Here is a 112221-nt window from a genome sequence, read left to right on the forward strand (position 1 = left end):
AAGCTAACCAGTACTAATTGCCCGTAAGGCTTGATCCTATAACCAGTGTGTCTTGCCTGGTATAGCGGTTCGCCGCCTTGTGCCACGCTGCTGCAAGCACAACCCAATCTTTACTACACCCCTATTCGCCGCGCTGAGTCCTGCTCAGCCCGGCAACCCCTCATGCCTGGTGACCATAGCGAGTCGGAACCACCCCTTCCCATCCCGAACAGGACCGTGAAACGACTTTGCGCCGATGATAGTGCGGACTACCCGTGTGAAAGTAGGTCATCGCCAGGCTCTTATACCCAGAACCCCCAGCCCTCAAAAGCTGGGGGTTTTGCTTTGTGGCGATAGATTCGGCATCCGCTCCTTAGGCCCGATTCACAGCAATGTGAATGGGGGCGGAGGCAACCGGGCCTGACTGCCCAAAGAGCCAATGCATTGCACAATGTCTAAAGGCATGTTGCGGCACCCTTAGGCAAACCGTATGATCCGCGGTGCCATGTCATCCAATATCGACCTCGCCGAATTCGAGGAAACGCCCTGGTTTCTCTATTTGCTCGAATGCGAGGGCAACTCGATCTATACCGGAATCACTACAGACGTTAAGCGTCGATATGCGCAGCACGTCGCCGGCACCGGCGCGAAATACACGCGATCCCGCAAGCCAGTGAGGCTTCTCGGCTGGATGCAATTCCCCACTAAATCTGAAGCACTGCGGGCCGAACTGGCGACAAAACGCCTATCTGCCTCGGAAAAACGCGCCTTCTGCGCGCAACTCCAATCCAATCGAGCATAAAAAACGCCGGCATAAGCCGGCGTTTCTTCTTTAACCGCGCCGGCCGCAGCCAGCGCCAATCCCATAAGGCTTAAACCACCGTCAGCGTGACATCGATGTTGCCGCGCGTGGCGTTGGAATATGGGCAAACCTGGTGTGCCGCTTCGACTAGCTTCTCGGCAGCGTCCTTCTCCATGCCCGGCAGCGAAATCTTCAGGTCTACCTGAATACCGAAACCCTGCGGAATCTGGCCAATACCCACGGCGCCTTCGATCTTGGCGTCAGGCGATACATTGATCTTCTGCTGGCCTGCTACAAAGCGAATAGCGCCAAGGAAACACGCCGAATAACCGGCGGCGAACAATTGCTCGGGATTCAGGCCAGCGCCATTGCCACCCATTTCCTTGGGCACGGCCAGCTTGGCATCCAATTGGCCATCCGACGTCACCGCGCGGCCATCACGGCCACCGGTTGCGGATGCATGGGCGGTATAGAGAACTTTTTCCAGTTTCATTTGAACGCTCCTAGGTTTGCCCAATGGGCAGGCTAATCAAAGTTGCCGGCGATCGGCAGTCAATCATCGGACCGCGCGCTTTCTAGCGTGGACCGCAACGCATGCAGGCGCGCCGTCAGAAACTGGATCTCTTCGATCGAGCACTGCGTCGCACACAACATCTTTTCCGGGATACCGGTGGCGGAAGCCCGCAGGCTTCGACCAGCATCCGTCAGGCTGACCAGGACACGGCGTTCGTCTTCCGTATCGCGCAACCGATCTACCAGTCCAGCCGCCTCGAGCCGCTTGAGTAGCGGTGTCAGGGTTCCGGAATCCAGCGACAACCGCGCACCAAGCTCAGAAACCGTCAGCGACTCGGTTTCCCATAAGACCAACATCACCAGATACTGGGGATAAGTGAGTCCGAGCTCACCCAGAATCGGTTTGTAGATCTTGGTCATCGCCAGGGAGGTCGAATACAGCGCAAAGCAGAGCTGTCGATCCAGCTGGAGCCAGTCTTCCGTTTGGGAGGGAATCGTTGCCTGAGTCATGTATATATCTTATACACAATTAAATTGTGTGCAACTTAAATTTTCAATCGACCCTATAGAGAATAGGGGCAGGTCGAGTCCGATCAAAGGTTGACTTTGCCGGACGCGTCCGCGGGGCACTTTAAGTCTGGTTTAAGGATGGCCGCTTAGGATGCTTCCATCGCGCCGAGGAACCCGCCGGCGCCAGGACCATCATGAAAAGGAAAGCACCATGATCCGCCACGCTCTCGCCCGCTCCGCCGTTGGTGTCGCTGCGCTCGCTGCCCTTGCCGGCGGCTATGCATATCTGCAGAAGGATGCGATTACACCGGGATATGCGGCACCCACGCCGACGACCGCGTCGGCATCGCCAGTCGCTGTGGCCATGCCGACCGACTTTTCGGGCATTGTGGATCAGTACGGGCCTGCGGTCGTGAACATCAGCGTGACCGCTCGCGCCCAACGTACGTCCGCACAAGCCCCGCAGGGCATGGACCCCGATGATCCGCTGTTCCAGTTCTTCAAACGATTCGGCCCGCAGTTCCAGGGGCCGCAGAACGGGCAATCCCAGACGGTACGGGGCCTGGGCTCCGGGTTCATCGTGAGTTCAGATGGCCTGATCCTGACCAACGCCCACGTTGTCGATAACGCGACCGAAGTCACGGTCAAGCTCACTGATCGCCGCGAATTCAAGGCCAAGGTGCTGGGCGCGGACCCGCAGACCGATATCGCCGTGATCCGCATCGATGCGAAGAACCTGCCGACCGTGCGTCTGGGCGATCCGTCCAGGATTCGCGTCGGCGAACCGGTACTGGCGATCGGCTCGCCGTATGGTTTTGAGAACACCGTCACGGCGGGCATTGTCAGCGCCAAGTCGCGTTCGCTGCCGGACGATACCTACGTGCCGTTTATCCAGACCGACGTGGCCGTGAATCCGGGCAACTCGGGAGGCCCGCTGTTCAACCAGCGTGGCGAGGTGATCGGCATCAACTCGCAGATCTACAGTCAGACCGGCGGCTACCAGGGCTTGTCGTTTGCGATTCCGATCAACGTGGCGACCAAGGTTCAGGAACAACTGGTGGCACACGGCAAGGTGACGCGCGGACGCCTCGGCATTGCCGTGCAGGAAGTCAATCAGGCGCTGGCCCAATCGTTCAATCTGCCCAAGCCGACCGGCGCGTTGGTCAACTCGGTGGAGCCGGACAGTCCCGCTGCCAAGGCCGGGCTCAAGCCAGGCGACGTGATCGTGCAGCTGGGCGACGACGTGATCGATCATTCCGGCGATCTGCCCGAGCACGTGGCCGACATCCAGCCGGGCACCCAGACCCAGCTCAAAGTTATCCGCAAGGGCGAACCGATGACGCTGACCGTGAAGGTGGGTACTGCCAAGGAGGACGCCGTCGCGCAGAAGGCCAGCGGGCGCGAGGCCGGCGGCCGACTGGGGCTCGCGGTGCGCCCGCTGACGCCAGCCGAGAAGCGCGATAGCGGCATCGATGGCGGGCTGGTCGTCGAGGACGTGGCCGGTCCTGCCGCGCGCGTCGGCATCCAGCCGGGCGACGTCATCCTTTCCCTCAACGGCACGCCGATCAGTTCCGCCGATCAATTGCGCGCGCTGGTGTCGAAGTCGGGCAAGCAGGTTGCACTGCTGGTTCAGCGCGACGACGCGCGGATTTTCATTCCGCTGGACCTCGGTTAACGCTTTGCGAGAAGTGGTTTACGGTCCCCGAAACAGGTATACGGGCCGTATACGGTAAACCGGTATACGGCCCGCAAACCCTTGCCAGAGGCGGAATTCAAGGCGATAAATCACCCCAAGAACGCGTTTGAACGGGTATGATCTCGACTGCGATGCATGAAGCGTGTGGTGGCCACGGTCACCATTTCTGGTTCTTGCTGAATCGACAGAAGAAGGAAGTCTATGCAGTTGGATTTCACCCGCGCCCCCATTACGCAGGGTACCGACCGTGCGCGGCGACTGACGCCAGCCACGACCAAGCCGACGACACCGCGTCGTCGCAAGAAAGCCGAAGCGCCCCACTGGGAGCGCGGCTATCGTTCCCACTTTTATCGCAATGAACGCGGCGACAAGCTGGGTGAAGTTCATTTGTCCGATCGTGGCGAGCTCCCCGTGGTCTACCGCTGGGCGGCCGGCAACTACTCCGGCGCCGAGGGCTCGCTGGCCCATGCGCGTGCTCGCGTGGAAGAAACGATCGGCTTTGGCATGCGCCAGCTGTCCCTGTTCTGAGCGGCCAGGCCCGATAACGCGCCCTGACTCCGCACTGCCGCGATGGCGATCCGCCGTCATGGCCCACCTGTCGCCTGCCTGTTGACTGCATCCTTCGGCCGCACACATCGGCCGGGCACATCGACCGCAGCACCTCGCCAATCGTCCTCCCGCATCGCCGCGCCAGGCTAATCCAGCCGACGCTGCACCAGCATGCACGCCGCCGCCGCCAAGGCGAGCACGGCAATCAATCGATACAGATCCTCACAGGCAATCAGGCGAGCCTGTTGATCGACCATGGCTGCAAGTTGCGCCAGCGCGCCTGCGTGAGCTTGTCCCGCATCGAATCCGCGCGCGATCAGTGCGGCCTGCGCGGTCTGCATCCACTGCGCCGCTTCGGCCGGCCGCTGCCCGATCGCGTGAACCAGGCTCGTATGCACGGAAAACTGACGGTTTTGCAGCAAGACAGCACCAACTGCCGACGCGAACGAGCTGGCGATTTGCCGGATCAGGTTCTTGCTGCGGTAGCCATGCGAAAAGTCGTCGCCCGCCAATGACCGGAATGTGAGCCCGGCAATCGGGATGATGACCATCACGCCGAACAAGCCCTTTCCAACGAGTCCGACCACGAGCGCGGCCGGCCCCACGTCCGGCGGCATGACCGAGAAATACGACATCGCCGCGGCCATCAACAGCAGGCCGGTCACCATCACGGGCTTCTTGTGAGTCAGCCGCCGGGCAACGCGCAGATACACAAAAATGCCGGCCAGGCTGATGCCCGCAGCAAACGTATTCAGCCAGCCCGTTGTCGCCAGCGGAAACTTCAGCGCCTGTTCTGCATAGATCGGGAAGACATAGCCGCTCAGGTTGCTGATCATGTAGTAGACGAAGTACATCGCCAGCCCCGTCAGGTAGACCGGTTGACGCAGGGCGTGCAGCTGCAGCACCGGCGCGGCGTGGTGCCATTGGTGCCAGAGAAATGCCCCGAGCAACGCCAATGCAACCGTGGCGATGACTGCCACGCGAGCGGGATGCGAGAAAATGTCGAAGCGCGCCTCGGTTAGCGACGCCTGCAGCGCGACGATGGCGACACCGAACAACAGCAGCGGGCCGAGCGCGGGGCCTTCCATATCGTCACGCGACTCCGCATCGGGCAGCAGCAGCCAGGCGCCAAGCGTGGCGATCGCGGCGAACGGCATGACGCCATAGAAGACGTCCTGCCAGACGCCATTCTCGACCAGCTCGGCGGCAAAGGCGGGCGCCAGCGCCGATGCGGCGAAGATCCCGAGCATGAAGATACGCGTGGCGCGCGGGCGATCCGCCTGCCCGAACATCAGGTTGACCAGAATCCGGCAGCTCGTGAACAGTGCGCCGCCGCCCACACCCTGGACGAAGCGTGCGCCCACCATTTGTGGCAGCCCGGTGCTGGTTGCGGCGGCGAGCGTGCCGGCCATGAACAGCAGCAGGGATCCCGTGAGGTAGTAGCGATACCCGAATCGCCGGGCCAGCCATTGTTGCTTGAGGATCATCAGCATGCTGCCCACTGCATAGGCGGCCTGCACAAGCGCAAAGCTGCGTGGATCGGCGTTGATGCCGCCCACGATATGGCTGGATGCGAACACGAACATGATGTTCTCGAGGAACTCCACGCCTGTGGCCAGCGCCAGCAACATCATGAGCAGCGTCTGCCGCTGCTGGTGGCTCAGCAAACGCAGCCAGCGCATGCCGGCATGCAGGCGATGCCAGCGTCCTGCCGGTCGTGCCTGGGCGGTCACGGCTGCGTCGCCTCCAGCGCCTCCAGTGCCACCAGATTCTGGTGCAACTGATTGAGATGATGGGTGATGGCGGCAAGGCCGTCCGCGCCGATCGGCGCCCAGGCCTGACCGTACGCGGCGTGAACGGCCGGCGCCGTACGCTCCAGCAACGCGTGGCCAGCCGGGGTGAGGCTCAGTTCCAGACTGCGGCGGTCTTGGGTGGATGTCTTGCGAAGCACGAGGTCGCGCGCCTCCAGTCCGTCGATCAGCCGCGTCATCTGCGTGCGGGTCGCGTCGATGGTCATGCCGAGTTCGGACGGAATGGTCGGCTGGCCGGCATCGGCGGCCAGCATGCTGATAACGAGGTACTGGCTGAGGTCGAGTTCGTGCGGGGCAAGCGTCTGCTCAATGTGATTGCGCAAGAGGCGCGCAGACCGGAGCAGTAGCCGGGAGGCCAGGATCAGGTCGCGCGGGGCTTCCGGATGCTGGGCGCAGAAGCGGTCGATACGTTGCTCGAAGGACATGATGGCGTTCCGGAAGCGCCGTGTGGATTGCTCTCCACACGGGCTGTTTTGATTTCAGTCGATATAGTTACGAACGTAACTATATGCGCGAGCGTCGAGCCTTGCAACCGGGTGTTCGACGCCAACGGGGTTCAAAATCACCGGACGTCGGGGTCCCAGCGCCGGACGCGTCACGACATCCTGATCCGCCTATCGTTGGCGGATTGCCCGGCTCACCTCATTCAGCGCCTTGCGCAGGCCTGTCAGCCCCGGCTCGGGGCGATCTTGCTCCGGCGCACCATAGCGCATCGCCACGTAGCCATCCGTAAAGGCCAGCACCGACTTGGCCGCCTTCGGTATCGCCTTGCCGACGCGGGCAGCGAAGTCATGCGGCCCCTCGGCGGCGCCGCGCTCGCAGCCTTGACGTGCCAGCAGCACGCAAAATCGCTCGTACAGCGCCTGTAAAGGGTCCACCCGGCGGCGGCGTAGCCACAGGGGGACCAGCGCAAGCAGACTCAGTGTCGCCAGCCCGCCGACCAGCAGCGTGGGCAACTGGTCGGCCATGCCGAAGCGTTGCAGCAGGCGCGATTGCTGGGTGCGGTCGTACTGCAGCACCCAACGCTGCCAGTTGTACATCAGCCCATCCACGCCCCAGCGCAGGTCGCGCAGCCATTCCGGGCCACGCAAGGCACGGAGTTCCGCGGCCTCGTCGCCGGCCAGCGCTGCATCCAGACCTTCCTCCACACGGCTGGGCGCCACTGCGCTGGTCGGGTCGACGCGGACCCAGCCACGGGCCTCGAGCCAGACTTCGGCCCAGGCGTGTGCATCGGATTGTCGGATGATGTAGTGCCGGCCCATCGGGTTGTACTCGCCGCCCTGGTAGCCGGCAACCACCCGGGCGGGCACGCCTGCCGCGCGCATCAGGAAGACGAAGCTGCTGGCGTAGTGCTCGCAGAAACCGCGCCTGGTGTCGAACAGGAAACTATCTACCTGTTGCTGGCCCAGGGATGGCGGTGACAACGTGTACGCAAACGGCGCGCTGGCGAACAGCCGAAGCGCAGCCTGCACGCGCTGCCACGGGTCGGCGTACTGCGTCATCCACTGCGCGGCGAGCGCGCGACTGCGCGGATTGCCCTCGGGCAAGGTCAGCGACAGCGCCAGCGTGCGCCGCGTGAGCGGCTGCGGTGAAGCCGACAGCATGGATCTGCCCCGATAGCGCAGGGCGCGATCCACCGGCGCGCGGGAAAAGTACTCGTCGTCCGCCGACACACGCGCTTCCAGGCTGGACGAAATCGCCACGCCGTGATCAAGCAGATAGAGCCACGCCTGCTGATGGGGCTCGAGCGTGACGTTGTACTCGCGCATCCCTTGCGCGGGCGGTCCCGCGAGGCTGTCTTCCCCTGCGTCGTCGCGCAGCCCCGCCGCTGGCTGTGTGGATTGCATGGACGCATCCGCGCGGCGCCAGGCCTGCCCGTCGTAATCCCAGAGCACGAACGCACGCCAGTAGAGTGCGCTGGTCGGGAGCGGATCGCCGACGATGTCCGCGCGAAACGCCACTTCCGGAGATCGAATCAGTTCGCCGATGCTGCCGGGCTTCATCGTGTCGCTGATGCCGGTACGCCCCACGGTTTCCGATTGCGGCAGCCGCCAGAGCGGGTGGTCCAGGCGCGGGAACAGGACGAACAGGAACAGCGCCCACGGCAGGCCGAACAGTGCCATGCGGCCGAGCAGCGGCCAGATCGCCAGCCGTCCGCGCGCCTCGGGGTGGTGAAGCAACAGCCAGTTACGAAGGATCCACGCGCCGATCGCCATGCTGTAGAGCGCGAGCCAGAACGGTTGATCGGCCAGATAGAGCGTCAGCAACAGATAGAACGACAACTGGGTGACGAGCGTGGCATCGGAGAGCGCGCGGGTTTCCAGCAGCTTGAGGATCACGAACGCGCCCAGCAGCGCCACGCACAACTCGCGCCCGAGGCTGCCGCCGGCCTGCCAGACCAGCGCGGCGGCGGTGACCAGCACCAGCACCGCGGTCAGCGCCATCATCCATTTCGATGGAAGCGGTGCCCGCTGGCGCCAGAGCAGCCAACGCCAGGCCAGCAACACCAGCAGCAGCAGGCTGACGGCCACCGGCAGCGTCCGCGCCTGCGGCGCCAGCACCAGGGCCAACTGCCCGATCAGCATGCCGTGTTCCTGATGGGCGAGCGGGCGGACCTCCTGTCGCGTCATGATGCGCGCCGCTCCGGCCATAGCGACAACGCCTCCAGGCAAGCACGGCGGTGGGCGGCACCGTGACCGGGCGGGATTTCCACGCCCGGCAGCCGCAGGCCGATGTCCATGTCGTCGCTCGCCGCCAGTACCCACGCGCACAGGCGCGACAAGCGGGCTTCGGTTTCGAAGGCCGGAGGTATGGCATCCCACTCCAGCCAGCATCCGGGCTGACGCGGCGTTTGTCCTGTCCGGCTGAGCCAGCGTCCGGTCCGCGCACTGTGTTTCCAGGCGATGCGATGCAGCGGATCGCCAGTGCGATAGCGACGCAACTGGTCGATGCCGTCGTCGGACGCCACGACCAGCGCGCCATCGTCGGCATCATCGGGGCGGGGCGTCAGCGGCAGGGGCGGAGCGTCGGATTCGGGCGCCGGGTAGACGAATGTGGAGAGCGGCAGGTCGGCGTAGCTCCAGACACGGAACAGGCCGAACGGGAAACGGCTGGCAAGCGTGACGCGGGGCAGGGCCAGCCGTCCGCGCCGCTCGGCGCGAAGCCGGAGTGGCAACTCGCCGCTGGCATGGCCGTCGAGCGTCAGAGACGACGGCGCCGCTGGGTCCGACAGCGGCGTCCGGGCTTCGACGCCAATTCTGGCGTCGGCTTCGGCGTTGTCCACATGCAGTGCGAAAACGGCGTGGGCGCCGGCAAACGCCGGGGCGGCCGGCCCGGCCGACACGGCAAGGTCGAGCATGTTTCGGTAGGCCATCCACATGCAGGCCATGCCGATGCCTGCCAGCAGGAACGTCAGCGCAAAGCCCAGGCTGATGTTGTAGTTCAGCGATGTCATCAGCATCGCCATCAGCAGGACGGCAAAGCCGATGCCGCCACGCGTCGGCAGGATATAGAGATGGCGGCGGTCCAGCCGGATCACGCCATTGACCGGACCATGCGTGCGCCGCAGCCATGCCGTCAATCGCCCGCTCGAGGCGGAGGCGGGAGGTCGGTTGACGGTCGCGGAGGCGCGCTCCATGGCAACGCGATCCGCGCGGTCAGGGAATGGCAACGCTGGACAGCAGCCGGTCCAGCGCCGCGGTGGCCTGACCCGATGCCGCATGCCCGGCCGGCAGCAGGCGGTGCGCGGCCACCGGCATGAACACGGCCTGCACGTCTTCCGGCACCACCATCTGGCGCTGGTCGAGCATCGCCCATGACCGGGCACACGCCAGCAAGGCCAGCCCGGCACGCGGAGACAGGCCGACCGCGAAAGCGGATTCGGCACGCGTGGCCTGGACCAGCGCCAGCACATAGTCGACCAGTGCCGGGCTGGCATAGACCTTGGCCGCCGCCGCCTGTAGTGCGATGACCTGGTCGGCATCCATCACGGCGACGGCTTCCTGCGCGCCGGCACCACCGAGATACAGCACGCGCTCGAATGCGGGATCGGGATAGCCGAGGGTAATCCGCATCGTGAAGCGGTCCAGCTGCGACTCCGGCAACGCGTGTGTGCCGATCTGCTCCAGCGGATTCTGCGTGGCGATGACAAAAAACGGCGACGGCAGCGCGTGCGTGGTGCCGTCGTGCGTGACCTGGCGCTCGGCCATCGCTTCCAGCAGCGCGCTCTGCGTCTTGGGCGGGGCGCGGTTGATTTCATCGGCCAGCACCAGTTGCGCGAACACCGGGCCGCGATGGAAGCGGAAATCGCCGGCGTCACGCATGAAGACCGACACGCCTACCAAGTCAGCCGGCAGCAGGTCGCTGGTGAATTGCACGCGCTGATACTGCAGGCCGAGGGTCTGAGCAAGTGCGTGGGCCAGCGTGGTCTTGCCCACGCCCGGCACGTCTTCCAGCAGCAGATGGCCGCCGGCCAGCATGCAGGCCAATGCCAGGCGCACCTGGCGCGGCTTGCCGAGCACGATGCGGCCTAGCTGGGTTTGGGCCTCGGCGAGCGAGGCAACGATCCTGGGTCGGGCGGTCACGTTGGCCTGTCCGGTTGGATTGCAGGGTGGCAGAGTCCGGCCATTGTAGCGGCGCCGGGGTCGCATCGGACAGTGGGTTTCCGCACGCTGGAGAACGCCGGTGTCGCCAGTCATCCCTACCGGATCCGGCCCCAAACCGGTCAAAAACCGCACCGAAACGGCCCCCCAGAGGCACAATCGGCCCGCCGGACGCGCCGGATCCCGCCGCTTCTGGCATCATCGACCTGTTGGCCTTCCGCCATTTTCAGATTCGTCTCTCCTGCCGCAATGACTGCCCCGCAACACCACGCGTTTGGCGCGTCCTCTTCCCTCGACTTCGATTCCTCGGCGCCGCTGGCAGACCAGGCTGGCCTGGCCAGCCTCGCGCGCGAATTCCACGCGGGCGGCTACGTGATCCTGCGCAACTTTGCCAGCGAGGCCATTTGCGCCGCGCTTGAGTCCGTTACGCGCCAGCACCTGGCCGCCGCGGTGCCGCCGGTGGAATTCGAAGCGGACCTGGGCTACCCGGGCGCACCGGCCACGCGCGACGCGGTGGGCGGCGGAACGGTGCGACGCCTGCGCCAGGCCTATGGCCGCGACGAAGTCTTCCGCCGCTGGGCCAGCGACCCGCGCGTGGTGTCGACGGTGGAGGCGCTGCTGGGCGAGCCCGCCCGGCTGACGCTGGCGCACCATAACTGCGTGATGACCAAGCATCCGCACTACGGCAGCCAGACCGGCTGGCATCGCGATACGCGCTACTGGTCCTTCGTCAGCCCGGAACTGGTGACCGTCTGGCTGGCACTGGGCGACGAGGATGAACGCAACGGCGTCCTGCGCGTGATTCCCGGCTCCCACAAGGCAAAGCTCGACCCCGCACAGCTCGATCCGGCCGAATTCCTGGTGGAAGCCCATCCGGCCAGCCAGTCGTTGCTGAAAGGGACCATGTCGCTGGCCCTGCATCGCGGCGACGTGCTGATGTTCGACAGCCGGTTGTTCCATGCCGCCGGCCGCAACGATTCCGAAGCGGTGAAGCTTTCGGTGGCGTTTGCGTACTTTGGCGCCAGCAACCGGCCCATCGCCGGCACGCGTTCGGCGGAGTTTGGCAGCGTGGAGCTTCCGCCAGTCGCGCTCTGACTTGCGCGCAGCCGGCAGCACAGCAGGCCAGATACGAAAAAGCCGCCTCATCAATGGGCGGCTTTCTTGTTTCTTGCTGTCCGGCAGCGATCTGGCCGGACTCAGGCGCTCAGACCGTCTTGCCGTGCGCAGGTCCCTGGCGAAACAGGGCCAGCAGGTCAGCGAAGCGGAACGGCAGCAACGGCGTAGCGTGGCGAACAACGTCACGGCGTGCGAAGTGGCTCAAGAGCTGCTCGCCCACCGGACGGTCGAAGTACGAAGCATCCGGGTATTGCATCATGGTGATTCCCTATTGTGGTTCAGATCTGCCTACAGTATACACCGCGATGGTGCGATGCGCCATTTGGTGGTGCGGCATGGGCATGGGAATGCGCCACCGCGACGGGTGGTGCACCAGGATGCAATAGGGGGACCCGGCAGGGGGCAGTTGAAGGTGCTGAACAATTCCGCAGCCGCCAGCCGCCAGCCGCCAGCCACCAGCCGGCAACCAGCAGCCTTCAGCCTTCAGCCTTCAGCCGCGCCGTTCAGGCGGCCTTGTCGGAAGCGGTGTCCGCGCCGGGCGCGGCGTTGATGGCCTCGACGGCCTTGGCGGCGCTGAAGACGTGGCGCGTGGCCAGTAGCGCGGCCAGGTCGGCATCGCCGGCGATGACCGCCTGCAGGATCTGGGCGTGTTCATCCCAGTTGGTCTGGGCACGGCTCAGGTTGGCCGGCGCAAACAGCAACGCCGTGCGCTCGCGCAGCGACCGCATCATGTCCTGCAGCACGCTGTTGGCGGCGATGTTGCCGAGCACTTCGTGGAACCGCGAATTCAGCTCGACAAAGCGCTCGGTCTGGCCGCTGTTCACTGCGTCATTGCCTTCCTTCAGAACCTTCTCGAGTTCCTGGATCAGTGCCGGGTCGCGCCGCTGCGCTGCCAGCTTGGCATTCAGGCCTTCCAGCGTGGCGCGCACTTCCACCATCTCGCGTGCGATGTTGGGCGACAGCCGCGCCACCGATGCACCGCGCCGCGGTTCGATCCGCACCAGCCCTTCTGCCGCCAGTGCGCGCAACGCCTCGCGGACGGGAATCCGGGACACGCCCAGCTCCTGCGACACCGTGTTTTCCACCAGTCGCTCGCCCTGTTCGTACTGACCGGCGAGAATCCGCTGCCGCAGCGTGTCAGTCACCAACGCGAAGAGCGGGGAATGCTGGGCCCCGAGGCTGGCAGCCGGGGCATCCGGATTCGGGCTGAAGGCACTGGCGGTGGCGTCGTTCATGGTCGGGATCGGCCGTCAAAATCGATAAGCGTCGGGGCATGAGCCCCGACGTGAATGCCGCTATTGTATACCGCCGCCCCCAATACCAGACATTAGGCAGCGCCTATGTATGCTGGAAAGTGAAGCCGTCCGCATACAGGAATGGCGCCTGGGCACCCAGCACCATGAAAGTCTGTTTGGCGTCGCGGATCATGTTGGGCGATCCGCACAGATAGATCGCGTGTTCCGACAGATCGCCGATGTCCGCGGCCACGGCGTCGTGCACGTAGCCGCGCCGGCCCTGCCAGCTCTCGTCGGCGCGGGACAGCACCGGCACGTACTGGAAGTCATAGAGGCGCTCGCCCCAGCTGGCGATGTCGTCGTGGAGGTACAGGTCCGCCGCCGAGCGCATGCCCCAGTAGAGCGACACCGGCGGGCAGTCCGGGTCATCCATCAGGGACTCCAGCATGCTCTTGATCGGCGCCAGCCCGGTGCCCGTGGCGACCATCAGCAGCGGGCGATAGTCCTCCTTGCGCAGGCTGAAGTTGCCGAGCGGCACTTCAACCTCCAGCTTGTCGCCGGGCCGCAGCCGGGGCAACTGCCCAGTGGTAAAGCGTCCGCCGGCAATTCGCCGCACGTGAAAATCGATGGCATTGCCGCCAGGCGCCGATGCCATCGAGAAGCTGCGATGGCTGCCGTCGTCCAGCAGGATCTTCATGTACTGGCCGGGCTGGAAGTCGAGCGGCGCTTCGTCCGGCAACGCCATGCGCAGGTGGAGCACGTCGGGTCCGAGCGGCGCCACGGCCTGCACGATGGCGGTGGCGCGCCGCGCCGGCACGGCCGGCTCCTCCGCTCGCGCGGTGCTGAGGACGAGGTTGCCCCGGGGTCGCGCCTGGCAAGCCAGCGCAAAACCGGCGGCATCCTCTTCCTCGGAGAGCCCCATCGGAAATTCCTCATAGCCGACGCTGCCTTCCACCACGCGCACGCGGCACGTGCCGCAGCCGCCGAACGTGCATTCGTGGGCCAGGCGGATACCGGCGCGCAACGCACCGTCGAGCACCGATTCACCGGGTGCCACGACAAACGACTCCTGCGTTTCCAGAATTTCAATGCGACAGGACATGACGGCCTCCTCCGCGCTTACTTCTTGATGTCGGCCTGGGCCAGAACGGTCAGGTCGTCGGCAGCCAGCAGGTCGCGCAGCGCTTCCAGCGCGGCCACGCCGCATGCCGTGTCCTGCTCGCCATTGCCCCCGGACAAGCCGACGCCGCCGATCACTTCCCCATTGACCACGATCGGGTAGCCGCCCACGAACACGGCGAACTTGCCGTCGAAACTCCACTGAATGCCGAACGCTTCGTTGCCGGGCAGAGCGGGGCCGTTGGGCGCGGTATTGAACAGGTGGGTCGACCGCTTGTGGCCGGCAGCCGTGAACGCCTTGTTCCAGGCGATCTGCGGCCCGGTGATGCGCGCGCCGTCCATGCGCTCCAGCAGCAGCGGATAGCCGCCGTCGTCGACGATGCACACCGATTCCAGCACGCCGATCTCTTCGGCCTTGCGGATGGCGGCGGCCACCATATGGCGGGCTTCCTTCAATTCGAGCTTGATGGCTTTCTTCATGTCGATTCCTTCGATGCGTTCTGTGCGTGCGATGCGTCAGCCGCGGCGTGCTCAGCAGCCGCGATAGACGGTCTTGATCTGCGTGTAGAAATCCAGCCCGGCGCGCCCCGACTCGCGGAACGTGGAAGTGCTGGAGCGCTTGAGTCCGCCGAACGGTGCATTGACGAGGTTGCCGGTGGTGGTCCGGTTGATCTTGACCGTGCCGGACTCGATGTCGTGCGCAAAGTCGTGCATGTAGCGCGGGTTGCGCGTGGCGATGGCGGCGGACAGGCCGTATTCGGTGTCGTTGGCCTTGGCAATGGCGTCGGCGTAGCTGCTGACTTCGATAATCGCCAGCACCGGGCCGAAGATTTCCTCGCGGGCGATGCGCATGGTCTGCGTCACATCGGTGAACACGGCCGGCGAGACGTAGTAGCCGTGGGCGAACTCGCCTTCGGTCAGCGGTTCACCGCCGCACAGCAGCGTCGCCTCCGCCTTGCCGGCCGCGATGTAGCCCAGCACCGTTTCCAGTTGCTTGCGCGTGGCCAGCGGACCCAGGTCCATGCCTGCCGCCATGCCGCTGCCGATCTTCAGCGTCTTCACCTTGGCGACAAGCTTTTCCGTGAACGCCTGCTTCACCTCGCGCATGACCAGGATGCGGCTCGTGCCCGTGCAGGCCTGGCCGGACAACGACAGCCCGCCCTTGATGGCCAGATCCACCGCGCGGTCGAGGTCCGCGTCTTCCATCACGATCAGCGGATTCTTGCCGCCGAGTTCCATCTGCGTGCGCGTGGTCATCGGCACCGCGCGGTGGATCTGCTCGCCGGCCGCGGTGGACCCGGTGAACGATACGGCACGCACGGCGCGCGACTCCACAAGGGTCGGGCCGACTTCGGCGGCGCTGCCGGTGATGAAATTCAGCACGCCCTTGGGGATGCCGGCGCGCACGAAGGCCTCGGCCAGCCGGAAGCCCGACAGCGGTGCGTCGGACGATGGCTTGAACACCACGGTGTTGCCCGTGATCAGCGCCGGCGCGATCTTGCGCGCGGGAATCGACACGGGGAAATTCCACGGCGCAATCACCGTCACCACGCCAAGCGGCTCGCGCTGGCTGTAGACGAGCATGTCGGGATCGTCGTTCGGATAGGTCTCGCCCGAGAAGGTCTGGCCTTCCACGGCGTAGAAACGCAGCGTCTGGGCGGAGCGCAAGACCTCGTCGCGGGCCAGGGCGAGCGCCTTGCCTTCCTCGCGCGTCAGCTCCACGGCGATGGCGTCGGCGTTGGCCTCCAGATGCGCGGCGGCGTCGTTGAGGATCTTCGCGCGCTTGCCGATCGGGGTCTTCTTCCAGCCCTCGAATGCCGCGGCGGCGGCCGCCACGGCGGCGGCGGCGTCACGTGCGTCGGAGGCGGCGTGCCGGCTCACGATGTCGCGCGTGTCGGCAGGGTTGACGTTGTCGGTGGTGCGGCCGCTGGTGCTGTCGCACCATTCGCCGTCGATGTAGTTGCGGTACGTCTCGGTCATCTCTCAGGCCTTGTGCAGGAGCGGGAAGCCGGACGCACGGGCGTGCGTCCGGGCGGCGTCTTTCAGGCGGCGATGGCTTCCGTCTTGCCTTCGACGTAGTCGTAGTAGAGCGCGGTGGTGTACAGCAGGCGCATCTGGGCGCCGATCTCGCAGATCTTCAGGCAGCGCTGCTGCAGTTCGGGCGTGTTGGCGTGTTCCAGCACGATCTGGTAGCCACGCTCGCCGTGGATCTCGTCGGAGACGATGTGCAGGTCGAAGAACTCGACTTCCTCGTCGGTGAAGCCGTACTTCTCGCGCAGCGTCGGGGTTTGCTTGCGATAGATCGACGGCACCTGCGACTCCAGCCCGACCACCAGCCCGGCAACCGCCACCACCGGGTCTTCGCGCATGGCCACGGCGTAGCACCAGCTTTGCAGGCCGCGCGTGGTGGGCGACATATTGTCCGGATTGACCACGCGCTCGCGCGTCGTGCCGCAGGCTTCGGCAAAGCGAATGAGCAGATCGGTGTGGCGATCGCCGCCGATTTCCTCTTCGTACATATTGGCCAGCAGGAAGTCCTTGGCCTCGGTCATGTGGTCCGGCGTGCGGGCGTAGATGTAGGCGAGGTAATCCGCGAACGGGCCCACGTAGTGGTAGTGGTTCTCCGCCCAGCGCCCCAGTTGCTCGCGGGTCAGCGTGCCACTGGCCCACGCCTTGCTGAACGGGGCCAGGTTGGCGCTCTTGCCTTTGATCGCGTTTTCGAGGGCGGCGCGGAATGCTTCACGGTTCATCAGTTCGGCCATTTGGGGGTTCCTGTTATGACGAGAGGGGGTGGGCTAGGAAATTCGCGGCTTGCCGGACAAAGCAGCGAGCATCGCGATGGTTTGGAGTTTGTATACTTTCTGCAATCGTTTTTAGGCGAACGAACGCCCTGGGTGCGGACGCCGCTCAGGCGGCGATGGCCTCCGCGTCGGTGATACGCCGATAGGCCACGCCCGCCAGGGCAATGTCCTCAAGACCCACGCCGACGGACTTGTAGATCACGATGTCGTCGGCATGCCGGCGGACCGGTTGCCGATCCAGCAGTACGTCAGCCAGCTCGACAATCTTGCTGTCCGGCAGGACGGCCTTGTCGGCCAGCACCAGGTCGCCCGCTTCGCGCAGCGATTGCGTGCGCCATTCGACGACCACGCCCGCGGCGCGGGACAGTGCGGTGTCGTCCAGCTCACGGGTATGGGGCAGGCTGGAGCCGATGGCCGCGATAAACGCGCCGGGCTTGACCAGCGCGCCGGAGAACAGCGGGGTGGTGGATCGCGAGGCCGTCACGATGATGTCGGCCTGGGCCACGGCAGCTTCCGGCTGCGCAAACGCCACCGGAATCCCGCATTGGCTGGCCAGCCGATCCGCCGCGCCGGCATCGGCGTACGGATCACACACCAGGATTTGCTTCAGCGGCAGCGCCGCCGAAAGTTGCATCGCATGCTGCGCGCCTTGCGTGCCGGCGCCAAACAGCGCGAGCGTCGCGGCGTCGGGGCGTGCGAGATGTTGCGCAGCCAGCACCGTGCAGGCCGCGGTGCGCAGTTTTGTGATCGCGCCAGCGTCGAACGAGGCAAGCGGCCGTCCGTCAACCGTTGAAAACAGCAGGATGACAAACGAGAACTGACCGGCGATCGTTGTATATACCTTCGCGCCGGCCACCTGCTGACCGGGGATGACTGCCCCCAGCGTCGAAAGCTTCACACCACCGGCCTCCGTACGAATCCGTTCCTGCATGGCGGCATCGCCGCGACCAAAACTGCAGAAGGCATCCCGCATGGCAGCCTGCGCGTCGGCGGCCGTGACATGGCGATCAATCAGTGCGTCGGTGATATGGAGCATGATGGCGTCAGTAGGTGTCTCAGGCTTATTTCGGTATACAGTCTACACAAGCTCGAAAAAAATGCCACCTAGATTTGTGAGGCTGGCACGCTGGCGGCTTTGTCGAAACTGGTGCGGGATGCGCTGTAACCGTGCACTGACGCGGGATTGCGCACTGCATTGGGGGCTTTCCCTAGCGTACGCAGTTTTTGCTTGTTATCGTGCTGCTGCGGGATATAGTATACAAAAACAGAATTACGACAGATTCATAACATCGCCCCCACAAGGGCCTCCACGATCAGGGGAGCCTCATGCATCAAACCGTAGTGATTGGCCTGGCACATTGGGTGTATCTGCTAGGCGTGGCCGTGATCGTGTTGACCATGATCATGCGGGCCAATGTCGTGGTGCCATCCATCGTCGGCACCTTCCTCGTGATCCTGGCCATCACGGGCAACCCGGTCTCCGCGCTGGGCGGGATCTTTTCCGCGAGCCTCGTCGCGGCCAAGGAGCTCTTCAACATCTTCCTGGTGATCGCGTTCATGACAGCGCTGCTGAATGCGCTGAAGACGTTGCGATCCGATATCCGCATGGTCGAGCCCTTCCGCGTGATCATGAAGAACGGGCACAGCGCCTACTTCATCCTGGCGGGCATTACCTATGTGATCTCGCTGTTCTTCTGGCCCACGCCTGCCGTGCCGCTGGTATCGGCGATCCTGCTGCCGGCCGCCATCGCCGCCGGGCTGCCGCCGCTGGCCGGGGCGATGGCCATCGCCATCGCGGGGCAGGGCATGGCGCTGTCTTCCGACTACGTCATCGGCGTGGCGCCCGGCATCAGCGCCAAGGCCGCCGGCGCCGCGGTCAGTGCGGCCGTGGTGGCGGACCGGGCGCTGATCCTGTCGATCATCACCGGCGCCATCGCGCTGTCCCTGGCCTACCTGTCGATGCGCCGGCACATCGTGCCTGCCAACGGCGCGCTGCTGGACCGCTGGCAGGCTCGCGCCACCGGAGTCGACACCGCCGTCGAGTCGACGGGCACGTTCGACAAGGCCGAGATTGCCCGCGGTACGTCGCATACGGAACCGCTTGCCACGGACGCCAATATCGAAAGCAGCCTGGCGATGGTCGCCAAGCGCCGCATCAAATGGTCCAAGTTCTTCGCGGTGCTGACGCCGGTGGCATTCGTCTGCGTGGTGAGCCTGATGGTGCTGCCCAAGCTGGCGTCCGGCATGCCGGACCTGAAGGGTGGCGCGGCGGCGGCGCTGGTGGGTGGCGTGGCGGCGTTGCTGATGATGCTGGCGACGCTGGCCGCCGAGGGGCCGCGCAAGATGCTCGACATCTGCCCGGAACACATTACCGACGGCTTTGTGTTCGCCTTCAAGGCCATGGGCTCGGTGCTGCCGATTGCCGGCTTCTTCTTCGTCGGTGCTGGCGAAACCGCCGCGCAGATCCTCGGTGTGGATACCGGCCGGGCGCCCAGCCTGCTGTTCGAGCTGATTCAGGCCTACCAGCACATGATTCCGGACAACCACGTGCTGGTGGCGTTCGGCGTGCTGCTCGTCGGCATGATCACGGGGATCGATGGCTCCGGGTTTGCCGGGCTGCCGCTGACCGGCACGCTGGCAGGGGCCCTGGGTCCGGTCGTCGGCTTTGACTCCGCGACGCTGGCGGCGGTGGGTCAGATGGGCGCCGTCTGGACCGGTGGCGGCACGCTGATCGCGTGGTCGTCGCTGATCGCCGTGGCGGGTTTTGCCCGGGTGCCGGTGCTCGACGCAGTGCGCGCCTTGCTGCTGCCCGTGCTGGCCGGGCTGGTGGTCTCCACGATCTGCGCGATGCTGCTATGGCATTGATCGCATCCTGAGCGCCGCTTCCCCCGTTTTCCTTTTTCCCCGGTTCCGACTCGCATCCCGTGCTGTTCCATACGGAATGCGTGTCGCCCGAATCAGAGTGTAGAAAGTATACAAATGCCGAAAGTCGTATTTCACAAGAACGGCCAGGTCTTCGAGGATGAGGTGAAGCCCGAGACCAACCTCGTTGTCCGTGCCGGCATCAAGCAGTTTCCGTATCCGAACCTGCGCTATGAGTGCGGCATGGGCAAATGCTCCAAATGCGCCTGCCGCGTGCTGGCGGGCGCGGAGCACCTGCCGCCGCCGAACTGGAAGGAGAAGAAGCAACTGGGCGAGCGGCTCGACCAGGGCTTCCGGCTCGCCTGCCAGATCTGGCTGACGCACGACATCGAGCTGGTGCAGGAAGAACAACAACCCGCCTGATGCCCACTGCCATGTACGTGATCCTGACCAGCAAGCCCGGCCAGTTCCGCACCGAAGCGGTGGCGGGCGTGGAGCCCCTGGAAACCTACGAATACCTGTTCTACGGCCGCGTCACCGCCAGCTTCGTGATTGCGGAGCTGCGCGAGGCGGTGAAAGTGCGGGTGATCGATGAAACCGGCGGGCCGGAGGCCGAGCCCGTCATCAACCACGTGCCGTCGAAGTTCCTGGAGCGCTTCGACACGCTCGACGCCGCGCGGGCCGCCCTGGAGGCGCTGGCCCGGTTCGGCAGCATGGACCTCTCTTTAAGGAAGCAATGATGCAGGCCGAGACCGATGCGGTTGCCACCGTGACCGAGACCCGGATGATCGAGATCACCTTCGTGACCAACGACGGCAAGACCGTCACCGCGCCCGAAAACAGCAACCTGCTGCGCGTGTCGCTGCGCGAGCAGGGCGGCATTCCGTTCAAGTGTGGCGGGGGTATCTGTGGCACCTGCAAGTGCCGGATCGAACGCGGGCTGGAGCATACCGATGCCGTCAAGGCCAAGGAGCGCAAGCACCTGAGCGACGACGACCTGCGCGCGGGCTATCGCATGGCGTGCCAGACGTTTGTGAACGGCGACATCGCCGTGGCCTGGCAGCGATAACGCGGCGGGGCCGGGTCTTGCCTCGGGGTGCGCCGGATGCGCGTGTGTGCGGTGTGTCCGGCGATTCAGATGCCCTGGCTGTTTCCAGCTGGCTCGGGTGCTTCAGGTGTCTCAGGCACCTCAGTGCTGCCGGCGTTTCTGGCGCCTCAGGTGCGCAGCCCGACCAGCCCTGAAATTTTCTCGGAGGCTTCCAGCAGCGGCGGCAGGAAGCGATCCACCATCTCCTGCGCGCTCGTCCGGTTGGCCTGCCCACTGATATTGATGGCGGCGATCACCTGCCCGGCGCGGTTGCGGATCGGCGCGGCCAGCGACACCAGGCCTTCCTCCAGCTCCTGATCGTTCTGGGCCCAGCCGCGCGCGCGGATGTCGGCGATCAGTGTCTTCAGTTCGTCGATATCCGTCACGGTGCGCCGCGTGCGCGGCTGCCGGTCCGTCGCGCGCAGCACGCGGTCCAGCTCCTCGGCGTCCAGCCCGGACAGCAGCACGCGGCCCATCGACGAGCAGTACGCCGGCAGCCGGCTGCCGATCGACAGGTTGATGGTCATGATCTTGCGCGCCGGGACGCGCAGCACGTAGACGATCTCCGTCCCGTCCAGCACGGAAATCGAGCAGCTTTCATGGACGGCCTGCGACAGCGCTTCCATGATCGGCTCGGCCAGGTTCCAGAACGGCATCGACGTCAGGTAGGCAAAGCCCAGGTCCAGGATCTTGGGCGTCAGCCGGAACTGGCGGCCGTCCGCCTGCACATATCCCAGCCCCACCAGTGTCAGCAGGATGCGGCGCGCGCCGGCCCGCGTCAGGCCGCTGGCCTGGGCGATCTCGGTCAGCGTCTGCGCGGGATGGCGGGCGTCGAACGCGCGGATCACCGACAGGCCGCGTGCAAAGGACTGCACATAGCTGTCGCTTGGCTTTTCTGTTGCGGCGTTGCCCGGTGTGCGGGGCGTTGCGGAATCGGCTTGGCTCGCCATCGATGGGGACACCGGCGCGGGCGCGCCGGAATTGGCTCGGAAAGGCCGAAAGGGTAGAGGAAATGCGGCGGGTTCGCTAGTCCGCGGCTCGCTTTACCGTCCCACGACACATGCCGCCACGCTGACGGACGCGCGCGTCTCCCTCATAATGTGCATCCGCACAATGTCGCCCCGGCGGCCACGACAACTGTGTCAGTAAAGGAAATAGCGTCCGGTGAACGAAACCATCCAGTGGAATGATTGGGAAGCGTTCTGCTGCGTAGTCGAGCAGGGCACATTCACGGCGGCGGCGGAGACGCTCGACTGCCCCAAGTCCCGCGTATCGGCGGCGGTGGCCCGGCTGGAAACAGCCATCGGCGCCAAGCTGCTCGAGCGCACCACGCGCCGCATGCGGCTGACCGATGCCGGTGGCGCGGTCTATCGCGACGTGGCGCCACTGTTCGCTCGACTGCGCGAAATCCGCCAGGAAACCCTTGCGCGCGAAGAGCGTGTGCAAGGGATGCTGCGCATCGCCACGCCCTATGAATTCGGTGCCCAGCAGCTGGGCGGGGTGATCTGCCGGACGCTCGCGGCACACCCGGCGCTTGATATCACCGTCGAGATTTCCCAGGGGCTGGTCGATCCGATCCGCGAGGGATTCGATATCGCCTTCGTCACGGTGGAAACGGAATTGCCGGACTCCGGCACCATCGCCCGGCGCATCTGGCACGTGGAACGCGGACTGGTGGCAGCACCGTCACTGGCGGCCAGCCTGCCGGCGCAGATGCACCCGGAAGACCTGTCGAACATGCCGACGCTGGCCACGCCTGGCGTATCGGTTTGGGAATTCGCGCGAAACGGGGAGCGGATCTCGGTGCCGATTCGTCCGCGTATGCAGACCTACAACGCCGAACTGCGCATGCAGGCCGCACTGGCTGGGCTGGGGATCGCCCGGGTGCCGATGACGGCGGCGGAGACGGAGATTGCGCAGGGACGGCTGGTACGGGTCATGCCTGACTATCCGTTGCCGCCCCTCCGGGTGTTTGCGTTACTGCCTGATCGCCGCCTCCAGCCGCGCAAGGTGCGTGCGTTCATGGAGGCCATCGAGTCGATGATGGGAACCGACCTCGACGATCTGGGACAGTAGCGGAGCGTGGGAGTGCTCCGGTGGAACTTGCTTCAGGCCGGGTCCAGGTGTCTGGGGCGCTGAATTAAGGCGCCGGGCTTCAGGAGCCTCGGGTGCCTTGGACGCCTCAGGCGCCTTCGGAGAAGCCGTCGCGCTTTTCGGTGACGGTGCGGGCGCCGTCGGTGTACGGGTCACGCTTTTCGGATACGGTGCGGGCACCATCCGTGTACACGTCACGCTTTTCGGTCACGCCACGGGCGCCGTCGGTGTACGGATCCACGGAGCCGACGCGACCGATGCTGCCGTCCAGGCGGGCCAGGTCCGACAGGGGTTGCGAAGCCTGGGCAGCGGTGGCGCCGACCGATAGGCCGATGGCGCAGAGCAGGGAGAGGGCGAGGGTTTTCATTGTGCGGTTCCTACTTGTTTTGGCAGATATCGCGGTGGGATTCCGCGATGGCTGTAATGTAGGCTTCGACACGCACCGGAAAAAGCGTGAATCCTCGACAGACTGTCCAACTCGCTGAACAATAAGGGTTAACCCTGGACTGCGGGTTTGTGCTAGGGCGGCGGCACGCTCCGCCATCCTTCAGGAGTTCGGGGGCCCGGCGCCCCCGGCACCGTCACACCACGCCGCGGCTCACGCTGGCGATCACCATCAGCAGAATCTGCGCGATCACGAAGAGGATCAGCGGCGAGATATCAAAGCCGCCCAGACGCGGGATCACGCGCTGGATGGGCCGCAGCAACGGCGCGGTCAGGTGCCAGATGGCGGGCGCCATCGGCGATTGCGGATTCACCCACGACAGCACCGCCATCAGCAGCGTCACCCACATCACCATGCTGATCGCCCACTTGAGCACATTGAGCAAGGCCAGCGCCAGGATCACCGGCAGGAAAGCCAGCGGGTCGGCGCCCAGCAGCAGCGCGCGGCAGAGCAGGAACAGCACCGCCGTCAGGTAGGCGGCGATCACGGTGGCCCAGTCGATGCCGCCAATGCCCGGAATGATGCGCCGCAGCGGCCGCACGATCCAGTCGGTGACCTGGAACACGCCCTGCGAGACCGGGTTGCGGGACGGCAGCCGGGTCAGCTGCATCCACAGGCGCAGCAGCAGCGCCATGCCGAAAAGCGTAAAGACGGTATCAAGCAGGAACAGGACAATTTCCGTGAACATCGGGCGGATTTCCGGGTGACGGTTGTAGGGTGTCGGCGACCGCACAGATTCTGCCATACCACGCCGCGTGCGCATCATGAATGCGCGAGAGCGCACCGGGCGCAGTACTCGCCGCCCCTATAATGAGCGCCGGATTCTACCCAAGCGCCGAAGAACACCCCCATGCCACGCAAGTCCGCCCCGGCGAAGTCCGCCATCGACAACGCCGCCCTGACCAAGCAGGACTTCGAAGCGCTGTCCGATTTCCGCTACCAGTTACGGCGCTTCCTGCGGTTCTCGGAAGACGCTGCGCGCGGCGAGGGCGTGACGGTCCAGCAATACCTGCTGATGCTCCATATCCGCGGTTGCCAGGAAAAGAACTGGGCGTCCGTGGGAGAACTGGCCGAGCGGCTGCAGGCCAAGCAGCATGGCGTGGTGGCGCTCGTCAACCGATGCGAAGCCGCCGGGCTGGTGAGCCGCAAGGCCGATCCGGATGACCGTCGCGTCGTGCAGATCCATCTGCTGGCCAAGGGGGAGCGCTGTCTGAACCGGCTGGCGCTGCTGCATCGGACCGAGCTCGAGTCCCTGCGCAACACCTTCCGCGTGGCGCGCATCACGGCGTTCAATGACGACGGTGCCGACCGCTTCTGAGGCGCGACACCGCGCCGTGCTCTCGCCGTTACAGTCCGTTACCCAACACAATCTCTCGTGACACCTGCGGCCGGGTCGTGACCCTAGACTCCCGCGCATCGACCACACGCGCACTGGCGCAGGAGTTCCCACCATGTCTTTCCCGCTTCGTTCGGCCGTGCTGGCCGTGCTGGCTTCCGGCGCGCTGGCTGGTTGCGTTACCGCGCCCTATGGCAATGGCTATGGCGGGAGCTACGGGGGCGGCTACGGCAACAGTGGCTACGGCACCAGCACCAGTGGCTATGACAACAGCGGCTACGGCACCAGCGGCACGCAACTGAGCGGCGGCGCAGGCTATCCGCAGCAGACGTATCCGCAGACGTCCTACCCGCAGCAAGGCTACCCACAGGCCGCGTATCCCCAGCAAGGCTATCCGCAACAAGGCTACCCGCAGACCACGTATCCGCAGCAGGGATCGCCGCAGCAGGGCTATCCACAACAGGCGGGCTACGACCAGTACGGTTATCCCGGGCAGGCGCAGGGCAGCTACAACGGCTATGCCAATGATCCGTACGCGGTCCGGTACGGGTGGGTGGAATCGATCGAGACGATGCCCGGACAGCCCGCCGGCACGAGCGGCGCGGGGGCGGTGATCGGCGGCGTGGTCGGCGGTCTGCTGGGCCACCAGGTGGGCGGCGGCCGCGGCAACACCGTGGCCACGATTGGCGGTGCCGTGGCGGGCGCCGTGGCCGGCAACGAGGTGGAGAAGCGCTCGGCGGCCACGCCACCGGCCTATCGCGTGCGCGTGCGGACGAATGACAACGGCTATCTCACGCTCACGCAAAGCAGCCCGTACAACCTGCGCAATGGCGATCGCGTAAAGATCCAGAACGGCGTGGCCATGCCCTACTGACCGGTGCTTAGTGGTCTGCGCGCTTGCGCAGACCCGATGGCCCGGTGACCCGGGCAGTCGGCGCAGTCCCCGCTCGGGTGGGGACCGCCGGTACGGTCCGCCTCAGGACAAGGTGTTGACCAGGAACGTCAGTGCGCGACCGTGGGCCAGCGCCGCCGAGCGCTGGTGGTAGGAACCGCGAGCCCAGCAGTTGAAGCCGTGATCGGCCTTGTCGTAGACGAAGATCTCCGTGCCGCGCTTGCCGGCGACGGCCTGGCGTACCTGCTCCACGTGTTCCGGCGTGATATGCGCATCGAGCGCGCCATAGTGGAACTGCACCGGCACGTTGATCGCTGCCGCTTCGTGCAGGTTGTTCTGGATCCCGCCGCCGTAGTACGGCACGGCCGCATCCACCAGCCCGCGCGCCGCCGCCAGGTAGGCCAGCAGGCCGCCAAAGCAGTAGCCCACGGCCGCGACCTTGCCGCCCGCGCCAATCTCCGCACGCAACGTCTTCACGGTTGCGGCGATATCCGACACGGCGGCTTCCACGTCGACCGACTTGCGCAGCGCCATCGCCTCTTCCATGTCCTTGCCGGCATAGCCCAGCTCCACGCGCGGTGCCTTGCGCCAGAACACGTCCGGCGCCAGCACGACGTAGCCGTCGGCCGCATACTGGTCCGCCACCGAGCGGATATGTTCGTTGACGCCAAAGATTTCCTGCACGAGCACGATGCCAGGGTTGTTCGCCTGCTTGCCGGCGGGCGGCAGGCTCAGGTAGGCATCGAAGCTGCCATCGGTGGTATCGATACGGATCCAGCGGCTGTTGGGCGTGGTCGTCATGGTGAATGATTCTCCAGGGTTTGGGAGCAATGCTTGCGAGGCAAGGCGCAAGTGTGCCACTGGCCGTGCATTCGTGCAGGCGACCCGACGGAGGCAAAAAAATGCCGGCACCGCGGGGGGCGGGTGCCGGCATGGGGCCGCGCAGGGACGGCGGCCGCAGTGCTGTTTATCAGTCAGCCAGTGAGGCCCCTCACCAGCGCATTTGAACGTTCTTCTCGCCCGGACTCACCGTGGCTCGCTTGGACATGCCTTCATACGTGGCAACCACCTGATACGAGGCGTGCGGCCCCCTGATCAGACAGCGCGGCCCGGTGGACGTGAATTGCGCCACTTCCTTGCCGTTGCGCATCAGCCGGACATTCACGTCCGACAGATACTCGCCACGACCGCCTTGCGTGAACAGCAGGCCCATATCGTAGTTGCGGGCCTCGCTTCGCATCTCGGCCTGCTCGTCTGCCGCCACGCCACCGCACATATAAGTGAAGGGGCCGGCGGTCGATGTGGTCATGTCGGCACGGGCGGCAATCGTCACACCGAGGGATGCCACGGCCAGGCCGATGGCACACATGGCGCGCGCCTGTCGGCGCATCGTAGTTCGATCGATATACATGGTTTCCTCCTGCCAGGTTGACCGGACGACAGGATGGCGGGGATGTGCGCGGCAGGTTCGGCACATCGGAGAGACAACAGCCAGTCACAGTCTCCGGAGGTACACGCTTGCAGTACACACCCGCGCCGGCGGAGGATCTGTCAGCGTTTGACTGATCTTCCTGCGGGACGATGCCGCGGGGTGCCGGGGAGGCAGGCGGCGAATGAGCAGGGAAAGCCGGAAGGAAAAGCGGAGGGAAGCGGGAGAGAAACGCGGACCGGCGGAGGTGCCGGCCCGGCAACGGGCGCGATCAGTACGCCGAGGACTGCTCGAAGCGGGTGCGCCAGTTGTCCGAATAGGCGCGCACGACGGCGGCGTCTCCACGGATCAGCATGCCGTTTTCCGCATTGCGTTCCTGCGCGGACTTGGTGAAGTTGAACGATCCGGTGAACACGGCCTGGTCGTCGAACACCATGACCTTGTTGTGGGCGATCGCCGGCTTGGTATCGACCACGACCGGAATGCCGGCGTTCTTGAGGAAGGTGGCGCTGGTATAGCGCTCGGATACCTGGCTCTTGTCGACAATCACGCGGACATCCACACCGCGCTGGTGCGCTTCGGCCACGGCCTTCGCAATCTGCGCGTTGGTAAACGAGTACGCCTGGATCAGCAGCTTGTGGCGCGTGTTGCGGATGGCGTCGATCAGCATGGCCTGGCAGCTCGGACCATCGGGCACGAAGCACAGCGTATAGGTGCTGCCGCTCGCAAACTGGCTGGGGCGTGCGCTGGGGGTGCCGAGCGCATCGGCCAGGCGTTCCAGCGTGGAAGTGGTGCGGGCCTGGACGGCGCCCGCGGCGGCCACGAGCAGGCTCGCCACGGCGAGCCGCCTGAATCGGGAAATCGAAAGGAGCATCAGCGTTTAGAGGTTGAGGCGGGAAATCGGCGGCCCGCAGCGTAACAGGCCGAGCCCCTCCCAGGCAACCGGCAACGGCCCTTGGGGCTATCCATTTTCGCTGCCTATGATGGAGAGATTCGGCGGTGGGCTGGCGGCCACCGCGCCGTGTGCCACGCGACACAGGAGACAGACCATGTCCAACCACACTTACAAGCTGGTCGAGATTGTCGGATCGTCGCCCGATGGCAGTGACGACGCCATTCGCAGCGCGCTGGCCAAGGCCGGTGAAACCATCAAGCATATCGACTGGTTCGAGGTGGTGGAAATGCGCGGCCACGTGCTGGACGCCAAGGTCGCGCACTTCCAGGTCACGCTGAAGATCGGTTTCCGCGTGACCTGAGCGGACGGGTCGCAACCACCGGGCGGCAAGCCGCCAGTCCGCGCGGCGTCCGTCGCGCGGGCGCCCTCCTGTGCGCCCGTCCGGGCGGCCCTATCGCTCTCGTCATGCCTTCGCAATACGCGCCTGACGCCCCTCTTGGCGCCCCGGGCGCCGCCCCCCTGCTGACCCGGTAAGCGACGGGCCAGCCGACGACGTTATGATGCGGGACCGCGCGGCTTCGCCGTGCTTCTCGCGCCACGGCGCCGAAGGATTCAGATTGCGTTTTCTCCACACCGCCGACTGGCATCTCGGTCGGCTGTTCCATGCCCGCAGCCTGCTGGAAGACCAGGCACATGTGCTCGACCAGTTTGTCGCACTGGTGCGCGACGTGCGCCCGGACGCGGTGCTGATTGCCGGCGACGTCTACGACCGCGCGGTGCCGCCGCCGGAGGCCGTGGCGCTGCTGGACGATGTGCTCGCGCGCATCGTCGTGGATGCCGGCGTGCCGGTAGTGATGATCGCGGGCAACCACGACAGCGCGCACCGGCTCGGCTTCGGCGCGCGGCTGATGTCGGCGCAGGGGCTGCATGTGGCCGGGCGCACCGGTCCGCAGGCCAGTTGCGTGACGCTGCGCGACGCGCATGGCGAGGTGCGGATCTACGCGCTGCCCTATGCCGAGCCCGCGGCCGTGCGCGACGCGCTGGGCGTGGACGTGCCCGGTCATGAGGCGGCACTGGCCGCGCAGCTCGACGCGATCCGCGCCACGCATCCTGCCGGCGTGCGTGCGGTGGCGGTGGCCCATGCGTTCGTGGTGGGTGGTGCCGTCAGCGAATCGGAACGCCCGCTCTCGGTGGGCGGCAGCGGCGCGGTGGCGGCGGACGTCTTCCACGGCTTCGATTTCGTCGCGCTGGGCCACCTGCACCGGCCGCAGACGATCGGCGAACGCGTGCACTACGCGGGATCGCTGCTCAAGTATTCGCTATCGGAAGCCGATCACGTGAAGACGGTGTCGCTGATCGACGTCGATGCCGACGGCCACGTGCAGATTGAATCGGTGCCGTTGCAGCCGCTGCGCGATCTCCGCATACTCACCGGCGAACTGGCGGCGTTGCTGGCCGATGGCGCGACCGATGCGCGCCGCGACGACTACGTCTACGCGATGCTGACGGATACCGGCGCGTTGCTGGACCCGATGGCGCGGCTGCGTCGGGTCTACCCGAATGCGCTGGCGATGGAGCGTACGGTGCTGGCGCGCAGCGGGCAGGCCGGCGAAGCGGGACGACAACTACGGGAACTGGATACGGGCGCGCTGTTCGCAAATTTCTTCCGCGAGGTGGCTGACGCGGACCTGGATGGCGACCAGCGTCGGACACTCGAAGATTTGCTGGCCGGCATGGCGGCGTCGGAAAGGGAATCGGCATGAAACCGCTTTACCTGAAGCTGCAGGCATTCGGGCCGTTCGCCGCCACCGAGACCATCGATTTCACACGGCTCGGCGAGCAGGCCTTCTTCCTGATCCACGGGCCGACCGGCGCGGGCAAGACCACGTTGCTGGACGCGATCTGTTTTGCGCTCTATGGCGACACCTCCGGCGGTGAGCGCAATGCGCAGGACATGCGCAGCGCCAACGCCGATCCTGCGCTGCGCACGGAAGTCACGCTGGAGTTCAGCCTCGGCGCCATGCGCTATCGCGTGACGCGGTCCCCCACGCAGGATCGCCCCAGCCAGCGCGCCGCCGGCGGATTCGTCAAGGAGACCGCCAAGGCGCAGCTCGATATGCAGATCGACGACGGCTGGAAAAGCAAGGCCAGCCAGCCCAACCGCGTCAGCGATGCGGTGCGCGACCTGCTTGGCTTCGACAGCGCGCAGTTCAGGCAGGTCATCGTGCTGCCGCAGGGCCGCTTCCGGGAATTGCTCACTGCCGATTCCCGGGCGCGGCAGGGCATCCTCGAACGCCTGTTTCATACCGAGCTCTACCGCCGCGTCGAGGAACTGCTGAAGGAGCAGGCGGCCGGCATCCGGCGCGAGGCGGACGAGATCGCGCTGCGTCGCAAGACGCTGCTGGACCAGCATCAGTTGCCGTCGACGGATGCGCTGGCCGAGCGCATCGCCGCGCTGCAGGAAACGCTGACGGAGCTGCAACGCCGCGAGACGCTGGCCCGTGCCGCCAGCGAAGCCGCGCAGGCATCGTTGCGCAAGGGCGAGATGGAAGGCACGCAGATCAAGGCATGGCAGGAAGCCGAGGGCGCCTGTGCCGTGCTGGCGGCACGTGCTCCCGCCGTGGAGGCGGATCGGACGCGCTTGCAGACGGCGCGCCGTGCGGCGCAGGTGACGCCGCTCGCGCAGAACCTGGAGGTCGCCACGCGGGACCGCGCCGAAGCGCACGCATCGCAGGACAAGGCGCAAGCCGCTGCCGCGCGGGCCACGCAGGTGGCCGAGACCGCTGTCAACACGTTGCGCGCCGAGCTGGCGCGCGGCGAAGCCCGGCTGGCGGCACAACGCGCTGTGTCGACGCTGGAGGCGCTGCTACCGCACGCACGCCGGCTCGGGGTGCTGCAGAACGGCCTCGCGCAGTCCACCGCCGTGGTGGCGAAGACGCAGGCCGCGCATGACCACGCGGTCGGTGCGCTGGCCACTGTCACGGCCAGGCTGAAGACCGTGGAGCAGGAACTCGAACAGGCCGGGCGCGATGCGGCCGGCCTGCAGGCGGCCATGCTCCAGCGCGACAATGCGCGCGAGCGCGCCGCGCGCATCGCCCGCTATCGTCAGGTGGAGGCTGAACTGCTGCCACTGCGCGACGCGTCGGTTGCGGCCGAACGTCAGGTAGCACGGGCCACGGATGCGCGCGACGTTGCGCGGGCGGCGCTGGCACAGTCGGAGTCGGCGTGGCGCGTCGGACAGGCCGCCCGTCTGGCGGCCGGACTCGCTCGCGGCGAGCCTTGCCCCGTTTGCGGCGGCAAGGACCATCCGGCGCTGGCGCAACAGGTGCTGGCGCTGGTGACCGATGACGACCTGGATGGTTGCCGTGAAGCGCTGCGTCGCGCCGACGATGCGCTGGCGAGCGCTACCGCCGCGCATCAACAGACCCATCTCGGCGTTGCGCAGGCACAGGCCCGCCTGGCTGATCTTGCCGACGCCGCCGGCGATATTTCCGAAGACGGCGTGCGCCGGCTCGAAGCGGATATCGCCGCGCTGTCCGGTGCGGTGACGCAGGCCGAGACGGCAGCCCGGCGTGCCGAGGCGCTTGCCACCACCCGGGCACAGGGCCGCGCCGCCTGCGAGGCCGCGGAAGCCGCCGTGAAGACGACGGATGCCACCGCCCGGTCGGCCGCCCAGGAGCAGGCGAGGCTCGAAGGCGAATGGCAGGCCGAGTGCGCGCGGGTGCCGGAAGACTCGCGCGATCCGGACGTCATTGCCGCGGCGCTCGATGCCGCGCGCCGCGAAGCCGGCGCGCTGGAGGCGGCGCTCACGGCGGCCCAGGGTGCGGAGCGCGATGCGGTGGCGATGCTGGCCGGCGCCACGGCCGCGCTCACATCCGCGCAGGCCGGTGTCCTGCAGGCCGACACGCGCCTGCAACAACATGAAGCGGCGCTCCGCCAGGGCCTTGCCGATGCCGGCTTTGCCGATTCCGCCGCATACGCGGCCGCGTGCCTGCCGGGCGAGACGATCGCGGAACTCGACAAGCAGGTTCGCGCGTTCGAAGTCGACCTCGCCACGGCCATCGACCGGCGCGAGCGCGCGGCGACGGCGGCGCGTGGCCTGCAGGCGCCCGATCTGCCGGCGCTGCTCGGCGCGCGCGACGCCGCGGCCGTTCAGCTGGAAGATGCGATCCGGCAGCGAACCGAGGTCGCCGCATCGCGCGACGGCCTGCTGCAGTGCCAGGGTTTGCTCGATTCGCTGGCCGCCGAAAACCGTGACGTGGAGGCGCGCTATGCCGTGCTCGGCCGCCTGTCCGAGGTGGCCAACGGCAACAACCCGCGCCGCATGACGTTCCAGCGCTTTGTCCTGGCCACCTTGCTCGACGAGGTGCTGGAGGCGGCCTCGCTGCGGCTGCTGCGCATGAGTCGCGGCCGCTACGCGCTCCAGCGTGTGCGCGAGCAAGGCGACCAGCGGACGGCGGGCGGCCTCGATCTCGAAGTCTTCGATCACGATACCGGCAGCGCGCGCCCGGCCAATACCCTGTCGGGCGGCGAGGGATTCCTCGCGTCGCTGTCGCTCGCGCTGGGTCTGGCCGACGTGGTGCAGTCCCGCGCGGGCGGCATCCAGCTCGACACGCTGTTCATCGACGAGGGCTTTGGCACGCTGGACCCGGAAAGCCTGGATTTCGCGATCCGCACGCTGCTGGATCTCCAGCAGGCCGGCCGGCTGGTGGGCATCATTTCGCACGTTTCGGAGCTGCGCGAGCGAATCGACGTACGCCTCGAAGTCCGCCCCGGCGTGGCCGGGAGCCAGGCTGTGCTGCGCATGCCATAAAACGGGGGCGATGACCGATTATCGCCCGCGATGCGGGACCTATCCTTGACCCTGTTTTGAGGGCGGGTGTAACCTTTGTTCATTCTGCGAATTGAGGTTCGTAGAGCGAACAAAGCAAAAAGCCGCATAGACGGCCGCCAAGACAACTGCAGATTGTCGCATCCTGTCCTGCCATGCCATCGTGCGTCACCACGGGGCTGCCGTGAGGACGCCTAGTCCAGCATGACCGGAGACAGCTTTGCGTGCCGCGCCCTTGCGGCCGGTCCCGGTTCTCTGCCGGACCCTCCGAACTGGAACGCAAGTGATCAACAAGCTATATGACTCGGTGGAAGCGGCAGTGGCCGGTATCCACGACGGCGCCACGATCCTGATTGGCGGCTTTGGCATGGCTGGCATGCCTGCCGAGCTGATCGACGCACTGATCGCACAGGGTGCCGGCGACCTGACCATCGTCAACAACAACGCCGGCAATGGCGACACGGGCCTGGCCGCGCTGCTCAAGACCAAGCGCGTGCGCAAGATCATTTGCTCATTCCCGCGCCAGGCCGACTCCTACGTTTTCGATTCCCTCTACCACGCCGGCGAGATCGAGCTGGAACTGGTGCCGCAGGGCAACCTGGCCGAGCGCATCCGCGCCGCCGGTGCCGGCATCGGCGGCTTCTTCACCCGTACCGCCTACGGCACGCCGCTGGCCGAAGGCAAGGAATGCCGCATCATCGACGGCCAGGGCTATGTGTTCGAGACGCCCATCCACGCCGACTTTGCCCTCATCAAGGCCGACACGGCCGACCGCTGGGGCAACCTCACCTACCGTAAGACCGCGCGTAATTTCGGGCCTATCATGGCGATGGCCGCCAAATGCGCGATCGTACAGGTGAGCAACATCGTGGAACTGGGCGAGATGGATCCCGAGCACATCGTCACGCCGGGCCTGTTCGTCAAGCGTGTGGTCAAGGTCGGTGGCGCCGCCGCCAAGGCCGCCTGACCGTAGAAGGAGAGACAGATGCAACGCCTGACCCGCGACCAGATGGCTGCCCGTGTGGCCAAAGACATTCCCGAAGGTGCCGTGGTGAACCTCGGCATCGGCCTGCCTACCCTCGTCGGCAATCACCTGCCGGCCGACCGCGAGATCCTGCTCCACAGCGAGAACGGCCTGCTGGGCATGGGCCCCGCGCCCGCGGCTGGCCAGGAAGACGGCGACCTGATCAACGCCGGCAAGCAGCCGGTGACGATCAAGGCCGGCGGTTCCTATTTCCACCATGCCGATTCCTTCGCCATGATGCGTGGCGGCCACCTCGACTTCTGCGTGCTGGGTGCGTTCCAGGTCTCGGAAAAGGGTGACCTGGCCAACTGGCACACCGGCGCGCCCGGCGCCATCCCCGCCGTGGGCGGCGCGATGGACCTGGCCATCGGCGCCAAGCAGGTGTTCGTGATGATGGAACACCAGACCAAGCAGGGCGAAAGCAAGATCGTGCCGGAATGCACCTATCCGCTGACCGGCATCGCTTGCGTCACGCGCATCTACACGGATCTGGCCACGCTGGACGTCACGCCTGACGGACTGGTCGCCCGCGATCTGGTCGAAGGCCTGTCCTTCGAGGAACTGCAGCGCGCAACCGGCGTGCCGCTCAAGCAAGCCGTGTCCGCCTGATACACCAAAGACGAGAGAGACAAACCATGACCGACGCTTTTATCTGCGACGCCATCCGTACCCCCATCGGCCGCTACGGCGGCAGCCTGTCCGGCGTGCGCCCGGATGACCTGGGCGCGGTGCCCCTGAAGGCGCTGATGGCTCGCAATCCGAACCTGGACTGGTCCGCCATCGACGACGTGATCTACGGCAACGCCAACCAGGCCGGTGAAGACAACCGCAACGTGGCGCGCATGTCGCTGCTGCTGGCCGGCCTGCCGGAAGCGGTTCCGGGTTCGACCATCAACCGCCTGTGCGGCTCCGGTATGGATGCCACCGGCACGGCCGCGCGCGCCATCAAGGCCGGTGAAACCAACCTGATGATCGCCGGTGGCGTGGAAAGCATGAGCCGCGCCCCGTTCGTGATGGGCAAGGCCACCAGCGCGTTCTCGCGCGATGCGCAGATCTTCGACACGACCATCGGCTGGCGCTTCATCAACCCGGCGATGCGTGCGGCCTACGGCGTGGACTCGATGCCCGAGACCGCCGAGAACGTCGCCACCGACTACAAGATCAGCCGCGAAGACCAGGATCTGATGGCGCTGCGCAGCCAGGAAAAGGCATCGCGCGCCCAGGCCGACGGTACGCTGGCCCAGGAAATCACGGCCGTCACGATTCCCCAGAAGAAGGGCGACCCGCTGGTGGTGGATCGCGACGAGCACCCGCGTGCCACCAGCATGGAAGCGCTGGGCAAGCTCAAGGGCGTGGTGCGCGCGGATGGCACGGTGACCGCCGGTAACGCATCGGGCGTGAACGATGGCGCCTGCGCGCTGCTGCTGGCCAGCGAAGCCGGCCTGAAGCAACACGGCCTGACCCCGCGTGCCCGCATCGTCGGCATGGCCACGGCCGGCGTGGCTCCGCGCGTGATGGGCATTGGCCCGGCACCGGCCACGCAGAAGCTGATGAAGCAACTGGGCATGTCGCTGGACCAGATCGACGTGATCGAGCTGAATGAAGCGTTCGCCGCGCAAGGCCTGGCCGTGCTTCGCCAGCTGGGCATCGCCGATGACGACAAGCGCGTGAACCCGAACGGCGGCGCCATTGCACTGGGCCACCCGCTCGGCATGAGCGGCGCCCGCCTGGTGACCACCGCGATGTATCAGCTGCACCGCACCGGTGGCCGCTACGCGCTGTGCACGATGTGCATCGGCGTGGGCCAGGGCATCGCCATGGTGATCGAGCGCGTCTGATCGCGGCGGCAGGCCAGGATGTGAATCGAGCGGCCCGGCGCCACCGTCGGGCCGTTCCCATGTCTGTACATGTCGGACGCCTGCTTAATGTTCTTCACTTCCTGCCGATAAACCGTGTGGGAAGTTTCAGTGGTGTCTCTTCCCCAACGAGGTAGAGCATTGCGGCCAGGCCGACGGGCTCGCCGGTCTTGCCGCATCTTTTTTGATGGAGCCGGCTGATGTTGCCGGTGCGGAGTACTGAGATGTCCCTTCCCGTTGCCACGCTCGTGACCGGTGCCAGTTCCGGTATCGGCCGCGCCATCGCAGAAATGCTGCTGGCGGATGGCGTGACCCAGGTGGTCAATGTCGACTATGTGGAACCCGCATGGTCGCACCCCAACCTGACCTTCTTCCAGGCCGACCTGACCGATGCCGACGCCACGCGCGCGGTGGCGGCGCAGGTGACCTCCCGATTCGCCGTCACGCGGCTGGTGAACAATGCCGGCGCCACGCGCCCCGGCACCGCCGACACGGCCACCGCGGCGGATCTCGACTACGTGGTGGGTTTGACCCTGCAGGCCACGATGCTGCTCACCCAGGCCTGCCTGCCCGCCATGCGCGCGGCCGGTTTTGGCCGTATCGTCAACATGGCCTCGCGCGCGGCGCTGGGCAAGCCCGAGCGCGTGGTGTATTCCGCGGCCAAGGCCGGGCTGGTTGGCATGACCCGAACGCTGGCGATGGAGCTGGGCGGCGACGGCATCACCGTCAACGCCGTGGCACCGGGTCCCATCGCCACGGAGCTGTTCCGCCGGAGCAATCCGGAGGGCAGCGAACAGACACGGCGCATTCTTGCGAGCATCGCCGTGAAACGCATGGGAACGCCGGAAGACGTGGCGCGTGCCTCGCTGTTCTTCCTTTCGCCCGAAAATGGTTTCGTGACCGGACAGGTACTGTATGTCTGTGGCGGAACCACGCTGGGCGTGGCACCCGTATAAGAAAATGCCCGCCCTGGCACGGGGCGGAAACAGCGATTCAAGCTTTGCGCCCGTGGCGCCCTGGCAGCGCTGCTGGCTTGCATCAATTCCTGGAGCACAAGATGAGCATGACCAATCAACCGTCGAAGGCGCGCAGACGCCTGCTGGCCGCCGGCGTGGCACTGGCCGCCGGCTTTGCCGCCATGACCGGCGCGCAAGCACAAGGCACCTATCCGACCAAGCCGATCACGATGATCGTGCCGTTCTCGGCGGGTGGCACCACGGACATCCTGGCGCGTATCGTTGGCCTGCAACTGGGCAAGGCGCTCGGCCAGCCGGTGGTGATTGACAACCGCCCCGGCGCGGGCGGCAACATTGGCGCATCGCTGGCCGCCAAGGCCCCGGGCGATGGCTACACGCTGTTCATGGGCACCATCGGCACGCACGCGATCAACCAGTCGCTGTACTCCAAGCTGCCGTATGACCCGGTGAAGGACTTCGCGCCGATCACGCGTGTGGCCATGGTGCCGAATCTCGTCGTGGTGAACCCCAAGGTTCCGGTCAACAACGTCAAGGAACTGATCGCCTACGCGAAGGCCAATCCGGACAAGCTGGCGTACGGCTCGTCGGGCAGCGGCTCGTCGATGCACCTGTCAGGCGAACTGTTCAACTCGATGACTGGCCTGCACATCCAGCACATTCCGTACAAGGGCAGCGCCCCGGCCGTGAATGACCTGCTGGGCAACCAGATCGGCCTGATGTTCGACAACATGCCGTCGTCGTACCCGCACGTGAAGGCCGGCAAGCTGCGCGCCATCGCCGTGACCTCCGCCAAGCGCTCGCCGGCTCTGCCGAACGTGCCGACGGTGGCCGAAGCCGGTGTTGCGGGCTACGAAGCCACGTCGTGGTTCGCGCTGTACGCCACGGGCGGCACGCCGCAACCGATCGTCGACCGCCTGAACGCCGAAGTGGTGAAGATCCTGGCCATGCCGGAAGTGCAGAAGCAGATGGCCGAGCAGGGCGCCGAGCCGCACCCGGAAAAGCCGGCGCAGCTGGCTGGTTTCATGAAAACCGAAACCGCCAAGTGGGCCAAGGTGGTGAAGGCTTCCGGCGCGACGGTGGACTGATCGACCGCGTCTGACATGTTGTGAAAAAACCGGCCTGCGGGCCGGTTTTTTCTTTGGTGCCGCGCGTGGTGCGTGCCGTCATTGCCGGTGCAGCGCCGGTTGCAATCTGGTGCGCCCGATTCCCCGACGTGCCGATCGCGACGCGCCGATAGTGCGCAGAAAAAACCCGCGAACCAGTCGCGGGCACAAATCCCAGATCCCTTGGGGGACAGGAGGAGACAACCTTCGGCGCTGGCCGTTTCAGGTCAGGCTGTACTTCACGACCTGCTCTTCCACGCCGACAAAACGCACCAGCTGGCGCAGGCCGCTGGCGTATTCCTTGATGTGGTGGCCTTCCGGCGTATCGGGCAGCCGGTAGTAGATCGGGGCCGAGCCGGCGCGCGCGCGGGTGGCGGTGGCAGGCGGGGCGGACTCGCCCGAGGCACCGCCGTCGGCAAATTCCGGTCTTGCGTTCATGGACAACTCCCGGGAGGCGCATGGCGCGGAACGTTGGGCCGGCAAGAAGGGCGCGCGCACATGCGGGTGGCAATGTCTGGAATGTATTGCAAGCGGTCGGGAAATGCCATTTCGAATTTTTTACATCAGTTTCGAGATAATTGACTAAATTGTCATAAATCGGACCGGGTGCGCCGGCTGCTCTGCTGCGAGCTGCAACGAGGGCATATCCAAGGGGTTAACGGCATGACTTGGCGTGACTTGCGCGCTACCATATCGCCCACCCCCGGGGCGACCCTCGCGGCCACGATGTGCTCCGGGTCGCAACCTTCATGCCAGCGCCTCCGCTTTCCCTTCCACCCGTCGAATGTCCACCCAACACGCCCTGTTGATTTCCCTGATCGAAAAGCCATCGTCCGGATACGACCTGGCGCGTCGTTTCGACAAATCGATCGGCTATTTCTGGCACGCCACGCACCAGCAGATCTACCGGGAGCTGGGTCGGATGGCGGACAGCGGCTGGATCGTCGCCGATGAGCCCGCCGGTGGGGCCGATGGCGATGGCGTCGAGAAGAAGAATCGGAAAAAGGTGTATCGCGTCATGCCGGCTGGCCGCGATGAACTGGCGCGCTGGGTCCTGGCGCCCGGGCACGGGCTGGATCAGCGGGAAGAGATTCTGGTCAAGCTACGGGCGGATGCCGCCATCGGCCCGCTCGGCCTGGAAGGCGAACTGGTGCGGCTGATCGCGCTGCATCAGGCGCGGCTCGAGACGTATCGCAATATCGAGCACAAGGATTTCTCGTCGGGCGACATGGACCGCGCGAAGCAGATTCAACATGCGCTGCTCAGGCGCGGCATCCGGTTCGAGGAAGACTGGGTGGCCTGGGGCCAGGCATTGCTGCCGCTGCTGGCGATGCCGGCCAGCAGCGGCGACTGACCCGACGCTCAGGCCGGATCGACGATGCGCGCGGCGCTGGCGCCGGCCGTTTCGGCCAGGCCCAGACGACGGCGTGCGAGCGCGTACTCTTCCACGAAGCGGCGCACCAGCTCGGCTGCCGGCACCACGCGCTTGATGGCGCCAACGCCCTGGCCGGCGCCCCAGATGTCCTTCCATGCCTTGGCGCTGGCCGAGCCGAAATTCATCTTCGATGCGTCGGAGGTCGGCAGCGCCTCCGGGTCCAGCCCCGCGCGCACGATGCTGTTGCGCAGGTAGTTGCCGTGCACGCCCGTGAACAGGTTTGAATAGACGATGTCGTCGGCAGTGCTGTCCACGATCATCTGCTTGTAGGCGTCCTGCGCGTTGGCCTCCTGCGTGGCGATGAACGCCGATCCGATATAGGCCAGGTCGGCGCCGGCGGCCTGGGCGGCCAGTACGGCGTCGCCGCTGGCAATCGCACCCGACAGCAGTAGCGGGCCGTCGAACCATTCGCGAATCTCATGCAGCAACGCAAACGGCGAGAGCGTGCCGGCATGGCCGCCCGCGCCCGCCGCCACGGCGATCAGGCCATCGGCGCCCTTGTCGATCGCCTTGCGGGCGAACGTGTTGTTGATGATGTCATGCAGCACGATGCCGCCATACGAATGCACGGCCTCGTTGACTTCCACACGTGCGCCCAGGGAAGTGATGACGATGGGCACCTTGTAGCGCACGCACAGTTCCAGGTCGTGCTCCAGCCGGTCATTGGACTTGTGCACGATCTGGTTGACCGCGAACGGCGCGGCCGGGCGGTCCGGATGCTTCGCGTCGTGCTCGCCCAGCTCGGTCGTGATGCGGTCCAGCCATTCCTCGAGCTTTTCCGCCGGGCGCGCGTTCAGCGCCGGAAAGGATCCCACCACGCCCGCCTTGCACTGGGCAATGACCAGGTCGGGGTTGGAAATGATGAACAGCGGCGAGCAGACGGCCGGCAGGGAAAGGTTCTGAAGCAGGGCGGGAAGGGCCATGTCGGTTCTCTTGATGTGTTGCGAATGCGTAAGACAGTGGTTCGACGGCAAGAGCGACGCGCGCGCCGTGCCATCGAAACCGGAAATCGGGAAAGACGTTTCAGGTACCGGTGAGCACCTGCTTCTGGTCGCCAAGCCGGGCCGCCATGGCCGCGCCGAGCGCCTCGAGTCCGCTGCGCGGCCGGATCATGACCTCGAATTCGGCGATCTTGCCGGCCGCGTCGAAGCGGATCATGTCGATGCCCTTCAGCGCCTTGCCGCCGACGCTGGCGCTGAACTCCAGCACGACGCTGTGGCCGTCTTCGCTCACGAGGCTGCGGTGATAGCGGAAATTCTCGAAGACTTCATTGACGGTAGTGAGCACTAACTGGATGGCGGCACGGCCCGGATAAGGGGTGTGGGCCACCGGGGAACGGAACACGACGTCATCGGCAACGATGCTGCCGAGCGCATCCATCGAATGGGTGGCGATCATCTGATGCCACGTGTCCAGCGATTGCCGGGCGGCCGGGGCGAGCGAGATGCTGTGCATGGTGTCTCCTCAGGGTCCTCAGGGTCGAAAGCTCTGATCTGGCTTTTATGCAACTGGTTGCATACTGACTGGGAAGATTACACGCCCGAAAAGCTGGCCGCAAGTCCAATTCGGCGAAGCATCCTTCAGGGTCCGACACATGCCCCGTGGGCTGGCGGTGGAATGCGGCGCATTTTGTGGCGCCTTGTCTACAATGAGCCCATTGCCGTTTGCGAAGCAGGAGAGTCAGTGACCACCCACACGAGCGCCGACCAGACTGATCGAGCTGATCGAGCGGGTCCGCCGCACACCGCGCTGCCCGATGGCCTGTTCGAAGCCGACCTCGCCGCGTGGCGCAACCAGCCGGAACGCGCATTCGACGGCTGGCTTGCCCAGCATGGGTTCCGCCACGGCACGGCCGTGGTGTATCGCGCGATGTGGGGCAAGTTGCTGCGCTGGTCGGGCGAACGCGGCGTGCCGCCGCTGACATGGTCCGCCGCGCAGATTGGCGACTTCCTCGACGCCCAGGACCTGCACAAGCGTCATCGCTATCGCTATGCGCGACTGATAGAGCGAATTTTTCATCATCTGTCGCGGCTTCAGCAAAACCTGCACAACCCCGCCAGCCAGGCGGTGAAGAACCACCTCGCCGAGGGCGAGAACGATCCCACAGCCTTCCTGTTGCCGGGCGAACGCGACCTGCTGGTCGCGCGCATCCTGGCGCCGGCGCCGGACGCCGGGAGTCAGGAAAAGCGGGGAATATCGCCCACGCAATGGAAGCGGGCGCGCGACGTGGCGCTGATGGCGATATTGCTGGGCGGCGGACTGAAGGTGGCCGAAGTTCGGGCGCTGCGCGTGGACGGCATCGACGGCATCGACGGCATTGATGGCGGGCCGATGGCGCTACGCATGGTGCGCACCGACAACGGCCGGGCCTATACCGTGCCGCTGTTTGCGTTTTCGCATCAGCCGCTGCGGCACTGGCTGGCCCTGCGCGCCGCCGCGGAGACGCTGGGTGACCTGGTGTTTCCGGCCATGGCAAACGGGCGCCCCATGCACGCGGCGTCGGTGTATCGCCGCGTGGAAGTGTTGCTGGATGAGGCTGGCGTGCTGGCCGGGCGCAGTGAGCGCGCCTCCCCACAGACACTGCGCAATACCTGTGGTGCCATGCATTTCGACGTGGGAACATCCCCCGCCGCCGTGGCGCAATTGCTAGGGATGCGGGATCTGGAATCCGGCTGGCGGCTGCACGCGGCGTATGAGGCGTGGCAGTCACGTGCCGGCCTGCCGGCCACGCCAAAGCCGGTCAGCAAGGCCCCGGGTGGCGTATCCCCGGCGTAACGTGGCGGCGCTATGATGGCGGCCGCCCGGTTCGCCACATAGCGCCACGCCGCGCGGACTGCTGGCACTTCTGCAACGATTTCTGAACCTGAACATTCACATGGCTGAGACCTTACTGCTGACGGGCGCCACTGGCTATATTGCTTCGCACACATGGGTGGCACTGCTTGAAGCGGGCTACAACGTGATCGGGCTCGATAATCTGTGCAACAGTAACCGGGAGGTTGTAAGCCGCCTGGCCGCCATTAGCGGCAAGACGCCGCATTTCGTGGAAGGCGATGTGCGAGACCGGGCGTTGCTGGACCGCCTGCTGGCCGAACACAAGATCACGGGCGCGATTCATTTCGCCGCGCTCAAGGCCGTGGGGGAATCGGTGAGTCAGCCGCTCGCCTATTACGACAACAATCTCAATGGACTGGTCACGCTTTGCGCCGCCATGCAGTCGGCAGGTGTCAGGCAACTGGTGTTCAGTTCATCCGCCACGGTGTATGGAAATCCGCATACCGTGCCGATCCTCGAGGATTTCCCGCTCTCGGCCACCAATCCGTACGGTCAGACCAAACTGATGAGCGAGCAGATCCTGCGCGATCTGGAGATTTCCGATCCTTCCTGGCGAATTGGTTACCTGCGGTATTTCAATCCGGTCGGGGCGCATGAAAGCGGCCGGATTGGCGAAGACCCCGGCGGTATTCCCAACAATCTCATGCCGTATGTGGCGCAGGTCGCTGGCGGCCGGCGCGAAAAGCTCAGCATCTATGGCGGCGATTACCCAACCGTCGACGGTACGGGCGTCCGCGACTACATCCATGTTTGTGATCTTGCCGACGGACACGTGGCGGCGCTGGGCTATCTGCGCGACAAGGCGCGGAGCGTGACGGTGAATCTGGGAACCGGGCGCGGCTACAGCGTCCTGGAGGTAGTGAAGGCCTACGAACGTGCCAGCGGCCGGTCTGTTCCCTACCAGATCGTCGGGCGTCGGCCGGGCGATATTGCCTCGTGCTATGCCGACCCGACGCTCGCCCGGGAACTGCTTGGCTGGAGCGCCCGCCATGACATCGACCGGATGTGCGCGGATTCCTGGCGCTGGCAGTCGATGAATCCGAAGGGGTTTACCGCCTAGTGCCGACCGTCGCGCGTACCCGTTTCTGCGGGGAGTGTGAGCGGCACAAAATAAAAAAACCGGGCAATTGCCCGGTTTTTCAATGCATACGACAGTTTCGGTCGCTGCTTAGCGGATCAGGAAGTCATCCACCGTCTTGCCGTTGGCCAGCGCCTGCGTCAGCCAGCCCGGGCGCTTGCCGCGGCCGGTCCAGGTATTGCCGGCGCTGTCGCGATATCGCACCGGGACCTTGCGGCTGGCCTTCTTGCCGGCTACGGCCTTGCTGCCAAAACCGAGGTCGTCGGCGGTCAGGCCATATTGTTCGATTTTCTCGCGAATATCGGCGATCACGGTGGCTTGCTCGCGTGCCTTGATCTCTTCTGCCTGCTTCTGCAGTTCGCTGATTTTCTGAACGATTTCCTGATATGTCGCCATTTGTATGCCTCGATTTATCGGTGGGTCTGTGAATAGCAGACGGAATTATAACCACACGACGCCATGCTGCAAATCCCCCCGGCACTAAACAGACCAAATTTACGAAAAGTCTCAAATCGATATATTCGCTGAACTTTTAAGTAGGTGCGTAGTCCTCCGTGGCATTTGCAAGCGGCGTGTTCATCGACGCGTGAATAGCATGCGAAAAGGCCGGGATAAATCCCGGCAGGAATTGCGATGCGTATCGCGTCGACAGCAAAACGCGGTCCCAATAACGGCTGCATTCCGGGCGGCATGCCGGCGCGGAATGGCACGCCGTGCAGTGGCGTAGTCGCACGTCTACGTGCCTCTTCGGTTAAGCGACGAGGTCTAATGGGCCGGCCAAACGACCGTTCAATCGACTTCCCGATGGCGGACGAATTCAGCAGGCGCTGAACAGCAACAGGCCCGCGGTGGTTTTCAGTTTGGTGTGCCGCAGCATTTGCGTGATGCCATGTGGCATATGCGCCGGTATTTTCCGATCGTTTGAAAGTGCGTCAGTCGTCATTCAAAGTGCCGATTTACCGTACGCCTCAAGGATGCTTCTGGCCCGGCCGTTATCGTGTCTTGAGCAGGCCGTCGGGGTGTTGGCCTGCCGGACCGGCGCAGGGGAGTGGCGTCGGGTTTCCTCCTAATGATCAGCACATCATGTCCTTCCACAACAATATTCAGATCAAGACCCTTTTGCGGGGCGCCATGGCCATGCTTGCGGCCATCCTGTTGCTCGTCGGCGGCGCTGGCTTGCATGGCATCTCGCAGACCAATGATGCGCTGAAGGAGACCTACGCCAACCAGCTTGCATCGTCGCTAGCCCTGAGCGAAGCGATGCTCGGCACCACCCGCGTGCGCCTGGCGCTGGACCGGGGCGTCATGCCCGGCGCGGAAGGCGACGATATGAAGAAACACGTCGACCGCTCCATGGTGTTCGTGGAGTCGTCCGATGCCGGCTGGAAGCGCTACATGGCGCTGCCGCAGGGGGACGAGGAAAAGGCGCTGGCCAGCGCGCTGGCCGCCCGGCGCCAGGATTTCTTCGAGAAGGGCGCGGCCCCGCTGCAAAAGGCACTGCTTGCCGGCAGCAAGGACGAGGCGCTGCGCCTGGCGCGGGACGTGCTGCCCGATCTGCAGCGATCGTTGTCCACCGCGCACGACAACCTGGAGAAGTTCCAGCTGAACACGGGCAAGGAGAACTTCGACGCCGCGCAGTCTCGCTTTGAGACGATTCGCGTTGTGTCGATCGCACTGATCGCTCTTGGCATCGCCATTGCCATCGTGGCCACCGTCGCGCTGCATCGCGCCATCGTGCGCCCCGTGGAAGAGGCGCTGGACGTGTTCGAGCGCATGGCGCGCGGCGACCTGACGTCGCGCATCACCAGCATGTCCCGGAACGAGGTTGGCCGCATGATGCAGGCGTTGGCCACCATGCAGGACAGTCTGTCCGGCATCGTTGCCGAAGTGCGCGGCGGCACGGATTCCATCGCCTCGGCCACGCAGCAGATCTCCGCCGGTAACACGGATCTGTCGCAACGTACCGAAGAGCAGGCGTCGTCGCTGGAGCAGACCGCCGCCAGCATGGAAGAGCTGACCACCGTGGTCCGCCAGAACGCCGATAACGCCCGCCAGGCCGGCGTGCTCGCCGGCGAGGCATCGCAGATCGCCATGAAGGGTGGCGACGTGGTCGGCCGCGTGGTCGACACCATGAACGAGATCAACGGCGCGTCGCGCAAGGTGGTCGAGATCATCGGCGTGATCGAAGGCATCGCGTTCCAGACCAACATCCTCGCGCTGAACGCCGCGGTGGAAGCCGCGCGTGCCGGCGAACAGGGCCGCGGCTTTGCCGTGGTGGCTGGCGAGGTGCGCAGCCTGGCGCAACGCAGCGCCAACGCCGCCAAGGAAATCGAGTCGCTGATCAGCGAGTCCGGCCAGCGCGTGGAAAGCGGCACCCGGCTCGTGGCCGAAGCGGGCCAGACCATGGGCGAGATTGTCCAGGCCGTGCGTCGCGTGACGGACATCATGAACGAGATTGGCGCCGCGTCGCAGGAACAGACCACCGGCATCGAGCAGGTCAACCAGGCCGTGAACCAGATGGACCAGGTCACGCAGCAGAACGCGGCGCTGGTCGAGGAAGCCGCAGCCGCCGCCGGCGCGCTGGAAGAGCAGGCGCAGAAGCTCAAGAGCGTGGTGTCGGTGTTCACGCTGAGCGCGGGCGGCGACGTCCGTCAGGCCGCTATCGCCGCACAGCGCCCGGCCCATTCGCTCGCCGCGCTGCCGGCCGTTGCGTCGAAGGCAAGGCCGGCGGCATCGGCCGCACCGGCGATCAAGGCACCCGCCGGACATGCGCGCAGTGCCGATCGCGCGCCGGCGCGCCCGACGTCGGCGCGTCCGCCGGTCGTGCGCAAGTCGCGCGAAGACAAGCTGCTGCGCCCTGCGTTGTCCGGCACGACGCCGGCAGCGGCAGCCGACGACAACTGGGCCGCATTCTGAGTCGGTAATCCGTCCGGAATCAGCGCATTACTGTTCACACGGCGACCGCAAGATGCCATGATGCGGGCCTTTCCAGGTCCGCACCCCGGTGTTCCGATGCGCGCGCCTCGTCCAACATCGCGCAGCCCCAATGATTGCCACGAGTTCTAGCCTCCTGCTGCTTGCAGCCCTGCTCGGCGTTGCCGCCGCGCGGGGAGTGCGCACAGCCAACGCGGAGGGCGGGCAGGCACGCAAGACAGGCCGGTCCCTGATGTGGTCGGCGGCCTTGATGTCGCAGGGCATCATCGGCATGCCGCTCTGGGTGGCGCTGGCGTCCGGCACCCTGACCGCCGTCAACGACGGCGCGAAGCTAGCGGCCACGCTGGTCGCCTCGCTGGTGGCCAGCGTCGTCGCCACCCAATGGTTTGCCTCGGCCTACCACTGGTTGCGCCAGGGCACGCGTGGCTGGCGTGCCGCCGTGGTGGTGGCAATGGTCGCCGGGGCCGGGCTGGTGGCCGTGGCCGGTACGCGGCTGGGCCGCACATGCGGCGGCCAGTCGATGACGGCACGCGCGTGCATGGATGCGGCGGGACTCCCCGGCCCGGCCTGGCTGGCGGGCGGGCTCACGCTGCTTTGCCTGGCGATGTTCGCCGTGCATCGCGCCCAGTCGAATGGATGGCTGACCGTGCCGGCACGCGCCGAGGGCGGCCTGATCGACGACCTCATCGATGAGATTCCCACCGCGCAGATCGCGCGCCACGCCGAGTCCAGGCCGAGCCGGCGCGGCCACGCCCGCATTCCCGGCCTGACCGTGCGCCCCGCCGCACGCGGTCAGGCGCCGTTGGGCGAATACAGCGTCAGCACGGAGCTGCCGGATCGCGTCGCGTTCGGGCGCTGGCTCGACCAGACCATTGCACAGGCCAGGCTGTCCGAGATGGCCTGTGCGGTGCTGCTGATCCACATCGCCGACTTCCGTGAGGTGGACGAGGTCTTCGAGGTGCGTGCCGACGACATCCTGGCGCAGGATGCCGGCGCGCTGGCGCAGGCCGCGCTGGAACCCCACGACTTCCTCGCCCGGCTGGCGCGCGACGAGTTCGCCGTCGGCGTGCCGGAAATGGTCCAGCACAACCGCGCGCATGAACTGGGCTCGCGGGTGTTGGGCTCGCTGGCCGAATTCGTGGCGGCGCGCGGACTGCAGATGCAGATCGGCGTCAACATCGGCATCGCCATCTATCCGCGCGACGCACAGACGTCGGAGGCGCTCATGCAGGCGGCCCGCGTCAGCCTGACCGAGGCGCGCGAAAGCGGCTCCAACCAGGTGCGCGTATTCAATTCCGCCGCCGGCGAACGGGCGCGGCGCACGCGCGTGATCCGCCGCGACCTCTGGCTGGCCATCCAGGACGACGCCTTGTCACTGATGTACCAGCCAAAGTTCGACGTCAGGCATCGCCGGGTGGTGGGCGCCGAAGCGCTGTGCCGCTGGCGCCATCCCGCGCTGGGCATCGTCAACCCGGCGGAGTTCATCATGGTGGCCGAGCAGTCGGGCCAGATCGACAAGCTCGACGACTGGGTCATCGCCCGGGTTTGCGCGCAGGTGCGCCAGTGGCAGGATGCCGGGCTGCCCGTGGTGCCCGTGGCGATCAACGTCTCCGGCCTGCGCTTCGCCAGTCGCAATTTCCCGCAGTACCTGCTGGACCAGATTCATCAGCACGACATCCCGCCGTCCGCGATCACGCTGGAGATCACCGAGACCGCGGCCATGAAGGACATCGGCAAGTCGCTGGAAACGCTGGCGGAGCTGCAGGCGCTGGGCATCCACGTGGCGCTGGACGACTTCGGCAGCGGCTATTCCAGCCTGGGCTACCTCAAGCGGCTGCGCGTGGGCACGCTCAAGATCGACCGCACGCTGATCGGCGGGCTCGATGCCGACCCGCAGGGGCGGGCGATCGTCGGGTCGATGGTGGCGCTGGCGCACGAGCTGCGCATGAAGGTGGTGGCCGAAGGCGTGGAGTCCGCGTCGCAGCTCGACATCCTGCACGCGATGGGTTGCGACGAAGTCCAGGGCTACCTGATGTCCTTGCCGCTGGACCCGTCGGCCTTCGCCGAAACCCTTCGCGCCGCATAACCGGTGCGAGGGTAAACGCCGACGCCGGAATTAGAGGTTTTCCTCTATCCCGTCGTCGGCGGTCTACATCGCGGCCACGGCCGGACGATATGCCGAATACAGGGCAGTGGCACGCGTACGGCGTGCTCGCCGGCTGGCCTGTCCGCCGCCGGCCGCCGTATGTGCGTTGCGCCCCCTGGCGGACCAACCATTCACGGAGTCCCCATGTCTCTCCCGAGCATACTCGTCGTCGACGATTCGCCTTCCCTGCGCCGCATGATTGGTGCCTGCCTGCGGGCCGGCGGCTATACGGTTACGGAAGCCGCCGATGGCAAGGAGGCGCATGAAGTGGCGCAGGAGGGGGACTTCGGCATGCTGGTGACCGACCAGGTCATGCCCGGCATGGATGGCCTGACGCTGATCCGCGCGCTGCGCGCCACGCCGGCCTACGCCGCCATTCCCATCCTGATGCTGTCCACCGAGCATGACGACCGCATCCTCGATCAGGCGCGGGAAGCCGGCGCTTCCGGCTTCCTCGCCAAGCCGTTCGATCCCGACCAGTTGATGGACTCGGTCCAGGCGCTGCTTGCCCCTCCCACAGAGGGGTAAACCAGGCGGCCATGTCGCCCTTTATTCACCCCGCGCCCTGCCGTAAATACTGGAGGGCCATAGCAGGTGCCCGGCCAGCGCCGGGGCACTGCTTCCGGTCGCCAGCAGCCAGGGAGACGTCACCCGGCCACGACCAACCAAGCCAGCGGGGGCAACCATGAATACCAGCATCAACAAGGCAGACGGCGCGGGAGAGGAATTCCTGGCGTTCAGGCTTGGCCGCGAAGAGTACGGCATCGACATCCTCAAGGTTCAGGAGATCCGGGGCTACGAATCGGTGACCCAGATCGCCAACGCGCCGGCTTACCTCAAGGGCGTGATCAACCTGCGCGGCATCATCGTCCCGATCATCGATCTGCGTATCAAGTTCAACCAGGCCGAGGTCACCTATGACCAGTACACGGTGGTGATCATCGTCGACCTGAACGCGCGCACCACGGGCATCGTGGTGGACGGCGTGTCCGACGTGCTGACGCTGACCCCGTCGCAGATCAAGCCGGCACCGGCGCTCTCCGGTGGCGTGGAAACCGAATACATCCGTGGCCTGGGATCGCTCGAGGGCCGCATGCTGATTCTTGCGGACATCGAGAAGCTGATGGATCTCGACGACCTGGCGGCCATCGACGCCGCGGCCGGCACGGCCTGAGACCTGCCGGGCAGCCCGGTTTTTCCATCCCGGTCAACGGTGCGCGCCGCCTGACAAAGCGCGCCGGGGCCATCGGCGACCACGCAGCAATCATCCATGAGAAACAACCAGCCAGTTACCCAACGCGAGCACCTGCTCTCGTCGAACGATTACCTGATTTCGCGTACCGATCTCAAGGGTCGGATCACGTTCGCCAATCGGGCGTTCATCGAGACGAGCGGCTTCACGGCTGAGGAACTGCTGGGCGCGGCGCACAACCTGGTGCGCCATCCCGACATGCCGCCCGAGGCGTTTGCCGACCTGTGGCAATCGATCCAGGCGGGCAAGTCGTGGGTCGGCATCGTCAAGAACCGACGCAAGGACGGCGACCACTACTGGGTTCATGCCACCGTCACGCCGACGAGCGTCGATGGCCGGATCGTGGGCTATACCTCGGTGCGCTCGATGGCCAGCCGCGAGCAGATCGAAGCCGCCGATGCGCTGTATCAGCGCTTCCGCGAAAACCGTGCCGCGGGGCTGGCGATTCGCGATGGCGCCGTGGTGCGTACCGGCGTGGCCGGCTTCATCGGGCGACTCACGCGCGTGAACCTGAAGCGCCGCATCCTCTGGGCGCAGCTGGCCGGGCTGGTGTGGTTCCTGGCGGCCGTCGCAGGCGCGCACTGGCTGGCCCCCGAGGTCACCGCGCAACTGTGGCCGTGGCTGTGGGGCGCGTTCGGACTGGCGGTGCTGTCGTCGTTCGCGGCGGGCTCGATGCTGGTTTCGCGCGTGGAGCGGCCGGTCGGCGAGATGCTGGACTTCGCGCTGCGCCTGGGTGCCGGCGACCTGACCACGGGATTCGAATATCGGTCCAACGATGAGATCGGCGCGTTGTCGCGCGCCATGCAGACCATGCAGCGCAGCCTGTTGTCCGTCGTGCACGACATCCAGACGGGCATGGCCAGCATCTCCACGGCGACGCACCAGGTGGCGGCCGGCAATAGCGACCTGTCGCAACGCACGGAACAGCAGGCCGCGTCGCTGGAGGAAACCGCATCGAGCATGGAGCAGCTGACCAGCACGGTGCGCCAGAACGCCGACAACGCGCGGCAGGCCAGCGGCCTGGCGGCCAATGCCTCGGAGACCGCCGTGCGCGGGGGCGAGGCGGTGGGCCGCGTGGTGCAGACGATGGACGAGATCAACCAGGCATCGCGCAAGATCGTCGACATCATCGGCGTGATCGAAGGCATCGCATTCCAGACCAACATCCTCGCGCTGAACGCCGCTGTGGAAGCCGCGCGGGCCGGCGAACAAGGCCGCGGCTTTGCCGTGGTGGCCGGCGAGGTGCGCGGCCTGGCGCAGCGCAGCGCGAATGCGGCCAAGGAAATCAAGGGCCTGATCGGCGACACCGTGGCGCGCGTGGATAACGGCGCGGCACAGGTGAGCGACGCAGGCGCAACCATGGACGAGATCGTGCAGGCCGTGAAGCGCGTGACCGACATCATGGGCGAGATCAGTTCGGCATCGGCGGAACAGAGCTCGGGCATCGAACAGGTGAACCAGGCCGTGGCGCAGATGGACGAGGTGACGCAGCAGAACGCCGCGCTGGTCGAGCAGGCCGCTGCCGCGGCAGGCTCGCTGGAAGAACAAGCCGATCGCCTGCGCGAATCGGTCTCCACCTTCCGCGTCAGCATGCAGGCCGAAATCCGGCCGGCGCGCGCGCGACGGGTGGCGGCGATCGGTGAAGTGGGGAGCGAAGCCGGGCTGGCAACAGCCTGAGTTTCACAGGAACGGGGTAAGAGCGGCGCACGAAACGCCGTGACAACGCGGGAGGGAGCAGTCGATGCCAATCCCGGTCTTTTCTGACAGAAGGGGGTAGTTCTATGCAGTGGTTCAATCAACTGCGCGTTACAACCAGGCTGATTGCTGGCTTCCTGGTCGTATCCGTGATCGGTGCCATCATCGGCCTGCTGGGCGTGGTGAATATGGGGCGCATGGCGGAATGGACCGGCAAGATCTACAACACCGATCTGCAGGCCCTGAAGGCCGTGCAGGACGGCAACATCAACCTGGTCTACGCCAGCCGCGCCCAGATCGCGCTGCTGTCGGCCTCGACCATGGGCGAGCGCGCGACCGAGAAGGACGAGATCCAGAAGTCGCTGACGACGATGGAAGCGCGCGTGAAGGCCGCCAAGGATTCGTTCAACTCACCGGAAGGCCAGGCGCTGTTCAAGCAATACGACAAGCTGGTGCCGCCGTTCCGCGAGCGCATGACCAAGTACGTGGAACTGGTCGGCAAGCAACCGCTGGACACGTCGCAGTTTGAAAGCACCGTCTTTACGGAAAGCGCGGACCTGCTCAAGGAAAGCCGCGCGCTGGAAGACGTGCTGTTCAAGATGGTCAAGCGCCGCGATGACCGCGCCAAGGCCAACATGGAAGAATCGACCAGCGTGTACAACAGCTCGCGCGTGTTGATGCTGTTGCTAGTCATCGGTGGCGTGGCGGTGTCCGTGCTGCTGGGCTGGTTCCTGGCACGCCAGTTGTCGGGCCAGCTCGGTGGCGAGCCGGGCTACGCCGCCGCCATCGCCGCACGCATTGCCGAAGGCGATTTCTCCGGCAAGGTATCGCTGCGCAAGGGCGACCGTGGCAGCCTGCTGCACGCGATGAGCCAGATGCAGCAGCAGCTGTCGCACATGGTCCGCGACTTCAAGGAATCCGCCGAATCGATCGGCACCGCTTCCCGCGAGATCGCCGCCGGCAACAACGACCTGTCGCAACGTACCGAGCAGCAGGCCGCGTCGCTGGAGGAAACCGCTTCGAGCATGGAGGAGTTGACCAGCACCGTGCGCCAGAACGCCGACAACGCGCGGCAGGCCAGCGGCCTGGCAGCCAACGCTTCCGAGACCGCCGTGCGCGGCGGCGAAGTGGTGGGCCGCGTGGTGCAGACGATGGACGAGATCAACGAGGCATCGCGCAAGATCGTCGACATCATCGGCGTGATCGAAGGCATCGCGTTCCAGACCAACATCCTGGCGCTGAACGCCGCGGTGGAAGCCGCGCGTGCCGGCGAACAAGGCCGCGGCTTTGCCGTGGTGGCCGGCGAGGTGCGCAGCCTGGCGCAGCGCAGCGCGAATGCGGCCAAGGAAATCAAGGGCCTGATCGGCGACACCGTGGCGCGCGTGGATAACGGCGCGGCACTGGTGGGCCAGGCTGGCACGACGATGGGCGAGATCGTGCAGGCGGTGAAGCGCGTGACCGACATCATGGGCGAGATCAGCGCGGCATCGGCGGAACAGAGCTCGGGCATCGAGCAGGTGAACCAGGCCGTGGCGCAGATGGACGAGGTGACGCAGCAGAACGCGGCGCTCGTGGAGCAGGCCGCCGCCGCCGCCGGGTCCCTGCAGGATCAGGCTGGCAGGCTGCAGGAGTCGGTCTCGACCTTCCGCCTGTCGCAGGACGATGCCGCCAGCACCAGCCCTTCGCTCGGCGCGCTTGCCGCACCGGCGGCACGTTCGATCGCCAGGCCCGGTGTGAAGGCCGCCGTGACCTCCACGCTGAAGGCAGCCAAGGGTCGCACCGCGCGCAAGTCGACGAGCACGGCGCTGGTCGCGGCCGCTGCAGCGCCTGCCGTGATGGCCGGCGCTGAAGTTGCCGACGAAGCTGCCGATAGTTCATTGGTACGCCCCGCTGCCGCCCTGGCGAGCAGCGCATCCGACAACGGCGACTGGAGCGCATTCTGAGCGGCCGATAACGCGCTCCGATGCAACGCCACGAGCGATGCAGTGTGCCCCGGCGACGTGTTGTAGGAAGCGCGCCGGGGCACTTTCTCGTCCAATGACATCATGACCACCGACATCAGCCTGTCCCTGTCAGCCGAGGCCACTGCGCGGCTGCGCGCGGACTTCGATGCCTTTGTAAAAGTTTCCACGGGGCTCGATGCCGAGTTCATCCCGCCGGCATTCGATGACTTCCTGCGCGCACGACTGATGCAGCAGGATGGCCCGCTGACCGAGCGCGCCGTCATGCGGTTGCTGGCCAGTGGCGAATATGGCTGGGCGAAGAAGGTCTTCGACAAGCAGTTACCCAATGCGCTGGCGGCGCTGATGCGCGATGCGCAGCGCTTCGGCTTTGGCCTGGCGGTACAGCCGGACTGGACGCCCCAGCAGCGCGTGGACAACGCGCGTGACTGGGCCACGCAGATTCTTTCGGAAGCCGGCGCGGATGCGGCCTTCACGGGCGCGCTCGCGGCACAGATCTCCTCATCCGCCGTGGATATCCGCACGCTCGAGGAACGCATGCGCACGCCGGCGTGGCGCATGGCAGACAGTCTTCGCCAGCGCGCGTATGACGTCATGTATGCGCTGCAGACTGAGCAGAGCGAAGCACTGGGTCGGAGCAAGGTGGGAGAGTTGCGCGCGTTGCTGGGTCTGGCGCTCGAATACGGTTCCGTCAGTGCAGAGGAAGCCGCACGCGTGCTCGAACAGGTGGAACGTGCGCGGCCGCATCTGTTCCGCGAAGCGCCCGACGATGTCTTCGCGCGCCTGGCTGCTTGGTTGCGGCAGCTGTTTAGCCAAGGCGGTCTGATTCGTCAATAGTGGAATCCGAGGGCGTCGGCACGTCCACCACAAACGTGGAGTGTCCGTTCAGTAAGTGAAGTGTTACAGCCTTGATGTAAATCAGAAGTCAGCCCCCCGAGCTGTTACAAATTCGGAGGGCCATGTCTTTTCCGTGCGACATTTGCTATCCCCCAACTCAAGTAGGGATTGGCAGTGCGGGCGAATTGCCGATATAAACGTAACAGTTTCACTTACACTCTGTAACATCTGTAACGTTTACGAGAAGTGGTGTAACCGGGCGCAGTTCCTTTCGTAGTACGTCGTACCCATCGAACACGCATCAAACGATCTGGTCGCCGACTTGCAGCAAAAAAGTCGGTAAGCGCCGGACAAGCGGTCGAAGGGTTTTTGGTAGCGGGGAAAAATTGGAAAGCAGTGAAGTTCTCCAGGAGATCAGGGAGGTCAACCTCGCCTATCTGCTGCTCGCGCAACGACTGGTGCGCGAAAACCAGGTGGAAGCCATGTTCAGGCTTGGCGTCAGCAAGGAAATCGCTGACATTCTCGCCAAGCTGACCTCGGCGCAACTCGTCAAGCTGGCCGCATCGAATATGGTGCTGTGCCGTTTCCGCTTCGACGATCACGCGCTGCTTTCCACACTCACTCACACGGCCAAGAGCCATGATATGCAGCAGATCCACGCTGCTATCCTTCTCGCCCGGCAACCTGTGGAGTCGCTCAATTGACCGCGCTCCTCCAGGCCCAGCCAGCCCGAAGCTTTACGGCCACTCCCATCCCCAACCGCAAGAGCGTCCTGCAGGATGCCAACCAGACGCAGCTCGCCATCGAGTTGATCGGCCTGGGTGCGCGCCTTCAGGTGCTTGAAGCCGAGACCACGCTCTCGCGCGACCGGTTGATCCGCCTCTACAAGGAGCTCCGTGGCGCGTCGCCGCCCAAGGGCATGCTCCCGTTCTCGACGGACTGGTTCACCACCTGGCTGCCGAATATCCATTCCTCGCTGTTCTTCTCCGCGTACCAGTTCATGGTGCAGGAAGGCGAGACGTCTGGCATTCGCGCAGTGGTGGCGAGCTATCGCCTGTACCTCGAGCACGTTTCGCTGCTTGGCGGCGAAATTGTCTTAAGTTTCACCCGTGCCTGGACGTTAGTACGGTTTTTCGAGAGCAATATGCTGCAGCTTTCCACCTGCACATGTTGCGGCGGGCAGTTCGTGACGCACGCTTATGAGCCGCACGCGAATTTCGTGTGCAGCCTGTGCCGCCCGCCGTCGCGTGCCGGAAAGGTGAAGAAGCTCTCGAAGGACGCCGCAGCCGCGCAGACCGAAGCCTGATTCCATCTGGCCAGACGTCCGCGTAGCAGGTGGGCTCCCGGTACCCGGCGAGCGGTGACCCCGCTCGCCCGTACAGGATGCCCTTGTGCGTGCCTGACGCGTGTTTTTCAGACGGGGATCCGATCGTGCTAGTAGTTCTTGGCTATGTCGTCGTAGTCGTGGCGGTGTTGGGCGGTTACGCCCTCACCGGCGGCCACATGGGCGCGCTTTATCAACCGGCGGAGCTCATCATCATCGGCGGCGCCGCCGTTGGCGCATTCATCAGCTCCAACAGCGGCAAGGCCATCAAGGCCACCATGAAGGCCATGCCCTCGCTGCTGCAAGGTTCCAAGTACAAGAAGGAACTGTACCTTGACGTGATGGCGTTGCTGTACGTGCTGCTGTCCAAGGCGCGCCGCGAAGGCATCTTGTTCCTCGAAAAGGAAATTGCCGACCCCGCATCGAGCAGCGTCTTCAGTCAGTACCCGCGCATCCTGGCCGATGCCAAGATGATGGAGTTCCTGACCGATTACCTGCGCATGATGGTCAACGGCAACATGAACGCCTTCGAGATCGAGGCGCTCATGGACCACGAAATCGAAACGTATCGCCACGAAGCCGAGATTCCCGCCCACGCACTGTCACGCGTTGGCGATGGCCTGCCGGCCTTCGGCATCGTGGCCGCGGTGATGGGCGTGGTGCATGCGCTGGCCTCGGCCGATCTGCCGCCGGCGGAACTGGGCGCCCTGATCGCCCACGCCATGGTGGGTACGTTCCTGGGCATTCTGCTGGCGTACGGCTTCGTATCGCCGCTGGCATCCCGCGTCGAACACCAGGTGTCGGAAAGCGTGAAGATGTACGAGTGCATCAAGGTCACGCTGCTCGCTTCGCTCAATGGCTACGCGCCGCTGGTGGCGGTGGAATTCGGCCGCAAGGTGCTCTACTCCACGGTACGTCCGTCGTTCCTTGAGCTCGACGACCACGTCCGTGAAGTCAAGAGCCTGACCTGACGGAGAGCCGCAATGAGCAGCGCCCAGGACCTGCGTCCGATCGTCATCAAGAAGGCGAAGTCCCACGCCAAGCCGCACGGCAACCACAGCTGGAAGATCGCCTACGCCGACTTCATGACGGCCATGATGGCGCTCTTCCTGGTGCTGTGGCTGTTGAGCTCGGCTTCCCCGAAGACGCTCGTCGGCGTGGCCGAGTATTTCAAGACACCGCTCAAGGTGGCTGTGGCCGGTGGCGACAAGAGCAGCCTCTCCAAGAGCGTCATTCCCGGCGGCGGCAAGGACCCGATGGCCAAGGACGGCGAGGTCATGCGTGCGACGACCAACGATCCGTCGGACGCCCAGCGCCGCCGCGACCAGCTGGACAGCGAACGCCTGCGCGCGCTCAAGGGTCGTCTGGAACAGATCATCGAGAACAACCCGATGCTGCGCCAGTTCCGCCCGCAGCTGCTGCTGGACATCACGAGCGAAGGGCTGCGTATCCAGATCCTCGATACGCAGAATCGTCCGATGTTCCGCACCGGCAGTGCCTCGGTGGAGCCGTACATGCGCACCATCCTGCGCGAGATCGGGCCGGTGCTCAATGAAATGCCGAACAAGGTCAGCTTGTCCGGCCACACGGATTCCGCCACGTACATGAATGGCGAACGCGCCTACAGCAACTGGGAGCTTTCCGCCGACCGCGCCAACGCCTCGCGCCAGGAACTGATCGGCGGTGGCATGCAGGAAGGCAAGGTGCTGCGCGTGCTGGGGCTGGCGGACACCATGCCGCTTGAGAAGAATGATCCGCTGGCGCCCGTCAACCGCCGCATCAGCATCGTGGTGCTGAACAAGCGCGCCCAGGCCCAGTTTGAATCGGAAAACGCCAGCGCGGCGGAAGTCTCCGTGCAGGCGCAGAAGGGCAAGGCAGGGCAGGAAATGCAGGCGCAGCTGGAAGCGGCATCGACCCCTGCGGCAAGATCGGCCGGCGCGCCCAAAGGCAAGATTGAATAAGAGGTTGTTTCAAAATGAAGCGAAGCGGTCCTGGCTAGGCGCGCGGCCGCAGACAGTACAAGTGGTACGGCCAGGCCGCGCAACGACGCCAGGATCTTTTTGAAGCAACCTCCAAGGCGTGCCGCCCTAGCGGTGGCACATCTTTCAGCAATTTAGCGAGTCAGGACGGGCATGTCTGTCGATATCGATATCACGCAGTTTTACCAGACCTTTTTTGAAGAGGCCGAGGAACTGCTCGTTGAAATGGAGCAGCTGCTGCTCGGGCTGGACATCGAGTCCCCCGATGCGGAAGAGCTCAACGCGATCTTTCGCGCTGCGCACTCCATCAAGGGCGGCGCGGCGACGTTCGGCTTTGCGGCCCTGACCGCGACCACGCACATCTTTGAGAACCTGCTTGACCGTACGCGTCGGCGGGAACTGGCCCTCACGCGGGTCATCATCGACACCTTTCTGGAAACCAAGGACGTGTTGCAAGATCAGCTCAACGCCTACCGCAACGGCACCGAACCCGATCCGGAAACGCTGGCGCGTATCTGCGCCGTCCTGCAGCAGCTGGCTGAAGAAGCCGGCGGCGACGCGGGCCATGCCGCGGCACCGGCCCCGGCGCCCGTGGCCGCCGCGCCCGCGCCTGCAGCCGCCGCGTCCGGTGGCAACCTCAAGGTCCGACTGATCAAGGTATCGGCGGCCGACCAGGCACTGCTGCGCGAAGAGATCGCCAACCTGGGCGAGATCACCGGCCAGCAGGAAGAAGACGGCGACCTGACGATCTGGCTGAACAGCCAGTGCAGCGCCGACGACATCATCGCGGTCTGCTGCTTCGTGATCGACGAGAAGCAGATCACCGTGGAATCGGTGGACGGCGGTGCCGCACCGGCAGCCGCTGCCGCGCCCGCACCGGCGCCAGTGGCCGCGCCGGCACCCGTGGCGGCCGCGTCTGCGGCACCGGCCGCCGCTGCCAAGGACAAGGAAAAAGAGAAGGCCAAGCCGGCGGCTGCCGCTGCCGATTCGGGCTCGATCCGCGTGCCGACCGAGAAGGTCGACCAGATCATCAACCTCGTGGGCGAGCTGGTGATTACCCAGTCGATGCTGGCGCAGACCGCGTCGTCGCTGGACCCGGTGCTGTTCGACCGCCTGTTCTCGGGCATGGGCCAGCTGGAGCGCAATGCGCGCGACCTGCAGGAAGCCGTGATGTCCATCCGCATGATGCCGATGGACTACGTGTTCTCGCGCTTCCCGCGTCTGGTGCGCGACCTGGCCAGCAAGCTCGGCAAGCAGATCGACCTGGTCACGTTCGGCAAGGCGACCGAGCTGGACAAGAGCCTGATCGAACGCATCATCGATCCGCTGACCCACCTGGTCCGCAACAGCCTGGACCACGGCATCGAAACGCCGGAGAAGCGCCTGGCCGCCGGCAAGGAAGCGACCGGCCAGCTGATCCTCTCCGCACAGCACGCGGGCGGCAACATCGTCATCGAGGTGAGTGACGATGGCGGCGGCCTGAACCGCGACCGCATCCTGGCCAAGGCCCTGCAGAACGGCCTGCCGGTATCGGAGAACATCAGCGACGAGGAAGTCTGGCAACTGATCTTCGCGCCGGGCTTCTCCACGGCGGAAGTGGTGACCGACGTGTCCGGCCGTGGCGTGGGCATGGATGTGGTCAAGCGGAACATCCAGGAAATGGGTGGTCACGTGGAAATCAGCTCGCGTCCGGGCCTGGGAACCACCACCCGCATCGTGCTGCCGCTGACGCTGGCCATCCTCGACGGCATGTCTGTCCGCGTGGGCGAGGAAACCTTCATCCTGCCGCTGAACTGCGTGATGGAGTCCTTGCAGCCGAAGTCCGAGGACGTGCACACCGCCGCCAATGGCGAGCGCGTGATGAACGTGCGCGGCGAATACCTGCCGCTGCTGGAGCTGCACAAGGTCTTCAACGTGACCGGCGCGCTGCAGGAGCCGACGCAAGGCATCGCCGTGATCCTGTCCGCCGAGGGCAAGCGCTTTGCGCTGCTGGTGGACCAGCTCATCGGCCAGCACCAGGTGGTGCTGAAGAACCTGGAAACGAACTATCGCAAGGTGCCGTGCATTTCCGCCGCCACGATCCTCGGCGACGGCAGCGTCGCGCTGATCGTGGATGTGGGCGCGCTGCAGCGCACTGGCGTGCGCCGCCAGGACCCCGTGGTCGCACAGTAATCAACAGCAAGGAGAACAGACATGGCCGGCATCGGACATATCGATACCCAGGGCAGCGAAGCCTCTGGCCAGGAATACCTGGTCTTCACGCTGGGGACCGAGGAATATGGCATCGACATCCTCAAGGTTCAGGAAATCCGCAGCTACGAGACGGTGACCCGCATCGCCAACGCCCCCGATTTCATCAAGGGCGTGACCAACCTGCGCGGCGTGATCGTGCCGATCGTGGACCTGCGCCTGAAGTTCAACCTGGGCAACGTGCGCTACGACCACCAGACCGTGGTGATCATCCTGAACGTGGCCGGCCGCGTGGTTGGCATCGTCGTGGATGGCGTGTCGGACGTGCTCACGCTGACGGGCGGCGACATCAAGCCGGCGCCGGAGTTTGGCGTGTCGGTATCCAACGAGCACCTGACGGGTCTGGGCTCGGTGGATGGCCGCATGCTGATCCTGATCGACATCGAACGCATGATGACCAGCTCCGAGATGGAACTGGTCGAGGCCGAGCTCGCCTGATCCGGGCAGCCCGGGCCGCAGCGATCCGAACAAGCAGTTACGCCGTCCATCGGCACCTGAAAGAAACACACCATGACGCCGCTCCGTTCTTCCTCCAGCGCCACCGGGAAGCCAGGCGCGGCCGCCGCACCCGCAACGCCGGTGCTGGCGCCGCTGCGCGACGACATGCGTGACTTCCTGCTGACCGAGCGCGATTTCGAGAAAGTCCGCGCGCTGATTCACAAGCGCGCGGGGATCTCGCTGGGCAGCCATAAGCGCGAAATGGTCTACAGCCGGCTGGCCCGGCGCCTGCGGTCGCTGCAGCTGGGCGACTTCGGCAGCTACCTGTCCTTGCTGGAATCGGACGAGGGCTCCCAGGAGTGGGAGTTCTTCACCAATGCGCTGACCACCAACCTGACCTCGTTCTTCCGCGAGGCGCACCACTTCCCGCTGCTGGCCGAGCACGCCAAGAAGACTGGCCGGCCCTATAGCGTCTGGTGCGCGGCGGCATCGACGGGCGAAGAGCCTTACTCCATCGCCATCACGCTGGCCGAGGCGCTGGGCGACCGCGCCGGCTCGGTGCTGGCCACCGATATCGACACGCAGGTGCTGGCCAAGGCGCGCAACGGCGTGTACACGAGCGAGCAGGTCGCGCGACTGTCGCAGGAACGCCTGAAGCGCTTCTTCCTGAAGGGCACCGGCACGCGGGCGGGATCGGTCAAGGTCAAGCCGGACCTGGCGTCGACGATCGCGTTCGAGCCACTGAACCTGCTGGCGCCGGACTGGGGCCTGCGCGAGAAGTTCGACGTGATCTTCTGCCGCAACGTGATGATCTATTTCGACAAGCCGACGCAGGGCCGCATCCTGGAGCGGTTTGCACCGTTGCTCAAGCCAAATGGCCTGCTGTTCGCCGGTCATTCGGAGAACTTCTCCTACGTGACGCGCGCGTTCCAGCTGCGTGGACAAACCGTCTACGAGCTGGCCGGCAAGGGCAGCGGGGGAGGCGCATGATGCGGACGCCCCAGATGCCCGAGGCGATTGCCACGCGCAAATACTTCGACCGCGAATTCGGCAAGCAGGCCATCAAGCTGCTGCCCAACGAGTACTACGTGAGCGGCGAGGACGTGGTCCTGACCACGGTGCTGGGCTCCTGCGTGGCCGCGTGCATTCGCGACGAAGTGGCCGGCGTCGGTGGCATGAACCATTTCATGCTGCCCGACGACGAGAATGCCGGCGCGGACCGCATGCTGTCCGCCTCCATGCGCTACGGCTGCTATGCGCTGGAAGTGCTGATCAATGAACTATTGAAGATGGGCGCCCGGCGCGAACGTCTGGAGGCCAAGGTTTTTGGCGGCGGCGCCGTCCTGGCCAACATGACGACCCTCAATATTGGGGACCGGAATGCCGATTTTGTATTGAAGTATCTGAAGACCGAAGAGATTCGCGTGGCGGCGCAGGATTTGCGCGGGCCGCATGCGCGACGGGTCAGCTACTTCCCGTCGAGCGGCCTGGCGCTGGTGCGCCGGCTGACGCGACAGGATGACACGGTAGGCGTGGAACGCGATGAACGCGCACTGGCGCGCGCGCTGTCCACATCCACAAAGGCGCCCACCCGAGGCGCAGTGGAATTATTTACGCGGCAGGCAACGGCGAGACCGCTGGCCTGAAATGTGAGACGTAGAGACGAATATGACCGCCGCGAAAATCAAGGTGCTGTGCGTGGACGATTCCGCGCTGATTCGCAGCCTGATGACGGAGATCATCAACAGCCAGCCGGACATGGAGGTTGTCGGGACCGCCCCTGACCCGCTGGTAGCGCGTGACCTGATCAAGCGCCTGAATCCGGACGTGCTGACGCTGGACGTGGAAATGCCGCGCATGGACGGGCTGGATTTCCTGGAGCGCCTGATGCGCCTGCGGCCGATGCCGGTGCTGATGGTGTCCTCGCTGACCGAGCGCGGATCGGAGATCACGATGCGCGCGCTGGAACTGGGCGCGGTGGATTTCGTCACCAAGCCCAAGCTCGGCATCCGGGATGGGCTGATCGAGTACACGGACACCATCGCGGACAAGATCCGCGCGGCATCCCGCGCCCGGGTGCGCGTGAGGGCGGAAGCCCCGGCGGAAGGCGCCCCTGCCGCACCGATCCTGCGCACGCCGCTGTTGTCGACGGAAAAACTGATCATCGTGGGCGCATCCACGGGCGGCACGGAAGCCATCAAGGAATTCCTGATGCCGCTGCCGCCGGATTGTCCGGCCGTGATGATCGTGCAGCATATGCCGGCCGGCTTCACCAAGTCGTTCGCGCAGCGGCTGAACGGCCTGTGCCGCATCACGGTCAAGGAGGCCGAGCACGGCGAGCGCGTGCTGCCGGGCTACGCGTATATCGCCCCCGGCGACTCGCACCTGTTGCTGGCGCGCAGTGGTGCCAACTACGTGGCGCACCTGTCGCAGGAAGCGCCCGTCAACCGCCACCGGCCGTCGGTCGATGTGCTGTTCGATTCGGCCGCGGTGCATGGCGGCAAGAACGTGACAGGGGTGATCCTGACCGGCATGGGCAAGGACGGCGCCCGTGGCATGCTCCGCATGCGCGAGGCGGGCGCGTACAACCTGTCGCAGGACGAGCAGTCCTGCATCGTGTTTGGCATGCCGAAGGAAGCCATCGCTGCCGGCGGCGTGCATGAAGTGGTGCCCCTGCACCAGATGAGCCAGCGCGTCATGGCGCACCTGGCGACGTTTGGTGCGCGGGCACAGCGCGTATAAGGTCGCGCAGCAACAAAAGACAACGGCGGCGGGCGTGGCGCGAGGGATTCGCGCGGCGAAACGCAGCCGGTTCATATTCCCATCCACAACTGTTTTGGAGCCGTAGAGTGGACAAGAACATCAAGATCCTGGTGGTCGACGACTTCCCGACCATGCGTCGGATTATCCGTAACCTGCTCAAGGAGCTGGGCTTCACCAACGTCGAGGAAGCCGAGGACGGCGCCGCCGGCCTGGACAAGGTCAAGGACGGCAGCTTCCAGTTCGTGGTATCGGACTGGAACATGCCGAACATGGATGGCCTGACCATGCTGCAATCGATCCGCGCGATTCCCGAGATCGCCAAGACCCCGGTGCTGATGGTGACCGCCGAGGCCAAGAAGGAGAACATCATCGCAGCCGCGCAGGCCGGCGCCAACGGCTACGTGGTGAAGCCGTTCACCGCGGCAACGCTGGACGAGAAGATCACCAAGATCTTCGAGAAGCTGGGTCAATAAGAGGTAGCCGACATGTCGACGACTCCGACTATCAGCAATGAATCGGCCGAGCAGATCATCCATCGCATCGGCAACCTGACGCGGATGCTGCGCGATAACATGCGGGAGCTGGGGCTCGACAAGGAAATCGAGCGGGCCGCGCAGGCGATCCCCGATGCTCGCGACCGCCTGAGCTATATCGCCGCCATGACCGAGCAGGCCGCCGAGCGCACGCTGACGGCCGTCGAGCTGGCGCAGCCGCTGCAGGAAGACCTGGAGGCCAAGGCCACGGCGCTGGACAAGCGTTGGGACGAGTGGTTCGAGAAACCGGTGGAGCTGGGCGATGCCCGCGCCCTGGTACTCGACACGCGGGAGTTCCTGACGGACGTACCCCAGAAGGCCAAGGCCACCGGCAGCCACCTGCTGGAGATCATGATGGCGCAGGATTTCCAGGATCTGACCGGCCAGGTGATCAAGAAGATGATGGACATGATCCGTAGCCTGGAGCAGGAATTGCTGCAGGTGCTGATCGACAACGTGCCGGCCGAGCGCCGCGTGGAGGCACCTTCCACGCTGATGAACGGTCCGCAGATCAACCCGGAAGGCAAGGCCGATGTGGTATCGGACCAGTCGCAGGTGGACGATCTGCTGGCAAGCCTGGGATTCTGAGTCCGGGGCTGTTGTGTGGGGATGAAGCAGGACGCAGCAGGACAAACGGGACGATCGCGTCAGGTGATCGTCCCGTTTGTTTTTGGGCGAAGCGCTAGTCGATGCCGCAGCCGAACTCATTGCCCACTGGGGTTCCCCAATCCAGGGTCGGATGAGATTCCGCACCTGCCTGCAGTTCGGCGATGTATTCCGCCAGGGGGAATGAAGCTCCGGAGATTTTCTCGTTAGTCCTTCCTGACACAACTCGCCCGGAGGGTCCATCGATGCCTGGATTCCGGCAGTCTTGTGAATGGAGATATCGCATCAGAGTGTGTCCTCGCGGTGTGGACACCGGCGGTATCAGTGTCTACATCGTAGATACAACGCCGGCTGTCGGAGAAGGGTTCGGGAAGGGATTCTGGACGCAGTTGTCGCCGAAAAACACGTCGCCGCCAAAAATCAGATTCGTCTCATCCGCCGCTGTCTCCTCGCGCCAACGTCGCGTGTCACCGCGAAAGGCAATCGTCGGCAATCGTGGGCATTCGCTGGCAGAATGCCAGGGCACCCCGGCTTCCGGGTACAGCGTTGCGCATGGCGGGCGATGTATGGACATTACCCCGCCGGTGTCGTGGCCCTGATCCTGCATGCCGGATGTCCATGACGTCCTACTGCCAGAGGATCACGCCCCCATGTATTTCCGCCGTCCCGCATTCGCGCTCCACGCCGTTGCCGTCGCCATCCTTGCTCTGCCCGGCGCCGCCAGCGCGCAGACGCTGACCGTTCCGCAGGTGTCCCCCGCCGTTGACAGCGCCTATACCCGCCTGGAGGCGTCGCCGCTGCTCAAGAAGGTGCTGGCGGACGTCCAGGCCGACGATGCGCGCGCGCTGACCGAACTGAAGACCATGACGGAGATCCCCGCGCCGCCGTTCAAGGAGCGCGCGCGAGCGGAGTACTTCGTGTCCCGCCTCAAGGCGCTTGGCCTGACGGATGCGCATATCGATGCCGAAGGCAACGCGATCGGCATCCGCAAGGGCGTGGGCAACGGGCCGAAGCTGCTGATCTCGGCACACCTCGACACGGTGTTCCCGGAGGGCACCGACGTTACCGTCAAGTCCCGCGACGGCAAGCTGTACGCCCCGGGCATTGGCGATGACACCCGTGGCCTGGCGGTGCTGCTGTCCTGGCTCAAGGTGCTCAATGACAACAAGGTTCGCACCGTGGGGGACCTGGTTTTCGTCGGCAACGTCGGCGAGGAAGAACTGGGCAACCTGCGCGGCATGAAGGCCGTGTTCCGCGATCATCCGGATATCGACGGCATGGTCGGCCTGGAGCCGGGCACCGGTGACCGCGTGCTGACGCAGGGTACCGGCAGCCATCGCTATGAAGTCTTGTTCCGCGGTCCCGGTGGCCACAGCTTCGGCGCGTTCGGCCTGCCGAGCGCGATCCACGCGATGGGCCGTGCCATCACCCAGGTCAGCGACGTCCGCCCGCCGGCGGATCCCAAGACGACCTTCACGGTGGGTACGGTGGGCGGTGGCACATCCGTCAACGCGATCGCCGGCGATGCGCGCATGGCCGTGGACATCCGCTCCAACGGCACGCCGGCACTGCTCGAGACCGAGAAGCAGATCATGACCGCGATCGAGACCGGCGTTTCCGAGGAGAACCGCCGCTGGTCGCCCAGCCAGGGCAATCAGATTTCGTTCCAGACGCGCCAGATTGGCGACCGGCCGGCGGGCATCACGCCCACCGATTCGGTCATCGTGCAATCCGCCGTGCGCGTGATCAAGGCCAACAGCAAGGAAGCACCGAGCCTGCGTGGCGGCAGCACCGACGCGAATGTGCCGATGTCGCTGGGGATTCCGGCCATCATCCTTGGCAGCGGCGGCAAGTCGGGCGGGTCCCACTCGCGCGACGAGTGGTTTGACCCGACCAATGCGCACGAAGGGGCGCAGTGGGGACTGACTACCGTGCTGGGGCTCGTCGGCGTGGAAGGTGTCGGCGCACCGCTGCTGGCGAAGCGGCCCGCGAAGTAAGGGTCGAAGTAAGGGTCGAAGTAAGGGGCGAAGTCAGCGTCGAAGCAAGGCTCGACGCAAGGCTAGTCCCGCCGGCCGGCGGGCCGGCCCTGCGTGCCGCTACGCCGCAATGGCAAAGCTGGTATCGAAGGTCGTCCTGACGTCCAGCCGCTGTTTCAGCAATCCCGCCTTGAGGTAGAAGTCGGCGGTTCGCTGCTGTTCGGCGATCAGCGCGGCATCGATGGTTCGCCATTGCGTGCGGCGCCTCTCGAACTGCAGCCGGGCCGCTTCCGGGGCGATGCCGATGATGCGTGCCAGTGTGGCGGAGAAATCCGGTACATGCTGGTAGGACCACGTCTGCGCGCGCACCACGCGTTGCAGGAAGTCGGCCAGGACCGCACGCTTCGCGGCCAGGGCGGCATCGGTTGCTGCCAGATAGCTGAGCCCCGCCGAGAGCCCGCGCCCGTTGACCAGCACGCGTGCATGGCCGCTGGTTTCGGCCATGGCCGTATAGGGCTCCCAGGTCGCCCAGGCATCGACGGAACCGTTGGTCAGTGCCAGCTTCGTGTCTGCCGGCGGCAGGAAGCGGATGTTGGCGTCCTCGGGCTTCAGGCCGGCCGATTCCAGCGCCTTGAGCGCGACAAAATGGCCGATGGAGCCGCGGTTCGTGCCAATGCTCTTGCCCTTGAGATCGGCGGCCGTCTTCAGGGGCGAGTCCGGGCGTACCAGCACTGCCGTGCCATACGGGTCCGACTGGTTGGCGCCGATCAGCTTGATGCGCGTGCCGGCTGCCAGCGTGAAGATGGCGGGCGCATCGCCGATCGGTCCGCAATCGACCGCGCCGGCGTTCAAGGCTTCCGCAAGCGGCGCGGCGGCGGGGAACTCCGTCCATTGGATGTCGTAGGACAGGCCCTTCAGGGCATCGGCGGCTTCGAGCAGCGCCCGCAGGCCGCCCTTCTGGTCGCCTGCCTTGAGAACGGGGCGTGCCTGGGCCAGGGCGGCCGTCGGCAAAAGTATCGAGGGGGCGGCAAGCGTGGCAGCCTGGCGCAGGAACTGGCGGCGGGAGGTCGTCATCGGGAGGCGCGGAGCAGAATGAATGGGATCAACAAGCTCAGACGCTACGCACGATGGCGGCGGAAGCGAACGAATCATTTCGTGGTTCCATATGCATACCCGGCCAGAAGGCTGCCAGGCCCGCCGGGCCGCGCGGTACAGTACCGCACGTAGCGGCCCGGGCCGCTTTTCACGGAACTTGCCATGACGATCGACTTCGTCCACTTCACGCCCGGGCCCGCGCTGGCTGGCGGGCTCATCATCGGCATCGCGGCCGCGGTGCTCGTCCTCTGCAACGGGCGGATCGCCGGCATCAGCGGCATTCTCGGTGGCCTGCTTGGTGGCCTGCGCGGGCAGTCGTGCGGCGACCGCGCATGGCGAGCCGCCTTCCTCGCCGGCCTGATCGGTGCGCCGCTGCTGGCCATCGCGGCCGGCCTGGCGCCCGAGGTCGACATCGAGGCCGGCTGGACGCAGACGCTCGTCGCCGGCTTTATCGTCGGCGTCGGCACGCGCTATGCCGGAGGTTGCACGAGCGGACACGGCGTGTGCGGCATGTCTCGCGGATCGGTGCGGTCCATTGTCGCGACGATCACGTTCATGGCGGCAGGCTTCCTGACCGTCTTCGTGCAGCGTCACATCTTCGGGGGCTGAACGATGCCGCAATTCGTCGCGTTAGTGGTGGCGCCCGTGGTCGCGCTGGCGGCCGGCCTGCTGTTCGGCCTGGGACTGATGATCTCGGGGATGGCCAATCCCGCCAAGGTACTCGGCTTCCTCGATCTTGCGGGTGCCTGGGACCCATCGCTGGCGTTCGTGATGGCGGGCGCGGTGGCGGTTGGCGTCGTGGCGTTCGCCGTGGCAAGACGGCGCGCACGATCGTGGCTCGGGCTGCCCATGCAGATCCCGGCGGCGGCACGCGTGACCCTGAGGCTGGTGCTGGGCAGCGCGGCGTTCGGCGTGGGCTGGGGCCTTGCGGGCTTTTGCCCGGGCCCCGCCCTGGTTGCGCTGGGCGCGGGCTATGCCAAGGCGTGGGGCTTCGTCGCCGCGATGATCGCCGGCATGGCTGTGTTTGAAGCAGCCGAGGCGCTGCGGCGCAAGTCCGGAAAATCTGGTGAGGGCGGTGAGGGTGGAGTCAGGCGGCGGGCGTGATCCCGCAATACGCCCGCGCGCCCGTCAGGCCGCAACGTCCCGCCGGGACCCCGACAAATGTGGCACATGCGTTTCATGCTGCAAAGGTGCGACATCGCCCCGGGTCCCGCGCCCCGACTGACGGGGAATCGCCTCTTTCTCCTTACTTGCGGGGCGCCGGCGCGTTGTCCGCAAATGCCGGCAGACCGCGCAGCCGGTCGACGATCTCGGTAATGTTCCTCCACTGGCTCAGGTCGACCCCCGCGCGCGCTGCATTGATCGCTTGCGGAAACAGGAAGATGTCTGCCACCGTCGGCGCATTGCCCACCACGTATGCGCCGGTGCGCCGAGCGGCCAGTCGCGCCTCCACGGCCGCCAGGCCTTCGACGATCCAGTGGCGGTTCCATGCGGACACGCCCGGCGCATCGATGCCGAACTCGCCGGATAGCCGTGCCGCCACGCGAGGCGGCACCAGCGCGTGGATCTCGCTTGCAATCGCCAGCGCAATCGATCGCGCGAACGCCCGCCCCTCGGCATCCCGGGGCAGCAGCGGCGGCAGCGGGTAGCACTCGTCGAGATATTCGACGATGGCCAGCGACTGCGTGATCAGTTCGTGATTGTCCGTCAGCAGTGCCGGCACGAGCCCCTGCGGATTCACCCTGAGGTAGTCGGCCTGACGGTTCTCGGCCTCGGCACCGAGGATCGTGACCGGCTGCGTCTCAACCGTTACCGCCTTCAGGGCGAGTGCGATGCGCACGCGCGACGCGGCGGAGGAAATCTCGTTGACGTAGAGCTTCATGGGGGTCTCCGATGAAAATGACTTACTGCGCCGCCGGCTGCGCCGGCGTGGTGGCGCCCTTCGCTTCCCGCAACAGCGCCTGGATGACCTGCTCGGATTTTTCGTAGTCGCCTTCGCCCACCTTCTGGTGACGGATGCGTCCGTTGGCGTCGATGAAATAGAGAGCCGGCCAGTAGTTGTTGCTGAACGCGCGCCAGATCTTGTAGTCGTTGTCCACCGCCACCGGGTAATCGATCTTGAAGTGGCGAATGGCGTCGCGCACGTTGCCGATGTCCTTCTCGAACGGGAACTCGGGCGTATGCACGCCAATCACCACGAGCCCCTGATCCTTGTACTTCTTGGCCCACGCGTGGACGTAGGGGAGGGTGTTGACGCAGTTGATGCAGGAATAGGTCCAGAAATCGATCAGCACGACCTTGCCGCGCAGCTGGGCCGTCGAGAGGGGCGGCGAGTTGAGCCAGGTCGTCGCCCCGTCGAGCGCCGGCGCGGGCCCTTCCGTGAGCGCGGCGCTGGCGCTGGCGTTGGCGAGGCCGGACAGCTGACCGTTGACGAAGCCCAGGCCGATGGCGGCAAGCGCGCTGAGCAGGACGGCGCCGAGCGTGCGGCCCAGCCAGGAAGTGGGGAGTGGCATATGGATTCCTTGAAACGTGCGGGACTGCCTGCATCAGACACCGGCGCCGTGTCCCGCATGTATCCACCGTGGCCGCATGTGTAAGGCAGTGTCCGGCGCCGAGGCGTGGATACACTGCGATACACAAAGGAAGTGCCTACAATGCCGGTACCGGGCACACTTGCCCCGTCGCCACTTCCCCCTTTGCCGAAGGTGCCGCCGATGGACACCCACATCGATCACATCCTGCTTGTCGACGACGACCGCGAAATCCGCGAACTGGTCTCCACCTACCTCAAGAAAAACGGCCTGCGTGTGACGATCGCGCCGGACGGCCGGCACATGCGCAGCGTGCTGGAGGCCAATGCCGTCGACCTGATCATCCTGGACATCATGCTGCCGGGCGATGACGGGCTGACGCTCTGCCGCGAGTTGCGCGCGGGCAAGCACAAGACGACGCCGATCCTGATGCTGACCGCACGCAGCGACGAAACCGACCGCATCATCGGCCTCGAAATGGGCGCCGACGACTACCTGGCCAAGCCGTTTGCCGCGCGGGAACTGCTGGCGCGCATCAAGGCCGTGCTGCGCCGCACCCGGATGCTGCCGCCCAACCTGCAGGTGTCCGAGGCCGGCCAGCTGCTGACGTTCGGCGACTGGCGCCTCGACACCACGGCGCGGCACCTGCTCGACAAGGACGGCACCGTGGTGGCGCTGAGCGGTGCCGAGTATCGCCTGCTGCGGGTGTTCGTCGATCATCCGCAGCGCGTGCTGAACCGGGACCAGTTGCTCAACCTCACCCAGGGCCGGGAAGCCGAACTGTTCGACCGCTCCATCGACCTGCTGGTCAGCCGGCTGCGGCAACGGCTCGGCGATGACGCGCGCGAACCCGCCTACATCAAGACCGTGCGCAGCGAAGGGTATGTGTTCGCCGTGCCCGTCGAGATCACCGAGGCCCGCGAATGAGCACGGCTGCCGTTGCCACGCGGCCGCCGCCGCGACTGTGGCCGGGCACCCTCGGTGCGCGGTTGTTCCTGATCCTGCTGGCGGGTCTGGTGATTGCGTATGCGCTGTCGTTCACCGTCCTGTTCCTCGAGCGATACGTCACGTCCAAGACGGTCATGCTCGGCACGCTGGAAAACGACGTGGCCACGTCGATCTCGATCCTCGACCGCCTGCCCGCCGCGGAGCGCGCGGCATGGCTGCCCAGGCTGGACCGCCGCAACTATCGCTATGTCCTGGGCCCCGGCCTGCCCGGCGTGCCGACGCTTTCCAGCCAGGCGGAGGACATCGCCAACACGATCCAGTCCGCGGCGGGCCGGCAGGTGCCGGTGACGGTGGAGATGATTCCAGGCGATGGCAAGCGCCTTCAGGCCCACTTCAAGTTGAGCGATGGCGCCCCGCTCACCATCGACGTGCGTCCGGGGTCCATGCCGCTGGCGCAGTGGCTGCCCTATGTCCTCATCGCGCAACTGGGCTTGCTGGTGCTGTGCAGCTGGCTGGCCGTGCGCGTGGCGATTCGCCCGCTGGTGACGCTGGCCGAGGCGGCCGATGCGCTGGACCCCAATGAGACCGCGCCACGGATCAGCGAGGCCGGCCCGAGCGAGGTGGCCCACGCGGCAGCGGCGTTCAATGCGATGCGCGACCGCATCGCGCAGTTCGTCGAGGAGCGCGTCCGCATCCTGGCCGCGATCTCGCACGACTTGCAGACGCCGATCACCCGCATGAAGCTGCGTGCGGAAATGGCCGAGGAATCCGTCGAGAAAGACAAGCTGATCAGCGACCTGTCCGAGATCGAACGTCTGGTACGCGAGGGCCTGGCCTACGCGCGCAGCGTGCACGGCCATGCGGAGGTGTCCACGCGCATCGATGTCGGCTCCTTCCTGGAAAGCCTGGCCTACGACTACCAGGACACCGGCAAGGCGGTGACGCTGACCGGTCGTCCCGAAGGCGCCGTCGTCACCAAGCCGCACGCGCTGCGCCGCGTGCTGACCAACCTGATCGACAACGCGCTGAAGTTTGGCGGATCGGCGGAGCTTGCCGCGCAACGCCACCCGGACGGATCGCTGCGGATCCAGGTGATGGACCGTGGCACCGGTATTCCCGAAGATCAGCTTGATGCGGTGATGCAGCCGTTCTTCCGGCTGGAGCAGTCCCGCAGCCGGGAGACCGGTGGCACGGGGCTGGGGCTCGCCATCGCGCAGCAGCTCGTGCTGGCGATGGGCGGGTCCATGCAGCTGCGCAATCGCGAAGGCGGCGGGCTCTCGGCGGAAATCACGCTCCCCTGAGTCTCCGCCTGCTGTTCAATCGCGATATGTGCCAAACGGCCGCCTTGCGGCGGCCGTGCGGTCCCTCCTAGTAGCGATCTACTTCGATCACTGCTTCGGCAAATGCCTGCGGCGCTTCCTGCGGCAGGTTATGGCCGACGCCCGGGATGATCCGGTGCGTCCGCTTGCCCGAGAACTTCCCTGCGTAGGCCTTGCCGTCCGTGGCGGGCGTCACGCCATCCGAGTCGCCATCGAGCGTGATCGTCGGCACGCTGATGACCGGGCCGGCAAACAGTCGCTGCTCCAGCGCGTCGTACTGCGGATCGCCGGCGGCCACGCTCAGGCGCCAGCGGTAGTTGTGGATGACGATGGCGACGTAGTCCGGGTTGTCGAACGACGCGGCGGCGCGGTCGAACGTGGCCGCGTCGAAGGCCCATTTCGGCGAGTTGACCTTCCAGATCAGGTTCCCGAAAGCCTTGCGATTGGCTTCGTATCCGGCGCGGCCCCGCTCCGTGGCGAAGTAGAACTGATACCACCAGCCCCATTCCGCCTTGGGCGGCAACGGCGCCTTGTTGCGCTCCAGGTTGTTGATCAGGTAGCCGTTGACGGACACCATCGCCTTGCAGCGCTCGGGCCAGAGCGCCGCGATGATGTTGGCCGTGCGCGCGCCCCAGTCATAGCCGGCCAGCACGGCGCGCTGGATGTGCAGGGCATCCATCAGCGCGATGATGTCGAGCGCCACCACGGACTGCTGGGCGTTGCGGAACGTCTTGTCCGACAGGAAACGCGTCGTGCCGTGGCCGCGCAGGTGCGGCACGATCACGCGATAGCCGGCCGATGCCAGCAGCGGGGCGACATCGACGAAGCTATGGATATCGTAGGGCCAGCCGTGCAGCAGGATCACGACGGGGCCGTCGGCCGGGCCGTCTTCGGCGTAGCCGATATTCAGCACGCCGGCATCGATCTGCCGGATCTTCGCGAACGATGTGTGCGTCCCCGGCTGGATGGCCGGCAGCGTTGGCGATTTGCCGGGCGACTCCACGCCGGCGGCGCGGAGCGCGCCAAAGGGCGCGGCGGCAAGCGTCGCCGCCGCGGCGCCAAACAACTGGCGCCGGCGTGGGTTGATGGTATCGGACATGGTTTCTCTCTCCAGGTGATAGGTCCGCCACCGAGGCTCCGTCTGCCGCGTATCCGTCATGTGTCACCGGACCGTACCCATTGCATGCTTGTGTAGCGTTACCGCCCCTGGACACATATCGCTACAAAGCGCCGCGCGAGGTTGCATAGTCGGGGCGCATGCGCTTCAATGGGTGCCTTGCCTATCCTGCCGTGACGCCCCCTGATGAATACCACCCCTGCGACCCCCGATTCCCCTGCACCGCCGGCTCGTCCGCCGCTGCGCGCGCTGACCGCGCTGGAGGGTCGTGTGCTGGCTGTCCTGCTGGAAAAGCAGTTCACGGTGCCGGACACCTATCCGCTGTCGCTGAACGCGCTGGCTTCCGGCTGCAACCAGAAGACCGCGCGGCTGCCGGTCATGAGCGTGACCGAGGACGAGATCCTGACCGCCATCGATGGCCTGAAATCCCTCAGCCTCGTGTTCGAAGGCAGCAGCAGCCGCGTGCCGCGCTTCGAACAGAACATGGCCAAGGTGCTCGGCGTGCCGAGCCAGTCGGCGGCACTGCTGTCGACGCTGATGCTGCGCGGCCCGCAAACCGCCGCGGAGCTGCGCCTCAATTCCGCACGGCTGCATGCGTTCGCCGATATTTCGTCCGTGGAAGGGTTTCTCGACGAACTGGCCGAGCGGGCTCCCGCCGCCCTGGTGGTCAGGCTGCCCCGTGGCCCCGGCGAGCGCGAGAACCGCTGGATGCATCTGATGTGCGGGGAGGTCAATGTGGCCGAGATGATGCCGCGTGTGTCGCCACGTGGCGACGCGGGTGACAGCGTATCGCCATCGGAACTGGAAGCCCTGCGCATCAGCCAGCGCGAGCTGACGGACAAGGTGGCAAGGCTCCAGGCCCTGGTGGAGGAGATGGCGGGGCAATTGGGCATCCCGATCGAGGACGGCCGCCTGGGGGAATAGCCCGGCACGGCGATTCCCGCTGTGCCCGCCGCCCCGCAGAGGTGGGGTGTTGCGGCGAGGATTCAGCCGTGGGCGGTGTGCCGCAACGTCCGGCACAATCGGTGCTATAAACAAGCGCCCACGTCGGTGGGCAGTGCCAGCCCAACCATCCCGCACGCCCGGAACCCTCATGAGCCAGACCGATGGCGACATTCAGGCCGCCATGGTGCGACTGCTGTACCAGCAGTCGCATGGCATCCTGTTCGCCAATTTCGTCATCCCGCTGGCTATCGTCTACGTGCTGCACGACAGCGACTTGCTGTGGGCGCTGCTGGCGTGGATGGCGGCGCTCTATGTGCTGACGCTGGGGCGACTGGCGCTGTCGATGCGATTCCATCGCCATGAATCCACCGCAACACCGCGCGCATGGGCCCGCCGCTTCATGGTGCTGTCGTGGCTGTCGGCGGTGCTGTGGGGGCTGATCGGGTCCACGGTGTTGCTGCCGCCCGCACCAGAATGGACGGCCTTTGCGTGCATCGTGCTGGCCGGCATGTCCTGCGGCGCGGTACCCGCGTTGTCGGCACAGCCGCGCATCTATTTCGGCATGGTCACGCTGATGGCCTCGCCGTTCATCATCTACTGCCTGATGCGGCCCGAGCCGACCTATCAGGTGTATGCGGCCTTTGGCATCGCCATGGTCGTCGTGAACATCTTCTTCTGCCGCGTCACCTATCAAAGCCTGCTGGCCAGCGTGAAGCTGCGTTTCGAGAACCTGGCGCTGATCGGACAGCTCGAACGCGAGCGTGACCGCGCCACGGCGGCCGACAAGGCCAAGACGCGCTTCCTGGCGGCCGCCAGCCATGACTTGCGCCAGCCCGTGCACGCGCTGGGTCTGTTGTCCGCATCGCTGGCCGCCATCGCGGAACGGGGCGATGTGCGACCTGACGCCGCCATGCAGATCAGCCGGCGTCTCAACGGCACGCTTGAGCGCATGGGCGGCCTGCTCGACGGCCTGCTCAATGTGTCGCGCCTGGATGCCGGGCTGATGGCCGCGCGGCGCCGGCCGCTGCCGCTGGGCAAGCTGCTGGCGGAGCTGCGCGACGAGTACGCTGGTCAGGCGCAGCTGCACGGCAGCAGTTTGCGCGTGGTGGACGCGCACGCGTGGATCGACAGCGATCCCGAACTGCTTCGACGCATCCTCGACAACCTGATCAGCAACGCGCTGCGCTACGCGCCGAAGTCGCGCATCCTCATCGGCGCGCGCCGGCGCAAGGGGGCGATGGAGATCCAGGTGATCGACACCGGCCCCGGCATCGATCCCGCGCACCAGGCTCTCGTGTTCGAGGAATTTGCCCAGCTGTCCAACGGTCCGGACGAACAGGGGCTCGGGCTCGGGCTGTCCATCGTGCAGCGGCTGGCGAGCCTGCTCGGGCACGTCATCACGCTGCGATCGCACCCCGGCCGGGGCAGCAATTTTTCGGTCACGGTGCCGCTGGCGCAGGATGTGGTGCCGGACAGGCCGGCAGCCTCCGACGCGCAAGCGCAGGGCCAGGAGGACGGCTACACGCGCCATGGCGTGATGCTGGTCGATGACGATCCGCAGATCCTTGCCGCGCTGGGCGACCTGCTCGCGTTCTGGGGGCACGCGGTGTATGCGGGGGCCACGGTGGAGGCCGTCTGCGCGGCCCACCAGCAGGCAAGGATCGAAGGCCCGGCACCCGTCGACGTGATCCTGGCGGACTACCGCCTGGCCGGGCAGGTCACTGGCGACCAGGCGATCGGCTGGCTACGCGAGTACCTAGATGCCGATGTCCCGGGCCTGATCGTGACCGGCGACACCGCACCGGACCGGCTCCTGGCGCTGCATGCCAGCGGCTATCGGGTGCTGCACAAGCCGATCGCCGCGGATGCGCTGCGGCAGGCCATCGCCGAAACCGTGCGCGCGGCGCGGACGGCTTCCGCCGGCGTATAGCCCGCGCCGCCGGCCGGTATCCATCCGACCCTCGCCCGAATTAGCAACTTTTGGTTGCTATAACGCCAATCCACATCACTATTGTTTGCTGAAGGCGGACTGCCTACGATGGGTCCTAACGGTTCCGGCAGCACAGCGACCTACGCACCGATGCAAAAGGCGCCGTCCCAACCCATCCAATACCCAGGAGTCAGCCATGTCCGCATCCACCCAATCCCAAAGCAAGGTCTGGTTCATCACCGGCGCGTCGCGCGGTTTCGGCACGCTGTTCGTGCGCAACGCCCTGCAGCGTGGCGACCGCGTCATCGCCACGGCGCGGAATCCGCAAAGCCTCATCGAGACGTTTGGCGATCAGCCGAATCTCCTGGCCGTCAAGGTGGACGTCACCAACGAGGCCGATGCGGTCGAGGCGGTACGGCAGGGCGTCGAGCGTTTCGGCCGCATCGACATCCTGGTGAACAACGCCGGCTATGGCGTGCTCGGCGCCGTGGAGGAAACCAGCATTGCCGAAGCGAAGGCTAACTTCGACACCAACGTGTTCGGCCTGCTGGCGGTGTCGCGCGCCGTGCTGCCGCAGATGCGCAAGCAGCGCAGCGGCCACGTGGTCAACATCTCGTCGCTGGGCGGCTATTCGGCCTATCACGGCTGGGGCGTGTACGGCGCCAGCAAGTTCGCGGTGGAAGGGCTGACGGAAGCGATGTCGCAGGAACTGGCGCCGCTGGGCATCCACGCGACGGTGGTGGAGCCGGGCTTCTTCCGTACGGACTTCCTCCATGACAATTCGCTGGTCTCCACCAAGACCGAGATTGCCGACTATGCGGACACCGTGGGCAAGATGCGCGTCTTCGCGGCCGGCGCCAATCACCAGCAGCCGGGCAACCCGGAGAAGCTCGCCGCGGCCATCCTGAAGCTGGTCGACAGCGACAACCCGCCGGTGCGCCTGCCGCTGGGCACCGATGCCATCGCGCGCATCGAGCAGAAGCACAAGTTCGTGGAAGGCGAACTGGCCGCGTGGCGCGACCTGGCGGTTTCGACCGACCACGATGACGTGGTGCGGTGAGCGGCCTGACGCAATGGGCGCAAGGCCGGCGTTGCTGACATGAGCGGCATCGCCAGCCTTGCCCGCTTCGCCAACGAAGGGCGCCGGCACGGAGGTGTCCGGCGCCTTTTCTCATGTCGCGTCGGGCATTGCGCGGCGATGCGGGATGCCGGGTCGCGAAGCCGCTTTGTCGTAAGTGCATAAATCGGCACAATCTTGCATTCCGAACCCGGAGCGTCCTGCACTGCCCGACGGAAGCGCAAGCCGGAATCGGCCGCCTCAATGCGAGTTTCCCGCTGCGGGAGGCGACGTCCGAAACGTGCCACGATGCCGCCCGTCGAGTGCCAAAGCCGGCGAGATCCTCGCCATCAGGCGGTCTTCTCCTAAAGATCGCCAACCGTCGGCCGTTATTCCCGCTGCCCCCCTCATTCCTGAAACAGGCACCTGTTTCCCTCCCTTTTCCTCCTAATGCCTGCCCGGCCGGGATTTGATAATCCTCGCTGACGAAGAGCCGCCTGCGCCTTCGTATTGGAGCATCCATGTCCGAGGAAAGCGATCTCGAGAAAACCGAACCCGCCTCACCCCGGCGCCTTGAGAAGGCGCGCGAGGAGGGGCAGGTGGTGCGCTCGCGCGAGCTCGGCACGTTCGTGATGCTGATGACGGGTGTGCTCGGCCTCTCGATCATGGGCGGCAACATCGGCCGCAAGCTGGATGCCGTCATGCACACCAGCCTGGCGTTCGAGCCGGCCACCGCATTCGATACCAACCGGATGCTGTCGCAGTTCGCCATGGCGATCTGGGACAGCCTGCTGGCGTTCCTGCCGTTGCTGCTGATGTTTGGCGTGGCCGCCCTGGTGGCCCCGCTGGCGCTGGGTGGATGGATGTTCTCCACCAAGGCCCTGATGCCCAATTTCTCGCGCATGTCGCCGCTCTCCGGGCTGGGCCGCATGTTCTCCACGCAGTCCCTGGTGGAGCTGGCCAAGGCGATTGCCAAGTCCTTGCTGGTGGGCAGCGTCGTGGCCTGGATGCTCTGGCACAAGCTGCCGGAGGCCGTCGCGCTGATGAACGCGCCGGTCCAGGAGGCGCTGCTGCGCATGATCGAGCTGGTGCTCCACGTCTGCGGCATGGTGGCGGGTTCCCTGCTGCTGGTGGCCGCGGTCGACGTGCCGTGGCAGCTGTGGACCTTCTACAAGAAGCTGCGCATGACCAAGGAAGAGGTCAAGCAGGAGTTCAAGGAAACCGATGGCGATCCGCACATCAAGGCCCGCATCCGCCAGCAGCAGCGGGCCATGGCGCGCCGCCGGATGATGACCGAGGTGCCCAAGGCGGACGTGGTGGTCACCAACCCGACCCACTTCGCCGTGGCGCTGCGCTACGAGGAAGGCCGCATGAGCGCGCCGCGCGTGGTGGCCAAGGGGACCGAGGAAGTGGCCGCCCGCATTCGCGAGCTGGCCGCCGAACACCGTGTGCCGGTATTGTCCGCGCCGCCGCTGGCACGGGCGCTGCACCGTCACGTCGAACTGGGCCAGGAAATCCCGGCGGGCCTGTATACGGCCGTGGCCGAGATCCTGGCCTGGGTCTATCAACTGAAACACTGGCACTACGCCGATGGTCCCCAGCCCGCCGGGCCGAAGGATCTCGCGGTGCCGGACGAACTTGCCGTACCGGAAGCCCGCGCATGAACGCACTGACGAATATCTTCAACCTGCCGGGCCTGCGCTCGGGCGCCCAGATGAAGGCGCTGGCGGGGCCGCTGCTGATCGTCATGATCCTCGGCATGATGATCCTGCCGCTGCCCGCGTTTGTGCTGGACTTGCTGTTCACGTTCAACATCGCGCTGTCGATCATGGTGCTGCTGGTCGGCATGTACACGCAGAAGGCGCTGGACTTCGCGGCCTTCCCGGCGGTGCTGCTGTTCTCCACGCTGCTGCGCCTGTCGCTCAACGTGGCCTCCACGCGCGTGGTGCTGCTGGAAGGCCATACCGGCCCGGACGCCGCCGGCAAGGTGATCGAGGCCTTCGGCCACTTCCTGGTGGGCGGCAACTTCGCGGTGGGTATCGTGGTGTTCGCCATCCTGGTGGTGATCAACTTCATGGTGATCACCAAGGGTGCGGGCCGGATCGCCGAGGTGGGCGCGCGCTTCATGCTGGACGCGATGCCCGGCAAGCAGATGGCCATCGATGCCGACCTGAACGCCGGCCTGATCAATGAGGAAGGCGCCCGCAAGCGCCGGACCGAAGTGGCGCAGGAATCGGACTTCTACGGCGCCATGGACGGTGCCTCCAAGTTCGTGCGCGGCGATGCCATCGCCGGCCTGCTGATCATGTTCATCAACGTCGCCGCCGGCATGGTGGTGGGCATGGTGCAGCACGACCTGGACTTCTCCACCGCCGTGCGCAACTACACGCTGCTGACCATCGGCGATGGCCTGGTCGCGCAGATTCCGGCGCTGGTGATTTCCACCGCCGCGGGTGTGATCGTCTCGCGCGTGTCGAACGAACAGGACGTGGGCCAGCAGCTGACCGGCCAGCTGTTCTCCAATCCGCGCGTGATGTTCCTGACCGCCGCCATCATCGGCATGATGGGCATCATCCCGGGCATGCCGCACTTTGCCTTCCTGCTGCTGGCCGGCGCGCTGGCCTGGTTTGGCCGCTACATCATGCGTCGCGAGGCCACGGCCGCGCAGACCAAGACCCGCGAGGAGCGCACGCCGGCCGTGCCGGCCGAAGCCGCCGAAGCCACGTGGGAAGACGTCACGATGGTCGATCCGCTGGGCATGGAGGTCGGGTATCGCCTGATCACGCTGGTGGACCGCGGCCAGAACGGCGAACTGCTGGGCCGCATCAAGAGCATCCGCAAGAAGATCGCGCAGGACATCGGCTTCCTGGTGCCGGTGGTGCACATCCGGGACAACCTCGAACTCAAGCCCAACGCCTACCGCATCACGCTCAAGGGCGTGGAGATCGGCAGCGGCGAAGCCACGCCGGGCCAGTGGATGGCGATCAACCCGGGCCAGGTCTCGGGCACGCTGCCCGGCGCCGCCACGCGCGACCCGGCTTTCGGCCTGCCGGCCGTGTGGATCGATGCGGGGCTCAAGGAGCAGGCGCAGGCCTACGGCTACACGGTGGTGGACGCCAGCACCGTGGTGGCGACGCACCTGAATCATGTGATCCAGATGCACGCCTCCGAGCTGCTTGGCCGCCAGGAAGTGCAGTCGCTGCTGGACCGCATCGGCAAGGAATCGCCGAAGCTGACCGAAGACCTGGTGCCGAAGACGATTTCGCTCACCGGCCTGCAGAAGGTGCTGCAGAACCTGCTGGACGAGGGCGTGGCGATTCGCGACATGCGCACGATCCTGGATGTGGTGGCCGAGCACGCGCCGAAGGTCAGCGATCCGTCCGAACTCACGGCGCTGGTGCGCGTGGCCCTGGGCCGCGCCATCACGCAGCAGCTGTTCCCGAACAACGCGGACCTGCAGGTCATCAGCCTGGATGCCGGCCTGGAGCGCGTGCTGACGCAGGCGCTGGCCAACGGCGGCGGCATCGAGCCCGGCCTGGCCGACGCGCTGCTGCAGCAGGCGCAGGGCGCGGTGGTACGTCAGGAACAAATGGGCATGGATCCGGTGCTGCTGGTGCCGTCGCCGCTGCGGCCGCTGATGGCGCGCTTCCTGCGCCGGACGCTGCCGCAACTGAAGGTGTTGTCGCACGCCGAAGTGCCGGACAACCGCAATATCCGCATCACCGCGATGATCGGCGGCGCAGCGTAAGGGAACGAACATGAGCGTGGCAAAGTTTGTAGCGGCCAACGGCCGCGAGGCGATGCGCAAGGTGCGCGAGGCAATGGGCCCGGACGCCGTGGTGCTGTCCAACCGTGCCGTGGAAGGTGGCGTGGAAATCGTGGCGATGCGCGACGAAGACCTCGGCGCCGTCAGCGCCCGCGCGCTGCCCTACACCGCACCGGAGGCGCCGCCCGCGGCGCCGATCCTGCCCGCGATCGGCCCGATGTCGCACATGTCGCCGATGGCCGCCATGACGCCGCCGGCGCTGAACAAACCGTCGATGCCGTCGATGTCGCAGATGCACGCCGCGTCGATGCATCCGGCCGCCGACGCCGCGGACAACGCCGCGATCGGCGACCTGCGCGGCGAGCTCGCGTCGATGCGCACGATGCTCGAGCGCCAGTTTGCCGGGCTCTCCAGCGCGGCCCCCGGTGTGGCCGCCGGCGATCCGCTGCGCGAATCGCTGTTCGAATGGCTGGTCAACGCCGGCTTTTCCGGCCAGCTGGCCCGCACGCTGCTGGCCCGCCTGCCCGTTGGCACGGATCGTCCTGCCGCGATGGCGTGGATCCGCAAGGAAATCGCGCAAAAGGTGCCCGTGCTGGCCGATGAGGACACGCTGTTCGCCCAGGGTGGCGTGCTGGCGCTGATCGGCCCGACCGGCGTGGGCAAGACCACCACCACCGCCAAGCTGGCCGCGCGCTTTGTGCTGCGTCACGGCCCGGGGCGTCTGGCGCTGCTGACGACCGACCGCTTCCGGATCGGCGCGCACGAACAGCTCCGCATCTATGGCGATATCCTCGGCGTGCCCGTGCACGCGGTGAAGGACGCCGCCGACCTGCGCTTTGCGCTGTCGGCCATGAAAGACAAGCACCTGGTCATCATCGACACCGTCGGCATGAGCCAGCGGGACCGCAGCCTTTCCGATCAGATCTCGATGCTGGCCGGCGTGCAGGCGCCGATGCAGCGCGTGCTGCTGCTCAACGGCGCCAGCCACGGCGACACGCTCAATGAAGTCGTGCACGCGTATCGCAACGACGCGGCCGGCGCCGCCGGCGGCATCGACGGCTGCATCATCAGCAAGCTGGATGAGGCCACGCACCTGGGCTCGGTGCTGGACGTGGTGATCCGCCATCGTCTGCCGGTGTACTACGCGTCGACCGGCCAGCGCGTGCCGGAACACCTGGAGCTGGCACAGGCCGATGCGCTGGTCGAACGCGCGTTCCTGACGCCGCGTCGCGGTTCCCTGTTCGCGGACGCCGATGCCGCGCGCCGCCAGGCCGGTGCCGTGGAGGCATCGCCGGCCAGCCAGGCTGACCGTTCCGGCGCAGACGACGTGCTGCGGTCCCTGACCGACAGCGCCAACGCCGTGGGCGTCTGCGTGGAAGAACTCAACGGCGCGCAGTACGGCTTCGACCTCGCGCGCGCCCTGTGGCAGCAGCGCGGTGCCGGTGCGCCGGCGCTGCGCCAGATGGCCCAGCAAGTTCGCCTGACGATGTGCCGTGACGCCAGCCGGGCCTGCGACCGCTATGTGCTGGCCGTCACCAACACCGTCTCGCAGACGGTGCAGGGCCGCCGCGCGCCGCAACTGCTGCAGCACACGCTGTGGCTGGCTGACCGCGACGGCATGCCGCTGGCGACCACGGTGGTGCCGGCCGGCCGCACACGCCTGTCGATGACCGAAGCCGAGGTGGATGCCGAGGCGGCCACCGTCCGCGCGACGCTGGCGGCTGCCCGCACCGTCGTCAACCTGAACGACACGCTGCCTTCCGCCGCGACGCTGGCGCGCTGGCATCAACTGGGCGAACGCTGGGTGGCTGGCACGCGCAAGACGACGCGCGTGATCGCCGACGGCATGGCCAACAAGCTCGACACCATCGCCGATACGCTGACGTTCGTCGCCATTGGCGACACAACGTGGCGTGACCGTGACGCCGTGCACTGGCTGGGCCATTGCATGGTGCGCATTCCCGAAGGCCAGGTACGCACCGCCGCGCGGGGTCGCGCCAATGCCGCCGAGGGCGGCTCGGAAGCCTGCCTGGTGGTCTCCCGGCTGGTCGATCGCGACACCGGCGACATGCTGGCCGTGGACTACGTGCTGTGCGATACGGCCCTCGCCGGAGACGCCGCACAGGTGGCGCGCTGGAACAAGTGGACGCAGGACGCGGACGAGCAGTTCCGCACGCTGCGCCACGCCATCGGACACTTTGCGCAGGACGGCGAGGCCGATGCGGATGCCAGTGTGAGCGGCACCCTGGTGTCGGCGCAACTCGGCCTGACCGCGCTGCGGCTGCAACACACGCCGACGCCGACGGCCCCCGCATTCCTGTCGCGCCTGGCCGGGCGCGCCTCGGCCCGCGTGAATGCGCCGGTGCCGGGCGCCGTGCTCAATGAAGGCATGGGCCGCCTGCTGGCGCTGCTGGACGTGCTGGAGAACTACCCGGGCCGCACCGTCGAGCCCGCCGCGATTCTCGACCACGCGATCGATGCCACCGATGCGCCGGAAGCGGCGATGCACGCGATGGCGGCGTTCGACGCGATGCCGCAAATGGCATCGGCAGGAGAGTAAGCCTTGAACCTGATGGGCTCCGATCAGGCCGAAAGCCTGCGCCGCATGCTGGCCCCGCGCGTCACCCGGCGTATCGCCGTGGTGGGCAGCGACTCCGGCGCCGGTGCCACCACGGTGGCGCTGGGGCTGGCCAACGCGCTGGCGCTGCAGGGCGAACGTGTGCTGCTGGCGGACGAAGACCGCCACGGCGCCCGCGCCACGCGGCTGGCCGGCGCGACGCCAACCGCGACGCTGGCCGATGTGCTCGCCGGGCGCATGCCGATGGAAGCCGCACTGGGTACGCGGCCGGCCAGCGGCGTGGCGGTGCTGCCGTCGGGCAATGTGCCGGCCAGCGCGAAGCTCGATGGCCAGTCGCTGCCCGGCATGCGCACGGTGCTGATCGACGCGCGCGCGGACGCCGAAGGCGCGCTGTCGCCGATGGCGGGCACGGCGCACAACATCGTGATCGTGATGCGGCCGGAGGCGGCATCGATCACGGCGGCGTATGCCTGCATCAAGCGGTTGCATCACCAGTTTGCCTGCCGGCACTTCCAGCTGATCGTCAACATGGCGGCCACGGAGGCGACGGTGACGGCGCTCGCGCGCAACCTGGCCCGCACGGCGAGCCAGTACCTGGGCGTCGAGGCGGGGCTGGCCGGTTATCTGCCGGTCGATCCGCTGGTGATGCGGGCATTGCAGCTGGGCCGCTGCGTCGTGGAGGCGTATCCGGCCGCCGCGGCCACCGGCGCGCTGCGCCATGTTGCCAGCAGCATCGGCGCATGGCCGTTGCGGGAAGACGCGCAACCCCTGGGGGCGGCCGCGGCCGTTCCTGCATAAGCCAAGAACAAGAAGTCGACAAGACCCAGACACTCAGCCAGCCAGTCAGCCGGCATCGCATTGCCGGCACTGGCCCCGAAACAAAGCATTCACCGAGAATTCCACCATGTACACGATTCAGGGAAAGCTCGAACAGGCAGACGTGGTCAAGTCACACGCATCGCTGGTGCGACGGATTGCGTTGCAGCTGGCGGCCAAGCTGCCGGCCAGCGTCCAGATCGACGACCTGATCCAGGCCGGCATGATCGGCCTGCTGGACGCCGCCAAGCGCTATGAAGACAACCACGGCGCGCGGTTCGAGACCTACGCGAGCCAACGCATCCGCGGCGCGATGCTGGACGAGGTGCGCGCCAACGACTGGCAGTCCCGCAGCCTGCGCCAGTTCACGCGCAAGATCGAACGCACGCAGCGCGGCCTGGAGCAGAAGCTCGGGCGCACGCCCATCGATTCGGAGGTGGCGAAAGAGCTCGAGATGCCGCTCGACGAATACCAGGAGCTGCTCAACGAGGTGTACGGCTGCCAGCTGCTGCACTACGAGGACTTCGAGCGGTCCGGCGAGGAGGATTTCCTGGATCGCCATCTCGGCGCGACCGAGGACGCCAATCCGCTGACGGTGCTGATGGAATCGGGCATGCGCGAAGCGCTGATCCGCGCCATCGACAAGCTGCCGGAGCGGGAAAAGCTGGTGCTGTCCCTGTGCTACGACCAGGAGCTGAACTTGCGGGAAATCGGCGCGGTGCTGGAAGTGACCGAATCGCGCGTCTGCCAGATCCGCAGCCAGGCCATTACCCGTCTGCGCAACCAACTGCGCGGATTGCTGTGATGCGGGCGGTCCTGGCAATGGCGGCTGCCGCGGCGTGCGGGTGCGTGCCGGCCCTGGCGGGTGCGCAGGGCTTGACCCGGACCACGCTGGAAACGGGTGGCTCTCGCCACGCGTGGACCTCGTCCACAGCGGGGCCGATGATCGCGAACCGTGGTCAGCGGGCGGTGTCGCCGCCGATCCTGCCGGCCGGTACGGTGCAGCAATCGGAAGGTCTGATCACGTCGGTGCGCTGGCGCTACAGCTTCACGCGCACGCCGCCGATCGACCTGCAGGCGTATCTGTGCAACGCGGATCGCTGCGTGCTGTTGTCCGGGGCCGAAGGAAAGACTGACGCCTTCATGGGCGACGACGCCACCAAGGGCTTTGTGTTCGCGTTCCGCGTACCGGGGCAGGGCGGCATGACGCCCACGCTGCAGGGGCGGAGCAACGAAGTGACGGTGAGCTACCGGTAGGTGCCGGCAAGGGCGCGGCCGCAGGCAGTACAAGTGGTACGACAAGGCCGCGCAACGACGCCAAGATCGTTTTGAAGCGACCTCTAAGCGTCGACGATGACTTCGAAACCACCGAAGATCATCCGTTTTCCATCGAATGGCATCGGGTCCATGCCTTCCTTCACCCGTGGGTCGGCCATCACCGCCTTCATGCCGGCATCGCGCGCTTCGCGCGAGGGCCAGAGGACCCACGCGAACACCACGGCTTCGTTATCCTTGCGCTGCACCGCCATGGTGAACGATGTGACCTTGCCTTCGGGCACGTCGTCGCCCCAGCACTCCACCACCTTCAGTGCGCCATGTTCCTTGAATACCACCGATGCCTTCAGGGCGAACTGGCGGTAGGTTTCCCGGTTGGCCGTGGGCACTGCGATAACGAATCCATCGATATAAGCCATTTGCGGAGCTCCCGTCGATCGAGTCTGGCCACCCTGAGATGGCGTGACAGATGACAGCGCGACACATGGAGGCCGGCGCGCTGCACGCGTCTACCTACCATAGTGCATCGCGCTCCCGCATGGCGGATGCGGCATGCAGGGCCGGCAGGCGAGTGGCGTCCACGGCATTGCCGACCCCCAAAACAAAAACGGCCGGCGCCACGCATAGTGCGTGACTCCGGCCGTCCTGCCATCCTGTGCCATCCGCCACCGGGGTGGCGGGGCGGATGGATGTTGCTGCCTTAGCCCTTCACGGATTCCAGCGCCTCGTTCAGCGTCTTGCTCGGACGCATCACCGCTTCCAGCTTGGCGACGTCCGGCATGTAGTAGCCGCCGATGTCAACGGGCTTGCCTTGCACATCCGACAGTTCGCCGACGATGGTCTTTTCCTTGTCGGTCAGCGTCTTGGCCAGCGGCGCGAAGGTCTTCGCCAGGTCGGCGTCGTCCTTCTGCGCGGCCAGTTCCTGGGCCCAGTACATGGCCAGGTAGAACTGGCTGCCGCGGTTGTCGAGCTGGCCGGTCTTCGGCGACGGGCTCTTGGCGTTGTCGAGCAGCTTGCCGGTGGCGGCGTCCAGCGTCTTGGCCAGGACCTTCGCCTTGATGTTGCCCGACTTGATGCCCAGCTCTTCGAGCGACACGGCCAGCGCCAGGAATTCACCGAGCGAGTCCCAGCGCAGGTGGTTCTCTTCCACCAGCTGTGCCACGTGCTTCGGTGCCGAACCGCCGGCGCCGGTTTCGTACATGCCGCCACCGGCCATCAGCGGCACGATCGACAGCATCTTGGCGCTGGTGCCCAGTTCCATGATCGGGAACAGGTCGGTCAGGTAGTCGCGCAGGATGTTGCCGGTCACCGAGATGGTGTCCAGGCCGCGGATCACGCGCTCGAGCGTGTAGCGCATGGCGCGCACCTGCGACATGATCTGGATATCCAGGCCCTTGGTGTCGTAGTCCTTCAGGTACGTCTCGACCTTCTTGATCAGCTCGGCTTCGTGCGGACGGTACGGGTCCAGCCAGAAGACGGCCGGCATGCCCGAGTTGCGGGCGCGCGTGACGGCCAGCTTCACCCAGTCGCGGATCGGGGCGTCCTTGACCTGGCACATGCGCCAGATGTCGCCCTGCTCGACCTGCTGCGTCAGCGCGGTCAGCACTTCGCCGGTGGCGTTGTCGACGATGCGGGCTTCGCCGTCTTCGGCGATCTCGAACGTCTTGTCGTGCGAGCCGTACTCTTCGGCCTTCTGCGCCATCAGGCCGACGTTCGGCACCGTGCCCATCGTCACCGGATCAAAGGCGCCGTTGGTCTTGCAGAAGTTGAGGATTTCCTGATAGATGCGGGCGAAGGTCGATTCCGGGATCAGGCACTTGGTGTCCTTCGTGCGGCCGTCGGCACCCCACATCTTGCCGCCGATACGGATCATGGCCGGCATCGAGGCGTCGACGATCACGTCGTTCGGCGCGTGCAGGTTCGAGATGCCCTTGGCCGAATCCACCATCGCCAGTTCCGGGCGATGCTCGTGGCAGGCGTGCATGTCGCGGATGACTTCCTCGCGCTTGGACTCCGGCAGCGTTTCGATCTTGGTGTACAGGTCGACCAGGCCGTTGTTGACGTTCACGCCCAGTTCGTCGAACAGCTTCGCATGCTTGGCGAAGGCGTCCTTGTAGAAGACCTTGACGGCGTGGCCGAACACGATGGGGTGCGACACCTTCATCATCGTGGCCTTGACGTGCAGCGACAGCATGACGCCGGTCTTGCGCGCGTCTTCCATCTGTTCCTCGTAGAAGGCCAGCAGCGCCTTCTTGCTCATGAACATGCTGTCGATGATCTCGCCATCCTGCAGCGCGACCTTCGGCTTCAGCACGATGGTCTTGCCGCTCTTGGTGACCAGCTCCATGCGCACTTCACGCGCGCGGTCGAGCGTGATCGACTTTTCGCCGTGGTAGAAGTCGCCGTGCTTCATGTGGGCCACGTGCGTGCGCGATGCCATGCTCCACTCGCCCATGCTGTGCGGGTGCTTGCGCGCGTAGTTCTTGACGGCGGCCGGCGCGCGGCGGTCGGAGTTGCCTTCGCGCAGGACCGGGTTCACGGCGCTGCCCAGGCACTTCGAGTAGCGCTTCTGGATGGCCTTTTCCTCGTCGTTCTTCGGGTCTTCCGGATAGTCGGGGATCTTGTAGCCCTTCGACTGCAGTTCCTTGATGGCGCTGACCAGCTGGAACACCGACGCGCTGATGTTCGGCAGCTTGATGATGTTGGTGTCCGGCAGTTGCGTCAGGCGGCCCAGCTCGGCCAGGTTGTCCGGCACGCGCTGTTCTTCGGTCAGGAACTCGGGGAATTCGCCCAGAATCCGGCCGGCCACGGAGATGTCGCTGGTCTCGACGTTGACGCCGGCGGGGCTGGTGAATGCGCGGATGATCGGGAGGAAGGCACTGGTTGCCAGCAGCGGAGCTTCGTCGGTCAGGGTGTAGATAATGGTGGGCTGCTGGTTACTCATCGCTTATCTCGCATCAAATTCGGGTTGGGAAATGCCCCGTCCGGGTCGCGGCGCGAGGCAGGTCTCGAATTTTGCCTGATTTTGCATGGCGAAGGTGTGATCCTTCATGTGAAATTTGTGTGCCGTATGCATCTGAATTCAACGGTGCTTTGCATATCGTGCCGTCTTTGTCAGGCAATGGCGTTCAAGATCATTGAATTAAGTTTGAATTGGGGCTTGGCAAAATTCCGGATTCTTATGTCTTATAGAAGAGTTGGAGTGGTCTAGTCGGGTATAGCGAGGTGACGTATGACGCTTTAGGCACTTTGCGTCGGGGCGGTCAGGTATGGAAGCTGCCGGCGTCGGCGGCAGGGCGGGCGGGCTCGCCGCCGCGTTCGAACTCCGCGATCACCTGCGCGCCGAGCAACAGCAGCGTCGCGGCAATCTCCAGGCTGAGCAGCACGACGATCGCGGTGGTCAGGGACCCGTAGACCTTGCCCACCTGGGACAGCGTGGCGAAGTACCAGACCAGCACATGGCGCGAGATTTCCCAGAGGACGCCGGCGATCACCGCGCCGATCAGCGCGTGCCGGACCGACAGCCGCCCCACCGGCATCACCAGGTAGATGGAGGTCAGCAGCAGGATCTCGCCGGCCAGCCCGATGAGGTACAGCAACGTGCCGGACAGACGGTCGAGCGACCAGTCATGGCCGAGCACCTCCAGGTGGCGCGCGCCGATGGTCTGCAGCCCCCCGGCGACGACGGTGACCAGCAGCAGCCCCAGGCTCAGCACGCCGATATAGCAGTACGGCAGGATGGCGGAAACCAGGAAATGCCGGCGCCGGATGGCCACGCGATGCACGAAGATCACCGACATGGCGTTTTCCAGCACGGTAAAGGCCAGCGAGCTGAAGAACACCATCGAGACCAGCAACACCCAGCCGATCACCCCACGGTTGTTCATGAAGCGGGCCAGCTCCGCCACCAATGCGCGCGATTGCCCGGGCAGCAGCCATTCCAGATAGCGCTCCAGCGTTTCCAGCAGCTGTGCCGAATCCACGAAGTGCGACAGGCCGATCAGCATCAGGATCAGCAGCGGCACGATCGACAGCAAGGCGTAGTACGCCACCGCCCCGGCCAGCAGCAGACCCTGGTTGGCGCGGAAATCCTTGAGCGTGGTGAGAATGAGGCGGCCGGGGTGCTTCAGCACCAGCCGGACGCGGGCGTCGAATATCGGCACGGCGGCATGGCGGCAATAGGGGACGGGCCCGGGAGCGGACCGCGTTGCCGATCAATGTGGCTGATCGCCACCCTCCCGGCAAGAGGAGTTTGTCTGACAGCACCGCCGCCGGGCGCGCCAGCCCTGCCTGCCCTGCCTGCCTTTAGGGGCGCGCGGCAAGGAGGTCGAGGATGGCTTGCGTGGTGCCGGTCTCGCCCAGTCGCGGGAAGATGTGCGCGATGCTGTTGGCATGGGCGTCCGGATTCATGTCGGTCATGGCGTCGGTGGCCAGCGTGACATGGAAGCCCAGGCTGTGGGCCTCCCGCGCGGTGGATTCCACGCCGATGCTGGTCGCCACGCCAACCACCACCACCTGCGTCACGCCAAGGCCCTTCAGGCGGGATTCGAGTTCCGTGTTACGGAAGGCACCCCAGGTGTGCTTGGTCACCAGGTGGTCCGTTGGCTGCCGGTTCAGCGCCGGAGACAGCTCGGTCCAGTCCGCGGGCGGCGCCGTGGAACCGCGGGCGGCCTGTTCGGCACGTCCCGCCGCGCGCCCAGCCACGTTGACCAGCACCACCGGCAGCCCGTGCTGGCGGAAGCCTTCGGCCAGCCGGGCGGCATTCGCCACGATGGCGTCGGTCGGATGCGCGGTGGGCAAGGCCAGGATGCCCTTCTGCAGATCGATCACGATCAGGGCGGTCATGGGATCGAGTGTCGTCACGGCCATGATGAGCTCCGGTGGCGGGGGAGGGGGAGGGGGAGGGGGAAATGGCACCTGTCAGGGGCTGGCGAGCCCGGTGCGGCGGCCCGGGCATCACGCCACGCAGTTTGGCACCTTTCCCTATAATTGGCCGACCTTCATTGGCCCATCTTGATCGGTCCACCTTGAGCCTCCCGCGAGCCATCCCGCCGCGGCCCCTTCCCACGAGGAATACGCCATGCTGACCCTGCACGACCTCGCCTTCTTCGCATTAGCCGCCCTGATCCTGGTGCTCACGCCGGGTCCGAACATGATCTATTGCGTGTCGCGTGCGTTGTGCCAGGGCCGTGCCGCGGGGCTGATCTCGCTGGCCGGCGTGCTGCTGGGGTTTGTGGTGCACCTGATGGCGGCGGCGCTGGGCCTGACCGCGCTGCTCATGGCCGTGCCGTTCGCGTTCGACGCCATCCGCATGGCTGGCGCCGCCTACCTGCTCTGGCTGGCGTGGCAGGCCGTGCGTCCCGGCGGCGCTGCGCCGTTCCAGGCGCGCGCGCTGCCGGACGACCCGCCGCGCAAGCTGTTCAGCATGGGCTTCATCACCAACCTGCTGAATCCGAAGGTGGCGATGTTCTACCTGTCGTTCTTCCCGCAGTTCCTGCATCCGGAGAACGGCTCGGTGCTGTGGCAGAGCCTGCAGCTGGGCGCGGTACAGATTGGCGTCAGCGGCACGGTCAATCTCATGCTGGTGCTGGGCGCGTCCGGGATTACCGCGTTCCTGTCGCGCAGCGAAGGGTGGCTGCGCGCGCAGCGCTATGTCATGGGGACGGTGCTCGGCGCGCTGGCGATGCGCATCGCCATGAGCGACCGGAAGTAAGGCGGCGCGCCAACGGTCGCAAATAAGGCGGTGCGCTAGCGCACGCTATAGGGAAAGCGAAAGCGCTCGGCCAGTTGGGAAAGATGGTCGCGCAGGCGGCTGATTTCAGCGGACAGTTGCAGCGTCAGGAACGCAAACGAGCTGTGCCCGATGGAAGGGTCGTCCGGATGCGGTGCCGGCAGTGACACCCCCTGCCGCACGAGCGTTTCGTCGCCCGCCTCCAGCGCGCTGGCCATCTCCAGCAGCAGGTCGCGAATGCCACGCTCGTCGCCGCACGGGTCGCTCATCTCGGGGTCGATCGCGGCCAGCATCTCCAGGGCGCTGATGCATACCCGGACGCTGTGCTGCACCTCTTCCAGTTCCGTCGCCGGCACGCCCGTTTCCTTGGCGACGGACGGAATCAGGCTGCGCAGCTGAACCAGCAATCCTCCCAGCTTCATCATGTCCTGCTGCCGCTCCTTTTCGCCTTCGAATCCGCGTTCGATCTTGGCGTGCACGGCCGCGCAGGCCCGCAGCAGGCCCGCTAGCCTGAAGCGCCAGGAATACGACGCGTACGCGGGTAGCGCAAAGGAGAACACGAGTGCGATGACCGTCCCGATCAGCACGTCGACCGTCCGCCAGATCGCGTCGGCGACATGCTGGTCGCCATGACCGGCCGTGATGACGACGGTGATCGCGGCCAGCAGCGCGATATACCCGCCCTTGCCGACCGCGTGGTACGCGCAGTAGCCGCATACCAGCGCCAGCAGCAGGTAGGTCAGCATCGGGATGCCGAAGTAGGCTTCCTGCAGGATCAAGAACAGGCCGATAAACGCGCCGATCAGCGTGCCGGCGCCGCGCTCGGCGGCGCGCCGGCGGATATTGCCGTGGTGCTGCAGCCCGCCGATGACCACCAGCACGGTGATCGTCGCCCATTCGCCATGGGGAATGTTGATGCCGGTGGTGAGCGCGATCGACACCAGCAACGCCAGCGCCACCCGCGTCGCGTGGAAGATGCGAGCCTGGCGGAATCGTCGGTCGGGGTCGAACAGCGCGCTGGTTGATTTTCGCAGGGCCTCGAACATATCGGCGATCACTTGGGAGACCGGAACGTCTCCAGTGTATAGACCGCGCCGCATGTTCCGCAATGTTTCGATGACAGCACAGCCGCCTGCCTGCCGGCGCCTGGGTCATAATCGCTCGCCAACCCAGCACAGGACATTTCCCCATGAAGCCATCCGCGGTATTGATTACAGGCGCCTCCAAGGGCATCGGCCTCGCCGTGGCCGCGCAACTCGCGGCGCAGGGGCAGCAGGTCGTCGGCCTGGCGCGCCAGGCCGATGGCATCGGCTTTCCGGGCACGCTGCTGGCATGCGACCTGTCGAGCATGACGCAGACGGCGACCGCGCTGGGCCGCATTGCGGAATCCTTCGAGATCACGCGCATTGTCAACAATGTCGGCATCGCCAGCCCGCAGCCGTTTGGCGCGGTGGACCTGGAAGTGCTGCAGAACGTATTTGACCTGAACGTGCGCGCGGCCATCCAGGTCACGCAGTTCTTTGTGGAAGGCATGAAGCAGCGGCGCGAGGGGCGCATCGTCAATGTCTGCAGCCGCGCGATCCACGGCGGCTACGACCGCACGGCCTACTCCGCAGCCAAGGCCGCGCTGGTGGGCTGCACCAAGACCTGGGCGCTGGAGCTGGCCAGCTATGGCGTCACATCGAACGCCGTGGCCCCGGGGCCAATCGAGACCGAGCTGTTCCGCAAGTCGCGCCCGGCGGGCAGCGAAGGCGAGAAACAGGTGCTGAAGTCGATCCCGATGGGACGGCTTGGCACGCCGGAGGAGGTGGCCGCGGCGATCTGCTTCCTGCTTTCCGATGGCGCCGGCTTCATCACCGGGCAGGTGCTGGGGGTGGATGGCGGCGGCAGCCTGGGCGGTCGCTGATCGCCTGACACGACGAGGACGGCCTGTGCCTGATGGCGGGACCGGCGCACGTCAGGGCCGTCGGCCAGCCAGGACGGGTCCCTGGCCGCGCGCATCGGGCACTGCCATACTGAATACGAGGGATTGCTCTGGAAAACGTGAGCGATCCCGCCGCAAGACACAGGGATGAAAAAGTACGACACGATCACCGTGGAGCACGGCGCGCCGATCAAGCTGTGGACGCAGGGCGTGCCCGTGGAAGACGAGGCCCGCCAGCAGCTGATGAACACCGCGCGCATGCCGTTCATCTACAAGCACCTCGCCGTGATGCCGGATGTCCACCTGGGCAAGGGGTCGACCATTGGCAGCGTGATCCCGACGCTGGGCGCGATCATCCCGGCGGCCGTGGGCGTGGATATCGGTTGCGGGATGATGGCCGCACGCACGTCGCTGATGGCCAGCGACCTGCCGGACAACCTGTCCCGGCTGCGCTCGGCCATCGAGGCCGCGGTGCCGCACGGCCGCACGCCAGGCAGGCGCGACAAGGGCGCCTGGGATTCGCCACCCGAGGCCGTGGACGCGATGTGGGCGGCGCTGACCGAAGGCTTCCGCCGCATCACGGACAAGTACCCGCGCATCCGGAACACCAACCACCACAATCACCTCGGCACGCTCGGCGGCGGCAACCACTTCATCGAAGTCTGCCTCGACGAGTCCGGCCATGTCTGGTTCATGCTGCACTCGGGGTCGCGCGGCGTGGGTAACGCCATCGGCAACCTGTTCATCGAGCTGGCGCAGGCCGATATGCGCCAGCACATCGCCAATCTGCCAGACCGCGACCTCGCGTATTTCGAGGAAGGCAGCAAGCACTTCGATGACTACGTGGAGGCGGTTGGCTGGGCCCAGGACTACGCGCGCCGCAATCGCGCGGTGATGATGCAGAACATCGTCGCGGCGACGCGCAAGGTCATCGCCAGGCCGTTCGTTGCCGACGTCGAGGCCGTGAACTGCCACCACAACTACGTGCAGAAGGAAACGCACTTCGGCCGCGAGGTGCTGGTGACGCGCAAAGGGGCGGTGTCGGCGCAGAAGGGGCAGCTTGGCATCATCCCGGGGTCGATGGGCGCACGCAGCTTCATCGTGCGCGGGCTGGGGAACGAGCAGGCGTTCTGTTCGTGCAGCCACGGCGCGGGCCGCGCGATGAGCCGGACGCAGGCACGCAAGCGCTTCACGGTCGAGGACCAGGTCAGGGCGACCGCGCACGTCGAATGCCGCAAGGACGCCGACGTGATCGACGAGATCCCGATGGCCTACAAGGACATCGACGCCGTGATGCGCGCGCAGGACGAACTGGTGGAGATCGTGCACACGCTGCGGCAGGTGGTTTGCGTGAAAGGGTAGATCAGGCTAACCCGCGCGCGCCCGGGCGACGACACCGGCCGTTGTGGGCCGAAGAGAGCCAGCCACAGGCGAGAAACAAGAACGGCAGAGCGAGTGCTCTGCCGTTTTCATTCGTTTGCGTGACGTAGTGGCGAGACATACTAGCGCGACGTACTAGCGAGACGTAGTGCGGAGGTGCGACTCCGCACGGGCATCAGCACGCCGACGACCGCCGACCAGCCCGCCATGTCGCTGGCCGGCGTCGGAGCGATCCGGTTCGGGTTTGCGGTCGGGGTCGGGCCCCGCTCAGCCGGCGGCCAGGCTCACGCCTGCGGCGGCGTTCTGGGCCTTGCCGTCGCGGCCGTACATCTCGTTCGGGGTCATGCCGCCCTGACGCAGCACCTGGATGGCTTCCTGCGTGAAAGCCAGGTGCGCGCTGACGATCGCGCCGTTCAATTCGTTGGCGTCGCGGGCCTTGTGGGCGAAGAACACCACCTTGCGCCAGGCTTCGGCCACCGCCGGTTCGATCAGGCGGCCCACCAGCAGGCCACCAGCGCCCACGCGCAGACCCAGCGCGATCATCTGCGCCTCGCGTGCCGCGGTGGCGCGGTCCAGCACCTGAGCCAGTTCCATCTTCTTGCTGAGCAGATCGCTCAGTGCCTGGAAATCCTGGTGCCTGATGGCTTCGCGCTCATCCGCAAGGGCGCGGCCAAAGGCCGCAATGGCGTCAGCTTCAAGCTTGAGGGTCTGGATCAGGGCTGCTTGGCTCATGTCAGGTGAGTTATTGGCTGTCGCCCTGGCTCAGCTCACGCAGGGACGCGAGCAAGCCATCGGCGATCTTGCTGGGATCAATCTTGATCCGGCCCTCCGCAATCGCCAGGCGGATTTCCTCGACCTTGCCGGTATCGATGTCGTCGTCAGACTCATTGACGAGACGCGAACCGATTTCGCGGACCTGTGCAGCCAGCGGGCTGACGCGCACGCCGGTCAGGGCGGAGGGATCCGATGACGTTGCAGCGCCATTGGCGGCCGGTCGTGCGGCGCCATCGGCGGCCGCGCTGTCGGCGGGCCGGGACGTGGTGGACTGGTTGATCTTCACGGGTAATCCTTGCTGGGTTCCTCTGACTTATCGGATGCCGGGCGCGAAACTTTAGGCTCTCCTGCGCCGATCCGGCGGGCTGCCGGCATTCTCGCACGGCCATCCGCATACTCGGCTTGTTCCTGTTTCGGCTGGCTTCCCAGCGCTTACTTCTGCCTACTTCCTATAACGTCAAAGTGATGCTTACTGCTGAAGCACCACGGTGTCGCCGCTGCGCACCAGGCCGCTGACGACCTGCCCGTTGCGCAGCCGTACCTGGACCGTATTGCCGGTGGCGGCATCGGCCAGCACCTTGCCTTCGCTGGTGAGCTGGAAGGCGTCGCCTTCCACGGTGACGTTCACGGTCTGGCCCGATTTCACGGCGATGGCCTTCTTGAGCAGATCCGTGCGCATCGGCGATCCGGCGGCGATCCGGTTGGCTGCCACCGCGCCGTTGACCTGTGCGGGATCCGTCACCACCGAGCGCGGCAGCGCGGCCAGGTCGCCCTGGCGGACTTCGAGGTCGGCGGCGCTGATCGTCTCGCCGGGCGCCATGGCGCGCGCGGCCACATAGTAATCAGTCAGCACCGAGACGCGCGCCTGCATATAGCGAATCCACGGCCGGTCGCCGCCGCAGCGCACGCCCACGGCCACACGGCCCCAGGGCGCGGCGCCCGGGGGCAGGAACGGCTCCGGATTGACGCATTCGGGGGCGCGGCCACCCGACGGCGGCACGACCTGCACGCTGACCTTGCCCGGCAGGCCGTTGGCCTGGCGCTGCAGGAATTGTTCGACGGCCACGCGCGCGGGGTCGTCGGCAAACGGCGTGGCGGCCGTGGGCGGCGCCACCGGCGTGACCTGGGCAGGCGCGGCCAATACGGACTGCGCCAGCGCGATGCCGGCCAGTGCCAGCAGCCTGGCGGCCTGGCGATAGATATTCATAGGGGTCATCCCTGCAAGGAGGATGAGGCGGCCCGGTGGCGTTGACCCCCGGCGATGCCGCCGCACAACAGTTGATCGCACAGGGCGCGCGGCGGACCGTGAATGGCTGCGCCCCCTGGCTGTCCGGCAAGCCCCGCGCGGCGCGGATGGCGGGCGCGGCGATGCCGGTCAGTGGAAGCCATTGTAGGCAGCCTCGCGCGAAGGCTCGGGGCGAATTGCGCGGATTTCTCCGTCTTATTCGCGCGATTGGCGTGACAACCCGGCCCCTAAGATGGCAACCCTGAAGAAGCCCGGCTGGGGCGTATACCCGGTCTACGGCAGTTCCCTCCCAGAAATGAAGCCATAGCAGGAAAGGCAGACACGATGGACAGACTCGATGCGGCGTTGCGCTTCCAGCAGGAAGCCATGAGCCTTCGCACCCAGCGGCAATCGGTGATTGCCTCGAACATCGCCCACGCGGATACCCCGGGCTACAAGGCGCGCGATTTCGATTTCGCCAGCACGCTGGCGCAGTCCGTGGAGCGCGGCAAGCGCAACGAAGGCATGTCCCTGTCGACCACGTCCACCCGCCACCTGCCGGGCCAGGCGCCCACTTCCGGCAGCGCCGACCTCGATTACCGCATCCCGCTGCAGTCCAGCGTGGACGGCAACACCGTGGAAATGGATACCGAGCGCGTGGCGTTTGCCGACAACACCGTGCACTTCGAGGCTGGCCTGACGGTCATGAGCTCCAAGATCAAGACGATGTTGTCCGCGATCCAGAACTAACGAGGACCCGCCATGCCCTCCATGAATATCTTCGACGTGGCCGGCTCCGCCATGGCCGCGCAGTCGCAGCGCATGAACGTGACGGCGTCTAACCTCGCCAACGCCGACAGCGCCGTGGCGCCCAACGGCCAGCCTTACCGCGCCAAGCAGGTCATCTTCGAGATGGCGCCCACGCCGGGCCAGAGCGATGTCGGCGGCGTGCAGGTGGCCGGCGTCATGGAAGACGGGGCGCCGCCGCGCATGATCCACAACCCCACGCACCCGCTGGCGGACGCCAACGGCTACGTGACGATGCCCAACGTGAACCCGGTGGAAGAGATGGTCAACATGATCTCGGCGTCGCGTTCGTACCAGGCCAACGTGGAGGTGCTCAACACCGCCAAGAACATGATGCTGAAGACGCTGACGATCGGTCAGTGACGCCACGTTTTTTGAATCTCTCCAGGACTAGCCGGAACACAACATGACGACCACTTCTTCTGTCGGCAGCAATTCCTCCGTGAATGACGCGCTCAAGAGCGGCAGCTCCAGCGCCCAGGATCTGCAGAACAACTTCCTGAAAATGCTGGTCACGCAGATGACCAACCAGGATCCGACCAACCCGATGGATAACTCGCAGCTGACCTCCCAGCTCGCGCAGATCAGCACGGTGAGCGGCCTGCAGACCATGAACGAGACGATGACCGCGCTGCTGCAGCAGACCGCGGCCAGCCGCGCGATGGATTCCGCCGCGCTGATCGGCAAGACCGTGATGGTGCCGGGTTCCACCGTGAGCGTGGCCGGCGGCACGGCCGGCAAGATCGGCGTGGACGTCCCGTCGACGGCCGACGCGGTGACCGTGCAGGTGCTGGACAAGGACGGCAACGTGGTCCGCAACATCAACATGAAGGGCCAGACGGCCGGCGTGCACGACATCCCCTGGGACGGCAAGAACGACCAGGGCAACGCGGTGGCGGACGGCGACTACAGCTTCAAGGTCACCGCCACGGCCGAAGGCAAGGACGTGGGCCCGATCGCACTGGTCTACGGCAAGGTGCAGGCCATCAGCGGCGACAGCACCGGCGTGCTGGTCGAACTGAGCGACGGCAAGAAGGCCAACGTCGACGACGTGCGCCGCATTTCCTGATCCAGCTATTCACGCATCACCCGGTCCGGCACACGCGCGGGCATTCTACGAACGACAGCCTACATAGGGGAAAATCATGGGTTTTGGTCAAGGGGTAAGCGGTCTGAACGCCGCGGCGTCCAACCTGGACGTGATTGGCAACAACATCGCCAACGCCAACACGGTTGGCTTCAAGCAGTCCACGGCACAGTTCGCGGACGTCTACGCCGGATCGAAGATCGGCCTGGGCACGCGCGTGAATGCCGTCGTGCAATCGTTCAACAACGGCAACATCGCCGCATCGGGGCGTAACCTGGATGTGGCCATCAGCAACGGCAACGGCTTCTTCCGCCTGACCAATACCGATGGTTCGGTGTTCTATTCGCGTAACGGCCAGATGCAGCGCCTGGACGATGGCCGCCTGGTCAACGCCACCGGCCTGCAAGTGACTGGCTACCCGGCAGGCACCACCGCCGGCGGCGTGCAGCCGCAGCCGATCACCATCAGCAACGCGCAGATGCCGCCGAAGGCCACCACGACCATCACGGCGCAGTTCCAGCTGGACTCGCGCAGCACCGTGCCGACCACTGCCTTCGCCAGCGCACCGGGCGCGCTGCCGACGTCGAACATGTTCAACTACAGCACGGCGATGAACGTCTATGACTCGCTGGGCAACAAGCAGCAAGTCACCGCGTACTTCGCCAAGTCGGCCGCGGCCCCGACCGTGGCCGGCGGTACTGACTGGAACATGTACGTGACCGATTCCGCGGGCAATGTGCTGGCCGGCATGCCGGTTCGCCTGGCGTTCGACAACAACGGCGTCATGCAGTCGACCGCCCCGGCGGCCCCGGTTGTCACGCTGCCGGCCGCCAACGGCGCGGCGGTGCTGAACATGAACCTCAACCTCGCCGGCACGACGCAGTTCGGCTCGGACAACGATCCGAAGTCGATCGTCCAGAACGGCTACCCCTCGGGCGCGCTGCTGGGGTTCTCGGTGCAGGAAGACGGCACCATCCTGGGTTCGTACTCCAACGAGCAGACCCTGGCACTGGGCCAGATCGCCATGGCCGCGTTCGGCAACGTGGAAGGCCTGAAGCCGGAAGGCGACAACGTGTGGTCGTCCACGGGCGCATCGGGCCAGGAGCTGCTGGGCGTCGCCGGCGGCAGCATGGGCACGCTGAAGTCCAACGCCGTGGAAGAGTCCAACGTGGACCTCTCCGGCCAGCTGGTGAACCTGATCGTTGCCCAGCGCAACTATCAGGCCAACGCGCAGACCATCAAGGCGCAGGACACCGTCCTGCAGACCCTGGTGAACATCTGACGCACGGCCCGAGCTAAAGCGCCGCCATGGACCGCATGATCTACACCGCCCTCTCGGGCGCCAAGCAGATACTCGACCAGCAGGCCGCGGTATCGAACAACCTGGCCAACGCTTCCACGCCGGCTTTCCGCGCACAGATCAATATGTATCGCGCGGTGCCGGTGGTGGGGCAGGAGACGCAGACCCGCGCCTTCACGCTGGCCTCCACGCCGGGCGCCGACATGAAGGCGGGTCCGCTGACCTACACGGGCCGCGACCTCGACGTGGCCCTGCAGGGCAACGGCTGGCTGGCGGTGCAGATGCCGGACGGTTCCGAGGCATTCACCCGCGCGGGTTCGCTGCAGGTGTCGGCCGACGGCCAGCTGCAGACGTCCGCCGGCCGCCCGGTGATGGGCGACGGCGGTCCGATCGCGGTGCCGCCGGGCTCCACGGTCACGATCGGCGGCGACGGCAGCGTCGTGGCGCGCGGTCCGGGCGAAGCCGCCAACGGACTGGCGCAGGTGGGCAAGCTGCGCGTCGTCACGCCGCCGCCGGAATCGCTGGCACGCGGTGACGATGGCTATTTCCGCCTGCGTCCCGGCGCGGACCCGCTGCAGCAGGACCCCAACGTGCGCGTGATCTCCGGCGCGCTGGAAGGCAGCAACGTCAACCCGGTGGAAGCCATGGTGGACATGATCGCCAACGCGCGCCGCTTCGAGATGCAGATGAAGATGATTACCGGCGCCGACAGCAACGACCAGCGGGCCAACGCGCTGCTCTCGAACAACTGAAGCGCGCGGCGCTGAACTCACGCAGAATCAAGAAGGAAAACCATGATCCGCTCTCTCTGGATTGCCAAGACCGGCCTCGATGCGCAGCAGACGCAGATGGACGTGATCTCGAACAACCTGGCCAACGTGTCCACCACGGGCTTCAAGCGCAGCCGCGCCGTGTTCGAGGAACTGATGTACCAGACGATCCGCCAGCCCGGCGCGCTGTCGTCGGACCAGACCGTGCTGCCCTCGGGCATGCAGCTGGGTACCGGCGTGCGCCCCGTGGCCACGGAACGCATTCACACGCAAGGTAACCCGCAGCAAACGGGCAACGCCAAGGACGTGGCCATCATCGGCCAGGGCTTCTTCCAGGTGACGATGCCGGACGGCACCACCTCGTACACGCGCGACGGCTCGTTCCAGGTGGACCCGAACGGCCAGCTGGTGACCTCCAGCGGCTTCGTGATCAACCCGGCCATCACGCTGCCGGCCAACTACACCTCGCTGAACATCGCCCGCGACGGTACCGTCACGGTGATGCAGCCGGGCTCGACCAATGCCGCCACCGTCGGCCAGCTCCAGCTCGCCACGTTCCCGAACCCGGCCGGCCTGGAAAGCCTGGGCGAGAACCTGTACGTGCAGACCGATGCCTCGGGCGCGCCCAACACCACGGTGCCCGGCCTGAACGGCGCCGGCACGCTGCAGAACAACTACGTTGAAGCGTCGAACGTGAACGTGGTGGAAGAACTGGTCAGCATGATCCAGACCCAGCGCGCTTACGAAATCAACAGCAAGGCAGTGCAGACGTCCGACCAGATGCTGCAGCGTCTGACCCAGATGGGATGATGGGAGTGACCATGGCCGCCAAGTTGTCCCGCATCGGTGCGTTTGCCCTGTACGCCATGGCCGGTCTGGCCGTGCTGGCCAGCGGCGGTTGCGCACTGATGCCGAAAGAGCCTCTCGTGCAGACGCCGACCACGGCGCGCGCCGAGCCGCGCGCAATGGGCGCGCCGACGGGCTCGATCTTCGCGTCCTCCTACGCGGGCAATCCGCTGTTCGAGGACCGGCGGCCACGCAATGTTGGCGACATCCTGACCATCGTGATCAGCGAGAACGTCAACGCCAGCAAGAACTCCGGCACCAACGCCAGCCGCACGGGCAGCACCGCATTGGCATTCAATGCGGTGCCGCGTGCGCTCGGCGGCTTGTTCAGTACCAGCCAGAATGCCGACGTGAACGGCAGCAACGCCCTGAAGGCCAGCGGCGGCGCGTCCGCCGCCAACACCTTCAACGGCACCATCACCGTCACGGTGCTGGAAGTGCTGCCCAACGGCAACCTGGTGGTGTCGGGAGAAAAGCAGATGGCCATCAACCAGGGGGCGGAGTTCATCCGCTTCTCCGGCGTGGTCAATCCGCGCACGATCACCGGCGACAACGCAGTGCCGTCCACCCAGGTGGCGGATGCACGGATCGAGTACACCGCCAAGGGGTATATCGACGAAGTGCAGAACATGGGCTGGCTGCAGCGCTTCTTCCTCAATGTCTTACCGTACTGATCCCGCCATGTTTCTGCCTCCGAAGCCTTTCCAAAAGCCAGGCTCGCTGTTGGGCACCCCGCCCGGCCTTCGTTCCCGCTCGGGTCGCGCGGTCTCTTTTGTCTGCCTGCTGCTTGCGCTGTTTCTCGGCGCGGGCGCGGGCACCGCGCAAGCGGAGCGCCTGAAGAACCTGGCGACGTTCCAGGGCGTGCGCGACAACCCGCTGGTGGGGTATGGCCTGGTGGTCGGGCTGGACAACACCGGCGACCAGACGATGCAGACGCCGTTTACCACGCAGAGCTTGACGAACATGCTCTCGCAGCTGGGCGTGACGCTGCCGGCGGGCAAGAACATGCAGCTGAAGAACGTGGCCGCGGTGATGGTCACGACGTCGCTGCCGGCGTTCGCGCAGCCGGGCAGCCAGCTTGACGTAGTGGTGTCTTCGATGGGCAATGCCAAGAGCCTGCGCGGCGGCACGCTGCTGATGACGCCCCTCAAGGGCGCCGATGGCCAGGTGTACGCCATCGCGCAGGGCAACATGCTGGTGGGCGGCGCAGGGGCATCGGCCAACGGCAGCAAGGTCCAGATCAACCAGCTCGCTGTCGGCCGCATCGCCAACGGCGCGGTGGTGGAACGCGCCGTCCCGGCCTTCCAGCCGGAAGGCGGCTACATGAACCTGGAACTCAAGGACACGGACTTCGGCACCGCCGAGCGCGTGGTCGAGGCCATCAACCGCAACCTGGGCCCGGGCACGGCCGCGGCGATGGACGGCCGCGTGGTGCAGGTACGCGCGCCGCAAACGCCTACCGCGCGCGTGGGCTTCCTGGCACGCATCGAGAATATCGACGTGACGCCGGCCAAGGCCGCCGCCAAGGTCATCCTGAACGCCCGCACCGGTTCCATCGTCATGAACCAGGCGGTCACGGTGGAGGATTGCGCCATCGCGCACGGCAACCTGTCCGTCGTCATCAATACGCAGCCGGTCATCAGCCAGCCTGCGCCGTTCAGCCAGGGCCAGACCGTGGTGGCGCCGGTATCGCAGATCGACCTGAAGCAGCAGGGCGGGTCGTTGCAGATCGTGAAGGCCGGGGCCTCGCTGGCCGCGGTGGTCAAGGGCCTGAACGCACTGGGCGCCACGCCGGCCGACCTGCAGACCATCCTGGAGGCCATGCGTGCCGCCGGCGCGCTGCGCGCCGAACTGGAGATCATCTGATGGCGGGCTCGACGCTTTCCTCGCAGGCCGATGTTTCGCAGCGCTTTGCGCTCGACACGCAGGGCTTCGAGGCGCTGAAGGGCCAGGCGCGTGCCGGCAACAACCGGAACACGCTTCAGGCGGCGGCCAAGCAGTTCGAGGCCGTCTTCACGCAGATGGTGCTCAAGAGCATGCGCGACGCCACACCGTCGGACGGCTTGTTCGACAACGAGCAGACCAAGCTCTACATGTCCATGATGGACCAGCAGCTGTCGCAGCAGTTGTCGTCGCGTGGCATCGGCCTGGCCGATGTGATGATTCGCCAGCTGGCGCGTGCCACCGGCACGCAGTTGCCGGACAACGCCGGCATGGCCGGTGCCGGCGGGGCGAGCGGCGCCGCGCGCCAGCAGGATGCGCAAATGGCCGCGCTGCTGGACAGCCGTGGCGCCACCGACGCCGACGGTCCGCCGCCGATTGGCACGATCGTGCAGGGCGGATCGTGGAATCCCACCGCCGGCCTGCGCCAATACCAGGGCCAGGCCGACTGGCAGGGCAATGGCCAGAACAATCTGGGGCAACTGCCGGACGATTCGCCGCAGCACATCAGCGACTTCGTCAACCGCATGGCGGCCCCCGCCATGGCGGCATCCCGTGCCTCGGGCGTGCCGGCGAAGCTGATCGTCGGCCAGGCCGCGCTGGAATCCGGCTGGGGACGCCGCGAGATCCTGAATCCGGACGGATCGACCACGTTCAACGTGTTCGGCATCAAGGCCGGTGCCAACTGGAAGGGGCCGGTGGCCGAGATTACGACGACCGAGTATGTCGACGGCCAGCCGCAGAAAGTTCGCGCTCGCTTCCGTGCCTACGGTTCCTACGATGAGGCATGCACGGACTATGCGCGCCTGCTGACCACCAATCCGCGCTATGCGGGCGTGGTCGCGGCGAACAACGCCGACGAGGCCGCGCACGGCCTGCAGCGCGCGGGCTACGCCACCGATCCGGCCTACGGCGAGAAGCTCGTCCGGATCATGAAGAAGGTCTCCACCTGACGGGGACGGCGGCTTGCCTTCGTACCCGCCGCCGGATGTCATGCCCATCGCCTCGCGCGGCCCGGTTCCGGCCGCGCTGCTGGCGCTTGCCGCCTGTGTTGGCGCGCGAGCAAACGCTCACTATGCAGGCGCGGAAAGGGTCGGAAAACTCCCGCATGCGCCGCTAAAGTCCCGTCGCGGTTCTGCCGTTATCTTGCACATCCATCGCCGTCGGCCGCATGCCGAAGGCTAGCCAATCGATCCGGGGTCAGACACATGTCTCTCTTTAATATCGGTCTTTCGGGCCTGAACACTGCGCAGAACGCGCTCACGACGGTCGGCCACAACTTCAGCAACGCGGCCACCGCGGGTTACACGCGCCAGAACACGATCATCGCGTCGGCGGGCGGCCAGTACACCAGCTCGGGCTTCTACGGCCAGGGCTCCAACACGATCACCGTCCAGCGCGTCTACGACAGCTTCCTGACCGGCCAGCTGCGCGGCGCCACGTCCGCCAGCGCGCAACTGGCGACCTACTCGGACCAGATTTCGCAGATCGACAACCTGCTGGCCGACCAGAAGGGCGGCCTGGCGCCGCTGATGCAGAAGTTCTTCGCGTCCGTGCAGGCTGTGTCGGACACGCCGGCCGATCCGGCGGCGCGCCAGGGCATGCTGTCCGCCGCGCAGGCGCTGGCCGGCCAGATGAAGTCGTCGAGCGACTACTTCAAGCAGCTTCAGGATGGCCTGAACACGCAGATCAAGTCGTCGGTGACGCAGGTCAACGACTACACCAAGCAGATCGCCAACCTGAACAAGGAAATCACCCGCATGACCGCCGCGTCCGGCGGCCAGCCGCCCAACGACCTGCTCGACCAGCGCGACCAGGCCGTCGCCAAGCTGACCGAACTGGTGGGCGCCAAGGTGGTGGTGCAGGACAGTGGTACCTACAACGTCTTCGTCGGCAACGGCCAGCCGTTGGTGATGGGTTCGGATTCGTATGACATGAAGGCGATTGCCTCGTCCGCCGATCCGAGCCGCACGGTCCTCGGCTTCACGCTGCCCAACGGCAACGTGATCGAAGCCCAGGACGGCACGGTGACGGGCGGTTCCATCGGCGGCATGCTGAAGTTCCGCAGCCAGTCGCTGGACGCGGCGCAGAACGCCATCGGCCGCCTGTCGCTGGCCATCGGCCAGACCTTCAATAACCAGCACAAGCTGGGTATCGACCTGAATGGCGCCATCGGCACGGACATGTTCGCGCTGGGCACGCCCGTGGTCTACGCCAACAACAACAATACGTCGGCCGCCATCGCCACGGTCAACATCGGCAACACCGCCACCAACAACGCCAGCAACCTGACCACCAGCGACTACACGCTGAAGTACGACGGCACCAACTACACGCTGACGCGCATGTCGGACAACACCGTGGTGGCCACGCAGCCTGGCGCCACGGCGACGTTCCCGCTGAACATGAATGTCGATGGCTTCTCCGTCAGCGTCAACGTGGCGATGAACGCCAACGACTCGTTCCAGATCCAGCCGACCCGCAACGCGGCGGCCGGCTTCGGCACGCTGATCACCGACCCGGCGAAGGTCGCCGCCGCCTCGCCGGCCCGCGCCGACGCGAGCACGCAGAACACGGGCACGGGCACCGCCAAGCTCAAGAGCGTGGCGCAGGGCTTCGCGCTGCTGGCAGGCGGCCCGATTACTGCCACGTACAACAGCGCCACCAGCGCGTACGTCTTTACCAATGCCGCCGGCACGGTCGTGACCCCGACCAGCACCGTGGTCAACGGCACCGCCACCGAGTTCACCTTCAACGGCCTGACGTTCAGCTTCGACGGCGTGCCGAAGAACGGCGACAAGTTCACGCTGGCGAACAACACCGGCGCCGTGGCGGACAACGGCAACGCGCTGGCGCTGGCCAAGCTGCAGACCACCAAGGTCATCAATGGCACGTCGAGCTTCAACGATGCCTACGCCCAGCTGGTCAACGACGTCGGCAGCGATGCCAAGTCCGCCAGCATCGCGTCGACGTCGCAAGACAGCATCACCAACCAGATCTACACGGCACAGCAGTCGGTCTCGGGCGTGAACATGGACGAGGAAACCGTCAACATGCTCAAGTTCCAGCAGCTGTACCAGGCGAATGCGCGGGTCATCCAGACGGCCAGCACGATCTTCGACACGCTGATCGGCATCGGCAGGTAACAAGCGGCCAACACAGACAGATCAACCGGATAAGAAGGAATCAAGCCATGCGCGTTGCTACCTCTACCCTGTATCACCAGGGCCTGGCCTCGATGAACAACCAGCAGTCCAGCCTGTTGCACGTGCAGCAGCAGCTGGGCACCGGCCGCCGCATCCTGACCCCGTCCGACGACCCCGTGGCCGCCACGCGCGCGCTGAGCGTGTCGCAGGCCGGCGCGGTCAACGGCCAGTACACCACCTCGCGCAAGCAGGCCAACTCGTCGCTGGGTCAGGAAGAAAACACGCTCCAGACGGTGACGACCACGCTCCAGAACATCAAGACGTTGCTGGTGAATGCGGGTAACGGCACGATGAGCGACAACGACCGCGCGTCGCTGGCCACCACGCTGCAAGGCCAGTACGACCAGTTGCTGGGCCTGGCGAATGCCGACGACGGCAACGGCAACTACTTGTTCTCCGGCCTGCAATCCGGCACGGTGCCGTTTGCCAAGAACGCCGCCGGCGGCGCCGTGTACCAGGGCGACACTGGCCACCAGCTGCTGCAAGTGGACGTGTCGCGGCAGATGGAAACCGGCAACAACGGTTCGGAAGTCTTCCTGAGCGTGACCGCGAATGCGGGCTACGTGCTGAAGGGCAACTCGGCCAATACCGGCACGGGCACGTACAGCGCCGTCACCGTCAGCGATCCGGCGGATCCGCTGTACGGCCATTCGCTGACGCTGACGTTCCAGACCAACGTCGGCACCGGCAAGATGCAATACAGCATCATGGACAACACCACCGGCACGGCAGTCGGCACGCCCACCGACTACTCCGATGGCGTGGCAATCAATGTGGCGGGCGTGACGTTCGCGGTCAAGGGCACACCGGCCGACGGCGACACGATGAGCGCCCAGCCGGCCCAGCAAGCCGGCGCCGACATGTTCGCGAACCTGCAGAACGTGATCAACGCGCTGCGCACGCCGATCAACGTGGGCACCAACCAGCCTGCGGCCGATGCCAACCTGCAGAACGTGATCGCCACTGGCCTGCGCCAGTTCGACAACTCGCTGGACAACGTGCTGACGGTGCGCTCGTCGGTAGGCTCGCGCATGCAGGAGCTGGACGCGCTGGACACCATCGGCCAGAACCGCGACGTGTCGAACGCCAAGACGCTGTCCGACCTGCAGGACCTGGACTACGCCGCCGCGATCACCGAGTACTACCAGCGCCAGACCGCGCTGCAAGGCGCGCAGCAGTCGTTCATGCAGATCCAGGGCATGAACCTGTTCCAGTATCTGTAAGGGAGTTGGTGGAGGGGCTGCTGCCCCTTGTAATTTGACAATCTAGTCACGAAATCCGCGACAACAAAGTCGTGAAAACAGTGCCTTCTGCTACCCGCGCCGCCTTACTGGGCGCGGGTTTTGCGTCTTTATTGCAGAGCTGCCTTTCGGAGCTGCCTTTCGGAGCTGCCTTTCGGAGCTGCCTTTCGGAGCTGCCTTTCGGAGCTGGCTCGAGCAGGCACTCGACTGGTCGGCTCGGTTTTTCGTCCTTACAGCCTTCGGTATGTAGCGTAGTCGCTGTATTTTGCCGTTCCTCGCCAGCGTTCGTGCTTTTGGGAATGAGGCTTCGACCAAGCCTCTCAGACGCCAGAAGTCCTGGCATGAAGATGTGAGGCGATAACCTAAATCGCATACATATCGAGGTACTCATTGACGGCCATCGCCTCCAGCCTGGTCTGGTCGAGCGATACGGCAAGGATCGCCGCCTGCTGTTTGGGCGGGAAACGCCGCGCCAGGTTGGTCCGGAACTTCTCCACCAGCAATGGGATGCCTTCCGCGCGCCGGCGCTTGTGGCCAAGCGGGTACTCGACCGGCATCTCGTCCAGCTCCGTGCCGTCGTCCAGTTCGATCGTCAGCGCATTGGCGATCGAGCGCTTGTCCGGATCATGGTAGTCGGCGGTAAATGACTTGTCTTCTATGCAGACGATCCTTGCGCGCAGCGCATCGATACGCGGGTCGGCCGCTACCTTGTCCTCGTAGTCATCGGCGGTCAGGCGGCCGTACAGCAGCGGCACGGCGACCATGTACTGGATGCAGTGGTCCCGATCGGCGGGATTGTTAAGCGGGCCGGTCTTGTCGATGATGCGCAGGCAGGCCTCGTGCGTGCGGATCGTGACCCGCTTGATATCCGCGGCGATCTTGCCGGCGTCGGCCAGCGCGCCATGCAGGGCCATTGCGGCTTCCACGGCGGTCTGCGCGTGGAACTCGGCCGGGAACGAGATCTTGAACAGCACGTTCTCCATCACGTACGAGCCATAAGGGCGCTGGAATCTGAAAGGCTGTCCCTTGAACAGCACGTCATAGAAGCCCCACGCCTTCGCCGTCAGCACCGACGGGTAGCCCATCTCGCCGGTGCGCGCGATCAGCGCCAGCCGCACCGCGCGGCTGGTGGCATCGCCTGCGGCCCAGCTCTTGCGGCTGCCGGCGTTGGGCGCGTGGCGATAGGTGCGCAGGCTCTGGCCGTCGACCCACGCCAGCGACACCGCATTGATGATCTCGTCGCGCGTCAGCCCCAGCATCTGCGCGACCACGGCGGTGGAGGCCACCTTGACCAGCACCACGTGGTCGAGCCCGACCTTGTTGAAGGAGTTCTCCAGCGCGATACAGCCCTGGACTTCGTGCGCCTTGATCATGGCCGTGAGCACGGCCTTCATCGTCAGCGGCTTGCGGCCGGCAGCGATGTTGTTGCGCGAAATCCAGTCTGCAGTGGCCAGGATGCCGCCCAGGTTGTCGGACGGATGCCCCCATTCGGCCGCCAGCCAGGTGTCGTTGAAGTCCAGCCAGCGGATCATCGTGCCGATGTTGAATGCAGCCTGGACCGGGTCTAGCTGGAACTGGGTGCCGGGCACGCGCGCGCCGTTCGGCACGATCGTGCCCGGCACGATGGGGCCCAGCAGCTTGGTGCACGCCGGGTAGGACAGGGCTTCGAGCCCGCAACCGAGGGTGTCGATCAGGCAGTTGCGGGCGGTGTCGTAGGCGAGCCCGCTCTTGATCTCGTAGCCGGTCACATAGTCGACGATGTCGACCAGTACCTGGTCCGGATCGGGGCGTTGCGCGGACGGCGTGTCGGTGGACATGGGCAGCCTCGCTGGAGGGTAAGTATCAGAACGCGTCGCCCGGCACGCGCACTCGGCCTGCCAATGCGCTGCGGCTCATGATGGCCTTCCTGACCGCCTTCGCCGTCGACCTGCTGCGCTTCGGCGCCGACGCGCAGCGTGCCGGACGGATGCCCGAAACGCACCGCGTTGCGCTCGCCGGCGCCGTATTGAGCTGTCTGGATGGCTAATCCTATTCAGTGTAGCCGTGCGCCAGCAGCCATTCCTGCACCGCGGCGGCGTTCGGCACCTCGGCCAGAACCTGAATGTCTTCGATGTGACGCTTCCGGCGCTACTGCGACGGAGTTATCGGCGGGTGCCTCCCGTGCTTCACAACGAAGTGATACCTTGCGAAACCTCTTGAATTACGATCGTAATGTTATATTATGATCGTAATTCAATAAGGCCGTGATCCTCTTCGCGGTCGTGAAATGCCGGGTCACACCTTTCCTGTGAGGAATTTATGAACGATACGATCGCCAGCTCTAGCCAAACGTCTGCGCCAGAAGTGCAGAGATTCGCTTCACTCGGGCTCGCAGCGGCCGCCGACGCGATCCGCGGCGGTGAGATGACATCGGAGGTGTACGCCACGGCTTTGCTGCGGCAGGCTCGGTCGCACGCTGACCTTAACGCGTTCATCACCATCGACGGAGACGCCGTGCTTGAGGCTGCGAAGAACGCAGACAAGGCGCGGTCGGCCGGGGCGAAGGCTCCCCTACTGGGTGTGCCGATCGGAGTGAAGGACAGCTACCTGACGACAGGGCTGCCCACGAGCATCGGCCTCGATCGTCTGGCGCACTTTATTCCGACGGAAGACGCCGATGCGGTCCGGGCGATCAAGGATGCAGGCGCCCTCGTCTTCGGCAAGAACAATCTGGTGGAGATGTCCTTTGGGCTGACCGGACACAACGAGCGCTATGGCCAGGTGAAGAACCCACGCGCCCACGGTCGCGTCACGGGAGGGTCATCAAGCGGTTCTGCCGCATCCGTGGCCGCCGGGATAGTGCCCGCCTCCTTGGGTGGCGATACAGTCGGATCGATCCGTGTGCCCGCGTCGCTCTGTGGTGTCGTCGGGTTCAAGCCGACCACAGGACGCTGGCCGCGTAACGGCGTCGCACCGATCTCCCACACTCTCGACACGACGGGTGTATTCGCGCGTAGTGTCGAGGATTGCATGCTGCTGGACCAGGTCGTTACCGGGGAGCAGGCTGCGGAGCCCGTCGAGTGGGATTTCAACCTAAAGGGAGCCCGACTGGCCTTCGCGCCGCGGCAGTTTCTGGGCTTGGTGGACTCGGAAGTCGAGGATCGATTCCGTGAGGTAGTTCGGCGGTTGCGGGACGCCGGCGCCGAGGTCTTTGAGATCGACCTCGGGGAAGATTTCAATGCCCTCATCCAGACAACTACGTGGGGCATTTTCGCCCATGAGACCCAGGGCGCAGTCTCGGAATTCCTCCGTCTACACAATATTCCGACCACGTTCGAGGCGATTTACAAAGGCCTCAAGCCCCAGCTTCGCCAGGCGTGGGAGCACATCGTACTGCCGGGCGGTGCAGGTGCTACCTCAGTGGAGGCCTATCAGACCGCGCTCAACGTAAGCCGTCCGGAAATCCAGCGCCGTCTGAACCAGGCGTTCGTCACGCGAGGAGCGCTTGCCATTCTGCAGCCGACGACGCCCTGCATGGCGCCTTCGATCGAGGAGCAGGAAGAGTTCCACATCGCGGGCCAGAAAGTCAGCTACCTCGCCTTGGCGAACCACACTTTGTCTGCAAGCAGCGTGGGTCTGCCGGGTATCAGTCTCCCTGCGGGCGTGTCTCGCGCGGGACTTCCGATCGGTCTTGAGCTGGACGCCCCGCTGGCGAGCGACCGGGCGCTTCTGAAGCTTGCCCGCCGAATCGAGGCGGTCTTAGGCACCCAGCCGCCGACGCTCTGACGATCTAGCCCCGGCTATTGCCGGGCTGACGCGCCGATCCATCCAGTACGATATCGGCAATCCGCTCACCACATCGAAGATGACCCGCCATCAACTGTCGGCGGGACTCCATGCACCCATCCGTGTACTGCTGCGCGAGGATGGCGATGGTGGTATCGGGTTTGAATATGATCGACCAGCCTCCGTTTTTGGCCAGTTCGGCAGCGAGGAGGTCAATACCGTGGCTCATCAGCTTGATCGCGACCTCCGGGCCTTGCTGGAGGCGACCGCAAACTGACGGCCGCGAGACACGAGTGGAGAGAAGATGCGTTTCGAAAAAGGTCACAAAGCCGCGACTCGGCAGCATATCCTCGAGGTCGCCTCGAAATGCTTCCGCCGAGAGGGAGTCTCGGCTGCGGGCATCAGCGGGATCATGGGAGCGGCCGGCCTGACCAACGGCGCATTCTATCTCCACTTCGCGTCCAAAGAGGAGCTTGTTCGCGAGGCGGTCGGGGGCGCGCTCGCAGAGCGGCAACTGGACCTCGAACAGAAACTCCAGACGGGCACTGACCTTGAGGGAGTGATTCGAAGCTACCTCAGTCAAGCGCATCGCGAGGACCTGGCATGCGGATGTCCTTCGGCGGCTTTGCTTCCGGAAGTCGCCAGGCACTCGGTGTCGATACGGCAAACCTATGAGGATGGGTTGCAAAGCTTCGTTGCAACGTTGGCCGCATTGCTCCCAGATGCGGATTCCACAGCAGCGGGTCGTCGTGCAACAGCCATCTTCGCTCTCATGGTGGGAACCCTCCAGTTCGCGCGCGCCGTGCCAGACGTTGCACGCGCGGAGCAAATCCTGGAAGGCGGTGTCGAGGCAGCGCTCCTCCTTGCCCGAGAGTCGCCCGTATGAAGATTTCGTCGCGTGCGCCCGAGCCTCCTCAGGCCGAGCCGGCTCAATGCCCGAGATCCGAGGTGACCTGCAGATGGACCCGCACGAATTCTCCCTTGGACGTCACGGCGGACAGCCCGGCGGTGAAGCCGATTGCGCCGCCAGGGTCCTGTCGGGCGGGAGCATCGGCCCCGCCCTGGATCGCGCACTAGTCGTAGCTGACCGCGTTCACGGCGCAGGACGACAGGTTGGACTCATAGCTGCCGGGGCGCACACCCCATTGCCCTCCCCGCTGGGCCTGAAGCCAGAGCTCGATGGTGGTGATGAGCGTGGCGTCGTGGACGTGCTTGTCCTGCCGCCAGCAGACCTTGACCTCT

At 65.8% G+C, this 112221-nt stretch carries 108 protein-coding genes, 1 rRNA gene and 2 pseudogenes (1 of these 111 only partly in view); 72 read left to right on the forward strand and 39 right to left on the reverse strand.

Annotation, left to right across the window (positions count from 1 at the left end; all coding sequences use genetic code 11):
• Nucleotides 1-165 precede the first annotated feature (165 nt).
• Both rrf and BLR29_RS25090 read left to right on the forward strand, forming a co-directional pair.
• Nucleotides 166-279: ribosomal RNA gene (gene rrf, locus BLR29_RS25085) — 5S ribosomal RNA — on the forward strand.
• Nucleotides 280-484: 205 nt separating this feature from the next.
• Nucleotides 485-781: a GIY-YIG nuclease family protein gene (locus BLR29_RS25090; protein WP_092140966.1), complete on the forward strand. Its 297-nt coding sequence runs from the start codon at nucleotides 485-487 to the stop codon at nucleotides 779-781.
• A 70-nt stretch (nucleotides 782-851) separates the two neighbouring features.
• On the opposite strand, the gene BLR29_RS25095 is transcribed toward BLR29_RS25090, so the two are convergent.
• The gene (locus tag BLR29_RS25095) at nucleotides 852-1274 is read right to left on the reverse strand and encodes an organic hydroperoxide resistance protein (protein WP_092140722.1); all 423 of its coding nucleotides are present in this window, start codon (nucleotides 1272-1274) and stop codon (nucleotides 852-854) included.
• 59 nt (nucleotides 1275-1333) lie between these two features.
• Nucleotides 1334-1804 carry a MarR family winged helix-turn-helix transcriptional regulator gene (locus tag BLR29_RS25100; protein ID WP_092140724.1) on the reverse strand — a complete coding sequence of 157 codons (471 nt, stop codon included), beginning with the start codon at nucleotides 1802-1804 and terminating at the stop codon, nucleotides 1334-1336.
• A 211-nt stretch (nucleotides 1805-2015) separates the two neighbouring features.
• Between BLR29_RS25100 and BLR29_RS25105 the strand changes: the two genes are divergently transcribed.
• Both BLR29_RS25105 and BLR29_RS25110 read left to right on the forward strand, forming a co-directional pair.
• Entirely contained in the window at nucleotides 2016-3479 is a 1464-nt protein-coding gene (locus BLR29_RS25105; RefSeq protein ID WP_092140726.1) for a DegQ family serine endoprotease, read from the forward strand.
• 222 nt (nucleotides 3480-3701) lie between these two features.
• On the forward strand, nucleotides 3702-4028 hold the full coding sequence (locus tag BLR29_RS25110) for a hypothetical protein (protein ID WP_092140728.1): 327 nt from the start codon (nucleotides 3702-3704) through the stop codon (nucleotides 4026-4028).
• A 167-nt stretch (nucleotides 4029-4195) separates the two neighbouring features.
• Here BLR29_RS25110 and BLR29_RS25115 read toward each other — a convergent pair whose 3' ends face one another.
• The 5 genes from BLR29_RS25115 to BLR29_RS25135 all read right to left on the reverse strand — a co-directional run bounded on the left by BLR29_RS25115 (nucleotide 4196) and on the right by BLR29_RS25135 (nucleotide 10443).
• A complete protein-coding gene (locus BLR29_RS25115; protein ID WP_092140968.1) occupies nucleotides 4196-5731 on the reverse strand; it encodes an MFS transporter in 1536 nt (511 codons plus the stop codon).
• A 47-nt stretch (nucleotides 5732-5778) separates the two neighbouring features.
• Nucleotides 5779-6285: a MarR family winged helix-turn-helix transcriptional regulator gene (locus tag BLR29_RS25120; RefSeq protein WP_092140730.1), complete on the reverse strand. Its 507-nt coding sequence runs from the start codon at nucleotides 6283-6285 to the stop codon at nucleotides 5779-5781.
• 189 nt (nucleotides 6286-6474) lie between these two features.
• Nucleotides 6475-8490, reverse strand: a complete 2016-nt coding sequence (locus BLR29_RS25125; protein WP_255371436.1) for a transglutaminase TgpA family protein — start codon at nucleotides 8488-8490, stop codon at nucleotides 6475-6477.
• Nucleotides 8487-9497 carry a DUF58 domain-containing protein gene (locus BLR29_RS25130; protein ID WP_092140734.1) on the reverse strand — a complete coding sequence of 337 codons (1011 nt, stop codon included), beginning with the start codon at nucleotides 9495-9497 and terminating at the stop codon, nucleotides 8487-8489. Before BLR29_RS25130 ends, BLR29_RS25125 begins: the two co-directional genes overlap by 4 nt.
• 19 nt (nucleotides 9498-9516) lie before the next feature.
• Nucleotides 9517-10443, reverse strand: a complete 927-nt coding sequence (locus tag BLR29_RS25135; RefSeq protein WP_092140736.1) for an AAA family ATPase — start codon at nucleotides 10441-10443, stop codon at nucleotides 9517-9519.
• A 267-nt stretch (nucleotides 10444-10710) separates the two neighbouring features.
• Here BLR29_RS25135 and BLR29_RS25140 point away from each other — a divergent pair, with 267 nt between their 5' ends.
• Entirely contained in the window at nucleotides 10711-11556 is an 846-nt protein-coding gene (locus BLR29_RS25140; protein ID WP_092140738.1) for a phytanoyl-CoA dioxygenase family protein, read from the forward strand.
• A 109-nt stretch (nucleotides 11557-11665) separates the two neighbouring features.
• Here the strand turns inward: BLR29_RS25140 and BLR29_RS32575 are convergent, their stop codons facing one another.
• The 7 genes from BLR29_RS32575 to BLR29_RS25170 form a co-directional block, all read right to left on the reverse strand.
• Nucleotides 11666-11836 carry a hypothetical protein gene (locus tag BLR29_RS32575; protein ID WP_176861059.1) on the reverse strand — a complete coding sequence of 57 codons (171 nt, stop codon included), beginning with the start codon at nucleotides 11834-11836 and terminating at the stop codon, nucleotides 11666-11668.
• 244 nt (nucleotides 11837-12080) lie between these two features.
• Nucleotides 12081-12812, reverse strand: coding sequence for a GntR family transcriptional regulator (locus BLR29_RS25145; RefSeq protein WP_092140740.1), 732 nt, complete (start codon nucleotides 12810-12812; stop codon nucleotides 12081-12083).
• Nucleotides 12813-12915: 103 nt separating this feature from the next.
• The gene (locus BLR29_RS25150; protein ID WP_092140742.1) at nucleotides 12916-13914 is read right to left on the reverse strand and encodes a 2Fe-2S iron-sulfur cluster-binding protein; all 999 of its coding nucleotides are present in this window, start codon (nucleotides 13912-13914) and stop codon (nucleotides 12916-12918) included.
• A gap of 17 nt (nucleotides 13915-13931) precedes the next feature.
• Nucleotides 13932-14411: a GlcG/HbpS family heme-binding protein gene (locus BLR29_RS25155; RefSeq protein ID WP_092140744.1), complete on the reverse strand. Its 480-nt coding sequence runs from the start codon at nucleotides 14409-14411 to the stop codon at nucleotides 13932-13934.
• 51 nt (nucleotides 14412-14462) lie between these two features.
• Complete coding sequence (locus tag BLR29_RS25160; RefSeq protein WP_092140746.1) at nucleotides 14463-15911, reverse strand: aldehyde dehydrogenase family protein; 1449 nt, start codon at nucleotides 15909-15911, stop codon at nucleotides 14463-14465.
• Between the two features lie 62 nt (nucleotides 15912-15973).
• Nucleotides 15974-16693 (reverse strand): TenA family transcriptional regulator, encoded by a 720-nt coding sequence (locus tag BLR29_RS25165; protein WP_092140748.1) that lies wholly within the window; start codon nucleotides 16691-16693, stop codon nucleotides 15974-15976.
• A 145-nt stretch (nucleotides 16694-16838) separates the two neighbouring features.
• A complete protein-coding gene (locus BLR29_RS25170) occupies nucleotides 16839-17768 on the reverse strand; it encodes an ornithine cyclodeaminase family protein (RefSeq protein WP_092140750.1) in 930 nt (309 codons plus the stop codon).
• A 290-nt stretch (nucleotides 17769-18058) separates the two neighbouring features.
• On the opposite strand from BLR29_RS25170, the gene BLR29_RS25175 reads away from it, so the two are divergent.
• The 4 genes from BLR29_RS25175 (at nucleotide 18059) to BLR29_RS25190 (ending at nucleotide 20663) form a co-directional block, all read left to right on the forward strand.
• Nucleotides 18059-19597: a hypothetical protein gene (locus BLR29_RS25175; RefSeq protein ID WP_092140752.1), complete on the forward strand. Its 1539-nt coding sequence runs from the start codon at nucleotides 18059-18061 to the stop codon at nucleotides 19595-19597.
• 114 nt (nucleotides 19598-19711) lie between these two features.
• Nucleotides 19712-20017, forward strand: a complete 306-nt coding sequence (locus BLR29_RS25180) for a 2Fe-2S iron-sulfur cluster-binding protein (protein ID WP_092140754.1) — start codon at nucleotides 19712-19714, stop codon at nucleotides 20015-20017.
• Nucleotides 20017-20334, forward strand: a complete 318-nt coding sequence (locus tag BLR29_RS25185) for a ferredoxin (protein ID WP_092140756.1) — start codon at nucleotides 20017-20019, stop codon at nucleotides 20332-20334. Before BLR29_RS25180 ends, BLR29_RS25185 begins: the two co-directional genes overlap by 1 nt.
• On the forward strand, nucleotides 20334-20663 hold the full coding sequence (locus BLR29_RS25190; protein WP_092140758.1) for a 2Fe-2S iron-sulfur cluster-binding protein: 330 nt from the start codon (nucleotides 20334-20336) through the stop codon (nucleotides 20661-20663). Before BLR29_RS25185 ends, BLR29_RS25190 begins: the two co-directional genes overlap by 1 nt.
• 146 nt (nucleotides 20664-20809) lie before the next feature.
• On the opposite strand, the gene BLR29_RS25195 is transcribed toward BLR29_RS25190, so the two are convergent.
• On the reverse strand, nucleotides 20810-21631 hold the full coding sequence (locus BLR29_RS25195) for an IclR family transcriptional regulator (protein ID WP_176861060.1): 822 nt from the start codon (nucleotides 21629-21631) through the stop codon (nucleotides 20810-20812).
• A gap of 214 nt (nucleotides 21632-21845) precedes the next feature.
• On the opposite strand from BLR29_RS25195, the gene BLR29_RS25200 reads away from it, so the two are divergent.
• Nucleotides 21846-22757, forward strand: a complete 912-nt coding sequence (locus tag BLR29_RS25200; protein WP_092140762.1) for a LysR family transcriptional regulator — start codon at nucleotides 21846-21848, stop codon at nucleotides 22755-22757.
• Nucleotides 22758-22863: 106 nt separating this feature from the next.
• Here BLR29_RS25200 and BLR29_RS25205 read toward each other — a convergent pair whose 3' ends face one another.
• Nucleotides 22864-23142, reverse strand: a complete 279-nt coding sequence (locus BLR29_RS25205) for a hypothetical protein (RefSeq protein WP_092140764.1) — start codon at nucleotides 23140-23142, stop codon at nucleotides 22864-22866.
• 214 nt (nucleotides 23143-23356) lie between these two features.
• Nucleotides 23357-23908, reverse strand: a complete 552-nt coding sequence (locus BLR29_RS25210; protein WP_092140766.1) for a YggT family protein — start codon at nucleotides 23906-23908, stop codon at nucleotides 23357-23359.
• A 162-nt stretch (nucleotides 23909-24070) separates the two neighbouring features.
• Between BLR29_RS25210 and BLR29_RS25215 the strand changes: the two genes are divergently transcribed.
• Nucleotides 24071-24538: a MarR family winged helix-turn-helix transcriptional regulator gene (locus BLR29_RS25215; protein WP_092140768.1), complete on the forward strand. Its 468-nt coding sequence runs from the start codon at nucleotides 24071-24073 to the stop codon at nucleotides 24536-24538.
• Nucleotides 24539-24671: 133 nt separating this feature from the next.
• Nucleotides 24672-25430 (forward strand): glycine zipper 2TM domain-containing protein, encoded by a 759-nt coding sequence (locus BLR29_RS25220; protein WP_092140770.1) that lies wholly within the window; start codon nucleotides 24672-24674, stop codon nucleotides 25428-25430.
• Between the two features lie 102 nt (nucleotides 25431-25532).
• Here the strand turns inward: BLR29_RS25220 and BLR29_RS25225 are convergent, their stop codons facing one another.
• The 3 genes from BLR29_RS25225 to BLR29_RS25235 all read right to left on the reverse strand — a co-directional run bounded on the left by BLR29_RS25225 (nucleotide 25533) and on the right by BLR29_RS25235 (nucleotide 27715).
• Entirely contained in the window at nucleotides 25533-26249 is a 717-nt protein-coding gene (locus BLR29_RS25225) for a dienelactone hydrolase family protein (protein WP_092140772.1), read from the reverse strand.
• 190 nt (nucleotides 26250-26439) lie between these two features.
• Nucleotides 26440-26859, reverse strand: coding sequence for a hypothetical protein (locus BLR29_RS25230; protein WP_092140774.1), 420 nt, complete (start codon nucleotides 26857-26859; stop codon nucleotides 26440-26442).
• A 289-nt stretch (nucleotides 26860-27148) separates the two neighbouring features.
• Nucleotides 27149-27715, reverse strand: coding sequence for a phospholipase D family nuclease (locus BLR29_RS25235; protein WP_255371437.1), 567 nt, complete (start codon nucleotides 27713-27715; stop codon nucleotides 27149-27151).
• Between the two features lie 211 nt (nucleotides 27716-27926).
• On the opposite strand from BLR29_RS25235, the gene BLR29_RS25240 reads away from it, so the two are divergent.
• From BLR29_RS25240 to BLR29_RS25275, 8 genes are all read left to right on the forward strand, one after another.
• Entirely contained in the window at nucleotides 27927-28133 is a 207-nt protein-coding gene (locus BLR29_RS25240; RefSeq protein ID WP_092140778.1) for a dodecin, read from the forward strand.
• Nucleotides 28134-28389: 256 nt separating this feature from the next.
• Complete coding sequence (locus BLR29_RS25245; protein ID WP_092140970.1) at nucleotides 28390-29535, forward strand: exonuclease SbcCD subunit D; 1146 nt, start codon at nucleotides 28390-28392, stop codon at nucleotides 29533-29535.
• Entirely contained in the window at nucleotides 29532-32585 is a 3054-nt protein-coding gene (locus BLR29_RS25250; protein WP_092140780.1) for an AAA family ATPase, read from the forward strand. The genes BLR29_RS25245 and BLR29_RS25250 overlap by 4 nt, the downstream gene beginning before the upstream one ends.
• 301 nt (nucleotides 32586-32886) lie before the next feature.
• Nucleotides 32887-33570 (forward strand): 3-oxoacid CoA-transferase subunit A, encoded by a 684-nt coding sequence (locus BLR29_RS25255; protein ID WP_092140782.1) that lies wholly within the window; start codon nucleotides 32887-32889, stop codon nucleotides 33568-33570.
• 18 nt (nucleotides 33571-33588) lie between these two features.
• Nucleotides 33589-34236: a 3-oxoacid CoA-transferase subunit B gene (locus BLR29_RS25260; protein WP_092140784.1), complete on the forward strand. Its 648-nt coding sequence runs from the start codon at nucleotides 33589-33591 to the stop codon at nucleotides 34234-34236.
• Nucleotides 34237-34262: 26 nt separating this feature from the next.
• Nucleotides 34263-35465: a 3-oxoadipyl-CoA thiolase gene (gene pcaF, locus BLR29_RS25265; protein WP_092140786.1), complete on the forward strand. Its 1203-nt coding sequence runs from the start codon at nucleotides 34263-34265 to the stop codon at nucleotides 35463-35465.
• Between the two features lie 242 nt (nucleotides 35466-35707).
• Nucleotides 35708-36439: an SDR family NAD(P)-dependent oxidoreductase gene (locus BLR29_RS25270; protein ID WP_092140788.1), complete on the forward strand. Its 732-nt coding sequence runs from the start codon at nucleotides 35708-35710 to the stop codon at nucleotides 36437-36439.
• Nucleotides 36440-36540: 101 nt separating this feature from the next.
• A complete protein-coding gene (locus BLR29_RS25275) occupies nucleotides 36541-37545 on the forward strand; it encodes a Bug family tripartite tricarboxylate transporter substrate binding protein (RefSeq protein WP_092140790.1) in 1005 nt (334 codons plus the stop codon).
• A 240-nt stretch (nucleotides 37546-37785) separates the two neighbouring features.
• Here the strand turns inward: BLR29_RS25275 and BLR29_RS25280 are convergent, their stop codons facing one another.
• Entirely contained in the window at nucleotides 37786-38001 is a 216-nt protein-coding gene (locus tag BLR29_RS25280) for a hypothetical protein (RefSeq protein ID WP_092140792.1), read from the reverse strand.
• Between the two features lie 346 nt (nucleotides 38002-38347).
• Between BLR29_RS25280 and BLR29_RS25285 the strand changes: the two genes are divergently transcribed.
• Nucleotides 38348-38917 carry a PadR family transcriptional regulator gene (locus BLR29_RS25285; protein WP_092140794.1) on the forward strand — a complete coding sequence of 190 codons (570 nt, stop codon included), beginning with the start codon at nucleotides 38348-38350 and terminating at the stop codon, nucleotides 38915-38917.
• A gap of 8 nt (nucleotides 38918-38925) precedes the next feature.
• On the opposite strand, the gene BLR29_RS25290 is transcribed toward BLR29_RS25285, so the two are convergent.
• Both BLR29_RS25290 and BLR29_RS25295 read right to left on the reverse strand, forming a co-directional pair.
• The gene (locus BLR29_RS25290) at nucleotides 38926-39921 is read right to left on the reverse strand and encodes an NAD(P)H-dependent flavin oxidoreductase (protein WP_092140796.1); all 996 of its coding nucleotides are present in this window, start codon (nucleotides 39919-39921) and stop codon (nucleotides 38926-38928) included.
• A gap of 100 nt (nucleotides 39922-40021) precedes the next feature.
• Nucleotides 40022-40453, reverse strand: coding sequence for a nuclear transport factor 2 family protein (locus BLR29_RS25295; protein ID WP_092140798.1), 432 nt, complete (start codon nucleotides 40451-40453; stop codon nucleotides 40022-40024).
• Between the two features lie 228 nt (nucleotides 40454-40681).
• On the opposite strand from BLR29_RS25295, the gene BLR29_RS25300 reads away from it, so the two are divergent.
• The gene (locus BLR29_RS25300; RefSeq protein ID WP_369804707.1) at nucleotides 40682-41773 is read left to right on the forward strand and encodes a tyrosine-type recombinase/integrase; all 1092 of its coding nucleotides are present in this window, start codon (nucleotides 40682-40684) and stop codon (nucleotides 41771-41773) included.
• 100 nt (nucleotides 41774-41873) lie between these two features.
• Complete coding sequence (galE, locus tag BLR29_RS25305; protein ID WP_092140802.1) at nucleotides 41874-42893, forward strand: UDP-glucose 4-epimerase GalE; 1020 nt, start codon at nucleotides 41874-41876, stop codon at nucleotides 42891-42893.
• A 108-nt stretch (nucleotides 42894-43001) separates the two neighbouring features.
• Here galE and BLR29_RS25310 read toward each other — a convergent pair whose 3' ends face one another.
• Nucleotides 43002-43307 carry an H-NS histone family protein gene (locus BLR29_RS25310; RefSeq protein WP_092140804.1) on the reverse strand — a complete coding sequence of 102 codons (306 nt, stop codon included), beginning with the start codon at nucleotides 43305-43307 and terminating at the stop codon, nucleotides 43002-43004.
• Between the two features lie 687 nt (nucleotides 43308-43994).
• Here BLR29_RS25310 and BLR29_RS25315 point away from each other — a divergent pair.
• From BLR29_RS25315 to BLR29_RS25405, 19 genes are all read left to right on the forward strand, one after another.
• Nucleotides 43995-45827, forward strand: a complete 1833-nt coding sequence (locus BLR29_RS25315; protein ID WP_092140806.1) for a methyl-accepting chemotaxis protein — start codon at nucleotides 43995-43997, stop codon at nucleotides 45825-45827.
• Nucleotides 45828-45957: 130 nt separating this feature from the next.
• Nucleotides 45958-47931, forward strand: a complete 1974-nt coding sequence (locus tag BLR29_RS25320; protein ID WP_092140808.1) for a putative bifunctional diguanylate cyclase/phosphodiesterase — start codon at nucleotides 45958-45960, stop codon at nucleotides 47929-47931.
• A gap of 204 nt (nucleotides 47932-48135) precedes the next feature.
• Nucleotides 48136-48519, forward strand: coding sequence for a response regulator (locus tag BLR29_RS25325; protein WP_092140810.1), 384 nt, complete (start codon nucleotides 48136-48138; stop codon nucleotides 48517-48519).
• 157 nt (nucleotides 48520-48676) lie between these two features.
• On the forward strand, nucleotides 48677-49165 hold the full coding sequence (locus BLR29_RS25330) for a chemotaxis protein CheW (RefSeq protein ID WP_092140812.1): 489 nt from the start codon (nucleotides 48677-48679) through the stop codon (nucleotides 49163-49165).
• 96 nt (nucleotides 49166-49261) lie between these two features.
• Nucleotides 49262-50920 carry a methyl-accepting chemotaxis protein gene (locus tag BLR29_RS25335; protein WP_092140814.1) on the forward strand — a complete coding sequence of 553 codons (1659 nt, stop codon included), beginning with the start codon at nucleotides 49262-49264 and terminating at the stop codon, nucleotides 50918-50920.
• Between the two features lie 104 nt (nucleotides 50921-51024).
• Nucleotides 51025-52881: a methyl-accepting chemotaxis protein gene (locus BLR29_RS25340; RefSeq protein ID WP_092140816.1), complete on the forward strand. Its 1857-nt coding sequence runs from the start codon at nucleotides 51025-51027 to the stop codon at nucleotides 52879-52881.
• 102 nt (nucleotides 52882-52983) lie between these two features.
• Entirely contained in the window at nucleotides 52984-53736 is a 753-nt protein-coding gene (locus BLR29_RS25345) for a DUF4088 domain-containing protein (protein ID WP_092140818.1), read from the forward strand.
• Between the two features lie 386 nt (nucleotides 53737-54122).
• Nucleotides 54123-54440, forward strand: a complete 318-nt coding sequence (gene flhD, locus BLR29_RS25350) for a flagellar transcriptional regulator FlhD (RefSeq protein ID WP_010812713.1) — start codon at nucleotides 54123-54125, stop codon at nucleotides 54438-54440.
• Nucleotides 54437-55042 carry a flagellar transcriptional regulator FlhC gene (flhC, locus tag BLR29_RS25355; protein ID WP_092140820.1) on the forward strand — a complete coding sequence of 202 codons (606 nt, stop codon included), beginning with the start codon at nucleotides 54437-54439 and terminating at the stop codon, nucleotides 55040-55042. Before flhD ends, flhC begins: the two co-directional genes overlap by 4 nt.
• A 125-nt stretch (nucleotides 55043-55167) precedes the next feature.
• The gene (gene motA, locus BLR29_RS25360) at nucleotides 55168-56031 is read left to right on the forward strand and encodes a flagellar motor stator protein MotA (protein WP_092140972.1); all 864 of its coding nucleotides are present in this window, start codon (nucleotides 55168-55170) and stop codon (nucleotides 56029-56031) included.
• 12 nt (nucleotides 56032-56043) lie between these two features.
• Nucleotides 56044-57021, forward strand: coding sequence for a flagellar motor protein MotB (gene motB / locus BLR29_RS25365; RefSeq protein WP_092140822.1), 978 nt, complete (start codon nucleotides 56044-56046; stop codon nucleotides 57019-57021).
• Between the two features lie 171 nt (nucleotides 57022-57192).
• A complete protein-coding gene (cheA, locus tag BLR29_RS25370) occupies nucleotides 57193-59211 on the forward strand; it encodes a chemotaxis protein CheA (RefSeq protein ID WP_092140824.1) in 2019 nt (672 codons plus the stop codon).
• 21 nt (nucleotides 59212-59232) lie between these two features.
• Complete coding sequence (locus BLR29_RS25375; RefSeq protein ID WP_092140826.1) at nucleotides 59233-59727, forward strand: chemotaxis protein CheW; 495 nt, start codon at nucleotides 59233-59235, stop codon at nucleotides 59725-59727.
• 72 nt (nucleotides 59728-59799) lie between these two features.
• Nucleotides 59800-60717, forward strand: a complete 918-nt coding sequence (locus BLR29_RS25380; protein WP_092140828.1) for a CheR family methyltransferase — start codon at nucleotides 59800-59802, stop codon at nucleotides 60715-60717.
• On the forward strand, nucleotides 60717-61373 hold the full coding sequence (gene cheD / locus BLR29_RS25385; RefSeq protein WP_092140974.1) for a chemoreceptor glutamine deamidase CheD: 657 nt from the start codon (nucleotides 60717-60719) through the stop codon (nucleotides 61371-61373). The genes BLR29_RS25380 and cheD overlap by 1 nt, the downstream gene beginning before the upstream one ends.
• Nucleotides 61374-61395: 22 nt before the next feature.
• Nucleotides 61396-62469, forward strand: coding sequence for a protein-glutamate methylesterase/protein-glutamine glutaminase (locus BLR29_RS25390; protein ID WP_092140830.1), 1074 nt, complete (start codon nucleotides 61396-61398; stop codon nucleotides 62467-62469).
• A 107-nt stretch (nucleotides 62470-62576) separates the two neighbouring features.
• Nucleotides 62577-62963, forward strand: a complete 387-nt coding sequence (cheY, locus tag BLR29_RS25395) for a chemotaxis response regulator CheY (RefSeq protein WP_092140832.1) — start codon at nucleotides 62577-62579, stop codon at nucleotides 62961-62963.
• 12 nt (nucleotides 62964-62975) lie between these two features.
• The gene (gene cheZ, locus BLR29_RS25400) at nucleotides 62976-63611 is read left to right on the forward strand and encodes a protein phosphatase CheZ (RefSeq protein WP_092140834.1); all 636 of its coding nucleotides are present in this window, start codon (nucleotides 62976-62978) and stop codon (nucleotides 63609-63611) included.
• A 668-nt stretch (nucleotides 63612-64279) separates the two neighbouring features.
• Nucleotides 64280-65626: a M20/M25/M40 family metallo-hydrolase gene (locus tag BLR29_RS25405; protein ID WP_092140836.1), complete on the forward strand. Its 1347-nt coding sequence runs from the start codon at nucleotides 64280-64282 to the stop codon at nucleotides 65624-65626.
• Nucleotides 65627-65725: 99 nt separating this feature from the next.
• Here the strand turns inward: BLR29_RS25405 and BLR29_RS25410 are convergent, their stop codons facing one another.
• Nucleotides 65726-66679, reverse strand: a complete 954-nt coding sequence (locus BLR29_RS25410) for an ABC transporter substrate-binding protein (RefSeq protein WP_092140838.1) — start codon at nucleotides 66677-66679, stop codon at nucleotides 65726-65728.
• A 183-nt stretch (nucleotides 66680-66862) separates the two neighbouring features.
• On the opposite strand from BLR29_RS25410, the gene BLR29_RS25415 reads away from it, so the two are divergent.
• Both BLR29_RS25415 and BLR29_RS25420 read left to right on the forward strand, forming a co-directional pair.
• Entirely contained in the window at nucleotides 66863-67309 is a 447-nt protein-coding gene (locus BLR29_RS25415; protein ID WP_092140840.1) for a YeeE/YedE family protein, read from the forward strand.
• 3 nt (nucleotides 67310-67312) lie between these two features.
• The gene (locus tag BLR29_RS25420) at nucleotides 67313-67804 is read left to right on the forward strand and encodes a DUF6691 family protein (RefSeq protein ID WP_369804708.1); all 492 of its coding nucleotides are present in this window, start codon (nucleotides 67313-67315) and stop codon (nucleotides 67802-67804) included.
• 142 nt (nucleotides 67805-67946) lie between these two features.
• On the opposite strand, the gene maiA is transcribed toward BLR29_RS25420, so the two are convergent.
• Both maiA and BLR29_RS25430 read right to left on the reverse strand, forming a co-directional pair.
• A complete protein-coding gene (gene maiA, locus BLR29_RS25425) occupies nucleotides 67947-68582 on the reverse strand; it encodes a maleylacetoacetate isomerase (protein WP_092140842.1) in 636 nt (211 codons plus the stop codon).
• Nucleotides 68583-68643: 61 nt separating this feature from the next.
• Nucleotides 68644-69177: pseudogene (locus BLR29_RS25430) on the reverse strand (thioredoxin family protein); the annotation flags it as partial.
• Between the two features lie 237 nt (nucleotides 69178-69414).
• On the opposite strand from BLR29_RS25430, the gene BLR29_RS25435 reads away from it, so the two are divergent.
• A complete protein-coding gene (locus tag BLR29_RS25435; protein WP_092140846.1) occupies nucleotides 69415-70158 on the forward strand; it encodes a response regulator in 744 nt (247 codons plus the stop codon).
• A complete protein-coding gene (locus BLR29_RS25440; protein ID WP_092140848.1) occupies nucleotides 70155-71480 on the forward strand; it encodes a sensor histidine kinase in 1326 nt (441 codons plus the stop codon). The genes BLR29_RS25435 and BLR29_RS25440 overlap by 4 nt, the downstream gene beginning before the upstream one ends.
• A 67-nt stretch (nucleotides 71481-71547) precedes the next feature.
• On the opposite strand, the gene BLR29_RS25445 is transcribed toward BLR29_RS25440, so the two are convergent.
• Nucleotides 71548-72597, reverse strand: a complete 1050-nt coding sequence (locus tag BLR29_RS25445) for an alpha/beta fold hydrolase (protein WP_092140850.1) — start codon at nucleotides 72595-72597, stop codon at nucleotides 71548-71550.
• A gap of 204 nt (nucleotides 72598-72801) precedes the next feature.
• Between BLR29_RS25445 and BLR29_RS25450 the strand changes: the two genes are divergently transcribed.
• The 9 genes from BLR29_RS25450 to BLR29_RS25490 all read left to right on the forward strand — a co-directional run bounded on the left by BLR29_RS25450 (nucleotide 72802) and on the right by BLR29_RS25490 (nucleotide 84964).
• Nucleotides 72802-73539 (forward strand): YceH family protein, encoded by a 738-nt coding sequence (locus tag BLR29_RS25450; protein ID WP_092140852.1) that lies wholly within the window; start codon nucleotides 72802-72804, stop codon nucleotides 73537-73539.
• 169 nt (nucleotides 73540-73708) lie between these two features.
• A complete protein-coding gene (locus BLR29_RS25455) occupies nucleotides 73709-75490 on the forward strand; it encodes a hybrid sensor histidine kinase/response regulator (protein ID WP_255371438.1) in 1782 nt (593 codons plus the stop codon).
• 196 nt (nucleotides 75491-75686) lie between these two features.
• Nucleotides 75687-76550 carry an oxidoreductase gene (locus BLR29_RS25460; protein ID WP_092140854.1) on the forward strand — a complete coding sequence of 288 codons (864 nt, stop codon included), beginning with the start codon at nucleotides 75687-75689 and terminating at the stop codon, nucleotides 76548-76550.
• A 518-nt stretch (nucleotides 76551-77068) separates the two neighbouring features.
• Entirely contained in the window at nucleotides 77069-78211 is a 1143-nt protein-coding gene (gene flhB / locus BLR29_RS25465; RefSeq protein WP_092140856.1) for a flagellar biosynthesis protein FlhB, read from the forward strand.
• Nucleotides 78208-80295, forward strand: coding sequence for a flagellar biosynthesis protein FlhA (gene flhA / locus BLR29_RS25470; protein ID WP_092140858.1), 2088 nt, complete (start codon nucleotides 78208-78210; stop codon nucleotides 80293-80295). The genes flhB and flhA overlap by 4 nt, the downstream gene beginning before the upstream one ends.
• 10 nt (nucleotides 80296-80305) lie before the next feature.
• Nucleotides 80306-82873: a flagellar biosynthesis protein FlhF gene (gene flhF / locus BLR29_RS25475; protein WP_092140860.1), complete on the forward strand. Its 2568-nt coding sequence runs from the start codon at nucleotides 80306-80308 to the stop codon at nucleotides 82871-82873.
• A gap of 12 nt (nucleotides 82874-82885) precedes the next feature.
• Nucleotides 82886-83689, forward strand: coding sequence for a MinD/ParA family ATP-binding protein (locus BLR29_RS25480; RefSeq protein ID WP_092140980.1), 804 nt, complete (start codon nucleotides 82886-82888; stop codon nucleotides 83687-83689).
• A 106-nt stretch (nucleotides 83690-83795) separates the two neighbouring features.
• Nucleotides 83796-84512, forward strand: coding sequence for an RNA polymerase sigma factor FliA (locus BLR29_RS25485; RefSeq protein ID WP_092140862.1), 717 nt, complete (start codon nucleotides 83796-83798; stop codon nucleotides 84510-84512).
• Entirely contained in the window at nucleotides 84512-84964 is a 453-nt protein-coding gene (locus tag BLR29_RS25490) for a flagellar protein FlhE (RefSeq protein ID WP_092140864.1), read from the forward strand. Before BLR29_RS25485 ends, BLR29_RS25490 begins: the two co-directional genes overlap by 1 nt.
• An 83-nt stretch (nucleotides 84965-85047) precedes the next feature.
• On the opposite strand, the gene BLR29_RS25495 is transcribed toward BLR29_RS25490, so the two are convergent.
• The 4 genes from BLR29_RS25495 to BLR29_RS25510 all read right to left on the reverse strand — a co-directional run bounded on the left by BLR29_RS25495 (nucleotide 85048) and on the right by BLR29_RS25510 (nucleotide 89851).
• A complete protein-coding gene (locus tag BLR29_RS25495) occupies nucleotides 85048-85401 on the reverse strand; it encodes a DUF1428 domain-containing protein (RefSeq protein WP_092140866.1) in 354 nt (117 codons plus the stop codon).
• A 281-nt stretch (nucleotides 85402-85682) separates the two neighbouring features.
• Nucleotides 85683-87926 carry an NADP-dependent isocitrate dehydrogenase gene (locus tag BLR29_RS25500; RefSeq protein WP_092140868.1) on the reverse strand — a complete coding sequence of 748 codons (2244 nt, stop codon included), beginning with the start codon at nucleotides 87924-87926 and terminating at the stop codon, nucleotides 85683-85685.
• Nucleotides 87927-88245: 319 nt separating this feature from the next.
• Nucleotides 88246-89145 carry a YihY/virulence factor BrkB family protein gene (locus BLR29_RS25505; protein ID WP_092140870.1) on the reverse strand — a complete coding sequence of 300 codons (900 nt, stop codon included), beginning with the start codon at nucleotides 89143-89145 and terminating at the stop codon, nucleotides 88246-88248.
• Nucleotides 89146-89287: 142 nt separating this feature from the next.
• Nucleotides 89288-89851, reverse strand: a complete 564-nt coding sequence (locus BLR29_RS25510; RefSeq protein ID WP_092140872.1) for an isochorismatase family protein — start codon at nucleotides 89849-89851, stop codon at nucleotides 89288-89290.
• A 211-nt stretch (nucleotides 89852-90062) separates the two neighbouring features.
• On the opposite strand from BLR29_RS25510, the gene BLR29_RS25515 reads away from it, so the two are divergent.
• Nucleotides 90063-90695, forward strand: a complete 633-nt coding sequence (locus BLR29_RS25515) for a LysE family translocator (RefSeq protein WP_092140874.1) — start codon at nucleotides 90063-90065, stop codon at nucleotides 90693-90695.
• 35 nt (nucleotides 90696-90730) lie between these two features.
• Here the strand turns inward: BLR29_RS25515 and BLR29_RS25520 are convergent, their stop codons facing one another.
• The gene (locus BLR29_RS25520; protein ID WP_092140982.1) at nucleotides 90731-91759 is read right to left on the reverse strand and encodes an FUSC family protein; all 1029 of its coding nucleotides are present in this window, start codon (nucleotides 91757-91759) and stop codon (nucleotides 90731-90733) included.
• A 143-nt stretch (nucleotides 91760-91902) separates the two neighbouring features.
• Here BLR29_RS25520 and BLR29_RS25525 point away from each other — a divergent pair, with 143 nt between their 5' ends.
• Both BLR29_RS25525 and BLR29_RS25530 read left to right on the forward strand, forming a co-directional pair.
• On the forward strand, nucleotides 91903-92619 hold the full coding sequence (locus BLR29_RS25525) for an SDR family oxidoreductase (protein WP_092140876.1): 717 nt from the start codon (nucleotides 91903-91905) through the stop codon (nucleotides 92617-92619).
• Nucleotides 92620-92784: 165 nt separating this feature from the next.
• Nucleotides 92785-93999 (forward strand): RtcB family protein, encoded by a 1215-nt coding sequence (locus tag BLR29_RS25530; RefSeq protein ID WP_092140878.1) that lies wholly within the window; start codon nucleotides 92785-92787, stop codon nucleotides 93997-93999.
• A gap of 285 nt (nucleotides 94000-94284) precedes the next feature.
• On the opposite strand, the gene BLR29_RS25535 is transcribed toward BLR29_RS25530, so the two are convergent.
• The 3 genes from BLR29_RS25535 to flgA all read right to left on the reverse strand — a co-directional run bounded on the left by BLR29_RS25535 (nucleotide 94285) and on the right by flgA (nucleotide 95998).
• Nucleotides 94285-94749: a flagella synthesis protein FlgN gene (locus BLR29_RS25535; RefSeq protein ID WP_092140880.1), complete on the reverse strand. Its 465-nt coding sequence runs from the start codon at nucleotides 94747-94749 to the stop codon at nucleotides 94285-94287.
• 10 nt (nucleotides 94750-94759) lie between these two features.
• The gene (flgM, locus tag BLR29_RS25540) at nucleotides 94760-95077 is read right to left on the reverse strand and encodes a flagellar biosynthesis anti-sigma factor FlgM (protein WP_092140882.1); all 318 of its coding nucleotides are present in this window, start codon (nucleotides 95075-95077) and stop codon (nucleotides 94760-94762) included.
• Between the two features lie 183 nt (nucleotides 95078-95260).
• Entirely contained in the window at nucleotides 95261-95998 is a 738-nt protein-coding gene (gene flgA / locus BLR29_RS25545; RefSeq protein ID WP_092140884.1) for a flagellar basal body P-ring formation chaperone FlgA, read from the reverse strand.
• A 363-nt stretch (nucleotides 95999-96361) separates the two neighbouring features.
• Between flgA and flgB the strand changes: the two genes are divergently transcribed.
• From flgB to flgL, 11 genes are all read left to right on the forward strand, one after another.
• Nucleotides 96362-96766 carry a flagellar basal body rod protein FlgB gene (gene flgB / locus BLR29_RS25550; RefSeq protein WP_092140886.1) on the forward strand — a complete coding sequence of 135 codons (405 nt, stop codon included), beginning with the start codon at nucleotides 96362-96364 and terminating at the stop codon, nucleotides 96764-96766.
• A gap of 12 nt (nucleotides 96767-96778) precedes the next feature.
• Nucleotides 96779-97186: a flagellar basal body rod protein FlgC gene (gene flgC / locus BLR29_RS25555; RefSeq protein WP_092140888.1), complete on the forward strand. Its 408-nt coding sequence runs from the start codon at nucleotides 96779-96781 to the stop codon at nucleotides 97184-97186.
• A gap of 43 nt (nucleotides 97187-97229) precedes the next feature.
• On the forward strand, nucleotides 97230-97892 hold the full coding sequence (locus BLR29_RS25560) for a flagellar hook assembly protein FlgD (protein ID WP_092140890.1): 663 nt from the start codon (nucleotides 97230-97232) through the stop codon (nucleotides 97890-97892).
• A gap of 76 nt (nucleotides 97893-97968) precedes the next feature.
• Nucleotides 97969-99192: a flagellar hook protein FlgE gene (gene flgE / locus BLR29_RS25565; protein ID WP_092140892.1), complete on the forward strand. Its 1224-nt coding sequence runs from the start codon at nucleotides 97969-97971 to the stop codon at nucleotides 99190-99192.
• 26 nt (nucleotides 99193-99218) lie between these two features.
• Nucleotides 99219-99962: a flagellar basal-body rod protein FlgF gene (gene flgF / locus BLR29_RS25570; RefSeq protein ID WP_092140894.1), complete on the forward strand. Its 744-nt coding sequence runs from the start codon at nucleotides 99219-99221 to the stop codon at nucleotides 99960-99962.
• A 42-nt stretch (nucleotides 99963-100004) separates the two neighbouring features.
• Nucleotides 100005-100790, forward strand: coding sequence for a flagellar basal-body rod protein FlgG (flgG, locus tag BLR29_RS25575; protein WP_092140896.1), 786 nt, complete (start codon nucleotides 100005-100007; stop codon nucleotides 100788-100790).
• Nucleotides 100791-100795: 5 nt separating this feature from the next.
• Complete coding sequence (gene flgH, locus BLR29_RS25580; protein ID WP_092140984.1) at nucleotides 100796-101500, forward strand: flagellar basal body L-ring protein FlgH; 705 nt, start codon at nucleotides 100796-100798, stop codon at nucleotides 101498-101500.
• A gap of 7 nt (nucleotides 101501-101507) precedes the next feature.
• A complete protein-coding gene (locus tag BLR29_RS25585) occupies nucleotides 101508-102692 on the forward strand; it encodes a flagellar basal body P-ring protein FlgI (RefSeq protein ID WP_092140898.1) in 1185 nt (394 codons plus the stop codon).
• Nucleotides 102692-103720 (forward strand): flagellar assembly peptidoglycan hydrolase FlgJ, encoded by a 1029-nt coding sequence (flgJ, locus tag BLR29_RS25590; protein WP_092140900.1) that lies wholly within the window; start codon nucleotides 102692-102694, stop codon nucleotides 103718-103720. Before BLR29_RS25585 ends, flgJ begins: the two co-directional genes overlap by 1 nt.
• Before the next feature lie 255 nt (nucleotides 103721-103975).
• Complete coding sequence (gene flgK, locus BLR29_RS25595; RefSeq protein ID WP_092140902.1) at nucleotides 103976-105913, forward strand: flagellar hook-associated protein FlgK; 1938 nt, start codon at nucleotides 103976-103978, stop codon at nucleotides 105911-105913.
• A gap of 47 nt (nucleotides 105914-105960) precedes the next feature.
• Nucleotides 105961-107196, forward strand: a complete 1236-nt coding sequence (gene flgL / locus BLR29_RS25600) for a flagellar hook-associated protein FlgL (RefSeq protein ID WP_092140904.1) — start codon at nucleotides 105961-105963, stop codon at nucleotides 107194-107196.
• Between the two features lie 380 nt (nucleotides 107197-107576).
• Here the strand turns inward: flgL and BLR29_RS25605 are convergent, their stop codons facing one another.
• Entirely contained in the window at nucleotides 107577-109031 is a 1455-nt protein-coding gene (locus BLR29_RS25605; protein WP_092140906.1) for a bifunctional 2-methylcitrate dehydratase/aconitate hydratase, read from the reverse strand.
• 25 nt (nucleotides 109032-109056) lie between these two features.
• Nucleotides 109057-109216 (reverse strand): annotated as a pseudogene (locus BLR29_RS32715) (PrpF domain-containing protein); the annotation flags it as partial.
• 296 nt (nucleotides 109217-109512) lie between these two features.
• Here BLR29_RS32715 and BLR29_RS25610 point away from each other — a divergent pair.
• From BLR29_RS25610 to BLR29_RS25620, 3 genes are read left to right on the forward strand one after another with little or no spacing between them, the layout of a single operon-like run.
• The gene (locus tag BLR29_RS25610; RefSeq protein WP_092140908.1) at nucleotides 109513-110979 is read left to right on the forward strand and encodes an amidase family protein; all 1467 of its coding nucleotides are present in this window, start codon (nucleotides 109513-109515) and stop codon (nucleotides 110977-110979) included.
• A 25-nt stretch (nucleotides 110980-111004) separates the two neighbouring features.
• The gene (locus BLR29_RS25615; RefSeq protein WP_369804709.1) at nucleotides 111005-111256 is read left to right on the forward strand and encodes a DUF302 domain-containing protein; all 252 of its coding nucleotides are present in this window, start codon (nucleotides 111005-111007) and stop codon (nucleotides 111254-111256) included.
• Between the two features lie 27 nt (nucleotides 111257-111283).
• A complete protein-coding gene (locus BLR29_RS25620; protein ID WP_092140910.1) occupies nucleotides 111284-111865 on the forward strand; it encodes a TetR/AcrR family transcriptional regulator in 582 nt (193 codons plus the stop codon).
• 187 nt (nucleotides 111866-112052) lie between these two features.
• On the opposite strand, the gene BLR29_RS25625 is transcribed toward BLR29_RS25620, so the two are convergent.
• A protein-coding gene (locus BLR29_RS25625) for a hypothetical protein (RefSeq protein ID WP_092140912.1) crosses the window boundary here: on the reverse strand, nucleotides 112053-112221 show its 3' portion. It continues 47 nt past the right edge of the window; only the last 169 of its 216 coding nucleotides appear in the window; the start codon falls outside the window, past its right edge — the gene reads right to left on this strand; it ends in the stop codon at nucleotides 112053-112055.

The sequence above is a fragment of the Cupriavidus sp. YR651 genome (assembly GCF_900101625.1).
In the GTDB taxonomy this organism is placed as follows: Bacteria; Pseudomonadota; Gammaproteobacteria; order Burkholderiales; family Burkholderiaceae; genus Cupriavidus.

Coding starts and splice junctions, on each gene's coding strand:
- BLR29_RS25090 (WP_092140966.1), top strand. CDS start 485: ATGTCATCCAATATCGACCTCGCCGAATTCGAGGAAACGCCCTGGTTT.
- BLR29_RS25095 (WP_092140722.1), bottom strand. CDS start 1,274: ATGAAACTGGAAAAAGTTCTCTATACCGCCCATGCATCCGCAACCGGT.
- BLR29_RS25100 (WP_092140724.1), bottom strand. CDS start 1,804: ATGACTCAGGCAACGATTCCCTCCCAAACGGAAGACTGGCTCCAGCTG.
- BLR29_RS25105 (WP_092140726.1), top strand. CDS start 2,016: ATGATCCGCCACGCTCTCGCCCGCTCCGCCGTTGGTGTCGCTGCGCTC.
- BLR29_RS25110 (WP_092140728.1), top strand. CDS start 3,702: ATGCAGTTGGATTTCACCCGCGCCCCCATTACGCAGGGTACCGACCGT.
- BLR29_RS25115 (WP_092140968.1), bottom strand. CDS start 5,731: ATGCGCTGGCTGCGTTTGCTGAGCCACCAGCAGCGGCAGACGCTGCTC.
- BLR29_RS25120 (WP_092140730.1), bottom strand. CDS start 6,285: ATGTCCTTCGAGCAACGTATCGACCGCTTCTGCGCCCAGCATCCGGAA.
- BLR29_RS25125 (WP_255371436.1), bottom strand. CDS start 8,490: ATGACGCGACAGGAGGTCCGCCCGCTCGCCCATCAGGAACACGGCATG.
- BLR29_RS25130 (WP_092140734.1), bottom strand. CDS start 9,497: ATGGAGCGCGCCTCCGCGACCGTCAACCGACCTCCCGCCTCCGCCTCG.
- BLR29_RS25140 (WP_092140738.1), top strand. CDS start 10,711: ATGACTGCCCCGCAACACCACGCGTTTGGCGCGTCCTCTTCCCTCGAC.
- BLR29_RS32575 (WP_176861059.1), bottom strand. CDS start 11,836: ATGATGCAATACCCGGATGCTTCGTACTTCGACCGTCCGGTGGGCGAG.
- BLR29_RS25145 (WP_092140740.1), bottom strand. CDS start 12,812: ATGAACGACGCCACCGCCAGTGCCTTCAGCCCGAATCCGGATGCCCCG.
- BLR29_RS25150 (WP_092140742.1), bottom strand. CDS start 13,914: ATGTCCTGTCGCATTGAAATTCTGGAAACGCAGGAGTCGTTTGTCGTG.
- BLR29_RS25155 (WP_092140744.1), bottom strand. CDS start 14,411: ATGAAGAAAGCCATCAAGCTCGAATTGAAGGAAGCCCGCCATATGGTG.
- BLR29_RS25160 (WP_092140746.1), bottom strand. CDS start 15,911: ATGACCGAGACGTACCGCAACTACATCGACGGCGAATGGTGCGACAGC.
- BLR29_RS25165 (WP_092140748.1), bottom strand. CDS start 16,693: ATGGCCGAACTGATGAACCGTGAAGCATTCCGCGCCGCCCTCGAAAAC.
- BLR29_RS25170 (WP_092140750.1), bottom strand. CDS start 17,768: ATGCTCCATATCACCGACGCACTGATTGATCGCCATGTCACGGCCGCC.
- BLR29_RS25175 (WP_092140752.1), top strand. CDS start 18,059: ATGCATCAAACCGTAGTGATTGGCCTGGCACATTGGGTGTATCTGCTA.
- BLR29_RS25180 (WP_092140754.1), top strand. CDS start 19,712: ATGCCGAAAGTCGTATTTCACAAGAACGGCCAGGTCTTCGAGGATGAG.
- BLR29_RS25185 (WP_092140756.1), top strand. CDS start 20,017: ATGCCCACTGCCATGTACGTGATCCTGACCAGCAAGCCCGGCCAGTTC.
- BLR29_RS25190 (WP_092140758.1), top strand. CDS start 20,334: ATGCAGGCCGAGACCGATGCGGTTGCCACCGTGACCGAGACCCGGATG.
- BLR29_RS25195 (WP_176861060.1), bottom strand. CDS start 21,631: ATGGCGAGCCAAGCCGATTCCGCAACGCCCCGCACACCGGGCAACGCC.
- BLR29_RS25205 (WP_092140764.1), bottom strand. CDS start 23,142: ATGAAAACCCTCGCCCTCTCCCTGCTCTGCGCCATCGGCCTATCGGTC.
- BLR29_RS25210 (WP_092140766.1), bottom strand. CDS start 23,908: ATGTTCACGGAAATTGTCCTGTTCCTGCTTGATACCGTCTTTACGCTT.
- BLR29_RS25215 (WP_092140768.1), top strand. CDS start 24,071: ATGCCACGCAAGTCCGCCCCGGCGAAGTCCGCCATCGACAACGCCGCC.
- BLR29_RS25220 (WP_092140770.1), top strand. CDS start 24,672: ATGTCTTTCCCGCTTCGTTCGGCCGTGCTGGCCGTGCTGGCTTCCGGC.
- BLR29_RS25225 (WP_092140772.1), bottom strand. CDS start 26,249: ATGACGACCACGCCCAACAGCCGCTGGATCCGTATCGATACCACCGAT.
- BLR29_RS25230 (WP_092140774.1), bottom strand. CDS start 26,859: ATGTATATCGATCGAACTACGATGCGCCGACAGGCGCGCGCCATGTGT.
- BLR29_RS25240 (WP_092140778.1), top strand. CDS start 27,927: ATGTCCAACCACACTTACAAGCTGGTCGAGATTGTCGGATCGTCGCCC.
- BLR29_RS25250 (WP_092140780.1), top strand. CDS start 29,532: ATGAAACCGCTTTACCTGAAGCTGCAGGCATTCGGGCCGTTCGCCGCC.
- BLR29_RS25260 (WP_092140784.1), top strand. CDS start 33,589: ATGCAACGCCTGACCCGCGACCAGATGGCTGCCCGTGTGGCCAAAGAC.
- pcaF (WP_092140786.1), top strand. CDS start 34,263: ATGACCGACGCTTTTATCTGCGACGCCATCCGTACCCCCATCGGCCGC.
- BLR29_RS25270 (WP_092140788.1), top strand. CDS start 35,708: ATGTCCCTTCCCGTTGCCACGCTCGTGACCGGTGCCAGTTCCGGTATC.
- BLR29_RS25275 (WP_092140790.1), top strand. CDS start 36,541: ATGAGCATGACCAATCAACCGTCGAAGGCGCGCAGACGCCTGCTGGCC.
- BLR29_RS25280 (WP_092140792.1), bottom strand. CDS start 38,001: ATGAACGCAAGACCGGAATTTGCCGACGGCGGTGCCTCGGGCGAGTCC.
- BLR29_RS25285 (WP_092140794.1), top strand. CDS start 38,348: ATGTCCACCCAACACGCCCTGTTGATTTCCCTGATCGAAAAGCCATCG.
- BLR29_RS25290 (WP_092140796.1), bottom strand. CDS start 39,921: ATGGCCCTTCCCGCCCTGCTTCAGAACCTTTCCCTGCCGGCCGTCTGC.
- BLR29_RS25295 (WP_092140798.1), bottom strand. CDS start 40,453: ATGCACAGCATCTCGCTCGCCCCGGCCGCCCGGCAATCGCTGGACACG.
- galE (WP_092140802.1), top strand. CDS start 41,874: ATGGCTGAGACCTTACTGCTGACGGGCGCCACTGGCTATATTGCTTCG.
- BLR29_RS25310 (WP_092140804.1), bottom strand. CDS start 43,307: ATGGCGACATATCAGGAAATCGTTCAGAAAATCAGCGAACTGCAGAAG.
- BLR29_RS25315 (WP_092140806.1), top strand. CDS start 43,995: ATGTCCTTCCACAACAATATTCAGATCAAGACCCTTTTGCGGGGCGCC.
- BLR29_RS25320 (WP_092140808.1), top strand. CDS start 45,958: ATGATTGCCACGAGTTCTAGCCTCCTGCTGCTTGCAGCCCTGCTCGGC.
- BLR29_RS25325 (WP_092140810.1), top strand. CDS start 48,136: ATGTCTCTCCCGAGCATACTCGTCGTCGACGATTCGCCTTCCCTGCGC.
- BLR29_RS25330 (WP_092140812.1), top strand. CDS start 48,677: ATGAATACCAGCATCAACAAGGCAGACGGCGCGGGAGAGGAATTCCTG.
- BLR29_RS25335 (WP_092140814.1), top strand. CDS start 49,262: ATGAGAAACAACCAGCCAGTTACCCAACGCGAGCACCTGCTCTCGTCG.
- BLR29_RS25340 (WP_092140816.1), top strand. CDS start 51,025: ATGCAGTGGTTCAATCAACTGCGCGTTACAACCAGGCTGATTGCTGGC.
- BLR29_RS25345 (WP_092140818.1), top strand. CDS start 52,984: ATGACCACCGACATCAGCCTGTCCCTGTCAGCCGAGGCCACTGCGCGG.
- motB (WP_092140822.1), top strand. CDS start 56,044: ATGAGCAGCGCCCAGGACCTGCGTCCGATCGTCATCAAGAAGGCGAAG.
- cheA (WP_092140824.1), top strand. CDS start 57,193: ATGTCTGTCGATATCGATATCACGCAGTTTTACCAGACCTTTTTTGAA.
- BLR29_RS25375 (WP_092140826.1), top strand. CDS start 59,233: ATGGCCGGCATCGGACATATCGATACCCAGGGCAGCGAAGCCTCTGGC.
- BLR29_RS25380 (WP_092140828.1), top strand. CDS start 59,800: ATGACGCCGCTCCGTTCTTCCTCCAGCGCCACCGGGAAGCCAGGCGCG.
- cheD (WP_092140974.1), top strand. CDS start 60,717: ATGCGGACGCCCCAGATGCCCGAGGCGATTGCCACGCGCAAATACTTC.
- BLR29_RS25390 (WP_092140830.1), top strand. CDS start 61,396: ATGACCGCCGCGAAAATCAAGGTGCTGTGCGTGGACGATTCCGCGCTG.
- cheZ (WP_092140834.1), top strand. CDS start 62,976: ATGTCGACGACTCCGACTATCAGCAATGAATCGGCCGAGCAGATCATC.
- BLR29_RS25405 (WP_092140836.1), top strand. CDS start 64,280: ATGTATTTCCGCCGTCCCGCATTCGCGCTCCACGCCGTTGCCGTCGCC.
- BLR29_RS25410 (WP_092140838.1), bottom strand. CDS start 66,679: ATGACGACCTCCCGCCGCCAGTTCCTGCGCCAGGCTGCCACGCTTGCC.
- BLR29_RS25415 (WP_092140840.1), top strand. CDS start 66,863: ATGACGATCGACTTCGTCCACTTCACGCCCGGGCCCGCGCTGGCTGGC.
- BLR29_RS25420 (WP_369804708.1), top strand. CDS start 67,313: ATGCCGCAATTCGTCGCGTTAGTGGTGGCGCCCGTGGTCGCGCTGGCG.
- maiA (WP_092140842.1), bottom strand. CDS start 68,582: ATGAAGCTCTACGTCAACGAGATTTCCTCCGCCGCGTCGCGCGTGCGC.
- BLR29_RS25435 (WP_092140846.1), top strand. CDS start 69,415: ATGGACACCCACATCGATCACATCCTGCTTGTCGACGACGACCGCGAA.
- BLR29_RS25440 (WP_092140848.1), top strand. CDS start 70,155: ATGAGCACGGCTGCCGTTGCCACGCGGCCGCCGCCGCGACTGTGGCCG.
- BLR29_RS25445 (WP_092140850.1), bottom strand. CDS start 72,597: ATGTCCGATACCATCAACCCACGCCGGCGCCAGTTGTTTGGCGCCGCG.
- BLR29_RS25450 (WP_092140852.1), top strand. CDS start 72,802: ATGAATACCACCCCTGCGACCCCCGATTCCCCTGCACCGCCGGCTCGT.
- BLR29_RS25455 (WP_255371438.1), top strand. CDS start 73,709: ATGAGCCAGACCGATGGCGACATTCAGGCCGCCATGGTGCGACTGCTG.
- BLR29_RS25460 (WP_092140854.1), top strand. CDS start 75,687: ATGTCCGCATCCACCCAATCCCAAAGCAAGGTCTGGTTCATCACCGGC.
- flhB (WP_092140856.1), top strand. CDS start 77,069: ATGTCCGAGGAAAGCGATCTCGAGAAAACCGAACCCGCCTCACCCCGG.
- flhA (WP_092140858.1), top strand. CDS start 78,208: ATGAACGCACTGACGAATATCTTCAACCTGCCGGGCCTGCGCTCGGGC.
- flhF (WP_092140860.1), top strand. CDS start 80,306: ATGAGCGTGGCAAAGTTTGTAGCGGCCAACGGCCGCGAGGCGATGCGC.
- BLR29_RS25480 (WP_092140980.1), top strand. CDS start 82,886: ATGGGCTCCGATCAGGCCGAAAGCCTGCGCCGCATGCTGGCCCCGCGC.
- BLR29_RS25485 (WP_092140862.1), top strand. CDS start 83,796: ATGTACACGATTCAGGGAAAGCTCGAACAGGCAGACGTGGTCAAGTCA.
- BLR29_RS25490 (WP_092140864.1), top strand. CDS start 84,512: ATGCGGGCGGTCCTGGCAATGGCGGCTGCCGCGGCGTGCGGGTGCGTG.
- BLR29_RS25495 (WP_092140866.1), bottom strand. CDS start 85,401: ATGGCTTATATCGATGGATTCGTTATCGCAGTGCCCACGGCCAACCGG.
- BLR29_RS25500 (WP_092140868.1), bottom strand. CDS start 87,926: ATGAGTAACCAGCAGCCCACCATTATCTACACCCTGACCGACGAAGCT.
- BLR29_RS25510 (WP_092140872.1), bottom strand. CDS start 89,851: ATGGCCGTGACGACACTCGATCCCATGACCGCCCTGATCGTGATCGAT.
- BLR29_RS25515 (WP_092140874.1), top strand. CDS start 90,063: ATGCTGACCCTGCACGACCTCGCCTTCTTCGCATTAGCCGCCCTGATC.
- BLR29_RS25520 (WP_092140982.1), bottom strand. CDS start 91,759: ATGTTCGAGGCCCTGCGAAAATCAACCAGCGCGCTGTTCGACCCCGAC.
- BLR29_RS25525 (WP_092140876.1), top strand. CDS start 91,903: ATGAAGCCATCCGCGGTATTGATTACAGGCGCCTCCAAGGGCATCGGC.
- BLR29_RS25530 (WP_092140878.1), top strand. CDS start 92,785: ATGAAAAAGTACGACACGATCACCGTGGAGCACGGCGCGCCGATCAAG.
- BLR29_RS25535 (WP_092140880.1), bottom strand. CDS start 94,749: ATGAGCCAAGCAGCCCTGATCCAGACCCTCAAGCTTGAAGCTGACGCC.
- flgA (WP_092140884.1), bottom strand. CDS start 95,998: ATGAATATCTATCGCCAGGCCGCCAGGCTGCTGGCACTGGCCGGCATC.
- flgB (WP_092140886.1), top strand. CDS start 96,362: ATGGACAGACTCGATGCGGCGTTGCGCTTCCAGCAGGAAGCCATGAGC.
- flgC (WP_092140888.1), top strand. CDS start 96,779: ATGCCCTCCATGAATATCTTCGACGTGGCCGGCTCCGCCATGGCCGCG.
- BLR29_RS25560 (WP_092140890.1), top strand. CDS start 97,230: ATGACGACCACTTCTTCTGTCGGCAGCAATTCCTCCGTGAATGACGCG.
- flgE (WP_092140892.1), top strand. CDS start 97,969: ATGGGTTTTGGTCAAGGGGTAAGCGGTCTGAACGCCGCGGCGTCCAAC.
- flgF (WP_092140894.1), top strand. CDS start 99,219: ATGGACCGCATGATCTACACCGCCCTCTCGGGCGCCAAGCAGATACTC.
- flgG (WP_092140896.1), top strand. CDS start 100,005: ATGATCCGCTCTCTCTGGATTGCCAAGACCGGCCTCGATGCGCAGCAG.
- BLR29_RS25585 (WP_092140898.1), top strand. CDS start 101,508: ATGTTTCTGCCTCCGAAGCCTTTCCAAAAGCCAGGCTCGCTGTTGGGC.
- flgJ (WP_092140900.1), top strand. CDS start 102,692: ATGGCGGGCTCGACGCTTTCCTCGCAGGCCGATGTTTCGCAGCGCTTT.
- flgK (WP_092140902.1), top strand. CDS start 103,976: ATGTCTCTCTTTAATATCGGTCTTTCGGGCCTGAACACTGCGCAGAAC.
- flgL (WP_092140904.1), top strand. CDS start 105,961: ATGCGCGTTGCTACCTCTACCCTGTATCACCAGGGCCTGGCCTCGATG.
- BLR29_RS25605 (WP_092140906.1), bottom strand. CDS start 109,031: ATGTCCACCGACACGCCGTCCGCGCAACGCCCCGATCCGGACCAGGTA.
- BLR29_RS25610 (WP_092140908.1), top strand. CDS start 109,513: ATGAACGATACGATCGCCAGCTCTAGCCAAACGTCTGCGCCAGAAGTG.
- BLR29_RS25620 (WP_092140910.1), top strand. CDS start 111,284: ATGCGTTTCGAAAAAGGTCACAAAGCCGCGACTCGGCAGCATATCCTC.